The sequence below is a fragment of the Priestia sp. BR_2 genome (assembly GCF_041954005.1).
Lineage (GTDB): Bacteria > Bacillota > Bacilli > Paenibacillales > Paenibacillaceae > Paenibacillus_AQ > Paenibacillus_AQ lautus_A.
On record NZ_JAVFHM010000185.1, the window covers coordinates 1 to 115,343 of the forward strand.

Here is a 115,343-nt window from a genome sequence, read left to right on the forward strand (position 1 = left end):
TCATAGCATAGGGCAGCATAAAAAGGTGTGACAAATATCAGACATGTCTGTTAATCGGCAAGTTAGAACTCATCTCAATGAAGCTGTGGCAGCCGAAACTTGACAATATACCCATGGGGGTATATATTAAGGACATGCAACCTATATGCTTTAAATCATGCATCCTAATAATAGTACACGGACAGGAGGGGGATCCAGATGGATTACAATGATCAGATGAAGAATCGGGTGAAACGCATTGAAGGGCAGCTGCGCGGCATTCTGAAAATGATGGAGGAGAACCAGGATTGCAAGGAAGTGATCACCCAGCTGTCTGCGACGCGGACGGCGATCGATCGGACGATCGGCGTTGTCGTCAGCTCAAATCTTGTGGAATGCGTACAGCAGGCCGCAGAGACCGGGCAGGATACGGAGAAGCTTGTGGTTGAAGCGGTAAATCTGCTAGTTAAGAGCAGATAATGGGGAAGTGTCCCTCATTTTAATATCAGGATCCACGAATAAGATTGACAGGACCTTCGATATCGTTTAATATACCCCCATGGGTATATATAGATCTTATACTCATCCATTTTAAGGAGGAATCATGATGAACGCGGATAAACTATTGGACGTTAAAGGCTTGGCCTGTCCCATGCCGATCGTGAAAACAAAGAAACAGATGAAAGAAATGGAACAAGGTCAAGTGCTTGAGATTCATGCAACGGATCAAGGCGCGAAGAGCGATTTGACGGCTTGGGCCAAATCGACGGGCAACGAGATGCTGGAACATCAAGAGGATGGCGGCGTGCTGAAGTTTTGGATTAAGAAGGGATAAATTTTTTTGAGTGCATTAATACCCGTAGGGGTATAAGAGACTTTGCTATTGGATCTATTAATAAACGCATTACAGGGGGAGATCATGACGTGACAGAAACAAAAAAGACAACGATCGTATTATTCAGCGGCGATTATGACAAAGCAATGGCTGCCTATATTATCGCCAACGGTGCGGCTGCATACGACCATGAGGTGACGATATTCCACACCTTCTGGGGGCTGAACGCATTGCGGAAGGATGAGGATGTCCTGCTGCCCAAGAAAAAAAGCTTCATCGAGAAGATGTTCGGAAAGATGATGCCGCGCGGATCCAACCACATGGGACTTTCCAAAATGAATTTTGCCGGGATGGGTCCCAAAATGATCAAGGACGTGATCAAGAAACACAACGCCGTTCCGCTTCCGCAATTGATCGAGATGGCGCAGGAGCAGGATGTGAAGCTGGTTGCATGCACGATGACGATGGATCTGCTTGGGCTGCAGCAAGAAGAACTGCTGGACGGCATCGAGTATGCGGGCGTTGCGGCGTATTTGGGCGACGCTCAGGATGGCAATGTTAACTTGTTCATTTAAGGAAAACAGAAGCGAAGGCTGCTGTTATAAAGAGAGGGAATAAAGATGGATATTCTCAATGTATTGTTCATTGCACTTATCATTCTGTTTGTCGTTTGGAGAATTCTCCCGGCCAAAGGAGTCAGGCAAATTACCGCGGCTCAGCTAAACCATGAGCTGAAGGATGCCAATGCGAACAAGCAGTTCATCGATGTCCGGACGCCGGGAGAATTCAAGGGAAATCACATTCGGGGTTTCCGCAATATTCCGCTGGATCAGCTCTTGTTGAGCAGCGAGTCGCTCTCCAAAGAAAGGGAAGTGGTATTGATCTGCCAAAGCGGTATGCGAAGCAACAAAGCCAGCAAAACATTAAAGAAATCAGGCTTTGAGAAGGTAACGAATGTGAAAGGCGGCATGAATGCCTGGTCGTAAACTTAAAAGTAAAAGGAGTGCTGATCAATTATGAGAGAAATTTCTCCAAAAGATCTAGAGCGGATGTTGAGTGACGGGACAGCCGTGAATATCATTGATGTGCGAGAAGCGGAAGAAGTCGCGGAAGGGAAAATTCCGGGCGCCGTCAACATTCCCCTCGGTCTGATTGAATTCCGCAAGCAGGATCTTGATCGGTCGAAAGAATATATCATGGTATGCCGTTCCGGCGGCCGGAGCGGCCGTGCAGCTGAATATTTGGAAAGCCAAGGCTATCACGTCGTCAATATGACGGGCGGCATGCTCGCATGGGAGGGCAAAACAGAGTAATCGTGTCTGTTTGAAAAGAATGGGTGTGTTAGTCACCCCCTTTTTTTGAAATGAAATATACCCATTGGGGTATTAGGGTCTAACAAACAAAACAATGGAGGTTGTATGTGATATGACAGCAATTGAATCGAATATGAAGCTGGACGCTAAGGGGCTGGCATGCCCGATGCCCATCGTCCGCACGAAAAAAGCGATGAAGGATCTTGAAGCCGGTTATGTGCTGGAGGTAGAGGCAACCGACAAAGGTTCCAAGGCAGACATGCAGGCATGGGCGGAAAGCACGGGCCATCAATATCTCGGTACGATTGAAGAGGGGGATGTGCTGAAGCACTATCTTCGCAAATCGTCAGGGGAAGAAACGGCAGAACGAAGCTATCCACATGTAGCGTCTAATGATCAGCTGGAGGAGAAACTTGCGTCCGGAGCGCCAATCATCGTCCTGGATGTGAGGGAAGCGGCGGAGTTTGCTTTCAGGCATATTCGCAATGCCGTATCGATTCCGCTTGGCGAACTGGATGAACGCATGGTCGAGCTGAACAAAGAGGATGAAATCTATGTCATCTGCCGTACCGGGACAAGGAGCGACCTCGCTGCGCAAAAGCTCTCAGCTAAAGGCTATGCAAGCATTATAAACGTGGTGCCGGGCATGAGCGGCTGGAGAGGAGAAACATTGGGCTTGAATGATGGCGCAGATGCTTAAGATGGCTGTCCAATAAGCATGCTTAGCACTTCGTATTTACAATGGCAGCCGGAAGGAATGTGCAATTTATCAGATCCAATGACTGAATTTAAGAGGAGGAAGAGCACCATGACAATGAGAGAAATGAAAGCGCAAGAAGTGGCCATGAAGGTGATTCGCAAAGAGAGCCAGTTTCTATTGGACGTGCGGAACCCTTCGGATTTTGAAGATTGGAAGATTGAGGGCGAAGGAGTTCGGCATTTGAATATCCCTTATTTTGATTTGATTGACGGCGTGGAAGAAATATTGGATCAAATCCCGATGGATCAAGAAGTGCTGGTTGTATGCGCCAAGGAAGGCTCGTCGGTGATGGTGGCCGAGATGCTGGCCGAGCACGGACGGAATGTCGCGTACTTAAAAGGGGGGATGAAAGCCTGGAGCGAACATCTTGTCCCGCTGAAAATCGGCAGCTTGGCGGATGGCGGCACGCTATATCAGTTTGTTCGTATCGGCAAAGGTTGTTTGTCTTATATGGCGGTATCGAACGGCGAAGCGGCTTTGTTTGACGCTACCCGCATGACGGAGGTATATCTTGAATTTGCCGAAAGCGTGGATGCCCAAATCAAGCATGTGTTCGATACCCATCTCCATGCAGACCATATTTCCGGCGGTCGAATGATTGCTGAGCAGACAGGAGCCGTATACTGGCTTCCGCCAGAGGATGCCAGCGAGGTCGTGTTTAAATACGAGCCGTTGAAGAACGGCGATCAAGTGGTGATTGGCGGGAGCACCATCCGCATCGATGCGCTCCATTCTCCAGGCCATACCATCGGATCCACTTCGTTTGTCATAGATGACCGCTACCTGCTGACAGGCGATATTCTGTTTATCGATTCCATCGGCCGTCCGGATCTGGCGGGACTGGCAGACGATTGGGTCGGCGATTTGCGGGAGACGCTCTATGCCCGCTACCCCCATCTATCGGATGATCTGACCGTGCTGCCGGCGCATTTCATGATCATGGACGAATTGAACGAGGACGGGACGGTCGCGAAGAAATTGGGAGAGCTGTACCGGGAAAACCATGGCCTCAACATCGCCGACGAGACGGAATTCCGAACATTGGTAACGCAGAATCTGCCGCCGCAGCCTAACAGCTATCAGGAAATCCGTCAAACCAACATGGGGAAAATGAACCCTGACACCGAGCGGCAGCGTGAGATGGAGATTGGGCCGAACCGCTGTGCCGTACGTTAATTTTGACAAGGACGTCTGATGTTAAGAGGCAGGATTATTCATAATTAGGAGTCATAGCAAGGGGCGATAACAAGATCGGCCATGGATATAAACGTATGAAACAAGATGTAAAGAGATCCGAGGGAACCAGAAGGTTCCCTTTTCTAAAGAGAAATAAGGGGGCAGCACGATGGAACTAAGTATCTCCTTCATCATAACGATATTTTTAATCGGATTCATTGGCTCTTATATATCAGGGATGGTTGGCATCGGCGGATCGATCATCAAATACCCGATGCTGCTGTATATCCCGCCGTTATTCGGCCTTGCGGCTTTCACCGCGCATGAAGTATCGGGCATCAGCGCCGTACAGGTATTCTTTGCCACGATCGGGGGCGTGTGGGCATACCGCAAGGGCGGATATCTGAACAAAACGCTCATTATCTATATGGGTTCAGCCATATTGCTGGGCAGCTTCATCGGCGGTTTCGGCTCCAAGATGATGAGCGAAGGCGGCATCAATCTCATCTACGGCATATTGGCGCTGGTTGCGGCCGTGATGATGTTCATCCCGAACAAAGGGGTGGACGATATTCCCCTGGATCAGGTCAAGTTCAATAAATGGCTGGCCGCTGTGCTTGCTCTTGTGGTCGGAATCGGAGCCGGTATCGTCGGAGCGGCCGGCGCGTTCCTGCTCGTTCCGATCATGCTGGTTGTATTGAAAATACCTACGCGGATGACCATTGCCACATCGCTTGCGATCACCTTCATCTCATCCATAGGTTCGACGGTTGGCAAACTGACGACGGGGCAAGTGGATTATATCCCCGCCCTTATTATGGTTGTTGCCAGCTTGATCGCTTCTCCACTCGGTGCGGCCGCAGGCAAGAAGATGAACACAAAGATACTGCAGATCATTTTGGCCGTTTTGATCCTGACAACGGCCATCAAAATTTGGCTGGACATTCTATGATGGTTCTATCGTTTAAGTAAGAGGCGATGCTGCAGAGGATGAAACAGGCATGGTAATATGGTGATATGCCCAATGTTATTCAAGTAATTGATGATCAATAGGGGGGATCCAATGATGAATCCATGGAATGAACGGTTTCAGGGCGAAGACTATGTCTTCGGAACCGAGCCCAATGTATTTATAGCCGACATGCATAAGAGGTTGGCATTAACGGGTAATGCGCTTGCGATCGCGGAGGGCGAAGGACGAAATGCGGTGTTTCTGGCACGCGAAGGCATGAACGTTACCGTGTGGGATTATGCGGAGTCCGGCCTGAACAAAGCCAATAAGCTGGCCGAAGCCAGCGGCGTTGAGATTCGCACCGAGCTTGTGGACCTTGGGGAAGCGCAGTGGACGAAGGAGCAATGGGATGAGATCATTTGCGTGTTCGGACATTTTCCCAAAGAATTGAGAACAAGGACGTTGGAAGGCGTGAAAACCGCGGTGAAGCCGGGAGGATATTTTCTCACCGAAGTGTATTCCCCGTACCAGATTCCTTATCGAAGCGGGGGACCGCAAGATCCTCAGTTTTTATACGCACCCGGGGATTTCCTCGAAGCTTTTGCGGATTGGCGAATTGTCCATTTTTTCATGGGTGAGGTCGTTCGGCAGGAAGGACAGGGGCATCAGGGCTTGTCCCATGTCATTCAGTTTGCGGGGCAAAAGCCGTCCATCAAATGAATATTTGCGAGTAATCATTAGATGAACAGCTTGGATACATCGGACCGATCGCCCTGTTGCACATAGTCGGAGGGTGACAGACCGGTGTATTTTTTAAACATGCGATAAAAATAGGACGTGTCATAATAACCCAGATAGTGGGCGATATGAGCGATTGTCATGTCGGAATGAAGCAGCAGGCCGCACGCTTCCAGCACGCGCAGCTGGTGCATGTACCGAATCGGGGAATGACCGTACACCTCCTTGAAGAGGGCGGTGGCATAATTGGGGGAACGATGGATTAACTTCGCGAGTTTATCGATTTCAATCGGTTCGCGGTAATGGTCCAACAGATACGATTTGATGGTGTCCGCATAATTTCTTTTGCTTGGCGGCAGCTCGGTCTTCTCGAGTTCCCGGGCCAGCATGCCGAGCAGCTCCTGCATGATGCCCTGACAGATCATGGAGCGGTAGCTTTTGCCGCCGCGCATTTCCTCGAATAATCGCTCGCAGCGGCGGTAGGCATACTGAATATGCGCAAGGTTGAATTTGAGGAATTGCCCTCCATCCAGAAACGGAATGCCTGTGGTTACCTGAGGATCCATCGTAAAGAGAATGGTGTATTTCCGATGAGGGATGCCATTCCAGTTGCCGCCGCTCCGTTTCGTCGATTGCGGGATGAAGAGCACGTCTTCTTCTTCCGCAATGATCTCCTCCCCGTTGATTTCATACCTCACTTTGCCTTCTCTTACCACAACGAGCACGTTGTAACGGATCGTCTCAAGCTGAGTCCGCCAGTTCGGGATATGATCATCAAAATTCACGCTCATTAACTGGATCACAGGCAAGCACCTCGCAGTGATTTTATACCTATAGCCTAGCATATTCATGCTTCCAATGAGTAGGTGTTTGTTGGTATTTACAGGTCAGCTAACCTAAATTGAAGTAGAATCGTACAATAAATTAACGAAATGTACATCGACTCAACAGGAAGCATTGGCCTATAATTTCTGTCAATAGCAGTCATTTTGTAAACGCTGACATGTAAGGATAAGAGAAAAGGGATGAGGAAGGAAGCGATACGTGTATGAGAGTATTATTGTTGGATTTGGACTCGACCAGACCGGATCATTTAGGGTGTTACGGATACCATCGGAATACGTCGCCCAACATTGACCGGATAGCGGCGGAAGGCGTACGCTTCGACAATTACTATACCTCCGACGCTCCATGTTTTCCTTCAAGAACCGCGCTGATGACCGGCAAGTTCGGCATTCATAACGGGGTCGTGGGCCATGGAGGCTCGGCAGCCGACGTGCGGCATGAAGGCATTACGCGGGATTTCCGCGACAAGCTGGCTTCGGAGAGCTTTCCCGCCATTTTTCGCCGGGCCGGCATGAAAACCGCGTTGATCAGTCCGTTTGGAGAGCGCCATTCCGCCTGGACCTTCTATGCGGGCTTCAATGAAATGTATAATACAGGCAAAGGCGGCTTGGAGTCGGCTGAGGAAGTGTCTCCGGTCGTGCTGGACTGGCTGGATCGCAACGCCGATGAAGATAACTGGATGCTCTATGTGAACTTCTGGGATCCGCATACGCCGTATCGTGCACCTCAGTCGCTGGGCAATCCGTTCGAGCATGATCCTCTTCCGGAGTGGTTATCCGAAGACGTGCTTCAGGAGCATCAGAAGAAGGTCGGCCCGCATGGTGTAAACGAAATTAACATGTATAATAGTGATGTATCCCCCGATTACCCGCGTCATCCCGGAGAGATTCGGACGATGGAGGATTTGCGGACGATGGTGGACGGCTATGATTGCGGCATTCGGCATATGGACGAGCATATCGGGGCCATCTTCGAGCTGTTGGAATCCAAGGGCGTTATGGATGACTTGATCGTAATCATAACGGCGGATCATGGCGAGAACATGGGGGAGCTTGGGATTTATGGAGAACATGGCACAGCGGATCAGGGAACCTGCCGCATTCCGATGATTATCCGAGGGCCAGGCATCATGCAAGGGATATCGGATCGCAATCTGCACTATCATCTGGATCTACTGCCTACGATGGCGGAATATATGAACGTGGCACCGGCAAGAAGCTGGGATGGAGTCAGTTATGCCGAGACCCTGCGAAGCGGACGCGAGAGCGGCAGGGAGTATCTGGTGGTATCCCAATGTGCACACGTCTGCCAGCGAAGCGTGCGGTTTGGAGATTGGCTGTACATTCGTACCTATCATGACGGCTTTCATCTGTTCGACAAAGAAATGCTGTTCCATATCACCGAGGATGTGTATGAGCAGCACAACCAGGCGTCTCAAAGACCGGATCTTTGCCGGGAGGCCGTCTATCTGCTGAATGAGTGGCATGATCATATGATGTCGACAATGCCGTTTGACGTGGATCCATTGTGGACGGTCATGAAAGAGGGGGGACCTTACCACGCCAAAGGTCATTTGCCCCGGTATATCGAGCGTTTGAAGAACACGGGCCGGGGAGAAGCGGTGCCGGAGCTGATGCGCCGTCATCCTCGGGAGTTCGTGTAATCGCAATAGCAAGGTGAAGCAGGATAACCGCTCTGACAGCGGTTGTCCTGTTCTCCGTATCAAGGATAGGAGGAACAAATAACATGGGAGAACCACATTCCTGCTGCGCAGGATCCAGAGCGCACGTGCAGTCGACGGGATCCGGCCAGAAGGCTCTTATTGGCACTATGAGAGACGAAAAGTATGATGAACAGTCTCATCCTGATTTTCATACCGATATGATCATGCTGCCTGGAGGGACGTTTACGATGGGCACGAATTCGAATGAAGGTTTCCCTCGTGACGGGGAAGGGCCAGCTCGCAGCGTAACCGTCTCCGGATTCGAGATCTCGTCCCATGCCGTAACGAATGGGGAATTTCAACGGTTTGTGGAAGCCACCGGTTATGTGACGGAAGCGGAACGGTTCGGCTGGTCGTTTGTATTTGAACTGCTGGCTTCGGAGGAAACGAAGGCAGCAGTAGCCCAGGTGCCGCAAGAGGTACCTTGGTGGCTGGTGGTCGAAGGGGCATACTGGGCAGCACCCGAGGGGGCGGATTCCAGCATCGAAGACCGAATGGACCATCCGGTCGTACATATATCCTGGAACGATGCCGCGGCTTACTGTCAGTGGGCAAGCGTGCGGCTTCCGACGGAAGCGGAATGGGAATATGCGGCTCGCGGCGGTTTGGAGGGCAGGACCTATCCGTGGGGAGATCTGCTGAAACAGGACGGAGAGCATCAATGCAACATATGGCAGGGCAAATTTCCGGTCAAAAATAACGCCAGCGACGGGTACATCGGAACCGCGCCGGTGGATGCCTACAAACCGAACGGTTACGGACTGTACAACATGTCCGGCAACGTATGGGAATGGTGCGGCGATTGGTTCAGCCCGTCGTATCATCAACAGACCTCGGCGAACAATCCGTTCTATGGGGAGCCTACCGGCAGAAGGTCGATGCGCGGGGGTTCGTACCTGTGCCACAGATCCTACTGCAACCGGTATCGAGTCGCGGCGCGGAGCGGGAATACACCCGACAGCTCGACGGGCAACTGCGGTTTCCGGGTGGTGAGGGATGCGGTGTTATAGAGCTTATTGTTGTTAATAGACAATGCAGCTTGGCGTAAAGGTTATAATTGCGAAAACCAAAGAAATTTCGCGAAAAATGATGATATTTTCAGATTACGATAGGATTTATAAAGGTAAGAGAGGATGGATCATGATTCAGCAGCTTCTGCAATCGTATTGGCCCGAGTGGTACGGAGATACGGTGAACGGCCCTACGGGCTGGAACAATACGACCCTTTTTATTCATAACCCGCATCGGCGTTCGGTCATGCGCATTTACAATACGCATCGTGACAAGGCAAGGATCCAATTCGAGTTTGCGGTTTTGGACTCGCTCCAGCGGGCACCCCTTAGCTTTAAGGTCCCAGCGCCTGTTCCATCAACGTCTGGCGATAAGATGGTTCGGGTTCAGGACGGAAGTGATCGATACGCTTGCCTATTCGAATACATTGAAGGAGCGCGACCGGATGAAGAGAGCATTCAAGCGACTTATTCCTTCGGGGAAAAAACGGGAGAACTGGTAAGTGCACTTGCGGCTTGTTCGATTGGAATGGAGCCGGTGTATCCGCCCTATTACGAGCTGCTTCAATCGTATCCTTCGTGCAGCAGGACATTCATTCAGGATTTCTGCAAGCGACCGCCCGTCGAGTTCCAGGAACAAGGAAACGCGCTGCAAATCCTTCAAGAAGCGTACACCGAGATATCCGGCAGGCTGGAATCCCTGAAAAATCTGCCGCAGCAGCTGGTCCACGGGGACCTGAACTTTTCAAACCTGCTCGTAGATTCGGAACAATCGGGCAAGGTCATCGCGTTGCTCGACTTCGAGTTTTGCACAAAGGATGTCAGGGCGATGGAACCTGCGGTCGTCATTTCGGGATTTTTGGGAATGGCGGAGGAGAAGGACGCTATCCGGCAGTTCTGCGAAGGCTTTGCCAGCCGCGTACGGCTGACCGAAGAGGAGATTGCTGCCATACCGGTACTGCTGCGCTTGCGTTTGGTTGACGTTTTCTTGCATTTTTTGAGCCGCTATCGGGAAGGGACCGATGATTCCCATGTGCTGCAGGAGCAGATCGATATGCTGGCAGCCGGATTGACGCGGCTGGAGCAAAGTCAGGCATGGATGGAAGACGTGTTGACACAGTATTTGATGTAAACCAAAAACCCCGATCTCTTCAAGAGACCGGGGTTTTTCTTAATGTGGCGAACCGTTATTCAAGAAAATTAAAATGAATTGATTCAACCGTTACTTTTTCAGCAGATTAATATGATCCAGGTCCGTGCTGCTGTTGAAGATAAACTCCAGCTTATATTCACCACGATGGTAAGTCAGCTTGGTTTGCTTCGTTTTTCCGTTCTTGAATGTGGTGGTGGCATCCGGAGCAAACCAATTCTTCTTCAGCATTTTCATGGTGATGCCGCCGATGTTCGTCTGTCGTTCCACATTGGTGCCAAAATATCGCATTTCGCGAATCTTATTCAGCTTGTAGGAGAAGGCGTAGCCCGGATTCCCCATGTTGGCCCCGTATTCGTCGAAGGCATCGGCATCCTTGCCTGGCACGGGAGGCTCGCCAATGGCCTTGTACACGTCCTGCTTCGTGCTTTTACCGATCGTTAATCCGCTGACCGCACCGGGGAATTGTCCCTTCAATGCAGGTTTATAAAAGCTGTTGAGCGTCTTGAGCGCGTGCTCGGCAGCATAATCCTCGGCGCTTGCCGCCGTGGCGGCTTCAGCCTGCTGCAGTGGCAAAACAGCATGATTTGCTCCGAATGCACTAAGGCCGACGACGCCCGCCATAGTCAAAGTGACGATTGCTTTTTTAGCTGGTTGCTTCAAGTTCATGTTGCATCCTCTCCTTTGTAACAACTACTTACCACATGCGCTGCGTATCAAACAAGTGATCCTGACTTATCTTCCCATGATAGTTGATGTTTAAGGGAAATGGGTTACGATTCTATGAAGATGACATTGCAGATTTGATACCTGGAATAAGAAGCCTTGCTTGATCCTAACGGTTTGAACGATGAATCGGGTCGCCAATCGGCCGAACATTGATGAATCCGTCCATGACCTGAGCGTTATTCGAAAAATGGGGTAATAGTACAGAGGTGATATGAATTTTTGGAAAAATCGTGTAATCTATATAGAACCGACTTTTTCAGGAGGAATTATGGAAACCGAATCCTTACTCAAGGTGGAGCAGCTTGCTCTCAAAAAACACAAAATTTTTAAACAAAGCCAGCTGCGCTACATCGCGCGCTCCATGCTCGCCAGCATGTTTATCGGCTTTGGCGTCATCGTCGCCTTTAAGACGGGCAACTTTTTTTATCTGGAGCATTCCCCGCTGACTTATCCGATGGCTGCCCTTACGTTTGGCGCGGCGATTATCCTGATCGCGTACGGGGGAGGGGATTTGTTTACAGGGAACACGTTTTATTACACGTATGCCGCTCTCCGCAAGAAATTAAATTGGCTGGAAGTAGTCAAGCTGTGGATCTTCAGTTATGCAGGAAACATCCTGGGGGCCTGCACGTTTGCGCTGTTGATTTTCTTAACGGGATTATTCACCGATTCCTCCGTGAACGGATTTCTGCTCAATGTGGTGGAACACAAAATGACCACCCCGACGATGCAGCTGTTTTTTAGAGCGATTCTGTGCAACTGGCTCGTATGCCTTGCCTTTTTCATCCCCATGTCCCTGAAGGGCGACGGAGCCAAAATGTTTGCCATGATGCTGTTTGTTTTCTGCTTTTTCATCTCCGGATACGAGCACAGCGTTGCGAACATGTGCACCTTTGCCATTGCGCTCGTGCTGAATCATCCGGGCACGATTTCGTTTGATGGCGTATTGCATAATCTGATTCCGGTAACGTTCGGCAATTTGATCGGCGGCGTTCTATTAATGGGCTTTATGTATTATTTTGTGAACAAGCCTTTTCTGGATGCGAAGGAATCCTCTGGTGAATAGGTTTGGAAGCTTGCAAGCTTAGCTCCGCTAGCCTTGTAACAATGAATACACCCGCGTATCGTGTGCCGTGCCGTTCTGATAGATATACTGGCGCAGAGTTCCTTCCGCTTCGAATCCGAGCTTGGCCAGCAGTGCATGGGAAGCCTGGTTCTCGATAAAAACGACGGCACCGATGCGGGTTAGGCCAAGCTCCTGAAATCCATATGCCAGGATGGCGGAGGCCGCTTCGCTGGCATATCCTTGCCTCCAGAAGTCGGGATGGAGCTCATATCCGATTTCTGCTCTTCTATGCCGTGGGGACCATGCGTTATATCCGATCGTCCCGATCAGGCCTTGCCTATCTTTCCTTTCGATGCCCCATCGAATCCCGCGCTGTTCTGCGTAGTTGTTAGCGAACAGCTCAATGAATCGACGAGCTTGCTCGGGGCTGGTCAACGTGTCTTGACCGTAATAGCGGGTCACCTGCTCATGCGAGAAGCAGCTGTAGATCGCCTCGGCATCCTGAAGCCGGATTTCACGCAGTCTTAATCGTTGAGTCTCTAGTTCTGGAAACATGATGTCCCTCCCTGGATAAACCGTATTGGCTAATATGGATTAGATTTCATTATATAAGATGTATTGATAAAGAGAAGAGGAGTGCACGGAATTCGCGTTGTTCCATAAAAAATAAAGGGCTGGTCGCAAAGTCAAATGGACGTTGGACCAGCCCTTTTTACAATTTTATCCCTTCACTTCCTTATACAGCTAACCCGCGGTTCTAAGCTTTTAATGCAGCGAAATGCGGCTTAAGCTGCCGCCGTTCGCAAACAAACGCTGGATGCTGCGTTCAACCTCCGCGTCCGGTATCAACGGAGGGGCTTGGTGCGGTTTCGTGCGGGCATCGATAATGACCGTGTCGCAGCCCCAATGCTTGTGCTCATAGCGGCTGTTCACGCCGTGAATGTCATGGGAAGGATTGCTGCGCGTAAAGGTTGCCCAAAGAAAATTGTTGAGCGTTGCGCTCATGAATTCACTGTCATCGCACAGAATGATCATCGGGCAGGAAGGAAGCGAACCTCGTTCCCGGATGGCATCGCTAAGGCTCGACATCTCCTGCGCCACTTCGGAATAACTCGTAAAGGGGGCTCCCTGGATGGCGACAATGCCGGGCATGATCCATTTTGCAGGCGCATACCCGGGAAGATCCGTTAACGCCTCAGGCACCGCTTGGCACAAACCCCTTTTTTTATCCCCGACCGCCGCAAATACGACCTTGCTGCCGGTGTTGAGTCCGGTTCCGGAATAATCGAGCGTATCGATCGTGGTATTGGTCTGAAAATGGATGTCCCGTTGCAGATCGATGCGTTCCAATATATAGGTCAAGAAGTCCTCGATATGATGCGTGCTTAAAGGCTGGTTCTCTTCAGCTGCAATGAATAAATACTTGGCCAAGCTTAATTGGCCCGTGCCCAGTATCCGGTTGGAGATGGTGAGAAGCTCAGCCGGCTGCTTTACTTGTTGATATGGGGTATACCGTTCGCTGCCGATGGCAAAGAGCAGGGGGTGTACCCCGGCAGCATCAACCGCATGGACTTCCTTGACCCCCGGAATTTCTTGCCGGATCGCCCCGCCGGTCAGCTCATGAATCAGCTCCCCGAAGGACGTATCTTCCTGCGGCGGTCTCCCGACGACCGTAAACGGATAGATGGCCTGCCGCTTGGCATAGACTTTATGCACTCGCATGACCGGAAACGGATGGACCAGGCTGTAATAACCCAGATGATCGCCAAAAGGTCCCTCGGGCTTGGTTTCGCCGGGATGGATCTCCCCCGTAATAACAAAATCCGCATCGTGGCTGATGCAGTAACCATCCACATAGCTGTACCGGAAATGTCGTCCCGACAGCAGTCCGGCAAAGGTAAGCTCGCTCATGCCTTCCGGCAGGGGCATAACCGCAGAAATCGTATGGGCAGGGGGCCCCCCGATAAAACAGCTCACTTTCAGCGGCTGACCCAGCTTATTCGCCTTCGCTTGATGGATGCCGATGCCCCGGTGGATTTGGTAATGGATGCCGACTTCCTTGTTCATTTCATATTCATTGCCTGTGAGCTGAACCCGGTACATGCCCAGATTGGAATTCATCACGCCCGGCTTCTCCGGGTCTTCGGAATACACTTGGGGCAGCGTGACGAAAGCGCCGCCGTCGTCCTTCCAGTGCTTAATGAGCGGCAGATCGGAAATTTGGATTTCCTGAAATCCGGGTGGCAGGGCACCTGTTTTTTTGATCGGCAGTGCAGATTTAGCTGCCAGTCCCGTTCCGATATATTTAAAAGGATTTTTGAGCGCCTTCATCGGATCGTTGCGCAGCGCGATAACGTCTTGCGTTGATTCGAAGGTTTCCCGAAAAATGAATTTGCTGCGCTCGATCGTGCCGAACAGGTTGGATACCGCACGAAACCTTGAACCTTTTACATTCTCAAACAGGAGTGCCGGGCCGCCTGCCTCATAAACCTTCATATGTATGGCCGCCATTTCTAAATGAGGATCGACCTCTTCATGTATACGAACCAAATGCCCATGTTTCTCCAAATCAATGATGCATTCTTCCAGATTATGATATTTCATTACATAGCTCCAATCCCTTGTAGATAGTGAACTTATTCTACTATTATCGACAATCTCATGGCGAAGGTCAATGACGCCCGATATAGAATGGACAAACGGCTCCGTCATTAAAAATCGTCTTTCTGATAGAACATGCAATACAAGGTCAGGGCGTTGATTTTTTCTTCATGCCTCAAAACAAATCCCCATCTTTGATACAAATTTACATTCTCCTTATTTTCAGTATCGAGCGTGATTCCATGTGAATTGTGATCCGAATTAACCACTTGAAGCAGGTGCCGCAGCATTGCTGTTCCAATTCCCCTGCCTTGGACCTCCGGATTCACTCCGATCATAATGAGATAATGGTGCGGAGAAGAAGGAGCAGCCGATCTCGTCATGCCCATATAGGCATTCAGGAATCTCAATGTTTTGACTGGGAGTTGGAATAACAACGGCAAGAGTCTTCCAATCAGCAAAAAAGCTCCCTTTAAACGCTTAAGCTTGCTTATGCCGGGTTTCTCTACAATGAAGGTACCGAGCAAGATTTCGTTTTCATAATAGCCCCATATTTCTTCATGCAGCAGAAAGCTTTTATCAAACATGAAGGAGACAAATGCAGCCGCTCTGCTGCTTGATTCACGATCAAGCTCCGGATCGCCAAATGCATGCAGAAACAAAGGATCCCGGGCAAATGCCCGGTTCATAATGGATGAAAATAAGATTTTATCTGCTTGGGTCAGCTTGGATACTCTGCATGGAATGTTCATGATTTCTCTACTGCTTTGCCATAATGATCTACAGCAAAGCTGTACAATACTTTCAGCATAAACAGGGTGCCGGCCAATAACATGTAGGGCTGGATGCTGGACAGCAAGAACGTAACCCCTATGCCGATCGACAGGAGCAAGCCTCCTATAAATCGCTGCGATGATTTCCCGATCAGCGCATTCACGGTCACAGCTCCAGCGATGGTATATGCCCATATACCGACGGCATACCCGATATCGGTATGGAGTAGAAGCGCAATCATGATGATATGCACATGTATCGCAAGGAACACTGTCCGATTCGTTTTTCTGGACGCGTAGAAATTACTGGTTGAGATTGTGAAATTGGCAATGCAGCCGGCGAATATATCGAAGATAAGCAATAAGGCAAGGGCACTGCGCCATATAGGCAAAGAGTTTGTGATTTCAGGATAAATGAAGCTCACCGCGATGGTTAGAAGTCCACCGAACAGCAGGATGACCAGAATAGAGCCAACGGACTGCTTTTCACCAAAAACATCATGCAGAATCGAAGGAATCTTTACGATTTTCATCACGTAACACACTCATTTCTTTTGTGATTTAAATTAAATTATGTAGTATTTGAATTGATTTACTATAAAAACAATATAACTCCAAATAGGTGTTTGTCAATTGTTTTATAGTGAATAAATTGAATTACTCTAAAACTTGATATATACTTCAATTGAGGTGGGGAACATATGAACGGGTATGAACGAAGAAAGCTGCTAAAAATCGAACAGGTCTTCGATGCCGCATTCCAGCTATTTACAAGGCATGGTTACCAAAAAGTCAGCGTGAACGAAATCGCCCAACAGGCAGGAGTTTCTCCCGCGACGATATACAACTATTTCGGAACCAAAGATCAGCTTTACCATGATATGATCATGAATTGGATGGACAAGCAGTTGGCGGAGTATGACCGTATCCTGGAATCCGACCTGCCATTCCCGGAGAAGACCAAAGCAATCATGCTGCTGGAAGCTAATAATTTGACCTTCTTGTCGGAAGAGTTTCGTCGAATTCAAGCCTTTGAAGATCACAGCATCGATCTGAAGATTCGGCAGGAAAGTGAGCAGAAGATTAAAGGCTTTTTCATGAAGTTTGTTGCACTCGGGAAACAAGAAGGTTATATCGATAAGGAGCAAACCGAAGAGGCGACGATGCTGTTCTTCACGATGTTCATGAATGAGCTCGGCCGGCGCTGGGATTCGGCTAACCGCGAATTCGCCATCAGCATGGAGAGCTTGATGGAGCTGTTCTTTTACGGGTTGGCGGGACAACATCATGGTGGAGAATAACGATGAAACGGTTTAAGATCAAACGGGACCTGTTTAAAAATGCGGTAAGGGACGCTCCGCTTAGTTTCTCATTGGATCGTATAATGGGGAGTAGACGAGCAAGCTAAAGTACTGCTTCGCTAGTAAAGTAGGAAACGGTTTGTTTCATCCAGTGAGCCTCTTCGTGCCTTTTATGGTTCTGCTTCCTAATCTCTTGTTCGTTAGACGCGCGCCGCATAACATGTCCGGTCAGCCCAATCCCAGCTTGATCTTCACGGCGGCCGAAGGGATCGGGCGAATCGGGACCATGATCGTCCCTTTATTTTTTGCGGTGCAGCTCCGGCACGGGTACGAAATCATCTCGCTCATCGTAATGATTCTAGCGCTATTGCTATACTACGGGGGATGGTGCCGATACTTTTTGAACGACAGGGATTATGGGCTGTTATTCAAGCCGGTTATGGGGATTCCGGTACCACTAGCGATAACTCCGGTCCTTTATTTTCTGGCTGGTTCGGTGGTTTTGCATTCCATCCTGTTGTTTATGTTCAGTATCGTTTTTGCTGCAGGTCATATCCTAAACAGTTTAAGAGAGCACGAACGAGTCTTACATAGGGACTAAACTGCTTCGTTATCTCAAGCTTCTGCAAAAATACAAGGTGGATAATGCAACCACCCTTTGAAGTATGCCTAGGATTAGATCCAAGAAATGAAGGATATGATCAATAAATTCCTTTCTTCAGATCGGTGAACAGTATGAGGAATGGCATAAGGAGGGCAAGCGGAAAGAGCTTGATTCGCCTAATCCGGGCAGAAACGCAGGTAAAGACTAAGCGAAGCTAATCATTATGGCGTTCGTATAACTCGTATTACTAATAGAAGAAGGCGCACATATGGTTGAAGTGCTTTTCTTGGACGGATACTTCATGCGGTGTACGAACGGATCTTCATGTTGGTAATCCAAAAAGCAGCCCCTCGCACAATGGCGAAGGGCTGCTTTTATATAATTCATAACCTTATTGCTGAACAATGGCAATAATTTCATCTTCCAGCTCAAGTCTTACCTGCTCGCTGTATGCGCGGATATTGTACTCGGAGTGAAGGTAGCGGAGAATGGCCTCGATGAGGTTGGCCTCAATCAAATACTGAGTTCTTCCGTTGACCCATACTTCGGCCGTATATCCCGTATCTTCGTCCCAGCTAAGCTCAAGCGATACGTCCGTTGGTTTGACGCCTCTGCGTTCCGCTTGGTGAAGGCAGACCGCATTGACGATTTCGTCCATGCTTAGAACCATGGATTAGTACCGGTTATTGTGATTGTTGTTGTCGCGAGGCTCGTTTTGTTTACGACGATTCTTCACGGCACGTACAACAGCCATAACGATCATAATCAAAGCCCAAATTGCGATCAGGTTAATGAGCAATCCCATAATTTCGCCCATGAAGCCCATGCCGGCGAACATGCTGCCGAAGAGCAATCCGGCCAGACCACCGATCATAAGTCCTTTCATCAAGCTGCCACCGCTAAAAAATCCTGGTTTTTTCGTGTTAGCGGCTGCCCCTGTATTGGATCGGTTGTTCGTTTGTTGCACATTATTGGTATCATTCTTTTTCGGAGTGCTGTTGTATGACTTGGTTCCGGATTTGAAACCTCCGCCACCTCTTCTGGCATCTGCGGAATCAGGCGTCAGCGCTACAAAGAACAGTGTAATCGCTACTAGAATCGTCAATACTTTTTTCATCGTGTTCTGTCGAACCTCCCAGTTAATTTAGAGTATAAAGAGTAATACGGACGAGTCACGATAGGGTTTCAAAATTTGTGCGGCCATGGTTTGAGGCTGTAGCGCGTTGCTGCTGTCTCAGTAATTCCAGAACCCAATCGCACCATTTCAGCTCGGTTTCAGCCATCATCAGTCCTTTGGTAGCGAGCACGTAATTGCTGAACGCCTTGCTTCCGATCTCGCGGGTGTCCTCCGGAATCCCCGCTAAAATCTGCTCATAGTAACGCTTTTTCTCCAGATAACCGATTCTGCGGTCCTCGAAAATATCGACGGCGATGCCGATCTCCGTCAACCACAGGCAAAAGGTTCGAAGAGAAAGCTCATCCTTGGTGACTGCAGGCGCAATCGGTTGGTACATCCATTCACGCAGCTTCTGCATGCCTTTGTCTGTAATCGCATAAATTTTTTTGTCCGGTTTATCGCTTTGCTGAACCCAGTGCGAGGACAACAGCTGTTTCTCCTCCATGCCGGACAGCAGCGGATAGATCTGACTGTGTTTGGCTTGCCAAAAAGGCTGTATGCGAAGCATCAAATCGTATCCTGATGATTCTCTTCTTGCTAGTAATCCTAACAAGCCGTATGACAACGTATTCATGGACATAACTCCCTTTGAAACGCATATCGTGGACGCCAAGGCAGGAATGATAATCCGCCTATCGGTCCGGTTGATAAAAAGTGTACACTGAAACTGTATGGTTTGACAACCGGGGGAGGGGGCTTTCTCTCTGCTTTTGACAAAATTGTGACTAAAAAAGCACAAACGCGTGCGCGTTTGTGCTTCCATTTGACTTTGGTTGATTTATTCGTTCTCGTATCCTTCCACGACGAGATCAAGCGCACCGGTGTTGGGGTCGATGACCATGCCATGGACGGGTACGTTTGGAGGAAGGAGCGGGTGGTTTTTAATCAGGCTGACCGTATTTTTTACGCCGTCCGTAATGTTATCGAAACCGCGAAGCCATTTGGATAACCGGATGCCGGAGTTTTCCAGCGTGGACAGCACTTCATCGGAAATGCCGCGGTCTCTCATATGCTGGATCATATCCTCTGCGTTCAGGGATGCCATGCCGCATTCGTAGTGGCCCACAACGATGACTTCTTCCGCGTGAAGCTCGTACAGCGCAACCATGACGCTCCGCATCACGCTCCCGAAAGGCTGGGAAATGATTGCGCCGGCGTTTTTGATGATTTTGACATCGCCATTCTTGAAATTCATCGCTTTCGGCAGAAGTTCGACCAAGCGCGTGTCCATACAGGTGATGATCACGAGTTTCTTCTCAGGAAAACGCCCTGTCAGATAGGATTCGTATTCTTTATTCTCTACAAAGCTGCGATTGTGTTCCAGTATGCTGTTAAGGTGTTTTTCCATCGATTTTTCTCTCCTTTTGTGTATCTATTATTCATTTAGAATGCTGCTGCTTACGCTCTGGTATCCACTACCTGGATATTGGTGCCATAATGCTGTCCGCTGCTGTCCAGACGGAAGGCGTATGCGGCCGGATCGGCATCGAGTTTCATCTTCTCTTCAAAAAAAACAGCTTGCTTGCGGTTCACGATAAACGTTACCGGGCTGTCCGTTTCGACAGCAAGATCATCCGGCGTCGGCTCATCTACAATACGCAGGCCTGGGACGCCGTTGACGGCACATCCGCATCCCTCCGTGTCATAGATCAGCCTGATTGCACCCGGCTTGTCCCCGAGTTTGTCCTGCAGCTTCAGCTCGGCTTGCGGGGTAAGTTGAATATTCACGGCATCCTGACACTCCTTTATATGTAGATTGTTATTTATTCTTTCTGGAAGTTGATTATATACCTTGTAAAAAGTATCATCAATAGAGTAAACAAGAATCCTATCATAAAAAAAAGAAGGTGGGCCGGTATGGCAGTACAACATTTACAGCAATGGGAACAATTTGAACGATTGGTTCGCAAAATCATGAGTTACTACGAAGCTATTGGCCTACTTCATTGGGATTTACGGACAGGCGCTCCGCGCAAAGGAACCGAGATCCGCTCGGAAACGATCGGGGTTCTCTCCACAGAGGCATTTAAACTGCAAATATCGGAAGAGATGGGAGAGCTGTTGTCTTTCTTTGCCAAGCCGGAACAGGCTGAGCAGTTGGATGATCGCAAACGCCGCATGATTGAAGAAGTGCGCAAGGTATACGACCAGAGCAAGTCCATCCCGCCTGAGCGCTTCCAGGAATATTCCATTCTCGCCGCCCAATCGGAGACGAAGTGGGAGGAAGCGAAAAAGAACAGCGATTTTGAAGGCTTCGAACCTTACTTAACGAAGATCGTTGCGTTCAAGCAAGAGTTTATTGATTATTGGGGCGTGAAAAACACCAGATACGATACGCTCCTTGATATGTATGAGCCGGATTTGACGGTGGAAAAGGTGGATGCCATCTTTGACCGCTTGAAAGCGCGTTTGGTACCGCTGGTGCATGCGATCCAGGAATCGCCCTTCAAGCCGAAAGCAGACTTCTTGAAGCAGCTGTTTCCGAAAGAACAGCAGGAGAAATTCAGCTTGTTCCTGCTGGAGCAGATGGGCTACGACTTTGAAGCGGGACGCTTGGACGAGAGCGTGCATCCATTTGCCACGGGCTTGAACCCGGGAGACGTGCGGATTACGACCATGTATCTGCCGGACGATGTGCTGAGCGCGGTATTCAGTTCCCTGCACGAGGGAGGCCATGCCCTTTACGAGCAGAATATCGACAAGGAGCTCGCGGGGACACCGCTCTCCGGTGGTACCTCCATGGGCATCCATGAATCCCAATCCCGTCTGTGGGAAAATATGATCGGCCGCAGCCGTCCGTTCTGGCGCCGTTATTTCGCGGATTTGCAGCAGCACTTCCCGGAACAGTTGAAGGACGTGGACGTAGAGGACTTCTACCTGGCCGCGAACAAGGTGGAGAACTCCCTGATTCGCATCGAAGCGGATGAGCTTACGTATAACCTGCATATCATCATTCGTTATGAGATCGAGAAGAAACTCTTTAACGTAGGTTTGGCGGTGAAGGATCTTCCGGAGACCTGGAACGCGAAGTATAAAGAATACCTCGGCATTATGCCGCCGAACGATGGGATGGGCGTGCTTCAGGACGTTCACTGGTCCGGCGGGGATTTCGGGTATTTCGCCTCGTACTCCCTTGGCAACATGTACGCGGCCCAGATGCTGCACACCATGCGCAAAGAGCTGCCGAATCTGGACCAGCTCATCGAAGCCGGGGACCTGGCTCCGATCAAGGAGTGGCTGACGGACAAGGTATACAAATACGGAAAGAGCGAGAAGCCATCCGAGATCATCGAACGCGTCACCGGTGAAGAACTGAATCCGGATTATCTGGCCGATTATCTCGAAGAGAAATATAAAGAGATCTACAAACTGTCATAATCACGAGAAGCGCAGCCCGAGAGGCTGCGCTTTTTTTATTCGGAAGAGTTTTGAAACCGGGTCCTTTTTATTCGTTCCCTGCGTAAGTGGAGCCAATCCAAATTTGCCGGCATGCTCTAACCAGGCGTTTAACCTTTGGGCTGACGCTTGCATATGCTGAAAAGAAACATTGGGTCTATGGGAATGGAGGGTTATCGAATGAAGCGTCAAAAATGGTGGGGGCTGGCATTATCCTTGCTTCTGGCCTGCGGAGTTGCGCTTGCCGGGTGCGGGGGCGGCGGATCGGCCACGAAGGTCAAGATCGGCGAAGTGACGCGTTCGATCTTCTATGCGCCGCAGTATGTCGCATTGGAGAAGGGATTTTTCAAGGAAGAGGGGCTGGATGTCGAGCTGCAGACGACCCCGGGCGGAGACAAGACGATGACGGCTCTGCTGTCCGGTGCCATCGACGTGGCGCTTGTCGGCTCGGAAACTTCGATTTACGTGTACCAACAGGGGGCTGAAGACCCGGTCATCAATTTCGGGCAGGTGACGCAGACGGACGGCACGTTTCTGATGGCCAGGGATGGATCGGGTGATTTTGACTGGAACAGCCTGAAGGGCAAAGTATTCCTCGGTCAGCGTAAGGGCGGAATGCCGCAGATGGCAGGCGAGTTTACGCTCCGCAAAAAAGGGATCGATCCGCATGCGGACCTGGAGCTGATTCAGAACATCGATTTTGCGAACATCGCATCGGCGTATGCTTCCGGTACGGGTGAGTTTGTCCAGCTCTTTGAGCCGCAGGCCTCCATATTTGAAAAAGAAGGCCGCGGCAAGGTGGTGGCTTCCTTTGGCGTAGAAAGCGGGCATCTGCCGTACACCGTGTTTATGACAAAGCAAAGCTATATCGACAAGAACGATGCCACGGTGCAGAAGTTTACGAACGCCCTGTACAAGGCACAGCAATGGGTGGATGCGAGCAGCCCCGAAGATATCGCGGATGCGATCCTGCCTTATTTTAAAGACAGCGACCGCGATATCGTGGTGTCCTCGGTCAAGCGCTACAAAGAGCAGGGCAGTTATGCCAGCGATCCGATCGTGGATGAGGCGGAGTGGAACAATCTGCTGGACGTGATGGAGCAAGCCGGGGAACTGAAGGAACGGGTAGCGCCGGATGCCATCGTCAACAACAGCTTTGCCGAAAAAGCCAAGCAAGCTAAATAATCACGTACTCCTGATCCATAGAACGAAAGGAGAGAGCACCATGGTACCGGTAGTTGAATTGAATGATATCGCTCATGTATATGTCACCGATCGGGAAGCCTCTCTGGCTGTGGAAGGAATTCATTTGAAGGTGGAGCCGGGGGAGTTCATCAGTCTGGTAGGGCCTAGCGGCTGCGGGAAAACGACCATCTTGTCCGTCATTGCCGGCCTGCTTGCCCCCTCCAAAGGGGCTGCTTACGTAAACGGCAAACCGGTAAACGGACCGTCGCCTGAAGTCGGGTACATGCTGCAGCAGGACTATTTATTTCCTTGGCGCACCATCATGGATAACGCCTTGATCGGATTGGAATTGACGGAAAGGCTGAATCCGCAAAGCCGAAGCGTGGTAGGGAATCTGCTCAGGGAGATGGGGCTCGGGGAGAGCGGTAATCTGTTTCCGGCGCAGCTGTCGGGCGGAATGAGGCAGCGGGTAGCGCTCGTCAGGACCTTAGCTACGGATCCGGGACTGCTGCTGCTGGATGAACCTTTCTCCGCGCTGGACTACCAGACGAAGCTGCAGCTTGAGGATTTGATCGTGGAAACCTTGAAGGAGCGGGGAAAGACGGCCATCCTGGTCACTCATGATTTATCCGAAGCGATTGCGATGAGCGACCGGGTCATTCTCTTGAACCGTAATCCCGGGCGGGTTCATCGTTTGTTTGATATTCCCGACAACATCCGCCGGGCGCAGCCGTTTTTTGCTCGCAAGGAGCCGGGGTTCAATGAATTGTTTCATGAAATCTGGGGCGAAATGCAAACGATCGGGAAGGAGTGAAGCCTATGACATCAAGGGATGAGCCGTCAGCTTCTTCTTCGAAGGGCTGGCTCCAGAATATCTATGCAAACCACATGAAGCGAAAGAAAAGCATGCAAAACCGGGTACTGACCGTTCAGCTCAGCCTGCTGCTGCTGTTCTTTATCTGGTGGGAAGCGGCCGGCAGATTCAAATGGATCGACGTGCTGCTGTTCAGCTACCCCACCAAAATCTTCGCGAACATATGGGATAACATGATCAGCGGCGAGTTATGGGGACACCTGGGGGTCACGGTAGGGGAGACGGTTGTCGGATTCCTGCTCGGCACGCTCGTTGGCACGCTGATGGCCGTATTGATCTGGTGGTCCCCGTTTCTCAATAAAGTGCTGGATCCTTATATGGTCGTGTTCAACAGCATGCCGAAAGTGGCGCTGGGTCCCATATTCATCGTGATGTTCGGCGCCGGCTTTACCGCCATTGTCGTCACTACGCTATCCATTACGGTCATTGTGACCACGCTCGTCGTATACAATAGCTTTAACGAGGTGGATTCCAATCTGATCAAGGTCGTCCGCACGTTCGGCGGAACCAAGCGCCAAGTATTTCAACGGGTCATCTTGCCGGCTTCCTATCCCGCGATCGTATCGACCCTCAAGGTTAACGTGGGCATGGCATGGGTCGGCGTCATCGTCGGCGAATTTTTGGTTGCCAAATCGGGTCTCGGTTACTTGATTATGTACGGTTTTCAGGTATTCAACTTCACGCTCGTGTTATCGAGTCTGCTCATCATTGCCGTTGTTGCAACGGCCATGTATCAAATCGTGGTATATATAGAAAGGAAATTGTTGACCCATCGCTAAGCAGGCATCACCTGCGGCGTCAGGCATGGTTGTTAACGGCATAAAAATAAGCTAGGATGAAGATACCTTATATATGCGGCTAACATGATAAAGAAGCAGATATAGCCATCAACAAATCGCCTGGAGGCTCTTCATCACATGGGATTTCGTGTCATCAAAACAGCAGCGGCCAGCCTGCTTGCCATTTTAATTACAGATGCTTTGAACATACCGGGGGCTACGTCCGCCGGTCTTCTTGCTATACTCGGCGTTGACGTTACGCGCAAACGGAGCGTGCGCTCCATATCGTCCCGATTTTTTGCGTCATTGCTGGGACTTGTACTGGCGTGCATTTTATTTTATTTTCTCGGTTTTCATTACTGGGTGCTGGCCTTGTACATATTGCTTGCATTTCCCGCGATATCGAGGGCTAATTTCAAGGAAGGCATCGTGACCAGTTCGGTTGTGGTGTTTCGGGTGTTTCAGGGGGAAGAGATCGGACTCGGCATATTGCTCACGCAAATCGAACTCCTGATTATCGGCCTCGGGTCGGCTATGCTCGTGAATCTGGTTTATATGCCGAACAGCGAGGGGGCGATGATGGAGATCCGCCGCAAGGTGGATGGGCTTTTCTCCGTCATTTTCCATCATTTCTCGCTGACGCTTCGAAACCCCGAACATATATGGGACGGAAAAGAGCTGATCGAGGCCAATCGGCAGATCGAAAAAGGGATAGAGGAAGCAAAGCGGGCTTCGGAGAACCAGATGATTCATCCGGACGGCTCCTGGAACATCTATTTTTATATGCGTAAGGAACAGATGGAGAATATCCAGAGCATGATGCATCAGATCTCCCAGGTGTACGAGCGGCTTCCGCACGGCGTGCTGACGGCTGAAATTTTCGATCAGTTAAGCCAGGATGTCGTTGCCGAAGGCTATACGGGGAAGTCCGAAGGTCTGCTGATTGAGCTGGAGGACAGGTTCAAGGAGATGGAGCTCCCGACGACCCGCGAGGAATTCGAGGTCCGTTCTGCGATATTGCAGCTCTGCCACGAGCTGGAATACTATTTGAATATCTCGAAAAAGTATAAAGCGCCCACGGCGAAAAAACCGCAGAAGCGCGCGGATTCGGCCGTATAGCTTAGCGATTTTCAAAAATAAATCTGATATTTTTAGCATCATATGAATTTATTTGGACCACTTCATTCAACATTCGCCCATGTCTTGCATACACATGTATGGAATGATTGTATGGAGGAGGTTCGAAGATGTCATTGAGTCATAAACACCAATGTAGAGAAATCATCACGAAGGCGATCTGCGGCAAGGGTCGTAAGTTCTCTACCGTAACACATACCGTGACTCCGCCTAATAATCCGACCAGTATTTTGGGGGCTTGGATTATAAACCATCAGTACGAGGCGGTTGCCGCCGGAGACGGAATTGAAGTTATTGGTACTTACGATGTAAACATCTGGTATTCCTATGACAAAAATTCGCAGACCGATGTGGCGAAAGAAACGGTATCGTATGTAGAACGCGTGCCTCTTTCCTATCTGGATCCGAAGCATCGTGCATCCACGGTGGAGGTTTCGGCTGAAGCGACGCAGGAGCCGAGCTGCGTCGAGGCCAGCGTATCCTCGAATGGCACGAGCGTCATTCTGCGGGTAGAGAGAGAGTATGCGGTGGAACTGGTAGCCGAAACGAAGGTCGTTGTCAAAGTATGCAGCTACCCTCACGGCGACTACGAAGACAAAGAATTCGACTACGTCCTGGGAGACGACGTCGATGATTACGAAGATTACGAAGGTCTGGAGGATGAACTGTAAGTTAACCCTCCTGTAGGAATGATTATAATCTTAGCATATGCAGCGAGGGCAGCTTTGCGGAGGGCGGATGCCCTCTTTTTTATTTTTATTTGCAGGGGGAATGGGGATGGTTAGAATGATCGTACGACCGGCGGTCGAAAAAAAACATGTGTCGCTTCATGGATCTGCTTTGCTCTTGGCGCAAGCACGGTTGATCCGATCCGGGATTCCGTGTGGATTGAATTCGGGTTCAGTCGAGGAGAAACGTTACGCCGCCAGGTACGCGGTGCATGTCGACCGGCTGGCTGCAGCCAAGATCCGCCAACATCAGATGGGCGGCAGCGAAGCGGTGTTCATGCCCGATCCCGAGAGCGGAAGATATGAAGATGGCCTGCATCGAAGATTGGAGAAAGCGGCCCTGCGGTCGCTGTACACGCTGGGCGTCGATGAAGGGGAGGTCATCATTACGGCCCGCCCCGGTCGAAGATACGTAGTGGAGGATGTCCGCATGCCAGCTGACCGCAGCAAAGCCGTAATGAGTGCCAAGGGTCAGCGGTCACGGCGGACGGAAGGGTACCCTGCTAACAACGAAGAAGGCGATGCTTCTCTTGTTTCATCGTTACTCATGGGCATGGATCCGGAGTTTGTCCTGATGAAGGATAACGGAGACATCGTGTTTGCATCCGAATTTATGGAACGCGGCGGGTCGGTCGGAAGCGATGCCGTTCGTTTACGGGGCGAGGTGATTTATCCTATTGCCGAGCTCAGGCCGTCGCCCAAGGCGAATCCGAAGGAATTGCTGCTTGAAATGCAAAAAGCTCTGCGCGAAGCTCATCTCCTGATTCAGGATCGTTCGCTGGCATGGAAGGCAGGCGCCCTGCCTTATGGCGATTTTCCGCTGGGAGGCCATATTCACTTCAGCGGCGTGCCGCTGTCCCTGTCTCTTCTTCAGACCCTGGATAATTATGTGGCTCTGCCGCTGGCGCTTCTCGAAGACCCCAACGGGCGTCTGCGGAGGCCCCGTTACGGTTTCCTTGGGGATTTCCGCAGGCAGCCTTACGGCGGGTTTGAATACCGTACGCTGCCCAGCTTTCTCGTCTCGCCGCTCGTCGCGAAGGTGTCGCTTGGCGTTGCTTACCTGGCTGCCCGCTACAGCGATCGCCTGCCGGGGAGGCCGTTAAACACCGAACGGTATCACCGTGCCTATTACGAAGGCGATAAATCCGTGCTCAAAGAGTGTATTGCAGGCTGGCACAGGGATCTGTCGGCACTGCCGGAGTACCCGGATTTCGCCCGTGAAATCGAACGGGCTGTAGCGCACATGGAGACGGGGCGAACCTGGGATGAGAGCAGGGATATCCGGCCGCTGTGGAATATTCCAACCAAGCCGTGATGCCTTACGGTCAATTTCTGTTATAATGGAGGTCAAGCTAGAAAGGTAATGGAGGTACGTCATGGCTAAATATACGCCGATGATTGAACAATATTTGAAAGTCAAAGAACAAGCGCGCGATGCGTTTCTTTTTTTCCGCTTGGGCGATTTTTACGAAATGTTTTTCGATGACGCGATCCTTGCGTCGAAGGAATTGGAGATTACGCTGACCGGCCGCGAAGGCGGCGGTGCAGAGAAAATACCGATGTGCGGGGTTCCTTATCATTCCGCAGAAGGTTATATCCAACGGTTGATTGAAAAGGGGTACAAAGTCGCCATCTGCGAACAGATGGAGGATGCTTCGGTCACCAAAGGCATGGTGCGGCGGGAAATCGTCAGGGTCGTCACGCCGGGGACCATCATGGACGGCAAGGTCGTTCACGACAAATCGAACAATTACATGGTGTGCGTAACGGAAGCGGGCGGCTTCATGTCCTTATCCGCATGCGATTTGTCCACCGGCGAGCTCTACGTGACGTCGGTGCCTTCATCGGAGGAATGGCTGAGGGACGAGATTGGCATTTATGAGCCTTCCGAAATTATCGGGGATGCATCGCTGCTTGGGATCATCTCATCGCAGGCGCTGCCGGGCAGCCGAAATATCGTATATACGGCCTGGGATCGAAGAGAAGACGCGTTGGTTCGGACCCAATTCGGAGAAGCGGCATGGGCCCGCCTCGAAGAGGAGAGAAGAGCCTGCGTATCCCTGCTCATCTCGTATTTAAGCGAGACGCAGAAACGGTCGCTGGGGCAGCTGACTCAAATCGCTTCCTACGAGCCGGGACAATACATGGTTCTGGATCCGTTCACGAGGCGGAATCTGGAGTTGGTCGAGACGGTTCGTGAACGCTCGAAGAAAGGCTCGCTCCTATGGCTTCTGGATCGTACGGAAACCTCCATGGGAGCCAGACTCCTGCGGCGGAGAATCGATAAACCGCTGCTGTCCCGAAGCCGGATCGAGGAGCGGCTGGAGGCCGTCGAGCATTTGTATAACCAGTACATACTGCGCGAAGATTTGCGGATGGCGCTGAAAGAGATTTACGATTTGGAGCGGCTGGTCGGCCGGATCGCGTTCGGCAGCGCCAACGGACGCGATTTGAATGCGCTCAAGCTGTCATTGAGGCAAATTCCTTCCCTGAAGGAGCTGTGTGCCCAGTCGCCTTCCGAGACGCTGCGGCGCGTGGCAGCGGATACCGATGTTTGCGACGATCTGTGCGAACTGATCGAGAATGCGATTGTGGATGAGCCGCCGGTGTCTGTTCGCGACGGAGGAATCATCAAGCCGGGGTACCACGAACGGCTGGATGAGTTTCGGGAAGCGAGCACCAGCGGCAAACGCTGGATCGCCGAGCTGGAGGCCAAGGAACGTGCCGCTACCGGGATCAAGTCTTTGAAGATCGGTTATAACAAGGTGTTCGGTTATTATATCGAGGTCACCAAATCCAATCTGTCATCCCTGCCGGAAGGCCGCTATGAGCGCAAGCAGACGCTGGCCAACGCGGAGCGTTACGTCACGCCCGAACTGAAGGAGAAAGAAGGACTGATCCTGGAAGCCCAGGAGAAAATGGTGGATCTGGAGTATGCGCTCTTTACCGAGCTGAGGGATAAGCTGAATACCCAAGTGAGCCGGCTGCAGAAACTCGCCGAGCGCATCGCCGAGATTGACGTCTATCAGTCGCTGGCTGCCGTCAGCGCGGAGTACCGGTTCGTCAAGCCGGAGCTGAGCGAGGGCTATGATTATATCGTTGAAGGCGGCCGTCATCCGGTGGTGGAAGCCGTCATGAAGGATTCGTCGTTTATCGCGAACGGAACGGATTTACGCAAGGACGGATCTTCGATCCTGCTCATAACGGGTCCGAATATGGCCGGCAAAAGCACGTACATGCGCCAGGTGGCTCTGTTATCCATTTTGGCGCAGATGGGCTGCTTTGTCCCGGCGGAGCGGGCGGTTATCCCGCTGGTCGACCGGATCTTTACTCGCATCGGCGCCGCCGACGACCTGATCGGCGGTCAGAGCACCTTCATGGTGGAAATGGCGGATATCCAGGTCATGACGGAAAAAGCGACGCCACGCAGCCTGATCATCATTGATGAGCTTGGGCGCGGTACGTCCACGAGTGAAGGCATGGCCATTGCGCAAGCCGTGATTGAATACGTGCATGATCATATCGGCTGCAAGGCTTTGGTATCGACGCATTTCCATGAGCTGGCTCACCTTCAGGAGAGCCTTGGCGGGCTTAAGAATTATTCCATGGCGGTTCAGGAAAGCGGCGACAAGGTGCATTTTCTCCGCAAGCTGATCCCTGGCGCGGCGGACAGCAGCTACGGCATTTATTGTGCCAGACTGGCAGGTTTGCCCGGCAGTATCATTGATCGCGCTTATGGGCTGCTGCAGGGCCTGGAGATGGCTTCCCTGGCCGCAGTGGCATCGGAGCAAGGGGTCGCGGTCCATCGGATGGAGCCTGCGTCCGATGCCTCTTCGGATGTGAGACGCAGCGGTCCGGAAGCTTTGCACGAATTCCGTGAAGAGACGATGCCGTATGCCGGCAGCCTGAACGGAGCAGACCCGAAAGGCGGCGTGGTGCAGCTCTCCATTTTCGGCGAGGAGGAAGTGCCTGAATCCCGGAACGCCAAGATGGGCAAGGATCAGCACTCTTCTCCGCAAGAAGCTGTTCACGATCCTGCTGTTAAGAGCATCATAGATGCCGTCAAAGGTGCCGACGTCATGAACATGACGCCGCTTCAGGCGATGCAGTTCCTGAATGACCTTAAGCTTCAAGCGAAGGATATGTGATGTCTGCATGGGAATGAAAAGGAACGGAGGTAGGAACAATGGGGATTATTCGGATTTTGGACGAGCATATTGCAAACCAGATTGCTGCCGGCGAGGTGGTGGAGCGGCCTGCCTCCGTTGTCAAGGAGCTGGTCGAGAACGCCATTGATGCCGGGAGCACCAAGATCGACGTCTCGGTCGAAGAGGGCGGACTGGACAGCATTCGCGTGACGGATAACGGCGCGGGCATTGATCCGGAGGATTGCGAAACGGCTTTTTATCGCCATGCGACAAGCAAAATTGCCGAGGGCCGCGATCTGTTTCAGATCACCAGCCTTGGTTTCCGGGGGGAAGCCCTGCCGTCCATAGCAGCCGTATCGAAGGTGCGCCTGGTTACCTCCAATGCCCAGGATGGCCGCGGACGGAAGATCGAAATCGAAGGCGGCCATCTGCGAGTGAACGAAGAGACGGCCGCGCCCAGAGGAACGGATTTCCTCGTGAAGGAATTGTTTTACAATACGCCGGCAAGGCTGAAATATATGAAAACGATCCAGACCGAATTAGGGCATATATCCGATTATATGTACCGTTTGGCGCTTTCCCGGCCCGATATCGCTTTTACGCTCCGGCATAATGGGAACTCGCTGCTGCAGACGCTGGGCAACGGCGATGCCCTTCAGGTCATAGCGGCCGTATACGGCACCCAATCGGCCAAAGCCATGCTGCCGTTCGCAGCCGAGAATATGGACTATACGTTAAGCGGGTATATCAGCCGTCCGGACTATACCCGGGCCAACCGGAACGGCATGTCGCTCATCATAAACGGGCGGTATATCCGGAACTACGGGTTAATGCAGGCGATATTGAGAGGTTATCATACGCTGCTGCCGATCAACCGGTTTCCGCTCGTCGTCATTCAACTGTCCATGCATCCTTCGTTGATCGATGTGAATGTGCATCCTTCCAAGCTGGAGGTGCGGTTCAGCAAAGAGCAGGAGCTGTTCGCTTTCGTGGAGGAAGAGGTCCGCAAGGTGATGCAGCAGGAAATCCTCATTCCGCGTCCGGCCAAACAGAATATCGGCAAAAGCGACAATGCGTATATCCAGGAACAGCTGTCATTTCCACAGGCACAAGGGTATGTCGGAGCGGCCCGCGGCGGGCAGGATCGGGATCTTGAGATCCCAGGCAGCGACGAGCGATCCGCGGGAGGAAACACGCCGCTTCCAACGCCGCCTGCAGCGTGGCCCGATAAGCAGACGCTTGCAACGTCCCCAAACGGTATCAAGCGTTCTTACGGGGACGGAACAGCAGAAACAGCCGCAGCTTCGCAGATGCGTGAGACGGCCGCTTCGTCTTCGTATCGGAGCGATTACCGCAATGAGGCCAGGGGAGGTACGGGAATCCCTGCCGTGACGAAGGAGTGGCTGCAGGCCGTTTCAGGGCCGGCTCCCGAAATTCCGCCTTTTCCGGAGCTAACGCTTATCGGCCAGCATCACGGCACCTATCTCATTGCGCAGAATGATACCGGTCTGTATCTGATCGATCAGCATGCCGCGCATGAGCGGATTAACTACGAGTATTACTACGAGCAGTTCGGCAACCCGGCGGACGCATCGCAGGAGCTGCTCCTGCCGATCACGCTGGAATTCACGCCCTCGGAATCGGAGAAGGTAAAGGAACGGCTGCATTGGTTCGAGAAGGTCGGCGTTTATATGGAGTTTTTTGGCGGCCATACCTTCCTGGTCCGTTCGCACCCCTTCTGGTTCCCTAAAGGCGAAGAGAAGGCCATCATCGAAGAGATGGCCGAATGGGTGCTGAATGAGCGCAATATCGATATAGCCAAGCTGAGAGAAACCTCATCGATCATGTGTTCGTGCAAGGCTTCCATCAAAGCCAACCAGAAGCTGACGGAGCAGGAGGCGATGACGTTGATCCAGCGTTTGGGCGCCTGCCGGCAGCCTTACACCTGTCCGCACGGACGACCGATCGTGGTTTCGTTCTCGGCATACGATTTGGAGAAAATGTTTAAACGCGTCATGTAACAGCAAGGAGGACCTTCATGATCATTACAACTGGAGAAGCGGAAGCGCCTGACATCGTCGAGCGCGCCAGACGTTTAGCCCAGGAAACCGGCTGCCGTTACGTCCAGCGCGGCGGCCATTCATTGCGAAAATTAGCCCGCAGGTTCGGGGACGACGACGTACTGGTGGTACTGAACGGACATGTGCGTTTGAGCGGACCTGGCGGCTCTGTCATGGAATTTCACCCGAGCATGGGCTTTGTCCGATTGAAGCGGGTGCTGAACGGAAAACCCGATCCCATGCTGGAGGCATCGGGGATGGAGGAAGGGGACTCCGTGCTGGATTGCACGGCGGGCCTTGGAGCCGACTCCCTGGTATTCTCGGGCAAGGGAGGGGCGAACAGCCGGATCACCGCCCTTGAAAGCTCGCTGCCTTTGTTTGCGCTGCTGAAAGAGGGGCTACGGACCTATGAAAGCCATCTGGAAGCCAGCGATCAGGCGATGCGGCGAATCGAGGTCAGGCACAGCCATCACCTGGATTATTTGAAATCGCTGCCGGACCAAAGCGTCGACATTGTCTATTTTGACCCGATGTTCCGCGAACCGATCACCGACTCGGCTTCCATCAACCCGTTAAGGCATTATGCTAACGGCGAGCCTTTGGATGCGGAAAGCGTGAGGGAAGCGATCAGGGTCGCGCGCAAAACCGTCGTCATGAAGGAAGCGCGGTCCAGCGGAGAATTCGAGCGGCTCGGCTTTGCACTGCCTGAACGGGGAAAATCCAAAATAACGTACGGAGTGATTTCCATTGACAGATGAAACCAAACCGAAGCTGCTGGTTCTCATCGGACCGACAGCGGTAGGCAAAACCAAAATGAGCATTGAAATAGCGAAGGAATTCGGATGTGAGATTATATCCGGCGATTCGATGCAGGTATACAGGGGCATGGATATTGGCACGGCCAAAATTTCCGAGGAGGAAATGGAAGGCGTCCCCCACCATCTCATTGACATTCACGAACCTGATCACCCGTACTCGGTAGCCGAATTTCAAGAGCAATGCCAGCGGCTGATCGCCGAGATCACGGAACGGGGGAAGCTTCCGTTCATCGTTGGCGGAACCGGGCTTTACGTAGAGTCGGTATGCTACGGTTATCAGTTCAGCGAGACCGGAGCGGATGAAGTTTTTCGGGAGGAGCAGTTCCGCTTCGCCAATGAACATGGAGCAGAGGCTCTCCATCAGAAATTGGCAGAAGCCGATTCTGAAACTGCCGAGCGGCTTCACCCTAACGACCTACGCCGGGTCGTTCGTGCTTTGGAAGTATTTCATGTGACCGGCATCCCACTTTCGGCCCAGCTGGCGCCTCAAACCAAGCAGTCTCCCTATGACTTATGCTTGGTCGGTTTGACAATGGACAGGCAAATGCTATATAACCGTATTGAAGAGCGAATTGACCTTATGCTGAGCCAAGGACTTGTTGATGAGGTGGCGGCGCTCATGGACAAAGGGTTCGCTCCGGGGCTTGTATCCATGCAAGGGCTGGGTTACAAGGAAATCGTGTCGTACCTTAAAGGGGAGTTCAGCTACGAGGAGGCCGTCGTGCTGCTTAAGCGCGATACGCGCCGTTTCGCTAAGCGGCAGCTATCTTGGTTTCGCCACATGAAGGACATCGAGTGGGTAGACGTCACCGACTCGGGAAATTTTTCTGCTAACTATCAAAAAATCCGTGCTATAATAGCAGGAAAGTTTCACTGAAATCTTGAATATATTTTCAAAACAATCTAATTGAACCATTGGGGGTACGGCTAATGAACAAGTCCATTAACATCCAAGACACGTTCTTGAACCAACTGCGCAAAGAGAACATTCCGGCCACGGTATACCTTACAAACGGCTTTCAGATCCGTGGAACGATCAAAGCTTTTGACAATTTTACCATCGTGATTGACAGCGACGGCCGTCAGCAAATGGTGTACAAGCATGCTATCTCCACGTTCATGCCGCAGCGTAATGTGTCCCTGATGCAGGATAACAACAGCGAACAATAGATTTTAGAATGGATTCATAGAGAGCAAAAAATCATACCGCCTTTGATTAATTTGAAACTTTTTGGTTTATAATTCGTTTAGCTTATAAGGAGTGCAGAGAGCAACCTGAGAAGGTTGTTCTTTTCTTTCCGAGGCACCACTCGAGAGTCAGAAGGTTTGATCCCGCAAGGGAGTAAGGAGGGGGACAAATGGCTGGAAAAGATAATCAGATGTCTCGGTTGAATAAAAACAAAGACAACTCGAAGACATCCAAAACCACGAAACCGAATGCGAAGAAGAAAAAGGGCAAGGGAAAGCGAATTGCATGGGCGCTGTTTTTCACGGCCGTCATTGCGATCTTCTGCGCGCTTGCAGGTTATTTGTTCATCCTGATCAGCGGAGAAAAGCTGCTGGAACAGAATCAGGATAAATTGACCGCTTACGGTACTTCCAAAGTTTATGACCGCAACGGAACGCTGATGGGCGAGTTGTCCCTGCAGAAGAGCGATCCCGTGAAGTACGAGGATATTCCGGAGAAATTGATACAAGCATTCATTGCAACTGAAGATAAACGGTTCATGGAGCATAACGGCGTGGACATGTGGTCGATCGGCCGTGCAGCCGTCAAGGATATCATGGCCCGGTCCATGGTGGAAGGCGGAAGCACGATCACGCAGCAGCTGGCGAAGAATATATTCCTGACCCGGGACAAAACATTCTTCCGTAAGGCGACTGAAATGTCGATCGCGCTGGCGCTTGAGCGTCAGCACAGCAAACAAGAAATTATCGAGATGTATTTGAACCGGATTAACTTCGGCGGACCTTATTACGGCATCAAAGCCGCATCCGAGCGTTATTTCGGCAAGTCGGATCTGAACAAGCTAGATTTATGGGAAATGGCGACGCTTGCGGCAATGCCGAAAGGGCCGTCCCGCTATAATCCGCTCAAGAATCCCGACCTTTCCAAAGAGCGGCGCGCGGTCGTCCTTACCCTGATGGAACAACAGGGATATATCACGGCCGAAGAGGCAGCGGAAGCCAAGAAGGTGGACTATGCCTATACGCCGCCTGAAAGACAACAGAAGTATACGGCGTTTATCGATTATGTCATGGAAGAGGCCGAAGAGAAGTGGGGCCTTACCGAGGATGACGTTAACATTGGCGGTTATCAGATTTATACCACGATGGACGTGAATGCCCAGACGGCCATGGAAGAGGAATTCAATAATCCGGCCAACTTCGAAGAAAGTCCGGATGACGTGCAGGTTGAAGGCTCCATGGTCATCATTAACCAAGAGACCGGCGGGATCGTCGCCATGGTCGGCGGTCGGGAGTATACGCGCGGCGGGTTCAGCCGGGCTACCGACAGCCGTCGTCAGCCGGGCTCCGCTTTGAAGCCGATTGTATCCTATGCACCGGCGCTCGAATCCGGCAAATTTACGAAGGATTCGAGACTCAGCAACAAGAAGCAGTGTTTCGGCAGCAATTACTGTCCGAATAACCTGCACGGTTACTCGGAGACGATCGGCATGCCGGAAGCGATTCAGCGTTCCGAGAACATCCCGGCCGTATGGCTGTTGAACCAAATCGGCGTGAAAACCGGATTTGATTTCGCCCAAAGTCTCGGCATCAAGATGTCCGAAGGGGATGCGAACCTATCCTTGGCCCTCGGCGGCATGGATACCGGTACGAACACCTTTGAGATGGCTCAAGCTTTCAGCGCTTTTGCCAATGGCGGAGAATTCAAAGAGGCATTTGCGATCAAACAAATTAAAGACAACAAAGGCAAGGTTGTGCATGAGAACAAAGGCAGCAAAGGGAAGCGCGTGATGAGCGAGACGACGGCTTCGCAAATGACGGACATGATGCGCCGCGTCGTAGAGGACGGAACGGGTAAGAATGCCCGGATCAGCCGTCCGGTAGCCGGTAAGACGGGAACCACGCAGAGCGGCTACAAGGGCGTCAGCTCGAACCGCGACGTATGGTTTGTCGGCTATACGCCGGAATTAACGGCAGCTGTATGGATGGGTTACGATAATCCTGACCGCCAGCATCTGCTGAAGCGAAGCAGCTCGATCTCTGCTTCCTTATGGGGCAAAGTGATGGAGAAGGCGGTTCAAGGCTATGAAGCCAAGAATTTCCCGAATGTCGAGCCGGTACAGCCGCCTGTAGAAGAACCGGCATTAAGCGCAGTCAGCGGTTTGACGGGCTCTTATAACGGGGAGACCCAGACCGTATCACTGAGCTGGAATCCGGTTCAAGGCAATGTTCAGTACCGCATATACCGTAAGGAAACGTCCGAGTCCGAATACACGCGCATCCTCGATTCTTTGGGTGGAACCTCCATTGAGGATATGAGTGCGATGGAAGGATTGACATACGATTATTACGTAACGGCCTTCGATCCATCAACCGGCGATGAATCGGAACCTTCGAACATTTTGCAGATCGTGGCTGTTTCCGAGGAATTGCCGCCTGAAGAGCTGGAACCCGATCCGGGAGACACTCAAGAACCGCCACCGGTGGATAATGGTGAGAACGGGGAAGGAAACGAGATGCCGGGTAATGAGAATGGTAACGGCAATGGGAATGGCAACGGCAACGGCAACGGTTCGGGCGAACCGGGCAATGGCAATGGCAATGGCAATGGCGAAGGCCATGGGAATGGAAACGGCAACGGAAACGGAACGACTCCGCCTGACAATGGAAACGGATCTGGGAATGGTCAGGATGGCCAAAATCCCGGCGACGGAACGGATGGCTCAGGAGATGGAACGAGCTCCGGTGACGGTGGCACGGGAGGAACCGACACGGATAGCGGCAATATCCCTACGGTTCCGGGAACGATCGTGGATCCGTCGGATCCGGCGAACGCGCCTGACCAGTCCCAAGACAGCCCATAATAAATTCGGAAGCCTCCGCATGTTTGCGGAGGCTTCTTTGTTTTGAGTGTGTTACCCAAATGTGGTAAGCTGGGAATACGAATGGGGAGGAAAAGTTCCATGAAACGTAAATTCGGAGATCGGGCGAATTGGCGCCGTATCACGCGCCGGCACTTCACTTCCCGGTATGTGGAATGTGAGCAATTTACAGGGTATCTCACGTTATATACCATCTATGGCCTGAAAGAACCGTTGTGGAAGACGTATGGCCGTCATACTTACCGAATCGCGGACAAAGGCTATTCATGGCTGCAGTATTATCCCAAGGACAGCCATTACATCGTTACGGCCATGTTTGACGACAAGCGAAATATTGTTCAATGGTATATCGATATTTGCAAGAAACAGGGTGTAACCGATCAGGGCGTTCCATGGTTTGACGATCTATACCTGGACGTTGTGGTCGTCAAGAATGGCGAAGTGTTCTTGCTGGATGAAGATGAGCTTGAGGATGCCCTGCGCCGGAATGATATTACCCGGGATGATTACAGGCTTGCCAAGGTGACTGCTCGGAACCTGCTTCGGGCCATCGACGCACATGAATTTCCTTACTTTATGATGTCACTGAAGCATCGCGACCAGTTATTTCATAACGGAGAGTTCAGGAGGAAGAAATAATGCGTCAGGAAATACATAAAGGCCTGCCGACCGCAGGCACAAGAAAGAGAGCGTGGTATCGGCGAGGGATCTATACCTTGCTCTCGCTCGTAGTTCTCGGAGTTTTATGGTCAGGTTATGCGTATTGGAAAATCGAAAGCGCCGTCAGCAGACCGGCGGAGAAAGCGGACGTCGGCATCATTTTGGGCGCCTCCATGTGGGGGGATCAACCAAGTCCCGGCCTTCGCGAACGTCTTGAGCATGCGCTGGTTGAGTATAATGCCGGTCGATTTGATACCTTCATTGTTACAGGCGGTCTGGATAAACCCGACTACAATTATACCGAAGCCGAGGGGATGAGAAACTTCCTGGTCGAGGCAGGGGTGCCCGAAGAACGAATCTTCCTTGAGAACGAAGCTACGAGCACTTACGAGAATTTGCTATACAGCCAAGCGATCATGGAGGAGCACGGGTGGAACACCGCTATCATTGTAACCCATGATTACCACGGGACGAGGGCCATGGAGGTCGCAACAGCCCTTGGCTACGATCAACCCTCGATGTCGCTGACGGAATCTACCGTTCTGCCCATGGCCAAGCACAAGTCCCGGGAAGTGCTGGCTTATACGAAATGGACGGCGGATCGGCTGTTGATCGCCATGGGTGTCCTATGAGGACGAAACTTCTAATAAGCAGGCTGTAAATAGAATACATTGGAATAGATAGTCAGCCCTTTGGATAAAGAGGTGAGGAGCAATGAACGGGCGTGTAACGGCCGCTAACGGCCGATCTGAAGGACGGCCATCCCGGCAGATAAATGTCGTGCTCCGCAGCGCGGAACCCCCACTCATCAGCAGTGCGGTTCCGGAACGCGAACCGGCCCCTTCGCCGAACCCTGTTTCCCAGCACAGTCTATTCCAGGAAATACAAAAAGAGCTGGATCAACTGGTAGGTCTCGAACAGATCAAAGACCTGGTGTTTGAAATCTATGCTCTGCTTCAAGTAGCCCAGATGCGTTCGGAAGCAGGCTTATTAAGCGGCGGTCATGTATACCATATGATTTTCAAAGGAAATCCCGGTACGGGCAAAACGACGGTCGCCCGCATCGTGGCGAAGCTGTTTCAGAAGATGGGCGTGCTGAATAAGGGTCATCTGGTCGAAGTGGAGCGGGCGGACCTCGTAGGCGAATATATCGGCCACACGGCACAAAAGACCAGGGAACTGGTCAAGAAGGCGTTGGGTGGCATTTTGTTCATCGACGAGGCCTACAGCCTCGCGCGCGGAGGCGAGAAGGATTTTGGCAAGGAAGCGATCGATACGCTTGTCAAAGCCATGGAGGATCATAAAAACCAGTTCATTCTTATTCTGGCGGGTTACAGCGACGAGATCGATTTTTTTATGGATTCGAATCCCGGTCTCTATTCCCGTTTTCCGATCCAGATGGACTTCCCCGATTACAATCTGGATCAACTAATCCAGATTTCGGAGCTGATGGCGAAGGAGAGGGATTATATCTTGATGCCGCAGTCGCTGAGCAAGCTCAAGGAACACCTGCAGATGGAGAAGGATCACGGACTACACGCCTTCAGTAATGCACGTTATGTAAGGAATGTCATCGAGAAATCGATAAGGAATCAATCGGTTCGGCTGCTGAATCAGTACGTAACCGGAAATCCCGGCAAGCTGGAGCTTATGACCCTGCGGCCGGAGGACTTTAAGTTAAACGGAAAATTACAATGATTTTAAGCTTGTCTTCGAACATAATGAAGGGGTAACGCTGCTTTCTTTGGATCATAATGTTTATTGCAGGCAGCAGCGGTTAGTTAAATTAGGAGACGTATCGTTAGAAGGAGTTGGCTATATGACAAATATAACGCATGATACCCGGACAGAGATCGAAGATAAGGCCGTTCTGGTCAGTTTGGTAACGGATGCGGTTAAACGCACCGGGATTAATCCGGAACACTCGCTGCAGGAGCTGGTTCAGCTGGCCGAAACCGCTGGAGTAGAGGTGCTGGATGTCATTACGCAAAATAGGGAAGTGCCGGATTCCAAATGGTTCATCGGCAAAGGGAAAGTCGAAGAGCTGCGCATGGCGATTGATGGCTTAGGGGCAACCACGGCCATATTCGACCAGGAATTATCGGGGGCGCAGGTTCGAAATCTGGAAGAATCGCTTGATGTCAAGATTATCGACCGGACTCAATTGATTCTGGATATTTTCGCGCAGCGGGCGAAAACGCGTGAGGGAATTATCCAGGTGGAGCTGGCCCAGCTTACGTACCTGCTCCCGAGGTTGTCGGGACATGGCAAAAATCTGTCCAGGCTCGGAGCGGGAATCGGGACGCGCGGACCGGGGGAGAGCAAGCTCGAAACCGACCGCAGGCATATTCGCGACAGAATCAGCGATCTGAAGCGGCAGTTGGATGAAGTCACCCGGCATCGGACGCTCCATCGGGAACGCCGGAAGAAGAGCGGGGCCGTGCAGGTTGCGCTTGTCGGTTACACCAATGCCGGCAAATCGACTTTGTTGAATCGGTTAACGGCCGCAGACGTTTATATCGAAAATCAATTGTTTGCGACGCTGGATCCCACTTCGCGCGTGCTGGAGCTGCCAAGCGGCAAAGAAGTCGTGCTTACGGATACCGTAGGATTCATACAGAATCTTCCCCATGATCTGGTGGCTGCGTTCCGTGCGACGCTGGAAGAAGCAAACGAAGCCGATCTGATCCTTCATGTCGTGGATGCTTCTTCACCTATGCGGGACGAACAGATGGCGGTGGTTCAGTCCATTCTTCAGGATTTGGGTGCCGCCGATAAACCTCAAATCGTCCTGTTTAACAAAAAGGATGCATGTGAGCCGGGCCAGCTGGAAATGCTGCCGACGGGTGAAGGGCAATTAAAGATCAGCGCTTACGTTGATCAGGACTTGGAATCGGTGCGCGAAGCGATTCAGGACCGGCTCTCCGGGGGCAACGTCACGTTCCGGATTCCGGCCGACCGCGGCGATTTGAACTCGGTAGTATACCGGGTCGGAGACGTGCTGGAGCAGTCTTTTGACGAGAATGATATCCTCTATGAGGTCCGGATCAATAAAGCGGATTATGAAAAGATGGGTTATTTGCTTCATGAGTACGTTCAGAATGGATCTTAAGCATAGGAGTAAAAGCGCATAAGCCCCTGTTCAGGGGCTTATATTGCGTGTTCGGGGCGGTTTGAAACGTTGATGAGTTCTATGTAACAATAATATGTGTTAAGATGTGAGACATCATGTGTATAAGAGGAGAGAGCAGTTCGTCATGGCAAGATTTTCGCAAGATATACTTGAATTGAGCAGTGAGATTGAGTCCAAAATCAGTCGGCGTATACGGGAGATTGACACCATTGTTGATTTTAATCAGTGGAAGGTCATTGATGCTTTCCAGAAGTTTCAGGTGAGTGATTTCCATTTTGCGGGTTCCACCGGCTATGCCTATAATGATCGTGGCCGTGAAGTGCTGGATGAAGTTTACGCTGACGTATTCAGAGCCGAATCGGCCCTGGTCCGGCCCCATTTTGCTTCGGGAACCCATACGATCTCGACGGCTTTGTTTGGTGTATTACGACCGGGAGATGAGCTGCTTTATATTACAGGGCGTCCCTACGACACGCTGCATAAAGTCATTGGCGAGCCCGGGGACGGCACCGGATCGCTGCGCGATTTCGGTATCGGCTATCGTGAGGTGGCCCTGACAGAACAAGGGGACATTGATTGGGAGCGGGTCGAGAGTGCCATCGCGCCTTCGACGAAAGTTATCGGTATCCAGCGTTCCCGGGGATATGATTGGCGGTCTTCGTTTACCGTTGCCCAGATTGGCGAGATGGTAAGCCGTATACGGTCCATTCGCGAGGATGTAATCGTGTTTGTGGATAACTGCTACGGTGAGTTTACGGAGCGTCTGGAACCGACGGCGGTCGGCGTTGATCTGATGGCGGGTTCCCTAATCAAAAATCCTGGCGGCGGCATTGCCGAAACCGGCGGCTACATATGCGGCAAAGCAGCCTATGTCGAGCAGGCGGCGTATCGGTTGACTGCACCCGGAATCGGACGTGAAGTCGGGGCTATGCTGGGAACAACCCGAGGAATCTATCAGGGCTTATTCCTGGCACCTTCCACCGTCGGGCAAGCCATCAAGGGAAGCGTCTATGCTGCTGCGATGTTTGAAGCCGTGGGATTTACGACCAAGCCGGGCTGGCAGGATGAGCGTACCGATTTGATCCAGGCGGTATCTTTTAGCGGAGCGGAACATCTGATCGCTTTTGTACAAGGGATTCAACGGGCCGCTGCCGTGGACAGCCATGTGGTTCCCGAGCCTTGGGATATGCCGGGATATGAGCATCCGGTGATCATGGCGGCAGGCACGTTCATTCAGGGAGGAAGCCTGGAATTGTCCGCGGATGCGCCTATCCGTTCACCCTATATCGGCTACATGCAGGGTGGTTTGACTTATTCTCATGTTAAATATGGGGTACTTATGGCACTCCAAAGCATGAAAGATCGTAAACTATTGTAAGTTATCCTTACATGCGGTTGACGTGGCTGATCAGGAAATGTACAATAGGATCAGAATAACCACTTGGAAGGTTGATGAGATATGGGTGATGAGATTCGGAGGAATATGGCGTTATTTCCGATAGGCATTGTTATGAAGCTTACGGATCTATCTGCCAGACAAATTCGCTATTATGAGCAGCATAATTTAATTGTCCCAGCCCGTACGTCGGGCAACCAACGCCTGTTTTCCTTCAATGATGTGGAGCGACTGCTAGAGATTAAGGCTTTGATTGAAAAAGGCGTGAACATTGCCGGTATTAAGCAAGTCATGAACCCGGTCACGAAAGAGTCTGAAGAGGCTACCGTCATTACGCCGGATACGGAGAACAGACGCCGTGAGATGTCGGAATCGCAGCTGCGCCGTTTGCTGAAGCAGGAATTGATTACCGCTAAAAGACCGGGTCAGGTTTCATTGATTCAAGGGGAATTATCCCGGTTTTTTAATAAATAAGGATTGCCATGCTGTCATTCTTCATGGAGTCTAGTTTTTTATTTAAAAAGGAGAGGATAAAGTGAGTTATACCAGAGAGGACATTCTACGCATTGCCAAAGAAGAAAATGTTCGATTTATCCGCTTGCAATTTACAGATTTGCTGGGAACGATCAAAAACGTTGAAATTCCGGTAAGCCAGCTGCCTAAAGCGCTTGATAATAAAATGATGTTTGACGGTTCTTCCATCGAAGGGTATGTGCGTATCGAGGAATCCGATATGTACCTGTACCCGGATCTGGATACCTTCATGATCTTCCCTTGGGTATCCGAGGATCGCGTCGCACGTCTGATCTGTGATGTTTACATGCCGGACGGCACCCCGTTTGCGGGAGATCCGCGCGGCATTCTGAAGAGAGCACTGAAGGAAGCCGAAGAGATGGGCTTCACTTCCATGAATGTCGGTCCGGAGCCGGAATTCTTCCTGTTCAAAACCGACGAAAAAGGTAATCCGACAATGGAGCTGAATGACCAAGGCGGATACTTTGACCTGGCGCCTACGGATCTCGGCGAGAACTGCCGCCGTGACATCGTGCTGACGCTGGAAGAGATGGGCTTCGAAATCGAAGCTTCTCACCATGAGGTTGCGCCTGGCCAGCACGAAATCGACTTCAAGTACGCAGATGCGATCAAAGCGGCTGACCAGATTCAAACCTTTAAATTGGTTGTTAAGACGATCGCTCGTCAGCATGGGCTGATTGCAACGTTTATGCCAAAACCGCTATTCGGCGTAAACGGCTCCGGCATGCACTGCAACCAATCGCTCTTCAAAGGCGGCGAGAACGCGTTCGTCGATGAGAGCGACGAGCTTGGCCTGAGCGTAACGGCTCGGAACTATATGGCGGGTATTCTTAAGCATGCACGCGCGTTTGCTGCGATCACGAACCCGACGGTGAACTCGTACAAGCGTCTCGTGCCTGGTTACGAAGCACCTTGCTACGTGGCATGGTCTGCAAGTAACCGCAGCCCGATGATTCGTATTCCAGCATCCCGCGGTCTGAGCACGCGCATCGAAGTGCGTAACCCGGATCCGGCTGCGAATCCGTATCTGGCTCTGGCTGTCATGCTGAAAGCTGGCTTGGACGGCGTTAAGCGTGAGCTGTCGCTTCCGGCACCGATCGACCGCAACATCTACGTGATGACGGAAGAAGAGCGCATCGAGGAAGGCATCCCAAGCTTGCCGGCAAACCTGAAGGAAGCGCTCAACGAATTGATCCGCAGCGAAGTCATTTCCGATGCACTCGGTGACCATGCGCTGGCTCACTTCTACGAGCTGAAAGAGATCGAATGGGATATGTACAGAACGCAAGTTCACCAATGGGAACGCGATCAGTACATTACGATGTATTAATAGAGGAATCCCCGCTGCCAAGTGGCAACGGGGATTTTTTTGTCTAAACCGTAAGTACGTTTTTAGCTTACGTGTTTGAACAACTCAGGTATTATAACTTTTAGTCGTTAAGGTCTTTAAGACGACACTCCATTGTTTTTATGTGATTGAATTCATCCATGAAGTCACTTACAATATTACTTGAATTCCAATATATAGGAGGTTCGGGTGATGAAAAAGAAATATATTCTATTACTCTCAGTTGCAACGATGTTAGGAGGAATGACAATAGGGGTAGGAGCTGCTCCTGCACTAGAAAAAATAAGTGCAAATTTAAACTGGGGAATTAAATATGAGGTTAATGGTGAAGATTGGGTTCCAAAAGATCAATCAGGAAAAAGACTTGCAACAATTACATACAACAACTCAAATTATATCCCTGTAAAAGCGATCTCCGAGGCACTTGGCTCGGTCGTTGAATATGATAGCAAGAATCAAAAAATTATTATCGGAGAAAAACCAGATACAACAATTATAACCAAAGAAGGAATCAAAATTAATAGCACTTCCTTTACCACAAGTGATAAGCAGTACACCGAACATAATGGAAAAGATTACGGCTCAGGTATCGTAATGAGAGAAATTAATAATTCTGAAAAAACGATCATTCTTGAACCAAAAGGAAAATATAAAGTACTAGATCTTTCATTGTTACCGATTAATATCCGTAATGATATCTCAGTAACGATATATAATGGCAAGACAAAGATAAAAGAACTTATGCTGTCGCCTAAAGATATTGGACAGCATATCGTTATTGATATTGAAGATGCAAATCAAATTGAAGTAAATGTGAAATTTCAGAAAGATATAATAGGAGATGACACTATATTCCTGACAGGTACATATAAATAATTCTTTTACAGAATCAGTTCAGTCACGCACTAATATTAGTCCATAAAGAATCTTCCCTTACCTACGGGAGATTCTTTTTTATTTTACGAAAAAAGGAACCTTTGCTCGCTTCCATGACTCTAATTAGATGAGGTGAATCGGTTGGAGCTCGAATACTTAAAGCAGATGACGGTCATGGACAGCCAGACGCTGGATAAAATCATGAATGAATATGGAAACGATGTGTGGAATTATGCGTATTTTTTGACCAAACAGCATGCCTTGGCAGACGATATTGCACAAGAAGCCTTTATTAAGGCTTATTACGGCATACATACCTTTCGCGGTCAGGCGACGCTGAAAACGTGGCTGCTTACGATCACGCGACATACGGCGTTTCGGTACAAACAGGCTTTTTTCTTTCGGAAAGTCATCCTTAAAGACAAGCTTACCGCCAGTTCGTCAAGCCGGTCAGCAGAAGCGGAATATTGGGACGAGCAGTATACGGATGAAATATGGGCAATGATTATGACTTTGCCGAGCAAGCTTAGGGAAGTATTGGTCCTGGACCTATACTATGAAATGCCGATGCATGAGATTGCGAAGCTGCTTCATATTGCGATAGGCACTGTAAAATCCAGATTGCATCGGGCCAGGAAAAAAGTACAAAAACTAATGAAGGAGAAGAACGATGAGTGAGGATAAACCAGACTGGTACAACCGTGCTAAAAAAGCTCCTTTTTCAAATGAAAAGTTCACGTCCGAAATGAAAAAAAACGTGCATAGGTCCGTGATTTTCACCGACAGCAAACCTGAACGTCGAAAGTACTTACAAGTTGGATTGGCTGGCGGGTGCATGCTTCTGATTATTTTAATTGCCTTTCAATTGCCTTATGGCGGGGACGAACAACAGAAAGCAGGGACTATGCCCCCTACTAAGGAGGAGACAATCCGGGCACAAGGCGTAACGGATGAAGGACGGTTAAACGTTATTGCAGTTGGACAGGAAAAAATAACGACATTGGGTGCACCGAGCTGCTTCGGTATCGAAACGGATCGGTCGTTTACCGGAAACTACAGCGTGCAGTATAGCACTAACCAAGTTACAAATGAAGTCACTACGCTGGAGGGGCTTACATTTATTCAACCGACATCTGCTCCGGTTGATATGATTCGCCTGCCGTTTCAAGATGCCGATGTATTTATACTCGCACCGCAATATAGGGACTGTCATGGCATACAAATCTATTCGTTCGCCGTAGAGCATGAAACGGGTAATGCCGTGCAGCTTCGATTTCAGGATGAGTCCTTGGTATCCTACTTTTCGTATTATAGACCAGGTACGACTCCCGAGGTGAAGGAGAATAAGCTTGTTCTGCAGTCTACGGAGGGACCGGGAGGCGAAGGTTCGCCGGAATATAAACCTAAGCGGATGTATCGACTGGATCTTAAGCAAGGCGTAATGGTGTTGGCAAACTAGTCAGGATTATCTTCCATTGTCTATATACAAAAAGCGAAGAGGTTACCATCCAAATAAGGAAGGTAACCTCTTATTCATAATTCTACGGAATTAGTGTACGTCCCTGAAGAGACCGATCACTTTCCCGAGAATCGTAACATGGTTCAAGCGCAGCGGCTCATAGGTAGGATTCTCCGGCTGCAATCGTACATGATCCTTCTCCTTATAGAAGGTCTTCACGGTTGCTTCATCTTCTTCTGTCATTGCTACGACAATGTCACCATTGTCCGCGGTTTGCTGCTGGCGAACGATGACGTAGTCACCGCTGTGAATGCCGGCTTCAATCATACTGTCGCCGACTACGGACAACATGAACACCTTATCGTCGCCCACGTAATGCTGCGGGAGCGGGAAATAGTCTTCAATGTTCTCCATGGCCGTAATCGGCACGCCTGCTGTGACTTTCCCGACGACAGGCACTCTGGCAATGGTGTGCGTAAACAGATTCGCGCTCTCGGATTCTTCTTGGCCAAGCAGCTCGATCGCTCTTGGTTTCGTAGGGTCACGGCGGATCAGGCCTTTCTTCTCCAAACGGTCCAGATGACCATGGACCGTAGAACTGGAAGCTAGTCCGACAGCCTCGCCGATTTCCCGGACAGAAGGCGGGTAACCCTTGCTACGAACTTCGTTGCGGATAAACTCTAAGATCGCCAGCTGGCGGCTGGAAATTTTCGACATGCCGTATCAACCCCATTTAGTAACGTTTGGGAAAATTATAACATAGAACTACCGTTCGTACAAACATAAGTTCTAAAATAAAAATAGAACAAATGTTCTTTTGGGTATTGAATCAAACAAGTGTTCGTGTTAAGATGAATCCATAAGAGAACACTTGTTTGGGAGATGATGATTCCATGTTGAAATACAGTACATACCGCAGCATTTATGAGAACGTTCCGGTGGTAACAGAACAATCATCGAAGACTTTGGGCATTTACTTGAAATCGAAGATAGCTTCGATCCCTTTGAATAAACTGTTGTTCACCCTGCTAATTGTGGCCATCTTTTGGACAGGTGCATATTCCGTTTTTGCCGGTGGGACAGAGAAGCCGACTGGAGAGAAGCAGGTGATCGTTCAATATGGCGATAGCTTGTGGCGAATTGCTTCCCTTCACAAACCTGCGGATATGGATACACGCGTATATCTGGATAGCATACGAAGAATGAACGGATTGAAGGGTCCGGACATACAGGCTGGGGAAGTGCTGTCATTGCCGGTTTGGTGATTTGACGTTGCTTCTAACCAATTGGCATTCATACTCCATATAATCATCACATACTACTGGTTACTTCCTGTTTAATTACACATCATATTCTGCTTGTCAGATTGAATCATTTACGCGTAATAGCGCGTTTACAATAGATAACTATAGATTACCTCCCCATAGACGGTATTCGTTTATGCGCATCATATGTTCCTATTTGTTCTTAGAAGAGTTTGCAAGGGCTCAGTTGCCTTGACAAGCTCTTTTTCACATGTTTAAGTTATACATGATATCGAAATTGGAGGAGAAGTCATGGACATCGATACTTTGGTAGAACGCATCAATGTATTAGCAAGAAAGAAGAAGAATGAAGGGTTGACCGAGGAGGAGCTCAAAGAACGGGCCGAGCTTCGGGAAATATACCTTAACAATATTCGCAGTAACTTTAGACAACAGCTGGAATCGATTGAATGGGTTGATGAAAACGAACAAAAAGGCGGCCCGCGATTAAAGCACTAGTCGATAACCGTTCAAGGATATATATTCAGAGGATCCGCGAACAGATCGAAGGATAGCATAATAATACTTGGGGTACCGGTCATTCGGATAATCGATTACGGTTACCCCAAGTTTATATGGTTTATAAACATTTTGATTATGAGTTCAGGGGGAACCAAATGTCACGTTCATGGGAAAGAAAAGTCAGCAAAAATATGTCGCAACTTAACAAACAGCGCAAAAAGCAGGGATTGACCTCGTATCAAGGGTCTGCGATTAATGATAAGCATGACGTGTTTAAGGGACGTAAGTATGTACTTCCGTTAGTGCTTGTTGCATTGGCCGGTTTGTATGCGCTTCTCGGAACGGCAACTTCACAGGCAGCCGGCGGAAGCAATGATGTATTGAATTGGGTTGGCGTCAGCTTGTATATCCTGTTGGCGCTCATGATATTTCTCCGCAAGCCTTATTTGAAGATTGAGCGGGCTTCCGTGTCGACCATGAAGTTCAACCGGGAACGCCGTCTGGCCGTATCGGATATCGAGAAGATCAAATTGGCTTCGGGTTCCGTCGTGATCCAAGGCAAGGGAAAAGCAGGCAACTGGGTGTTCTCACGAATGATGAATCTTTACGATACCAAAGCCATGGGCGAAAGATTGGAAGAGTTTGCAAAGACTCATCAAATTCCAGTGGAGCACAACTAACCCGATTGAGTAGATCACAATGTATATGAGGAGTGGGAGAGAAATGCCGATTGCTGCGGTTTTGTTTGATTTGGACGATACGTTGTTGTGGGATGAACGCAGTGTAGAAGAAGCGTTTGAAGTGACATGCCAAGCCGGAGCGGCGGAAACCGGCGTTGATGCCGGCGCGCTTTTGGCCGCGGTGCGTGAAGAAGCAAGAGCATTGTATGAATCCTATGATACTTTTGCTTTTACCAAAATGATCGGGATCAATCCGTTTGAAGGCTTGTGGGCTAATTTTACGGCTGGATCCCAGCCCGAATTCCGAAAGCTGCAAGAATTGGCTCCCGTATACCGCAAGGAATCCTGGCGTCGCGGACTTCATCGCCTTGGCGTTGATAATGAAGCGTTGGCTGAGACGTTGGCAACGCAATTTGCTGCGGAACGCAGAACAAGACCTTACGTATATGAAGAAACCTTTGAAGTGCTGAAGGAATTGCAGGGTAACGTGAAGCTGCTGCTTCTAACGAACGGAAGTCCGGATTTGCAGCAGGAGAAGCTTGATGGCGTTCCGGAACTGGTCCCTTATTTTGACCACATTATTATCTCGGGTGATTTCGGCAAAGGCAAGCCGGATGTTTCCATATTCAAGCATGCGCTTGATCTGTTAGGCGTCGAGGCGGATCAGGCCGTGATGGTGGGAGATAAGCTGACCACAGATATTAAAGGCGGCAATGCCGCAGGACTGCATACGGTTTGGATCAATCGGGTAGACCGGCCTCATGATCCGGCCATTCAGCCGAAGTTTGAGATCAAACATTTATCCGAGCTGCATGCTATTGTGGCGTCCTTATAAATGACGTGATCAAGAGTTCACGACTATTCTACAAGATCTATTAGCGAGATATATTAGCGTACATAGGAACAGTCCTGGCAGCAGCTGATGCGATTCGGGGCTGTTTTTTTATTGGTTGCCAAGTTTGAAAGGAAAGAGGCTGTTGGCAGTGACAAACGTCACACAATTGTAAGCTGCATGAGATAGAAGTTAAAGAATAATGCGATATAATGAATTAGGAAAATGACGCTGTTTGGAATGGACCATTACGTGAATAAATCATACATAGCATGAATTCGTAAAAGAGGTGGTTGGATGACCAGGAAAAAGATGGCCTTTATTGCAGCCATGGTGTTGATGGCGGTTGCGCTTGCCGCATGCAATGACAGCAAGGCGGCGCCCAGTGATGATGTGATGGCGGAGCCGATTATCGTAGAGCTCTCTCTGACGCCAGAGAGCATTAAGGCAGGCGAGAAAGTGTTGATCGAAGCGAAGGTAACACAAGCAGGCAGCCCGGTCGAAGATGCAAACGACGTGGAATTCGAAGTGACGCTGGAAGGCGGAGGCGTTCAGGCAAAGGTTCCGGTTAAACATGATCAAGGCGGGGTCTACAAAATGGAGAAAACCTTCGAGGAAGCAGGAACCTATCGCATCGTTTCCCATGTCACGGCTAGAGGGCAGCACTCCATGCCGCTGAAGGAATTGACGGTAACCGAGTAATACACCATACACAGCCAATAAATAAGGCAGCGCATCCATCCGTTGGGCGGATCATGCGCTGCCTTATTCCATTTTCCTATTCAGTCAACCGCTTAAGGCTTATTGGAATTGGGGATCTTCTACCGGAGTAGCTACCCAGCCGTTCTCTTCAATAAAGAGACGAACCGCGATGATCTGCTTGTTCTCCATCAGCGTGAAGAAATGAGGCGTGTTTTCCGGTACGGAGATAACGTCGCCCGGCTCAAGCTCTACGTTAAAGTATCCGACATCGTCGGAGCCTTTAATAATGAAGATCCCTTTGCCGCCAACGATCGCACGGATTTCGTCTTCCGAGTGGGTGTGAACTTCTTCGAATTTTTTAAGCAGGTCCTCTATATTGGGCGTGGACTCGGAAAGCGTGATGACATCCCAGATTTTGTAGCCGCGTCTTGCAGCCAGGTCGCGAATTTCTTCGTCAAAAGTGTCCAAAATGCGCTGCTTATCTTCATCACTCAGCTTGAAATTTTCTTGAAGATCTGCCGGGAGTTTATCCATATTCCAATGCTCATAAACAACCTCTTGGTTATTCAGGAATTCCCGAACATTTTCTTCCCCAGTAATGCGTTCGTTCGTGTTGCGAATCACGATTTCTGCCATAGCTTTAACCCTCTTTCTCCCGTTGGATTAATATGTATTATAGCCCCCCTCACCGCATTTGTCATCTGCAAATGTTGATTTGTACCGATAGCTGCGCAATATTTCGACTTTTCTATTGAAAAGTATTCTGATACACTAAGATTTAACGTTTTCGGGGGAGGTTTATGAGTTGAACAAGCCTAGCTTACAAGAAGTGCTTAAAGAACGAATATTAATTCTTGACGGTGCCATGGGCACGATGATCCAGCAAGAGGACCTCTCGGCTGAAGATTTTGGCGGCCCGGAGCTGGATGGCTGCAATGAAATGCTGGTCATTCATCGGCCCGACATCATTCAAAAAATACATGAACAATATCTTGAAGCAGGTGCCGACCTGATTGAAACCAATACATTTGGCGCAACCTCCGTTGTGCTTGCTGAATACGATATACCTGAACTTGCCCGGGAAATCAACCTGAAAGCGGCTCATCTGGCCCGCGCTGCAGTTGAGAAATATTCCACGCCAGACAGCCCGCGATATGTCGTGGGTGCGATGGGTCCGACAACCAAGACGCTGTCGGTTACCGGCGGCGTGACCTTCGCCGAATTGATCGAGAGTTACGAGGAGCAAGCCGTAGCCTTGATTGAAGGCGGCGTGGATGCCCTATTGCTCGAGACGTCGCAGGATACGCTCAATGTGAAAGCAGGGAGCATTGGGATTCGACAAGCGTTTGATAAGACAGGCGTCACCCTTCCCATCATGATATCCGGCACAATCGAACCGATGGGAACAACGCTTGCGGGGCAGAACATCGAGGCGTTTTACATTTCTTTGGAACACTTGAATCCGGTATCCATCGGCCTGAACTGTGCAACGGGTCCGGAGTTCATGCGCGACCATATCCGTTCCTTATCCGAAATGTCGAGAAGCGCGATCAGCTGTTATCCGAATGCGGGTCTGCCTGACGAGAATGGTCAATACCATGAATCTCCTGAATCGCTTGCCCAAAAGATGGGGGCTTTTGCTGAAAAAGGTTGGCTTAACATCGCTGGGGGATGCTGCGGTACGACACCTGACCACATCCGGGCGTTAAAACAAACGATGGATGGCTTCACCCCACGTCCGCTTGAGGGCGGGCACTTGCCGGCATTGTCCGGCATCGAGCCGGTATATATCGAGCAGGAAAACCGCCCGTATATGGTGGGCGAAAGAACAAACGTTTTAGGTTCGCGCAAATTTAAGCGTTTGATCGTGGAAGGAAAATATGAGGAAGCTTCCGAGATCGCTCGTGCTCAAGTCAAGAATGGCGCCCATGTCATTGATGTATGCGTACAGGATCCGGATCGCGAAGAAGCTGAGGATATGATCCAATTCCTGGAGCTGGTGGTCAAAAAGGTGAAGGTGCCGCTGATGATCGACACAACCGATCCGGCAGTCATTGACTTGGCCCTGCAATATTCGCAAGGGAAAGCGATCATTAACTCCATTAACCTTGAAGACGGCGAGGAGAAATTTGAGCATGTGACTCCGTTGGTGCACAAATACGGCGCTGCGGTCGTCGTAGGGACCATCGATGAGAGCGGTCAAGCGATTCATCGCGACGACAAGCTCAAGGTGGCGCAGCGGTCTTATGATCTCTTGGTGAACAAATACGGCATTTCGCCTGAGGATATTATTTTCGACACGCTTGTGTTCCCTGTAGGTACGGGTGACGAGCAGTACATCGGATCAGCCAAGGAAACGATAGAGGGCATTCGCATGATAAAAGAAGCCATGCCCAAAGTGCATACGATCCTCGGCATCAGCAACGTTTCCTTCGGATTGCCGGAAGCGGGCCGTGAAGTGCTGAACTCCGTGTATCTGTACGAATGCACGAAGGCCGGATTGGACTACGCAATCGTGAACACGGAAAAGCTCGAGCGCTATGCCTCCATTCCGGAGGAAGAGCGGCGTCTGGCGGAGGATCTGATTTATCGAACCAATGATGAGACGCTGGCGGCATTCGTCGCCGCGTTCCGGGATAAAAAGGTAGAGAAGAAGGTAAAGGTATCCAATCTGACGCTGGAAGAAAGACTTGCCTCTTATGTGGTGGAAGGCTCCAAGGAAGGCCTGATTCCGGATTTGGATGAAGCCTTGACCAAATACGGCGCGCTGGAGATCATTAATGGCCCGCTAATGGCAGGGATGACCGAGGTTGGCCGCTTGTTTAACAACAACGAGCTCATTGTGGCTGAGGTGCTGCAAAGCGCCGAAGTGATGAAAGCCTCCGTGGCGTATTTGGAATCCTTTATGGAGAAAAACGAGTCGTCGGTCAAAGGGAAAATCATGCTGGCCACCGTGAAGGGCGACGTCCATGATATCGGTAAAAACCTGGTGGAGATCATCTTGTCCAACAATGGTTACCAAATCATTAATTTGGGTATAAAAGTACCACCGGAGCAAATTATCGAGGCTTACCGGCGGGAGCAGCCTGACGCCATCGGGTTATCCGGTTTGTTGGTCAAATCGGCACAGCAGATGGTATCCACCGCCCAGGACTTGAAAAACGCGGGCATTAGCGTTCCGATCATGGTTGGCGGGGCCGCGTTGACGCGGAAGTTCACGAAGACGCGCATCCGCCCCGAATATGACGGAATGGTGCTCTACGCGAAAGACGCGATGGACGGGCTTGCATTGGCCAACCAGCTGAGCGATCCGGTGCTGCGGACCCAAATGGCTGAAGAGATTAAGGCGGAGCAGGAAGCGGATGCAGCGGCGCCACAGGTTGTAAAAGTAATGCCGAAGCTGTCTGAAGGACTCCGATCCAAAATATCGACCGAAGCCCCGGTGTATATACCGCCGGATATGGAGCGGCATGTGCTCCGGAATTATCCGATTTCGCACATCCTGCCTTATATCAACATGCAGATGCTGTTGGGACATCATTTAGGCCTTAAAGGATCCGTGGAACAACTCCTCAAAGCCAATGATCCGAAGGCGGTATCGCTTAAGGAAACCGTTGACGGCATTCTGGAAGAGGCAGTTCAATCGGGAATCATACAGGCACATGCCATGTACCGTTTCTTCCCGGCGCAGTCGCGAGGAAATGATATTATCATATACGATCCAAAGGATGCATCGAAAATATTGCATACCTTTACGTTTCCAAGGCAGCAGGTGGAGCCGTATCTGTGCTTGGCGGACTTCCTGAAATCCGTAGACAGCGGGGTGATGGATTACGTCGGGTTCCTGGTCGTTACGGCAGGGCACGGCGTCGGGAAATTGTCCGGGGAATGGAAGGATAAAGGCGACTATCTCCGTTCCCATGCACTTCAATCGGTTGCCCTGGAAACGGCTGAAGGGCTGGCAGAGCGAATTCACCATATGATGCGGGATACGTGGGGATACCCAGATCCGGCAGACATGACGATGAAACAGCGCCTGGGAGCGAGATACCAAGGCATTCGCGTATCCTTCGGATATCCGGCATGTCCGGATCTGGAGGATCAGGAGCCTTTATTCAAATTGATGCAGCCAGAAGATATCGGCGTTCATCTTACCGAGGGTTTCATGATGGAACCGGAGGCGTCGGTATCCGCGATGGTGTTCAGCCATCCGGAGGCTCATTATTTTAACGTGGATAAAGCTTAACATTTGAATACCGGTACAGCCGGTTTGAAATCCTCCGAATGTTTCGGGGGATTTCTCCGGTTTACAACCGAAAGGGGAGAAGAGGGATGGAACTCTATTTTCTAGGAACAAATGCGGGGGTTCCGACGCTGCAGCGTAACGTGACCTCGATTGCACTGCGAATGCTGGAAGAACGAAGAAGTCTGTGGCTGTTTGATTGTGGAGAAGGCACGCAGCATCAAATATTAAAGTCCCCGCTCAAGCTGTCCAAGCTTGAAAAGGTATTCATTACCCATATGCATGGTGATCATGTATTCGGTTTGCCAGGTTTGCTATCCAGCCGAGGTGCCCAAGGGGTAACGTCACCCCTGACGATATATGGTCCCCCAGGCATCAAAGTCTTCATTGAAACTACGCTGAGCATCAGCCAATCGCGCGTCCCCTATACGATGGAGGTCATCGAGCACACCGGTGGCGTGTTGTTTGAAGACGATAATTTCCTCGTGGAATCGGCCAAGCTGGATCACAGGGCCGAGAGTTACGGCTACCGTGTCGTGGAGAAGGATCTCCCCGGCAGTCTGGACCTGAAACGGTTGGCGGACTATGGACTCAAGCCAGGGCCGCTCTATGGCAAGCTGAAAAGAGGGGAAAGCGTGGAACTCGGCGACGGCCGATGGATTCATGCCTCGGATGTGCTCCTGACACCGAAAAAAGGGAGGGTGGTCACGATTCTCGGGGATACGCGGCCATGCGCAGGCGTGGAGGCTTTGGCCAAGGACGCGGATCTCCTGGTCCATGAGGCCACGTTCATGGAGGATCTGTCGGAGCTCGCGCACGAATACTATCACAGTACCGCCAAACAGGCGGCGGAAGCGGCTGAACGGGCTGGGGTAAAAGCGCTGTTCTTGACCCACTTCAGCTCCCGGTATAAGGATATCGATCATTTACAGCCGCTGCTAAAAGAAGCGCGGGAGATATTTGCGAATACGCGATTGGCGGAGGATTTCGGGTTGTATCCTATCCAGCGTTCCTAGGCACGCACAGCGGTGAATGACGTGGAAATATCGGGTGGTCGGGGGCATTATTTTCCGGGAAAGCGCAGGATGCGACAAAGCGGTTCATAAACGCTAAGACTTGGACAGTCTTCGATTTCTTTCGACGCGTCGACCGTCAGAATGAAGCGATCGGCATGAACCTTGCAACCGGTAATGGGCTTCTTTACAATAATACTATCGGTATTTCTAAGTTCATTATAGTAAAGGACAGCTGAATGCCTGCAGCCATACATATATTAAGGATGATTAACCCTTACAGCACGGCCTTGAATGGTCACCTTTTCATCAGATGAATCATTTATGCCGTGAAGGAAAGAAATAAAGAAGGTGCGTTTATTCATGGAAAAACCAAAAGGATTGCTGATTGACCTGGACGGAACGCTGTACCATGGCCGGAATCGAATCGAGGGGGCTGACCTGCTGATCGAGCGGTTGAAAGAAATGCAGATTCCGTTCCTGTATGTAACGAACAATTCTTCACGCACGCCGGAGCAGGTGGCGGCTCACCTGATGGAGATGGGGATTCCTGCTTTGCCGGAGGAAGTATGCACATCCTCCCTCGCTGCAGCTAAATATATCGCTGAGGAGTCGCCCGGTGCCAAGGTGGCGATGCTCGGGGAAGATGGACTTCGCAAAGCGCTGTTGTCCGCGGGCCTTACCATCGTGGAGCAGTCCCCTGAATACGTCATTCAAGGAATCGACCGCTCGTTTGATTACGAGAAGTTAACCCGTGCCGTTCGCTGGATTCAGGAGGGAGCTGTGTCGATCTTGACCAATCCGGATCTGCAGCTGCCATCCGATACCGGCCTAATGCCTGGTGCTGGCTCGCTTGGGGCTGCGATCGAGGCCGCTTCGGGAGTTAAGCCGACGGTTATCGGTAAGCCGTCCTCGATTTTGATGAAGTATGCCTCGGATCGCTTGGGTTTGGCTCCGGAAGATACTTATGTAATCGGAGATAATATCCGTACGGATATTGCCGCTGGCGTGCATGCCGGCTGCAAGACGGTTCTCGTCATGACCGGAATCACGACCGATCGCAATATGGAAGCGCATTTGGAAGCCGCCGGCGTCACGCCAGACTATATATGCCGGGATTTGAACGAAGTGATCAGCCTGCTGTGTTCATGATAAGCAAAAGTATTATACATAAACTTGTGTCTTGACGAAAGGGAAGATGAATCATGCCGGAACTGCCGGAAATGGAGAATTACCGAAGATTGTTATCTCAGAGCATTCTGAATGTGCCGATCACCGATGTGGTCGTGAACCGTGAAAAATCCTTGAATGTGACGATTGACGAGTTTACTTCGGCCCTGAAGGGAAGCAAGGTCATTTTTGTGGAGCGGAGAGGCAAGCACCTCATATTCCATTTGCATAACGGAGGCAGACTCCTGCTGCATCTGATGCTGGGGGGCATTTTGTATCTGGGAGGCAGGGATGAGGAGCGCCCTTCCCGTTCGACCCAGGTCGAGATCACGTTCGGTGACCAGGTGCTGTATTTTATCGGCCTTCGCCTGGGTTATCTGCATTTTCTAACAGCGAGGGAAACCGAGAACGCCCTAAAAGACCTTGGTCCTGAGCTTCTGGATCGGCGAATGACCAAAGCGCGTTTCGTCGAACTGATTGGAAAACGGCGGGGCGCCTTAAAAACGACGCTGGTCAATCAACAAGTCGTCGCCGGCATCGGCAACTGTTATGCGGACGAGATCGCTTTTGATGCCCGAATCCACCCGCTATCCAAAATTCAGGATTTGCCGGAGGAGTCGCTAGAGCAGCTGTACGACAGCACCGTCAAAGTGATGCACGAGGCAACGGACGGCGGAGGATACATGGAAATGCCCTTTCAGGAAGGGGATGAGCTGACAGGGGCTTATAACGACGAATGCAAAGTGTACGATCGTGAAGGAGAGCCCTGCGTTCGCTGCGGTACGCCGATCGTGAAGGCGGAGCACGCCTCGCGCAAAGTTTTCTTTTGCCCGAATTGCCAGCATGAAGTCTAAAGTCCGGATTGGAAGCCATGTCAGCACACGGGGCGGATTTCTCGCGGCAGCCCAGCATGCAGCCGGGATCGGTTCACTGGCGTATCAGTATTTTCCGAAAAATCCTCGCAGTCTTCACTTGAAGACGCCGGATGTCCGCAATGCTGCGGCTTGCGCGAAGTTTTGTCAGGAGCAGGGTCTCGTCTCGATCGCGCACACGCCTTATCCAACGAATATGGCGGTCGGTTTGACCAGGGGAGAAGAATTTTATCGGTTGACCGTGGATTCCCTTAAGAATGATCTTATGATTGCCGAGGCTTGCGGGTCGCTGGGCATTGTTGTACATTTTGGGCATCTCAAGAGCCAGAACGTGCTTGAAGGGTACCAGAACATTATTCGCTGCATGAATGATGTGCTGGCTTCCTGGGCGGGCAGGGCCAAGCTGCTGATCGAGAATCAGGCGGGAGACCATGGAGCTATGGGAATGACGCTTGAAGAGTGCGTTAAGGTTAGACAGCTTGCCGATTATCCGGAAAAAATAGGCTTTTGTCTGGATACCTGCCACTTGTTTGCCGCCGGAGGCTGGGACTTATCGAATACGGATGAGCTCCTTGCCAGAGGCAAGGAGCTAGCCTATTGGGAATCGGCGGTAGCCGTTCATTTAAACGATTCGAAATATGGAGCCGGCTCAAGAAAAGATCGCCATGCCCGCATCGGGCAAGGCATGATAGGAACAGAAGCATTGAAGCGCCTGGTTCTGGCACCGGAACTTGCGGGTAAGGCATTTGTCTTGGAAAGTGAAAAAGGAGCTGACGGCACGCATCGGGAAGACATCGCCAAGGTGCTGTCCTGGTCCTGATAGGGAGAGGGTAGGATGATTCATCTTTATTTAGACGACTGGCGCCCCAATCCGAAAGGATTCGCGCTGGCTCGAAACGGGGAAGAATGTTTGCTGATGCTCCGTGAATGCGAAGTGGACGTTCTGTCGCTTGATTTCGAACTCGGGCATGGCCAGATGAACGGCGGAGACGTCGTTGCGGCCATGATTGCCGAGAATCTACAGGCTAATGAAATATATTTGCACACCTCAAGCCCGTCGGGCAGAAGAAAAATGTATGAGCTGCTGTATGAGCACATGCCAAAAAGCGTCAAGGTCCACAATGGACCGATGCCCGATTCCGTGCTGCGGGAAGTTGCCCAAGGTTCAAGATGATTGAGGTTACGCAGCGCGAACTGTTGGAGAGGCTAGAATGGCAGGAGCGTCTGATGAAGCGTGACGCGAAGGCGGATCCTGTCATCGTTTTTTTGCATACGCCATTATGCGGTACTTGCGCGGCAGCGCGTAAGATGCTGGATGTCGCGGAGTTTGTGGTGCCCGATGTACAGCTGCTGGCAGCGGACGTGAATTTCCTTCCGGGCATCGTGGAACGGTATCAAATTCGAAGCGTCCCGGCACTGCTCGCGATCCCATCAAGCCCTGGAGCAGACCCGGAAGTGCTTTATCGGATGGGCTCCGTACAGGATATCGTCAGTTTTATTAGGAGCGTGAAGCCATGATTTCTATGCAGCACCTGTCGCTCATTCGGGGGAACCGCCACATTTTGGATGATGTCAGCATTGAAATGAAATCGGATGAGAATTGGGCGATCCTGGGCAGGAACGGATCCGGCAAAACGACGCTGCTGGAAATGATGACGGGATATATGTTCCCTTCCAGTGGACGCGTAGAAGTGCTGGGCCATGTATACGGCCAATGTGACGTTCGGGAGGTTCGTAAATCCATCGGTTATATCAGCCAATCGCTGCTGGAGAAATTGACGCTGAGCGACCCGGTGTGGGAGGTTGTCGCAACAGGGGCGTATGCCTTTTTACGCTTTTATCAGGACATTCCGGAAGAGGCCAGAAGTTTAGCCTACAGCCTGCTGAACGAAATGGATTTCGGCCGCTTGGCGGAGCTGCCTCTCGGGACCTTGTCCCAAGGGGAACGGAAAAAAGTGATGCTGGCACGCTCCCTTATGGCCAATCCGAAGATTCTGATTATGGATGAACCGTGTGCAGGTTTGGATTTGTATGAACGGGAGAAGATGCTGCATGAGATTGACCGGCTGAGGCAGCGTAATATTACGGTCGTGTACGTCACGCATCATGTCGAGGAGATTGTCCCTTTATTTACTCATGTGGCGCTTATTAAAGACGGGCGGTTGACGGCCGCGGGACGCAAAGATGAAGTATTGAACCATGAACTTATCAAACAAACTTATGATATCGACGCTCAGCTGGAATGGGATGGCGGACGTCCCTGGATCAAAGTTATTTCTGGAGGTTAATCCGTTTGGACGAATTAATTGTAATGCAGGAACATGAGGAACAGAATCAGAACCATCGGGATTTTCACAGTAAATGGGTATGCACGGCAAATCATGGTTTCGCTCCGTATGCCCAGGAAGAGCTGCGCCGGATGTTTGGCAGCCTAAAAAGCACCATGATGATGCCAGGCGAGGTGTTTTTGATGACACTCGGCAGCTCCGAAGCTGAGGCTAAGCGGCTGATTACGTCAAAGCCGCCTATTTTCCTGCGGCATCTCTTTCCGGTACAATGGGAAATCGCGGCCGAATCCGTAGACGCAACGCTGCAATTGACAGCAGATCATGTGCTGAGGCGGGAGGAGATTAGCCAAAGCCGCGCATCCATCCAAATCCGCAAGACGGAGAACAGTTCATGGACGGAGAGCCCTGCAGCCCTTCGGGACGATTTGCAGCTTCGCTTGGCACCGCTTGAGCTGGAATACACGGTCCAGGCACCCGAATGGATCATTTCACTATTCGCTGCTGACAATGTCTGGTATGCCGGTGTGTCGCGTCCGGAGGACAACCTCTCGGATTGGAACGGAGGCGCGGTCCGTTTTCAGCGGGAAGAGGGTCAAATCTCAAGAGCCAAATTTAAGCTACTTGAAGCCGAGAAGCAGTTTGGAATACCCTTCGAGACGTTCCGCAAGGCTGTCGATATCGGAGCAGCGCCGGGAGGCTGGACATCCTTTTTATTGGAACGCGGCTTGCAGGTTACGGCGGTAGATCCGGCGAAAATGCACCCCTCCCTGGAAGGGCATAAAAACCTGCGTGTCATCCACAAGAATGCTGCGGACGTAACGTTTAGAGAGCATGAGTTCGATCTGCTGGTATGCGATATGAGCTGGAGTCCCAAACTGATGGCCCGAATGGTGACCGGGCTACTGCACAGCCTTGAAACGGGCGGCACGGCCGTCGTCACGGTCAAGCTGCTGACCAAGAAGCCAATGGCATTGGTGAAGGAGATCATGTCGGTATTTGAAGCGTCCAGAATGCAGATTCAGGGAGCGAAGCAGTTGTTCCATAATCGGGACGAGATTACGCTTTATATGATTAAGTATTAAAAAAGCCTTTACAAGTTCAAGTATTTTGTTCTATAATGATTCCAAAATTAACCAACGGCAACTTAAGGGGAAAGCATCCCGCTATGATCACGTTTCAGTGATACGGCGGAGTGCTTTCCTTTTTTGTTGTGCTTGTAAGTCAGAGGAGAGGGCATTGAGATGAATCAGCCTTGCAAATTGGTGCATGGGGATGTATTGGGTGAGCGTTACGTCATTGACCGCGTCATCGGCGAAGGGGGCATGAGCTGTGTATATCTGGCCGAAGATCTGAAGCTGCCCGGGAAGCAATGGGCGGTGAAGGAGACTTTGTCTGAACCGGGTATGCAGCGCACCGTTCAGGATGAGGCACAGCTTCTGATTAAACTGAGCCATCCGCGTCTGCCGCGCATCGTCGATTTTTTTCGTGATGAGGACAACGGCTATACCTATTTGGTTATGGATTACATTCAAGGCATGACATTGGACAAATATTTCCGGGGTTACCGTGGAAACGTGAATCCGGACTTCATCATGGAGCTGACGGAGCAGCTGCTGGACGTCCTGGAGTATCTTCACCTTCACGAGCCCCAAGTCATATTCAGGGATTTAAAGCCTTCGAACATCATGCTGACCGATCAGCTGGAAGTCCGACTCATCGATTTCGGAATCGCGAGAAGCTACAAGCATGAGAGCGGCGAGGATACGGTCAAGCTCGGCACGGTCGGATTTGCGGCACCGGAGCAATACGGTGGCAGGCAAAGCGATGCCAGATCGGATTTGTACGGATTGGGGGCGCTTCTGCTTTATCTCTCGACCGGCGGCAAATTCAGCGAATGGATCACGGGAGTGGAGCGCCATATTCGCGGCGATTTGCCAAGAGAGTTAGTGCCGGTTATCCGAAAGCTGCTTCAATATGCTCCGGAGCATCGATATCAATCGGCAGCTGAAGTTCGGTCCGCGCTGAAGCGGCAGCATTCGATTTCCGCGAATCTATCTTCGGTTCAAACCAGCACGGTGCCCGGGACGCTTGTTGCGGCCGTACTAGGTGCATCGTCCGGCGTAGGAACAACGCATAGCTGCATCGCCTTCGGACATTTCCTTGCTTCAAGGTACGGAAAGGTAGCTGTCGTTGAAATGAGCGCCAAATCCACCTCGTTCAGCCGCATACAGGAAATAGCGGAGGGCGGAAGGCTCGGCTCTATCCGCAAATTCGAGATTAACGGGATCCACTTTTGGCGACAAACAGCGAGGAGTGAAGTGATTTCGCTGCTCGGGGGCAGTTACGATGCGGTTGTATTGGATTTGGGGGCGTACAGGGACAGCGAAAGGCTGGAGGAATTCCTGCGGGCCGATCTGCCGATTGTTATCGGTTCGGGAGCGGAGTGGAGGCGGCATGATGTGGCAACGCTGGCCCGAATGCTGTCCAGGCACCCGCAGCCGGGCCGGATCTATGCCCTGCCCCTTGCCGGAGAAGAAACGATTCAGGAGATGAGGAAAACGCTAGGCACGAATAAGGTTTATGCCTTGCCCCTGCAATTGGACCCTTTCGAAATACCTGACAGCAGTCGGCAGGCATTCGCCCGGCTCTTCCAGGACTACTTGCCGCAGGCTGAACGGAAGCGAAGATTCAGGTTTCTTAAGAATTGACCGCATTTGAACTGAAGGAGATGAAGCCATGCCGATTATCAGGAGGCGAAGCCGCAAACTGATATTTGCCGGACTTGCCGGCGCAGCCGTAACTGGGGCTGTATGTGCCGGCGCCATGTTGTATTATGTGCACGGCTCTAAAGAGGAGCGGCACGTGGAGCGCACCCAATACGAGCAGCGAATCGCGGAGCTTGAAGAGACCCAGCTGCAGCAGCTCAATTCGATGCAGGCGGCATGGGTCCCGGTAAGAGATATTCCGCCGGGTCATTTCATAGAAGCCGAGGACATCAAGGAAGTGCGTTTGCCGTATGACGGCTCGTCCGGCAATCTCTTCTCGGGCAGGGAAGAGATTGCCGGGAAGGGCGCCAAGATCGAGCTGCTTCAGGGAATGCCGATTACCGGCGCGATGCTCTTTGAAGAGGAGCCGACGCGGCCCGATCTCCGTCACCGGGAGATGAAATCCGTATATCTGCCAAGCGACTTGCGCAAGGGGAATGTCATTGATGTTAGAGTCCAGTTCCCAACCGGACAGGATTACATCGTTTTATCCAAAAAGAAGATCGACAGGCTCCAAAATTCGGCATTTTGGACAACGTTAAGCGAGCAGGAAATCTTATTGCTCTCCAGCGCATTGGTTGACGCTTATCTGCATGATGCTACGCTCTATGCGCTTACCTATGTAGAACCCGAGCTGCAAGAGAGAGCGATTCCGAACTATCCGCCGAACGCGGAGGTGACGAAGCTGATTGCAAGCAACCCGAATATCGTGAAGAAAGCCGAGAAGCAATTGGAGCTTACGCTCCGAAACACGCTGGAAGACGATTTAAGCAAACTCCAGCCGAGTCAGCAAGCGCAAGTGTCTGACATGCCTCCTAATTCCGCCTATGCTGGCGGAGCCAGGAGTCCGGATTCTTGGAGCCCGGCATCCAATATAAATCCCCCTGCAAAATCCGCTACCGGAACGAGTTACGATGGCATTCTCCCGAACGATGACGTGAATACGGAGGATACGCTTCGGGAAGAGAAGGCTTCGGAGGCCGAGCAGATTTTGGGGTCAACCGGGAGGACAGATGCCCAGGACGGCAGTGATAAGACACCGCCAGAGGCTGATTTCATATTCTCGAGTCCGTAGGAATGACAAAGTGAGCCCCTGAGAACAGTTGGTAAGAGAAGGAGTGTAACCAAAGTGAAGAGGTGGATATTTTCGGGCATCTGCGACAAGAGCGATATGCTCCTGTACATGTGCAAAATACTAGCCAATGGAGACAGCAGGGTGCTGCTCGTCGATGGCGCGATAGATGCGAAGTACAGACATTGCATTAGCGTAATGCATCCCCAGCTGCCGGTCATGGAGTTTGCCGGTTTCGACGTGGCAACAGGATTTGGGAGTTATACGTCACTGATGGATTATCTGGAAGAAATGAATGAGAAGAAATATGACTATATTGTGATGGACGTGGAGAAGCCGCAATTTATGGACAAGGATCAGTGGGATACGGCGGATGCCCATGTTTGGGTCAGCGGATTCGAAGTAACGGGATTGCGAAAGAGCGCGGCCTTGCTGGATGAACTAAGAGCAGCAAGAACAGATGACCCGCTGCCGCCTTTCCATCGCGTATACGTACAGGTTATCGAAGACCTGGCGGACGGGTCCTATATTGAAGGCTTTATGAAGGATAGCCGGATTCAATGGCTGGGCCCCCCTGTGAAGATGCCTTGGGATGAGTTGTTTTTTGCGCTGAAAATAAAAAACGAACATGCAGGCAGACTGGGCATCAAGCCATTGTCACGACAGTATAAGCGGTCGCTTACCGAACTGATACGGATCCTAACGGAGATGGAGCAGCGGCATATCCGCCGGGCGTTTAGGCAAGCGGGAAGGAGGCATGCATGAGTCTGATTGCTGTATGGAGCCCATTAAAAAGCGGGAGCGGCAGCACGCTGTTGGCCGCATGTTTACCGATCGTATTGGCGTTTGAATACCAGGTCAAAGTGCTGCTTGCCCATGGTGGACAAGCAGGAGAACGAGTGGAACAGGCCTTTGCGCTGAAGGAGGAAGCGTTCGATTATATGGCGGCGTTTCAGGATACCGGATTGGATGCCCTCGAACGGCTCAATGCAAGCGGGAGGCTGAGTCCGGATAATGTCCGCAATTATGCCCTGCCGCTGCTGTCTGATCGGCTAGATCTTTTGTGCGGACCGAAGCCGACGTCGGCCAATGATTTCAGTTCTGCTAGACATGCGGAAGGCGTGAATCGGACTGAACTAATGTTCAAGGTCTTGGCATCCTCCAAACGAAGTTATGACGTTACCGTAGCGGATGCCGGCAATGGTGTTCCCCGAGCTGCGGATCGTGCAATACTTCAAGTGGCAGACTTGATCATCGTTGGATTGAATCAGAATTTGCATGTCCTGAAGAGAGAGCTTGAGAAGGAAAGACTTCCTCCGGAGCTGAAGGAAAAAGACTGCTTGTACATGATCGGCAAATATGATCGGGAGAGCAGCTGCACACTGCAAAATATGAAGCGCCGCTTTGGAATCAAAACGATGGCGGTTGGCGTTCCGTATTGCTCCCGCATGACGGATGCATGGAATATGAGTTCGATTATTCCCTACATGCAGCGCAACCGTGGGGGCGCGGACCTGAAAGGTTTGAATTCACTGTATAATGCCGTCCGTCACCTGGCTGATGCGTCGGCTGAACAGCTCGGACTTCCGTCCGGCCGTTCGAAAGCGGGGGGCCTGCATGCTTTTGGGTAACGCCTTGAACACGATGTGGATCATCATCCTGGTTTTGTTAGTCGTGTTGTTTGTCTATCTGCGTTATATGGATACCCGCAAACCGGCGGCTGCTATAACGCGGGGCTCGGATCCCTATTCGATCGAAGCCATGACGGCATTTGTTAAGGAAAGCCTGCATCAGCTGACGCACAGCCAATTGTCTGATTTAGGGCTGCACGAAGAAGCGTATCGCCGCAGGCTGAACAAGCGGAGCGAATTGCGAAGCGCGCTCAAGGGCTGCGTATCCGGTGATGCGATGGACAAGGCGTATGTTAAGGATTTTTTAAAGCAGCTGCTTGTCAAGGATCTGGGATTGAACGAGTCCAACATTGATGCAGCCATTCCGTTTGAAAGCCTAACCGAATTAACGGCCCAGGATCAATTCGAGATTCTCTTGTACTTGTACCAGCAGCGGCACGGGGAGGATGCTTTATCCGTACTTCTGGAGACATACGATCTTGCGCAGCCTCGCGTCATTCCCGGTTACGGGGAGGGCAGCGTTTATGCGGTTACCGCGGAAGACATTGCTTATATTTATGAGTCAGAGCAGCGTACGCTTCTGTTTCAGGAGAAGCTGGATATCGTCGTTCAGCGCATTTATCAGCAGTACAAAGGATTTTCCGTCGTGGATGAAATCAGGGATCAGCGGATTGACGGGATCAGTGGGGGAGTCAGCGGCGTTCCCGTCGACCGCGATAGCGGACAGGATACTTTTTACGGACCGGATGATTTTTTGGGGCTCGGTCTTTCGAATGCCGAATTGCCTGCATCAGGCTGTGAGAGCGTCTGGATTTTTTACCGGGGTGTCTCGCTTCATCTTGCTTTTTTATCGTTTGGTTCGATGCTGGAGCTTAAGCGGGTATGTCAAAACATATACAAATATAATCATCCGGGACAGCTGTCGGAAGCCAGCGGTTATAAAGTGAATGAGATGAAGGATGGCTCCAGGGTTGTTGTGGTAAGGCCACCGTTTGCCGAATCCTGGGCATTTTTTGTACGCAAGTTCGATTTGCCCAAGGCTACGCTTGATCAATTGATTACGGGGAGCGGCTCCGAGCTGGTGATCGGTTTATTGAAATATATGATGAGAGGCAGCCGGATTACGGCGATTACCGGTGCTCAAGGATCAGGAAAAACTACGCTGCTGATGGCAATGGTTGGCCATATCTATGCCTCCTATACCCTCCGGGTTCAGGAGATGGCCTTCGAGCTTCACTTAAGGAAAATCTACAGCCGCAGGAACATTCTCAGCTTCAGGGAAACGGAGCATATCAGCGGACAGGCAGGGCTGGATCTGCAGAAGAAAACCGACGGTACGGTCAATATCCTTGGTGAGGTTGCTAGCGACGAGGTTGCGTCATGGATGATACAGATGTCTCAAGTGGCAAGTCTGTTTACCGTGTTTACCCATCATGCCAAGACATTCAGGGATTTGGTTCAATCCCTGCGCAACTCCCTGCTCAAGAGCGGCGCGTTCAGGCAAGAGCACATTGCCGAGCAGCAGGTGGTCAGCGTGATCAACTTTGACATTCATATGAGAAGAGACGCTTTCGGTAACCGTTACATAGAGCGAATTACAGAGTGCATTCCGGTGGATAAGGGGGCTCTGCCGCAATTCGAAGCTTCTACGGAAAACAATTGGAAGAGCAGCATGGAGGAGTATTTTCATTTAAGCTCAGAGCATATGCGGAGACTGAACGAGGACCGCTGCTATGTGTCCCGCAATGTGATTGAATACCGGGACGGTGCATATATTGCTTGCGCCAAACTATCCGAAATCAGCATTCGCGAAATGACCGAGCAGATGCATCCGGAGGATGCGGAGGAATTCAGAATATTTCTGGACTCGGGCTGGGGGGAACAACGTGGCCTCTAAAGACGTGTTAAGCCTGATATTCATTACATCCCTGACGCTGTTCTCGATTACGTTCGGTTTGGTGTCGTGGATGTCCAGAAGACGAGGAAACCGTGGAAATTATGCCGGAAGGTTCGATGCGGGTGAAGCAAAGTCGTTTCGCGGTATATACCGCCAATGGTTCCAATTGGCTTATATGTATGGAGTGAAACTCCCGCTCGTCCAATCGTATATCAAACGGATCAGACAGAGAATCGCGATCATCCATCCTTATGATGAAATTTCGCTTCGGTATGAGACGGTGAAGCTTGCCTGCGCGATTACAGGGATTATCGGATTAACGGCCTTATTGCTGATATGGAGTCATCCGGACCTGGGGTTTATCGTGATAGTCATCCTTGCCGCCGTGGTTATTAACAATATGCTTGTTGAGATGTTCATTAACCGGCTGGAGCGGAAGCTGCTTGTTCAATCGGTTGAATTGTTCTCCCTCGTCCGTCATCATTATCAGCAGCATGGAATGGTCGAGGAGGCTTTGTATGAAGGGGCAGAGACTTCGGGACATGAAATCTCCATACATGCCCATCGGATCTATAATGCCCTCGTATCCCAAGATCCTAATGATGAGCTGGAGCGATATTATGAGGTAGCGCCTAACCGGTATTTAAAGGCGTTTGCGGGCATTTCCCATCTGGTAATGGAGTTTGGCGATCATGCGAGAAAACAAGGCTCTATTTATCTCCTTGGGCTCAGCGGTTTGACCAAGGAAATCCAATTGGAAATATTGCGAAGAGACAAGCTTGATTACTTGATGAAGGGCTTGAATGCAATTGCGCTGGCCCCGGTTTTTTTTACGAAACCGATCGAACGGTGGGCGAGAAGCAGTTTTCCGTCGATGGATGAGTTTTACATGAGCAAGCTCGGATTTGTGACCAAGATATCCATTTACGTCATTATCCTGATTTCTTACATCCTGCTCCAGAAGCTCCAGCAAAATCGGGAAACCGACTACCGTGCAGTGGCAAGCAAGGTGTCGTGGGAAGAAAGAATGTACCGAATTCCAACTATTCGCTGGCTTGCGGGGATCATGACCCCGACCCCAGGCACGATGAAATATGACAGCCGGGTTCGGCTGCTGAAGGAGAGCAATGCGAAAATCAAATTCGAGTGGCTGTATATCAGAAGGGTAACGTTTTTTTTCCTCGGTTTCTTTTTAGCGCTGTCGCTGGCCGTTGGACTGCATGTACAGTCTAGGCATCATTTGTTGTATGTCCCCGTTCCATTAAATCATTCTCTGTTCGGACAGATGAATGATGTTGAGCGCTTGCAGGCAGAGGAGACTGCCCGGCGGGATCGGGTGATCATGGAGCAGCTGCAAATGTCAACGAAAGCAACGCATGATCAGATCCAACAGGCCGTAAGAGATACAGATTCTGTTGGTTTGACCAAGGAACAAATTGAGATTGCAGCCGATCGAATCATGACCAAGCTGAAGCGGTATGATAGCGAGTATTTGAAGTGGTGGGAGCTGCTGCTCTCCTTCATGGCAGGTATTGCAGGTTATGGGGCGCCACTGTGGCTGCTGTATTTTCACCGGAAAGTGCGAAACATGGAAATGCGGCATGAAGTATATCAATTTCAGACGGTCATATCGATCCTGCGCGGTATGGAGCGAATCACGGTTGAAGTTATATTGGAATGGCTTAACCGGTTCGCCGTTATTTTCAAGGTTCCCATTCAAAAAAGCCTGCTTCACTATGAACATGGCGCGCAGTTGGCTTTACTGGAGCTGAAGGAAGACGTCTGGTTACCCGAATTTCAACGGTTGGTGGACAAGCTGATCCTTGCGGTGGATAAAGTTCCGATCAAGGACGTATTCGACGATCTCGACGGGGAGATGATATTCAGCTTCGAGCAGCGCAAGCAGGAATATGAAGCGATGATCGACACGAAAGCCGCATGGGCGCGGATGATCGGTTTTACTCCGATGTATGCGCTGATCTTTATGTATCTTGTCATTCCGCTGATCGGCATGAGTTTCTCCCAAATGGAAACGTATTATGAGCAAATTCAACGACTTTGAAGCAATACAAGGCCTAAGCACTACTGAAACGATAATCACTAGGTTCATAAAAAACAATAAGGGAAATGAGGGGGATTTCAATGAATAACGCATCATCCGCATTAAAGGTTGCAGCAGGCATATTTTTGACCATTGCCCTGATTACGATCGTTGTCATTTTGTTTATTTCGGCCCAGGAGGCAACCAAAACCGCCCAGAACAATTTTTCGGATATACAGACGGAGCTGTCCCAGGCAGCCTTTACCGTGTATGACGGAACGACGATCAGCGGTTCTCAAGTTACGAATGCACTGCGCAAATATAAGGACAAGGATCAGTTCGGCGTTTTCATTGCAACAGGTAAAAATAAAGCAGGGCAATGGTACGGCAACGTACTGGAGTCGGACGGATCGATCCTGAATCCGGATTCCAGGCAAGGGAACATCAACCTTGTCATGGATGAGAAAAGCCCGGAGTACGTCAACCCAAGCGGGAAGTTTAGGGCGACCATCGTGAAAGACAATTCCAACGTGATCCGGGGCATTAAATTCGATCAATAGATATGAATAGAAAGGTGAATAAACTTGCGCGAAGCAACAATAAGCATGCTTGAAATGGCTACGGGGGTGGCGTTGTTTCTCGGCGCATCCTTGTATGCTTTCCATATTCAGGCAATGGTTGGCGGCGGGATAACAGCCGCGGACCGAATGACTCAAGAACAGCATGCTGGAGTGACAACCGTAAAGATGACTAACGATAACGGGAAGCTGACCTATGTAGGAAGCGAAGTCTTGTTTACGCTGCGAGAATTAGAGGCAGGCGACTTTACCGTTGATGTGGATGGAACGGTGTTCCATTCAGGCATTCATCCGGAGGAGCTGGATGTTTCGATCATCGACTTAAATGCTCGGTATCATGCGGAGTACATTCGGGGAGCGGATGGGGAAGTAGATCGGATCCAGTTTCTAAAAGCGAGGTAACAACCATGTCTAATTCGGTATCGAAATGGTTTGCGGCATTTCTGGCGCTCCTTCTGTTATATTTGGTTCCCGCTGGCGAGATGGCAAGAAGACAGGATGACCTGTCACGACTCATCGTTTATCAATCCGTTACCAAATTCGTAGACAGTGTTCGCACTAAGGGATATATTACCCCGACCATGTATAATGACTTCCTTCAAGAGTTGGCGGCCACAGGGAACATTTACAATGTCGAGATGGAGCATCATCACAAGAAATACCACCCGGAATATGCCGATCCTTCGGATCCCGGATCATTCTTGAACCGTTATTCCGTTGTATATGATGCTTATTATCAGGATGATCTGATGGGGTATCTGTTCCCGGACTCGAATCTGGATAAAAGCGATGATAGCCGCCGCTACCGTCTAACTGCCGGCGATCACTTTCAGGTTAGCGTTACCAGCTTGAATCGCACACCCGGATTGGTGATATTCGATACGTTGACAGGATCCAATTCAGAAGGAACAGCAGCTATCGCATTCCCTTACGGAGGATTGGTTCTGAATGAAGATTACTGATCTTGCCATCGTGTTTACTGCCGTGTTCTTCCCCATGTTTCTCGTCCTAGGCATGCGCGCCGAGAGCCTGGAGGATGTCCGGTTTGCCGAGATGAAATATACGGGTGCTCTGCGCACGGCCGTTCAAGACGGCGGGATGAAACTGAACGATAACGAGACGCAGTCCAAGGAGTCGGCTTATGATTCCGTGAAGTATATGCGTGCGGATAAAGAACAAGCGCTGGAGTCATTTTCCCGGACATTGTATATCAACATGGGGATCGGAGATGACAAGGCTGCACAAGCTGCCTTATGGTGGTATATTCCTGCCATCGTTGTGCTGGACTATGACGGGTATTATTTGTTTGTATCACAGCCCTATGTTGACGATGACGGCAAGGAGCTTATGGAGCATCGATGGACTCCCAAAATTCCTTATGCCTGGAATGATGGCAACGGCAACAGCATTCAGTTTACGCTGGATTCTTACGTTCAGGTATATGAATCCAATTCCTCTATCTGGCATTCTGGATTTCGGAAGGATCTCATTGGCAGAACAGGCGTGGCTTTGTTGGATCATGAGGATGTGTTTGAACAAGTCCGGCGGATCACCATCGTGAATACGGTTCAAGAGCGTCTTGCCCATTACATACAGCTCCACAATCAAGTGGCGCTGCGGAACGGAATCTCTTATATGTTCACGCTGCCTTTGATTTCCCAGGAAGAGTGGGTAAATACGATTGATGATATCGGTATGATGGCTTTCATTCAAGGCATTCCCATGGGCGAACAATATTACAATAACTACGCGCTTGGAGGCGGCCGACTCGTTAAAGCTCCGACCTATTTCGGCGCGGTGGATGACAGGGGGCTCCCCTATTATTATCGGGATACCTGCTCATTCAACGATCGGGTGGAGGAGGTGTTTCCGAGCGCCAAGGAAGCAGCGGCAGCCGGTTATCATGAGAAAAGCTGTTATAATCCCGGTGTCCCGTGATCCCCGAAAATCGTAGTTTCGGCCGGACTCGATGATGTGTTACAATAAACTCTTGACTGTGTACAATTCGCTAAATTAACATGAAATAAGTTCATTTTATACAGACAGGAGTTACTATAGCCATGAGTTTATTGACCGTAGAGAACGTATCGCATAATTTCGGGGATCGTACTCTATTTAAGAATGTATCTTTTCGTTTGCTGGCCGGCGAACATGTCGGTCTTGTCGGAGCAAACGGCGTAGGCAAATCAACATTAATGAATATTTTGACGGGTCAGCTGCTTAAAGACAGCGGCAAGGTAGAGTGGACGCCGAAAATCCGTTACGGATACTTGGATCAGCATACCAAGCTGACACCGGGGAAAACGGTACGCGATGTTTTGAAGGATGCCTTTCTGCCCCTGCTGGAGCTGGAAAAAGAAATGATGGAAATCACCAATAAGATGAGTGATGCAACGCCTGAAGAGCTGGAACTTCTGCTCGAACAGATGGGCGAGATTCAGGAGCAGCTGGACATCGGGGATTTCTACATGCTGGACGTAAAGGTTGAAGAAATGGCGAACGGTCTAGGGTTGTCCGTGATCGGCCTGGATCGCGATGTGGCGACATTAAGCGGTGGGCAGCGCACCAAGGTGCTGCTGGCGAAACTTCTGCTGGAGAAGCCTAACGTTCTTCTATTGGACGAGCCTACCAACTATCTGGATGTTGAGCACATTGAATGGCTGACTCAATATTTGAAGCAGTACCCTTATGCGTTCATTTTGATTTCCCATGATACGGAATTTATGAACCAGGTGGTCGACGTCATCTATCATTTGGAATTTGCGAAATTAACGCGTTATACAGCGAACTACGAGAAGTTTCTGGAAATGGCCGATATCAACAAGAATCAGCATATCGATGCCTACGAGAAGCAGCAAGAGTTCATTAAGAAACAGGAAGACTTCATTCAGCGGAATAAGGCCCGCTACTCCACGTCCGGCCGAGCAAAGAGCCGGGAGAAGCAGCTGGATCGCATGGAACGGATTGACCGTCCTGAGGAAGCGGCTAAACCCGTGTTTAACTTCAAGGAAGCCCGCGCCAGCGGTAAAACGGTATTTGAGGGCATTGATTTTGAGATTGGCTACGATCGGCCATTGCTTCCCAAAATGAGCATCATGATCGAACGCGGAGAGAAGATTGCCATTGTCGGATGTAATGGCGTGGGTAAATCAACGCTGCTCAAGACCATCTTAGGGAAAATCCCGGCCTTCTCGGGCAAGACATATCAAGGGGACTTTCTCGTGCCCGCTTATTTCGAGCAGGAAGTACGTCCGGGGAATATCACCCCGATTGATGACGTGTGGAACGAATTCTCACATTTGAACCAGCACGAGGTTCGTGCGGCCCTTGCTCGCTGCGGACTCAAAAACGAGCATATTACCCGTCCGATGAAGGCGCTTAGCGGTGGCGAACAGGCAAAAGTCCGTCTGTGTAAACTTCTGATGCGCGAGAGCAACTGGATTCTGTTTGACGAACCGACAAACCATCTTGACGTTGTGGCCAAGGAGGAACTAAAACGTGCCTTGAAGGAATACAAAGGCACCATCCTGTTGGTTTCCCACGAACCTGAATTTTATGAAGATTGGGTAACGAAGATCTGGAACGTCGAAGATTGGTCCAACCAGAACGCTTGACCCATTGACGGATCACAATCCAGCGCACAAGTTGGATGATGAACCTGAATCTAAACGAGTTTAATCGTTACTCCTTAAGGATGACCGGAAGCGCGCTGCTGGTCATCCTTTTTGGCGTACTCGATCCTCTTCGGCTCTCGGTCCTGCTATGGATGAATCCTTTTTTATGATATGCTAGAAGCAACTTGACATGAACGGAGGAGATGTTGATGGAAGACATGGATTTGACCATCGGGGCATCAATATATGAAGGGAATACACTTCCATAGCCCCATTAACCGTGTTATTCCCTTCCGAAGGGGAGACGAGTTCATGAATTCGGAAAATCCAACAGGACAGGGAGAGGGCCTTATTCTCTCCGCTGAGAAGTCGGTTGTACGACGAGGTCAGGTTGTGTATCGACCTTGCGGGGAATGGACCCCGTCCGTACACTCCTTATTAAGGCATTTGAAGCAAGCAGGGTTTACGTCCCTGCCTGATATTATTGGCTCGGGTTGGAATGAGGAAGGTCAAGAGACGTTAAGTTATGTAGAGGGCGAATTTGTTCATCCCGGACCTTGGAGCGATGAAGCCATCGTCGCTGTAGGACGATTATTACGTCAGCTTCATGACGCTTCCGCTACATTCTCGCCGGGTCCCCAGGAAGTATGGAAACCGTGGTTTCTACGTGAACTAGGCAATGCCCGGGTTGTATATAGCCATGGTGATGTTGCGCCTTGGAATATGGTTACCCGCGACGGGATGCCTTACGCTTTAATTGACTGGGAATTCGCGGGACCTGTACATCCGCTTGTTGAGTTAGCCCGGGTATGCTGGCTCTTTCCGCAGCTGCACGATGATGATGTTGCCGAAAGAGTCGGCTTGCCGGATGCTAATGCCCGTGCAAGGCAGCTCCGTTTATTGGTTGACGCTTATGGCGTCGAACCTTCTCTTCGAACGGACTTGTTGGATATGATCGTAGAGGTGGTCGTGCGGGAAACGGCTGAAGAAGCCATTGAGCAGCAGGTATCGCCTGAAACGGAAGGTCTGTTATGGGGGATCGCCTGGAGAGCTCGGAGCGCTGCCTGGATACTGCGTCATCGTAGTATCCTTGAGAAGGCGCTGAATACCCGATTGTGTTAAGGCGAAATTCGTTAAACCGCCCATCCTGTTTAGCGGGATGGGTATTTTTGATCATGAATAACTTTTAGTCAGATTTTATGAAAGTCAAACTTCATTAGCATGTTCGCAGAAATGGATCGGGAGGAAACATACATGTCTGGACTACATGATAACAGGGGGAAGGCAATCCTCAAGGGACACCAAATGAACACTGCTTTGGAGTCCTCGGAGGGCAAGGAGGCTGCTAAAGCGGAAAGAGAGGATCGGTATTCCAGGCAAGAGCGGTTCACGCCATTGGGAAAGGAAGGACAGCTTCGCCTCCGGAACAGCCGCGTGCTCGTTCTCGGCGCAGGGGCGCTGGGAAGCGCCGTGTCGGAGACCTTGGTTCGCGCAGGCGTCGGACACGTGACCATCGTGGACCGGGATTACGTGGAATGGAGCAATTTGCAGCGTCAGCAGCTGTTTACCGAGCAGGATGCCATCAACCGGTTGCCAAAGGCCGTAGCTGCTGCCAAGCGGTTATCCGAGATCAACTCGGACGTCAGCGTGGAAGGTGTCGTTATGGATGTACGAGCCCACGAATTGTCGGTGCTGTGCCAAGGCGTTGACTTGATGATGGACGCTACCGATAATTTTGGAACCCGGCTGATCTTGAACGACATCGGTTTCAAGCATGGAATTCCGTGGATTTACGGGGGATGTGTCGGGAGCTCCGGGATGAGTTATACGTTTTTACCGGGAGAAACCCCATGTTTGAACTGTTTGCTTGGAATGATTCCTTTAGGCGGCGACACTTGCGACATTAACGGCATTCTCCCCCAAGCGGTACAGATGGTCGCTGCCCATCAAACGATGGAAGCGCTGAAGCTATTATCCGGAAACCGCCAAGCCTTGAGGAAAAAGATGCTGTCTTTTGATTTATGGCGTAACGAACAGTTGGAATTTGGAGTAGACCGTGCAAAAAAATCGGATTGCTCCACATGCGGCGAGGAACCGACATACCCTTATCTGTCGGCTGAGCATGCCGATAAAAGCGAAGTGCTGTGCGGCAGGGACACCGTGCAGATCCGGCCGGGCAGACCCATGCAGCTTCAACTGGAGGAGATGGCGGATCGATTAAACAGCCTGCCTCAAGGAAAAGCTACCGTTACCCCATATATGATCATTTTTCAGGCAAGTCCGCACCGTTTGGTTATATTTCAAGACGGCAGAACCCTGGTGCATGGCACATCGGATATCGCCAAGGCTAGATCGCTATATAATCAATACGTTGGCGGTTAAATAAGAAGGAGCAAAGCTAACGTGTTTCATCCATCATCGTAAACGACTAAGGAGTGAGCCTCACAGGCCCACTCCTTTTATCGTTTAATCCCCAATCGCTTCATTCAAAATTAAATGGAATCCGTTCTGGATGAAATAGAGATCAGGGTGAGCGATATTTTGCATGATCAGATTGTTGAATGTTGCGGACCCGTTGCCCGTGTACGTATAGATCGCCGCACCCGGATGCGGACTCGAGAATCTCGAGGACGTTACTCCGTCAAGTCCCGTACCGTCTATACGGATATGGTTAAACACGATGTTCTCAAACCCGCCGCCATAACCGAACTGTACCGCACTGCGCTGGGTGTTCAGAATATCGATGTTGGTAAACGTAACATTGCGGATCGGATCATTCGATGCTTCAAGGTCGATGGCCCCGCGCTCCCCGTTGTACAAGTCTTTACTGGTACCACTGCCAATGATGGTGGTATCGGAGAACAGAATGCCGGTATTATTCTGGAAATGATATCCAGGGAATACCGTGTTCATTCGGATGCCGGAACCGCCAACGGTGTCTACAATCAAATTGTGAGTGGCCTTGTGACCGCTTCCCCCAAAGAAAGCGATGGCCGCCGCGCGCCAGTTGTTTTCGATGGTGTTATAGGAGAAGGTGTTGTTAACACCCACTGGTGCACCGTTCACGTTACTCGTCCAGACAGCGAGTCCATCGTCGCCGTTATTTCGAATGCTGCTGTTGCGCACCATCGAATGGCTGGTCCCCTGCGCAAAATTAACCCCATCCGCTAAGTTGTTGCGGATCCGGCTGTTTTCTATGACCAGCCCTTCCGCGATCTTGGCCGGCGTATGGGCATAATCGCCAACCCAGAATCCGCATTCGAAATGCTCCACCCACACATTGTGAATCTTGGAGTTGGTGCCGAAATTGTCCATGAATCCTTTGTAAATGGCATTCTGATTATATCGGGACCGCAGATTCGAGTTGAGATAGATATGGCTGAAATCCAGCTGGCCCGCGATTCGAAGCGAGATCCCGCCGGAAGCCGCATTCGGGTTGGTAAATTGGATGTTGGTGTGCCAGATGCCTGCCCCCATAATCTTCATGTCATTGATCATATTGCCGACCGAGCCGATCTTCCACATATTGCCCAAATGGAACGTCCCCTCAGGAATGTATAGGGTTTTGCCTGATGAGGCCGCTGCCTGCACGGCCGCCTCAAATGCCGTTAGGTCATCTTGGCCGTCGTTGGGGATCGCACCGAAATCCGTGACGGAGACCGAGTTGGCAGGACGGGCGATAGCGGCAGGTACCGGCTCGATTTCGATGAAATCGACGCCGTATTCCAGGTTATCCGCATTAGACTTCTGAATACGGAGTTTGTCTCCCGGCTGAAGCGGCGTATCCATTTTCCAGTGTACTTCATCGAACCGGAATAGAGGACGTCCTCCTCCAGGCGCATCTGCCGGATGATCGCTGGAAAAATACTGCCAGCTGTAGTAGGACGTTAATGGAACCGTCTTCTTCTTCGAACCGTTTACATAGACGTCGAGCGAGCCGTCTAATCCCATGCCGTCCGATGAGTCCGGCATCGTATATCGCATGGTGATGCCTGCGCCCCCTTCGCCTTCACGAACCGTCCATTCCAGGTTGGATCCGCTTGTAGGGAGAGCAACATAACGTTGTCCGGATGCTTCCGATGCCGTGAGCGCTTGATCGAACGTGGGCGCTGACTTTAGCAATGCGCCGCCGCCGCGTATGGCGTCATCGGTATCATAGCGGGTATACGGCATGCTGGCACCTCGTGATGAGTACACGGTTAGGTTGGCATGACTGACATTGTTCTCCCGTTTAACCGGTACTTCGTTAGCATCGGGTGCCACGGAGGTTGTTAATGTATAGCTGCCGCTTGCAGCGGTCCATGTGCCGGGAATTTGGACGGTGGCGGATGCGCCTGCGGCAAGGGCACCATGGTAGCTACCGTTAAAGGTCTGGATCGTTGATCCGGCCGGATTCTTCAGTGCAACGGAAATCGCATGCGAGCCGCTAGCCGTGGCTTTGTTGCCTTGGTTCTTAAGATTGACGGTAAAGGCTACGGCATTGCCGGCCATAGGCGTGGTTGGCGTCCACTGTATCGTTCCTACCAAATCGGAGCTTTCCACGCTGCCAATAACCAAAGGGGACGAATGGGAATAGCTGTTGTTCCCATCGTTCAGCTCGATGATGTTGTCATCCTCGTCGACCTTGGCGCTGAGGGTATACGATGAAGCCGCTGGGGCTCCGGTTTGCAGGGAGACCGTGGCGGAAGCTCCTGCTGCAAGCGGCCCTAACGGCGAGGAGCCTGCTTTTGCGTCATTCAGGTAAAAATTGACCGTCGTAGCGCCGGCTTCCGCGCTTCCAATGTTTTTAACCGTGGCATGCAGTGTGATATCATCGTTTTCGCTCGGAGAAGACGGCGTCCAGGACATATCCGTAATGGTAAGGTCCGGGTTCTCGCCGGCGGTGCCATACACTTCAATTTCCGCAATCTGTCCCGCAGGGGCGCCGGAATTCGATGTTATGTTCAATTGCAGACGTTTAACCGTTGCATTTACCGGAATCGTTACGAAATTTCCGGAAGCGGGGGCGAACGTATAGGACTGAGCCGACACCAGATTACTAAAGGTCGTCGTAGTTTGGTCATGCCCAAGGACTTGTATGGTTTGCGTGCGGGCGCTCCATTCCGTAGACGGATTCAGTTTCAGTACGATGGAGGTAATATCATGGTTTGATTCCAGATCCAGGGTCAGCGTACTGGGGTTGCTGCCGCCTTCCCAGTAAGTTTGGACGTTGTTGTCGTTAGCATGGGCCGCTACATACGTGAAAGTGCTTGAGGAGGCGGTAATCGGTTTGCCGCTCGCGACATTGTTTCCCGTTGGAGGCGTCGGAGGGGAGACCGATGGTCCATAAATTTCAAATTCAGACAGCTGCGCAGCCGGCCATGTCGTATTGTTGGCTACACTTAAACGAACATATCTCGTGCTCGTTTCGTCAAAACTCACGGTCACCGAGTTTCCTTCGGCAGGGTCGAATGCATAGTCGGCCGGACCCGTGATATTTGTGAATGTCGTGCCGTTCAAGCTGCCTTGTACGCTCAGCGTTTGAGTCCGCGGCTCCCAGCTGGCAGGAAGTTTTAGGACGAATTCGTTGATGCTGGTGGCGGTACCGAGATCAACTTGTATCCATTGCGGGAACGCATGGTTGGTGCTTTCCCAGTACGAATTTGGATTGCCATCGTTTACGTTGGACGGCCCGTAGGTTTGGGATTGGCCGCTAGCCGTCACGTTTTTGCCGATGGATAGGTTTATTCCGCCTGCTGCAGAAGCCTTAGCGGGAGGCCCGGCGGCCGTGAATACAATGGATACCAGCATGATTACGACTAGAGGCCATCCCACGAGTTTGTTGCGCATATTATTTTTCCTCCTTCATCATGGTTGATGAGTTATACCGGGTAAAGATATCCCCCTTTCCTGATCTTATATCCATTATAAAAATAACGTCTCGACCGAAATAAGATGCAATTCTACGGAAATCGTATGCGATCCCAGCATCTTTTGGATCAGGCTTGAATTTTTGTAAGAAAATGCGTTCTGGTTGTTCTTCATCCATTGCAGGAGTGAAAGCAGGATGAAACAGACATACTTACATTATTAAGCGATGAAAGCGGGGGAGAACCCGTGGACAAAGTCATTTTGATCGCGGCAGACAATCAAGCTCGGATCCAGACGATAACGGAGATACTAGAACAAGCGGGTTATAAGGTTACAGACGCTGCGAATTATTCGGAAGTGGTTGCCGCTCTGCAGCGCGCAGGCGCAGACCTGCTGCTCATCGACAGCAGACTGCCGGGTATGAACCAATTCAATCTCGTGGAGCGACTGGCGGGCAGAAGGGAACAGCTCCCGATCATTGTCATCGGAAGCGACGGTTCTAACGAAGCGATTCATGCTTTGGAAGCTGGAGCCCATGACTACATCCCGAATGACAGGGATGAGAGGGAGCTGTTGGCGCGAATTGCCAATTTGCTGAGGCTTTTTCAGACAGGACGCGCGGAACAGGAGGAGATCATCCGAATCGGAGATCTGGTGATCGATCCTTTGAGCCGCAATGTAATTCGGGAAGAGGAGCCCGTGGAACTGACTCATCGCGAATACGATTTGCTGTTGTTTTTGGCTCGAAGGCAGGGGCAGGTATGCACGCGTGAGGATATTTTAAAACAGGTATGGGATTATGATTTTCATACGGGTACCAACGTGGTCGATGTCTACATTCTCCATTTGAGAGAGAAGATCGATAGAGGGCGCAAGCAAAAACTGCTTCGTACGATACGGGGGGCCGGTTATAAGCTTTTATCCCAGAAAGAAATCGATGCAAGCAAAAAAGACCGCCTTCCCTGAGCGGAAAGACGGTCTTCGATATGATAAGTGGAAAATAAGACTACAGTACGCGACGAGCTTTCAGGTAAGTCTTGCTCCAGTTGCCGGACAGGCTGGAGATCGTTACGCCAGGCTTGCCGTAAGTGTGCAAGATTTTGTTGTTGCCCATATAAACGGCAACGTGTGTTACGTTTCTGCCATTCGCACGGCTTCCGCTTGAGAAGAATACCAGATCGCCGGCTCTCAGGTTCGATTTCGAAACGGCCTTGCCGACCTTGGATTGGGCAGCGGACGTACGCGGCAGGTTCACGCCGTATTTTTTAAAGATATGTTTCATGAAGGAAGAGCAATCAAACACTCTTGTCGTGGATGTGGATGCTCCGAATTTATAAGGTGTTCCCATATATTGTTTACCGAAGTTAACGACTCGAGTTCCTGTGCTTACGGATGCTGCTTCTACAGGTGCCGGCGGTGCGACAGTTAGTACTGCGCCTACGCCCAAAGTTGCGCTCAAGCTGATGACTACGGCTTTCTTAATCCAATTCTGTCGATTCATGTTGTATGACCTCCAAGCAGTTATTGTTTTTTGCGATGAACCGAGTATATCAGATTTGAAACCGGCCATAATCTGGATAATCGGCGGAAGCCCTTGGGCCGCATGAAATGAAAGCGAATTATTAAAATATCATTAAAAGTAACAAAAAATTAAGAATTGCGGCTGATTCGCGAGTTCTAAACAAGAAAAAACCCTTGATATACAAGGGTTTTTCAAAAGAATTACGAGGTTTAATATTTTGCGATAAAAGATGACAAAATAGTAATGATTAGCGATCCTTGCTTTGAATAATGAGCAGCAGACCGCCTTCGATCCGAACCGTTCCTTTCTCCTCGGCCAGCCTGTTGCTGACCCCGAGCGACTGCCCCAATCGCAATGTGGCATCTTGGAGCGGATACTGAAAACCTTCGAGATAAATGCCGGTAACTTCCGTGGTGAGCGGCAGAAGGGAGACATATGTAAACCCTTTGTTCTCGACATGACAGCTGGAGCCCGTCAGGGTAATAAAATTGTTTTCATCTAATATGGAACACGGGATATGATGCTGAAGGCCGCGTATGAGCATGTGGATATTGGCCAGCGTATGATCCAGGCGCGTGCCCGTAGCCCCCAGAATCATGATGGATTCGGGCGAGCGTTCCATAGCCAGCTCGAAGGCAAGCTCGGTGTCGGTCAAATTTTTATCGATCGGGTCACAATCGATGACCTTTCCGCTCATGGAGTGGACACGATTCATCTGCTCGGGCGGAATGGAATCGAAATCTCCGACGGACAGATCGGGTTTGATTCCATGTTCAATCAAGAAGAGAGCGCCGCGATCGGCTCCTATAATGAAATCCCCTTCTTGGACCTCATTCAGGAATCCCGTTGACAACTCCCCACCTGTGAAGATCAGGACGCGAGTGTGCTTCATAATATATTCCTCCTTTTTCGAGAGAATTGTCATTGAATTCTAGTATAGTGCAGTTTTCATGCTTGCACAATTTTAATAGGCGCGGCTACAATGTAGTATGTAAATTGACGGGGGAGCGGGGGAACTGAATTTTGGACATGCATGTGTTTGACGTATTCAGCATCATTGGCACCATTGCGTTTGCCATGTCCGGAGCTTTTGTGGCAATGGAAGAGGAATACGATATTTTGGGGGTTGTGGTGCTTGGATTGGTCACGGCCTTCGGCGGGGGTATTATAAGGAACGTCCTGATCGGCGTGCCGGTTACCACCCTGTGGGGTCAGGGAGATTTAATCATGCTGGCGATGATTTCGGTTTTCGTGGCGTTTGTGCTGCCGCTCGGCTTGATTCAGCATTGGAAGAAAACGGAGGCCTTGTTTGATGCAATCGGGTTATCCGCCTTCGCGATTCAAGGAGCATTATATGCTACGCAAATGAATCATCCATTGAGCGCGGTCATCGTGGCGGCTGTGCTGACAGGCAGCGGCGGAGGAATGGTCCGCGATTTGCTGGCCGGGCGGAAGCCGCTCGTGCTGCGCGACGAGATTTACGCGGTCTGGGCCATGGCAGCAGGTGTCGCTATCGGCTTAGGGGTCGCCACCAAGACCTGGCAGCTCTTGACCTTATTTGTTATAGTCATCGTTTTCAGGATGCTGTCCGTTCTATATAAATGGAGATTGCCCAGAAGGTCGCTGCACGCAACCCAGTCTTCGGCAGCCAGCGGAAAAGAAGTCAGATCCGGTTAAAATAAGGTATGGAACAGATTAAATAAAATTTCTCGATTGCGATTCATCATAGCGTGGAGGTGGAAGGACCATGGTATCCGTTTTGTTTGTATGTTTGGGCAATATCTGCCGCTCGCCCATGGCGGAAGCGGTGCTGCGGCATAAAATAGTACAGCGCGGGCTGCAGGATCAAATAAGCGTGGATTCGGCCGGCACCGGGGATTGGCATATCGGCAGCATTCCCCATGAAGGTACGAGAAAGCTGCTCGACAGCTGGCGAATCAGTTATGAAGGAATGGTCGCGCGCAAGGTAGTCAGTGAGGACCTTGAACGTTTCGATTACGTTATCGGCATGGATGATTCGAATGTAACGAATATCCGCAAGTTAGCTGGAGGCGATCAGGCTGAGATTTTGAAGTTCATGGATTTGCTGCCGAACGAAAAATTGCGCGAGGTGCCCGATCCGTATTTCACCGGAAACTTTGACGAAGTGTACCGGCTGATTGATGCGGGGTGCGACATCTTACTGGACAAAATCATGGAAGAAAAGCTATAATCGATTCGAACAAGCGGTGAATCAGCCGCTTTTTTGAAGAACATCATTGAAAGCGATACCAAGAAGAACGGGCTGCTGAACATAAAAGATGAACAATGCACATTCCATAAAAAATGCGCGGTTGTTCATCTTTTTTTGGAGTGGGGCAGAAGCTGCAGACGATCATGTCCTAGCTTTGCCTCACAGGTATTCTTTTTGCCAACGGATTTCAATCGTAACGCATGGAGTCCCGAGTGGGACAGTTAAACCATTTTGCAGTAACAGGTCATTTATATAGCCCATGGATTTTGCCGATTCAAACATTTAACCAAGGAAGTACATAAGGGCAGCAGGGAGCTCTTTTTGCCAAAATCCCCAAAGGTGACGACCTTCTTTTTCAAGATATGATACGGTAGCACCCCGTTCTTCCAGCAAAGCCTTTGTTGAGCGATTTAATTCGACGAAGTTATAGACACCTGTATCGGTTGCGTAGTTGTCTTCTTGCAAGCCTACAATCATGTAAATGTTGAGCCAGGACAAATCACGCTCTTCCTGAATCATGTTCTGGGTCTTCTCATAGTAGGCCCCGGACAAGCTGATGATTCTTGTGAAAAGATGCGGATAACGCAAGGCCAAATGCACGGAGACGCTTCCCCCGAGGGAGTCGCCGGCAAGCACTCTTTCCGCAGGCTCTTTGCGCACGGGATATTTTTGCTCCACGAAGGGAATAATCTCTTCGGCGAAGCAGGACAGGTAAGCATCAAAGCGGTTGCCGAACGGCGCGTACTCCTCGGTTCGTACCTTGGTGTTCACTTCCACGCCCACAATGATGAACGGCTCCACGTCTTCTTCGAGGATGAGCTGGTTGGCCCAGGTCGCGATGCGGCCGAAGTTGAAAAATTCCTCTCCGTCCTGACAGTAAACGACGGGATAGCTGAGGATTTCATTGTATCCGGGAGGAAGATAGATGCGCAGCGTTCGAGTCTCCTGCAAAAACTTGCTGTCAATCACTTCTTTTACGATGGTTCGCTTCAATAAACGTTCATTCGTCATCATTCGTCACCTTTTTCGGGTTAGTTTTTGAAATGCGGTAAACAATAAGTTAAAATTACCCTGACATGATTAAGTTGTCTGCTGTTCTATGATGTTTGTCATACTGTTATAGTATTATTCGTCAACTGTTATACATACAAACGTGAAAGAATATGAAATTTTATCCCGTATTTCTTTGACGAATGGAGTGAAACAGGTGTATAATAATTCTATAACAGCGGAACTTGATATTCAAATATTTATTGAGGTGAAAAAAATGACCAAGGTTCCTTATGAAGTATATACCGAGGAAGTAGGTACTCTATCTGTACTTTCCCCGGATGGCAAAATCGTAAACAAAGATCTTCTGCCTGAATTGTCGGACGATCAACTGAAAGAAATTATGTACCGTATGGTATTTACCCGTACTTGGGACGACCGCGCCGTAAACCTCGGCCGTCAAGGACGTCTCGGTTTCTACGCTCCTGTATCCGGTCAAGAAGCTACGATGGTAGGCAGTGAGTTCGCGCTTGAGAAAGACGACTTTATCTGCCCGGGCTACCGCGATATGCCGCAAATCGTATGGCATGGACTTCCGCTCTACCAAGCATTCCTTTATTCCCGCGGACATCAGCATGGCGGACAAATTCCCGAAGGCGTTAACGTATTGATGCCTCAGATCATCATCGGCGCGCAAATCCTGCATGCCATGGGTATCGCGATGGGCTACAAATTGAAGAAGCAAAAACAAGTGGTTATTACGTATACCGGTGACGGCGGCTCTTCCGAGGGCGACTTCTACGAAGGCCTGAACTATGCAGGCGTGTATAAACTGCCGGTCATCTTCTTCGTGCAAAACAACGGCTATGCAATCACGACTCCGTTCTCCAAGCAGACAGCAGCATTGTCTATCGCGCACAAAGCTGTAGCAGCCGGCATCAAAGGCGTTAAAGTTGACGGCATGGACGTTCTCGCGGTGATCAAAGCGGTTCAGGATGCTGCAGAGCGCGGCCGCAACGGTGAAGGCGCAACGCTGATCGAAGCCGTGACATACCGTTTCCGTCCGCATTCCTTGTCTGACGACGCTACGAAATATCGTACGAAGGAAGAAGAGGGCGAGTGGAACGAGAAGGATCCGATCGCGCGTCTTGCGAAGTACCTGGAAGCCAAAGGCCTCTGGACAGAAGAAGATACAGCTCGCGTGAAAGAAGAAGCGAAAGCGAAAGTCAACGAGCAAATCAAAAAAGCAGAACAAACGGAAAAAATGACGGTACCTGGTTTGATCGACAGCATGTTCGAGCAAACGCCGAAGCATTTGGAAGAACAGAAAGCCGATTTCCAATAAGAGTGACGGACCGATGATTGTCAAAGGTTGATCCTGGATGATCATCCGGTTTGTCATGGGCGCATCAGGTCTTGTTTTTAAATAACGTTTAACATCGATATATAGCCTTATAAGGCATCACACTGGAAGAACAGTGAACTGTATTTCTTAAGGAGGAAATGAAGCAATGGCACAAATGAACATGAAAGAAGCGATTCGCGACGCCATGCGCGTTGAATTGAGCCGTGACCCTAACGTTGTCATCTTCGGTGAAGACGTAGGTAATGTCGGCGGTGTTTTCCGGGTAACGGAAGGCCTTCAAAAAGAATTCGGGGAAGAGCGCGTATTCGATACGCCGCTGGCAGAGTCCGCTATCGGAGGTTTGGCGGTAGGTCTCGGTATTCAAGGCTTCCGTCCGATCGCTGAAATTCAATTCGTTGGATTTATCTTTGAGGCGCTCGACCAAATCGTCGTTCAAGCAGCGCGTATGCGTTACCGTTCCGGCGGACGCTACAACTCCCCGATCGTGTTCCGTACACCATTCGGCGGCGGGGTTAAAGCGGCTGAGCTGCATACCGACGCACTCGAAGGTTTGATCACACAAACCCCGGGTATTAAAGTTGTAGTACCTTCCAATCCTTATGATGCAAAAGGACTCATGATCGCAGCGATTCGCGACAATGACCCTGTATTCTTCATGGAGCACTTGAACCTGTACCATGCGTTCCGCGCTGAAGTTCCTGAAGGTGATTACACCGTTGAGCTTGGCAAGGCTAACGTGGTTCGCGAAGGAACGGACGTTACGATCATCGCTTACGGCCTGATGGTTCATACTGCTACGAAAGCGGCAGACGAGCTTGAAAAGAACGGAATCAAAGCCGAAATCATCGACCTGCGCACCATTTCTCCAATCGACATCGATACCGTGCTGGCTTCGGTTAAGAAAACCAACCGCGCCATCGTGGTTCAAGAAGCGCAGAAATCTGCCGGCGTAGCCGCAGAAGTAATCGCTCAAATCAACGAGAAAGCGATTCTCCACCTGGAAGCACCGGTGCTTCGCGTTACGCCGCCAGACACCGTGTATCCATTCGCTCAAATCGAGGACACTTGGTTGCCTACTCCGGCGCGTATCGTTGACGCCGTAAATAAAGTATTGAATTTCTAATAGCAGCAATTTCTAGGGAGGTTTTTCAGTTGGCAAAATTCGAATATCGTTTTCCAGAGCTGGGCGAAGGTTTGCATGAAGGTGAAATCATCAAAATGCATATCAAGCCGGGCGACAAAGTAACAGACGACGACATCATCATGGAAGTGCAGAACGACAAGGCGGTCGTAGAAGTTCCTTGTCCCGTGAACGGTACGGTTCAAGAAGTTTTTGCCAAGGACGGTCAAGTATGCCGTGTCGGTGAAGTGGTTGCAATCATCGATGCTGAAGGTGACATTCCTGAGCAAGAGGCTCCTGCCGAAGAGCAGTCCGCTCAAGAAGCCGACGCAGCGAAAGGCAGCGCAGATACGACGTCTTCCCCGGCTCAAGATGCTCCTGCTGACGCTAAACAAGGCGGAAACGGCGAAGCAGCGACGCCTGCAGCACCTAACCGTGAAGTTCTGGCTACGCCAAGCGTGCGCAAATTCGCTCGCGAGCAGGGTGTTGACATCGCACAAGTTCAAGGCTCCGGCAACAACGGAAAAGTGACCCGCGAAGATGTAGAAGCCTTCAAGAACGGTGGTGGCCAAGCAGCAGCAGCTCCGGCTCAAGAAGCTGTTTCCGAGACGAAAGCGGCTCCTGCAGCAGCATCCGCAGCGGTGGACACTCGCGCAGAAGAAGAGCGCGTGCCATTCAAAGGTATCCGCAAAGCGATCTCGAATGCTATGGTTAAATCGGCTTACACGGCTCCTCACGTTACGATCATGGACGAAGTGGACGTAACCGAGTTGGTAGCGTTCCGTACCCGCATGAAACCGATCGCTGAGAAGAAGGGCACGAAAGTTACGTATCTGCCATTCATCGTTAAAGCACTTGTTGCGGCAAGCCGTCAATTCCCTGCTTTGAACGCGATGATCGACGAAGAAGCGAACGAAATCGTGTACAAGAAGTACTACAACATCGGTATCGCCACGGATACTGATAACGGTCTGATCGTACCGGTTATCAAAGATGCGGATCGTAAGAGCATCTGGATGATCGCTGACAGCATCCGTGATCTGGCTGCACGCGGCCGTGAGGGCAAACTGGCTCCTAACGAAATGAAGGGCAGCACGATTTCCATCACGAACATCGGTTCCGCAGGCGGCATGTTCTTTACACCGATCATCAACTTCCCAGAGGTTGCTATCCTCGGTACCGGCCGCATCAGCGAAAAAGCGGTTGTGAAGAACGGCGAGATTGTAGCAGCACCTGTTATGGCATTGTCCTTGAGCTTTGACCACCGTATCATCGACGGCGCAACGGCTCAAAACTTTATGAACTATATTAAACAACTGCTCGCTAACCCTGAGCTGCTTGTTATGGAGGTGTAACTAATGGTAGTTGGAGATGCTTCTTTAGATATTGATACTCTAGTCATTGGTGCTGGTCCTGGTGGTTACGTGGCGGCGATTCGTGCCGCCCAACTGGGTCAAAAGGTTCTGATCGTTGATAAATCGGAACTCGGCGGCGTTTGCTTGAACCGTGGTTGTATTCCTTCCAAGGCTTTGATCGCTGCAGCTCATCAGTTCGAATCCGCGAAGCATGCCGATGCATTCGGTATTTCCGTGGAGAACGTAACCGTTGATTTCGCGAAAACGCAGGAATTCAAAAACGGCGTTGTCAAAAAAATGACCGGCGGCGTAGCTGGTTTGCTGAAAGGCAACAAAGTGGAAGTTTTCAACGGCGAGTGCATGTTCATCAACGAAAACGAAGCGCGTGTATTCAATGATCATGAATCTCCGCGTTACCGCTTCAAGAACTGCATCATTGCTACTGGTTCCCGTCCAATCGAACTGAAGCCATTCCCGTTTGGCGGACGCATCTTGTCTTCCACCGAAGCATTGAACCTGCCTGAAGTACCGAAGAGCATGATTGTCATCGGCGGCGGCTACATCGGTGCCGAGTTGGGTCAAATGTACTCCAAATTCGGTTCCAAAGTAACGATCATCGAAGGTCTGGACAGCGTTCTGGCTGGCTTTGACAAAGACATGACAAGCCTCGTTACCAAGAACATGAAGAAAACCGGCATCGAAATTATCACAGGTGCTAAAGCTGAAAGTGCTGAGCAAAACGATAAAGAAGTTACCGTGAAATACTCCGTGAATGGCGAAACCAAAGAAGTAACAGCTGATTACCTGCTGGTTACGGTTGGCCGTCGTCCGAACACGGACGGAGAGCTTGGTCTGGACCTGATCGGCCTCGACATGGATGAGCGCGGATTCGTGAAAGTCGACCATCAAGGACGCACCAGCATTCCGCATATCTTCGCAATCGGGGATATCGTGTCCGGCCTGGCGCTTGCACACAAAGCTTCCTACGAAGGTAAAGTGGCTGCTGAAGCGATCTCCGGAATGCCGTCCGTCGTGGATTACAAATGTATCCCGGCCGTTGTGTTTACGGATCCTGAATGCTCCAGCGTAGGTTACACCGAAGCTCAAGCGAAGGAAAAAGGCCATAAAGTAAAAGCTGGCAAATTCCCTTACGCAGGCAACGGACGTTCCGTATCCTTGAACCATCCGGAAGGCTTCGTGAAAATCGTGGCCGAAGAGGGAACAGGGCTTATTCTCGGAGCGCAAATCGTGGGTCTGGAAGCTTCCAACCTGATTGCCGAGCTCGGCCTTGCTATTGAAATGGGCGCTACGCTTGAAGATGTAGCTTTGACCATCCATGCGCATCCGACGCTGGGAGAGATCGTTATGGAAGCGGCGGAATTGGTAATGGGTCATCCGATCCACATCATTGCCCGTTAATCCGTAGACGTATTTTCGAGTCATTATATATTCAGCCAGGAGGCAGAGAACGCGCAGGCGGTTTCTGCCTCCTGTTTTTTTATGTAGATATGCCAACGGATACCCGCCCTCTCCGGGCAGGGTTATTTTAAGCATCCCAATCATTCCGTGAACATGGTAGACTGAGGATATGAGATTTTAGTGAGGTGACTATGAGATGAAACAATATTTGGAGCTGCTGCAGGATATACTGGATCATGGCGTAGAGAAGGGAGACCGGACGGGTACGGGAACGTTGTCCGTATTCGGAAGACAGCTGCGTTTTGACCTATCCCAAGGGTTTCCGCTAATGACAACCAAGCGGATTCACCTGAAATCGGTCGTACATGAGCTTTTGTGGTTCTTGAGCGGTGAAACGAATATCCGGTACCTAAAAGAGAACGGCGTGCGGATATGGGACGAATGGGCGGATGAAAACGGGGATTTGGGTCCTGTCTACGGCTCGCAGTGGCGGGCATGGGAAACGCCGGATGGACGCCATATCGATCAGATCGCCAATGTCATCGATTCGATTAAGAATAATCCTGATTCCAGACGACATATCGTCAGTGCCTGGAACGTGGCGGAGATTGATAACATGAAGCTGCCGCCGTGCCATTTTGTATTCCAATTCTACGTGGCGGGCGGGAAGCTTTCCTGTATGCTTACCATGCGCTCGGTGGACAGCTTCCTCGGGCTGCCGTTCAACATTGCCAGTTATGCGCTGTTAACCCATATGGTTGCCCAGCAGTGCGACCTGGAGCCGGGTGAATTCATCTGGTCGGGCGGCGATGTCCATATTTATTCCAACCATATGGAGCAGGTGAGAACGCAGCTTGAACGCGAGCCATATGCGCTGCCGAAGCTGGTGATCAAGCGCAAGCCGGACAGCATTTTTGATTATACGTACGAGGATTTTGAATTTGAGGGTTATCAATACCATCCGACCATTAAGGCGACGGTTGCCGTATAAGTTTAAATTGGGTTATGGAGGCTCCATGCGGTGACATCCATAAGATCAATGGAAGGAGAGACGGTGTAATGATATCGATGATATGGGCAATGGGCAAGGATCAGGTGATCGGGCTGAACGGCACGATGCCGTGGCGCTTGCCGCGGGATATGGCCTTCTTCAAGGAGAAAACCCTCCATAAAACGATCCTGATGGGGCGCAAGACTTGGGATTCCTTTGGCGGCAAGCCGCTGCCTCACCGAAAGAACATCGTGCTGACGAGAGATGAGAGCTTTACGTTGACGGAGGATCAGGGCATCGTGATCCATGACATCGAGAACGCGTTACCCTATTCGAAGAATGAGGAACTGATGGTGATTGGCGGATCGCAGATTTATGAATTGATGCTGCCGAAAGCGGATCGTCTGTACTGCACGTTCATTGACGAGAGTTTTGAAGGGGATACGTACTTTCCCGAAGTGAACTGGGAAGAATGGAAGATCGTCGAAGAAGTTCCCGGCATCACGGATGAAAAAAATCCGTATGCCTACCGTTTCGTTACGTTTGAACGGAAATAAACAGCTCGATGGCACGATTCGGAGGGATAGACTTACCGCCTTCCGTCCATGTTGACAATGCTTTCATAGTAGGATAATACAAATGATCATGCATATAGTCCATTTAACAGGCGAAAAGCGAAATGCTACTATATTTCTAATGTTTATGCAAATGGCTGCTTAAATAGCCGCGAGTAGTGGGGATTCATGCTTTGATAAAAATTTTTTTAGCATAAATAGAAAAAATAAATCAGGCTGAAACCTGTTTCTTGGCTCATCTGACGATAGATGTCGGATGATTTATGATATGATAAATTGTACATGGTAATCAGCATGGATAGAACGGATGGGGGTAAAGCAGTATGTCTACACCAACAGGATTTATGGAATATCAGCGCCAGCTTCCGGCAGACCGGAGCCCGGCTGAACGAGTTAAAGACTGGGAAGAGTTTCATAAACATTTAGAAGAAGATGAGCTCCAGACCCAGGGAGCACGCTGCATGGACTGCGGTACGCCATACTGCCATACAGGAATCGATATGGTCGGCGGCACATCGGGCTGCCCGATCCACAACCTGATCCCGGAATGGAACAATCTTGTATATCGGGGCTTGTGGAGAGAAGCTCTGGAGCGTCTCCACAAAACGAACAATTTCCCTGAGTTTACCGGACGCGTATGTCCAGCGCCTTGCGAGGGTTCTTGTACCGTCGGCTTGATCGGGGAGCCGGTTACGATCAAATCCATCGAGCAGGCGATTATCGACAAAGGCTTTGAAGAAGGCTGGGTCGTTCCGGAGCCGCCCGAGAAGCGCACAGGAAGACGCGTAGCCGTTGTCGGTTCCGGTCCGGCAGGACTGGCGGCAGCAGCACAGCTGAACAAAGCGGGCCATTCCGTCACCGTCTACGAGCGTGCGGACCGCATTGGCGGCTTGTTGACCTACGGGATACCGTCCATGAAGCTGGACAAGGGCATCGTGCAGCGCCGTGTCGATCTGCTCGCGGCGGAAGGCGTCGAATTTGTCGTGAACACCGAGATCGGCAAGGATATTCCCGCCAAGCAGCTGATGGAAGACTATGATGCCGTCGTACTCTGCGGCGGTGCAACAAAGCCGCGCGAATTCAACATTGAGGGCAGTGATCTCAAGGGCATCCATTACGCGATGGATTACCTGAACGGAACGATCAAGAGCCTGCTGGATTCCGGTCTTGAAGACGGCAACTATTTGTCGGCAAAAGACAAGGACGTTATCGTCATCGGCGGCGGCGACACAGGCTCCGACTGCGTGGCCACGGCGCTGCGTCACGGCTGCAGCAGCGTTACCCAGTTCGGTACGCATAAACAGGCTCCGCTGCAGCGCGATCCGATTGCGAACCCTTGGCCGCAATTCCCGAACGTGTATACACTGGATTACGCCCACGAGGAAGCCAAAGCGCTGTTTGGCAACGATCCGCGGGAATTCTCCATCATGACCACGAAATTCGTCGGAGATGATGAAGGGAACCTGAAAGAGCTTCATACCGTTCAAATCGAGCGCATTGTAGATGAAACCGGCCGTAAAGTGTATCAGCCGATTCCGGGCACGGAAAAAGCGTTTCCGGCGCAAATGGCGTTCATCGCGATCGGTTTTGACGGACCGGAGCAGACGCTGGTAGAACAGCTTGGACTTGAAACGGACCGTCGTTCCAATGTTAAAGCGCCGTATGGCAAATATACGACGAATGTGGATAAAGTATTTGCAGCCGGCGACATGCGCCGCGGACAAAGCCTTGTCGTGTGGGCGATCAATGAAGGCCGCGAGGTGGCACGCGAGGTAGACAAATATCTGATGGGCGCGACCGTACTGGTTTAATCCTTCTCCTAAATATGCTATCATGAATATAGTAGTTAAAGGGACTTCGCGAGAGCGAAGTCCTTTTTGGAGTTAGCCTCCGCGCCAGGCTGCTCATCGGGGAGGAGAATGTCATTTGAAAACGTTGGTCATTGCCGAAAAGCCGGATATGGGACGGAATATCGCTGCGGTCATCGAGCCGCGGGCCAAGAACAACCGTACATATCTTGAAGGTGAGCAATACATCATAACTTGGGCTATCGGACATCTGGTTGGGCTGGCGGAGCCGGATGCATATGATCCGAAGTACAAACGCTGGAATTTACGGGACCTGCCTATCATTCCGGAGCAATTCAAAATCATCCCGAATCCGAAAACCAAGGATCAGCTGAAGGTCATTGGAGAGGTAGCCAAGCGCTGCAGCCATATCGTGAATGCCTGCGATGCGGGACGAGAAGGACAATATATTTTCGCACTAATCCAACAACAATTAAAACTGAAACAGCCTGTAAAAAGACTATGGATCTCGGATTTAACGCCGGAAAGCATTGGCCGCGGCTTTGCGGAGCTTAAGGACGGCGTTGAATTCGAGAATTTAACGCAAGCTGCGCGCGCGCGCAGCGAAGCCGATTGGTTGATCGGCATGAATGCGTCGCGCGCCTTTACGACCCGCCATCAGACGTTGCTGTCGGTTGGCCGGGTGCAGACGCCGGTGCTGGCACTGATCTATGACCGGCAGAAGGAGATCGAAGCCTTCGAATCGCAAACGTTCTACGACGTGAAAGCTTTGTTCAAGCAGGATCAACTGGAGTATACGGGAACCTGGCAGGGAGAGCGGCTGACCTCGCAGGAGAAAGCAGAGACGATTGCAGCCAAGGTCCATGGAAAGAACGGCACCATCACTAAATATGAAGTGAAGGAAACGAAGGAATACCCGTTCAAATTGTATGATTTGACCCTGCTTCAGCGTGAAGCCAATGCCAAGTACGGTTACTCTGCCAAAAAAACGCTGGATCTTGCGCAAGCGTTATATGAACGCCACAAGGTGATTTCCTATCCGCGTACGAACTCCAACTATGTGAATGAACAGAATATCGAAGGCATGCACAAGGCCCTTCATATGCTCAAATCGACCTCGTATGCATCAATGGCCGCAGGAGCGGATCCGAGCCGGGTGCACGTCAACAACAAAGCGGTATGCAATCCGCAGCGGGTTGAGGATCACCATGCCATTCTGCCGACATTAAAGCGGCCGGGCACGCTCAGCAAGGAAGAGCAGCATATCTACGATCTGGTCATCACCCGGTTTCTGTCGCATTTTTATCCTCCGGCCATGTACAAGCAGCATACGGTGCTCACCGAGGTCGAAGGGGAAACATTCAAGACGGGAATCAAGGAGCTTTTGTCGCTTGGATGGAAGGTGTTGATTGCCCAGGATACGGAGAAGAAGAAATCCAAATCTTCCAAGAAGGGGAAAGAGGACGAGGAAGAGGAGGATCAGGAATGGAACGACCGTTCCTTTGACCTTACGCCCGACAAGCCGGTGCAATGCAAAAAATCCGAAGTGAAGGAAAAGGCTACCCAGCCGCCAAAAAGTTATACGGAAGGCACGCTGCTGAAGGCCATGGAAAGCGCCGGTAAGTCCATTGAGGATGAAGCGCTTCGGGATGCGATGAAGGATAGCGGTCTCGGAACGCCGGCAACCCGGGCAGCCACCATCGAGCGGTTGAAAAAGGTCGGATATATTACGATGCAGGGCAAAAAAATCACCGTAACGCAAAAAGGAAGAACGGCGGTGGAGCTGATCAGGCATGCCGGCGTCGAATTGCTGGCTTCGCCCGAGATGACAGGCCAATGGGAGCGGCGTCTCCACCAGATCTCCAAAGGCGAAGCTTCTGCTGACGTATTCATGCAAAACGTGCAGAAGTTCACCGTTTCGATCATAAACAAGGTATCCTCGCAGCGTCCGGCGCCTTCGTCGCTTTTCGGCGGAGATGAGGACAAGTCCAAAGGAAGAGGGAAGCGAAGCGCGTCTAAAGCGGCCCCAGCCTCGAAAGCGAAGAATGAGCGCACGAGCAAGCCCACTCCGAAATCAGCGCCTGCCGCTTCAAATGAAGCGCCGTCCGTACGATCTCCCTTGGGGCGCTGCCCAAGACCCGGATGTGACGGGCATATTATTGAAGGACGCAAAGGTTACGGCTGCGCCAATTTCAAAACCGGCTGCAGCTATGTCATCTGGAAGGAATTTGCCGGAAAACAAATTTCTCATGCGATGCTGAAATCCTTGCTGCTTCAGGGAAAGACCCAAGTGTTATCCTTTAAGAACGAGGACGGCAGCACGTATAAGGGCAGGCTTGTCCTTGCTGCGGGCGGTAACGGGCAGCTGGCCGTTCAGGCCGTGGACTCCAGTGCGGCCGTAAAATCGTAGGACGTCGAGGGTTACGCCAAAATAACGAGCCGATCCGGGATATTACTCCAGGATCGGCTCGTTGTCCGTTCGATTAAGTTAATGCTCTTCAATGACTTCCGGCACTTCAGTCAACGCCGAAACGGTATAGAGCACATTATGCGGCTCTTGCTTCAGCTCGACCAGATTATACTGCCACTCGCGCTGCTGCTTGATGTAGATGCTGTTAATGCCTGCCGTCAATGCCGGAACGACATCCGTGCGGAGCGAGTTGCCGATCATCCACGTATTCGAGCGGACGAACGACCCCATGCCGAGAATCTCCTCAAGCGCCGTGATGTTTTTATGCTGGCGGATATAAATCCGGTCTTTAAAATAGTCCGCCAGCTTCATCTGTTCGATTTTTCGCTTCTGTATTCTCGTTTCGCCCCCGGTATAGAGGTGAAGGCAGTGGCCATCCTCTCGAAGCTTCTCCAGCGTTTCGACCATGCCGGGGTAGGCTTCAATCTCCTGCTCGTATACGCTGAGCCCCAACTGGTAGAGAAGCTCCTCTTCCTTAGGCGAGGTATCTCTCCCGTGAATTCGGCCGAAAAAATGGTATGTATCGATTAGGGACTGGGGGAAGTTCGCGCTCGCGAATCCCAGCTTGTCGATGCCGGCTACGTCGATTTCCATTTGCTTGGCTCGGATTTCTTGGGTGGTTACTCCATAAGGCTGAAACCATTCGGTCATCCATTCGAAATAATCGCCGAGAATCAGGTCGAAATACTTGTTGCAATGTATTAATGTATCATCCATGTCGAAGATAATATGCTGAGATGTTTTACTCATGGTACGCTCCTTCATACTAGGAAAGTCGAATGTAAGTCTCCAGGAACATTTGCAGCTCGGCTGCACCATCCGGCCGCAGGCTGAATCTTTCGTTATTTTCGGATTTCAGATGGGAGCGCAGCAGGCCCGCCGCCCTCAAGATCATCAGGTGGTGCATCAATTGCTCGTAGGGCTGTCCCAATTCGGACGCCATTTCGGACACGGCCTTCGGCTCATCCGCAATATATCTCAGCAGACGCAGACGTTCCGGATCCGCGAGAGCCTCGGTCATGCGCAGGAGAACGACGGGCGGCTCATCCTCGTCTTCTTCCGGTATATCAATAGGGTACTGCAGCAGGAGTACATTATCATAGAAGCAATAGGTATTGATCGGACGAAAATGCGTACCCGGGAACAAGACGACGTTTTCTTGCGGCACGTTATCCAGAATGACTCCGCTGGAAGCATATTCGATCAGATTTTCGTCGTCCATTTTCGGAAGCAGCATTCGTTTCTCTTCGGCATCTTCCTCCAGAAGATGGTACAGCTCAGGCTCCACTTCGGAAAAGTAGTGCTCATACCAGAGTTTCATCAACGGTGTGTAGTTTTCTCGAATTCTGGACGTTTCATCCCGCGTGAGGGACGGCAAGTGAGGCTGAAGCAGGCCATGAAGCTCTTCCACCGGGGAAGATTCGATCCAGCCCAGAAAATCAGGGATTTCAAGGTGCTCTCCTCGAAGCATGATCAGGGCGTATAAGACATCGTAATCCGCGAGCGGCCATGAGCGGGCTCCACTGAACTGGACACGTACATGCTGCGGCAAACGCTCATCCATCTCCGTTATCAGCTGTTTTCCAATATCCAGGTTATCGGTCCATTTCCTTGTTGCATATATCATGAAGCTGCCCAGCAGCTCATAAACCATGGATACATCGATACTAACTTTATATTTCATGAACGGATACCCTCCCAATTGATGGCATTGTTATTATTATGGCTTGTATCGATTGGGCTTGTCCACTATAATGTTCATTTGGCTGTTTAAATTCATCGTTTTTTCATATTAGAGGAGGACTATATTTCAGTGACAGAAGCTGTTACCCCCCGTCAAGGGAGAACTCATTATTTTATTTTAATTGCCGTCGTGGTTGCGGCTGGTTTAAGCCAGGGACTGCTATTGCCGGTGCTGGCTATTTTTTTGGAACGGATAGGCATCTCATCCTCCATGAACGGATTGAACGCGGCTGCTTTATATGTAGGCTCATTTGCCATGACGCTGGTTGCGGAACGGCTTCTCGGCTGGGTCGGTTTCAAAAAACTGATCGTATCGGGTCTCGTGCTGGTGATGCTGTCGCTGGTCGCTTTCCCGTTGATTCCGAGCGTAGCCGTCTGGTTTGTGCTGCGGGTGCTTGTGGGCATCGGCGATAGCGCGCTGCATTATGCCGCCCAGCTGTGGGTGCTGATGATGTCAACCGTGAAGAACCGGGGGCGGAGCATTTCCTTTTACGGCATGTCCTACGGTCTGGGATTTAGTATAGGGCCGCTCGGCATTCCTCTTCTGAAATACGGCGAAGCGGTACCGTTTCTGATTCTGGCTGTGCTGTTCTTGTTCATTCTGCTGGTCGTTCTGTTCAAACTTCCGAATTTGAAGCCGGAAAAAAGCGAGCAAGGAGAGCAGCAGCCGGCCGGCCGCTATCTCAAGAGCTACCGGCTGGCCTGGTTTGCCTTGATTCCCGCATTTTTATACGGATACATGGAAGCGGGGATTAACAGCAATTTCCCGGTCTATGGGTTAAGAAGCGGGTTCACTTTAGGCGAAATTTCGACATTGCTGCCCTTTGTCGGCATCGGCGGACTCCTGCTGCAGCTTCCCCTCGGCATCTGGAGCGATAAATTCGGACGCAAGCGGGTGCTGACGATCGCGGGGATCGTGGGAGGCTGCAGTTTCCTGCTGATTCCGGTAGCCGGAACGAATTTCTGGGCAACCTTACTATTACTGACGGTGGCCGGCGGCTTGGTCGGTTCTTTCTTCTCCCTCGGTCTGGCTTATGCCGCGGACATCCTTCCCAGGGTGCTGCTGCCGGCGGCCAACGTCGTGGCTTCCTTCCATTTCAATGCCGGGAGTATCGCAGGGCCGAATGCGGGCGGCGCTATCATGGAAACCGGGTGGAACGGGGGAATCTTCGTTTTGCTCGGCGGCTTGTATATTGTGTTTGCGTGCACGGGTTTATGGTTCAAAGGCAACAGCGTTTCATCCGACAAATAGAAACATGCGTTCTCATGGCAATTGCTTTCGCTTTCTTCTAAACTAGAGAGTAGGAATATGCACTTGACGGGAGAGACGATAACATGATTAAAGTGGATCGGCTGAAGAAAACGATGGGTCCTGAACGTACACCGGTGTTAAAGGATATCACATTTCAGATGGAACACGGGGAAATGATCGGTCTGATCGGTGCGAGCGGAAGCGGAAAAAGTTTGCTGATGAGCTGTCTGTCGATGCAGCAAAAATGGGACGGCGGCAAGCTGACGATTGACGGCGAAGATATGATGAATCCCGCCGGAAAACGAAGAATTCGACGGGAATGGGCTTATCTCGAGCAGAATCCTTCCCTAAACGTAAATCGAACGGCGCTTAAGAATGTATTGATCGGGCAATCCAGCCAAACGCCGCTGTGGCGGATGGTTACCGGGATGGTCCGGTCTGATGATTATATGGGAGCCATGGATACGATCGAGCACCTGGGTTTGCTGGACAAGGCAAAACGCAAGGCCGGCGAGCTGAGCGGCGGCGAGAAGCAGCGGATTGCCATTGCCAGGGCGCTCGTTCACGGCGCTAAGGTGATTTTGGCGGACGAGCCTGTCACGGGACTCGATCCGGCCTCTGCCGAGCATGTTTTGAAGACGCTAAAAACCTTGTGCGAGGAAGAGCGTCTGACGGTATTTACCGTCATCCCGCTGGAGCTTGCGGAGAAATACTGCACCCGAATCATGGGGCTGTCGGGCGGCCAGCTGGTAGTGGATGTGACCGGAAGACGTTTAACCCATGGCGAGAAGTCAAGACTGTAATTATCGATCACTTGACGCAAGGCGAAAGCATAGAAATGAGTTGATACTTATTGAAATATAGAGTGATGCAAGCCCTGTTGGCCGGCTTGTTACTATTTATCATAAGCGGCTGTACCTTTATCCAGGATCCGGTGTCTTTAATGAAGCGACCGGATCTGCCGACGGACAAAGCGACGCTGAACGGCGCCATCCAGTCCGCGCTCCAGAAGATCAAACTGGACAACGGCGCTATCATTCGGCCGCGAAGCGACGTCGACAGCAGTTCGATCCGAATTCATGACCTGGACAATGACGGCGTTATGGAAGCCGTCGTTTTCTATCAGACGCCGGATGAAGAGGTGAAAATCCACGGCATGATCATGCAGCAGCAGGGTGATACCTGGGTGAAGAGCCTCGATTTCGACGGAGAAGGGACGGTTTTGGAGTCATTTGATTTCGTTGATTTTACGAACGACGGCAAGGTTGACATCGTAGCCGGTTTCTCCCGCGGAGAAGAGAATCTTCAGAACCTGCTGGCCGTGTATTCATTCTCCGGGGATTCGCTCGAAAAAATCCCGGCTTTGCCGTATACGCACTTCAATATCGGAGACATGAACGGCGACAAGGTCAAGGATATTACGGTGGTATACCTCCAGCAGAAAGAGCTCTCGTATATCAGCACCTATCAATACGACAAATTCGAGGATGCTTTCGTTGAGCTGAACAAACTGGATTTGGGACCAAATATCGAAAGTTATTACAATGTTGTCGCAGGTAAAGTGGCCAAAAACAAAGAAGGTATCATCTTGGATGCTTCGGTCGTGTCCAACTCTTCCTATTCCAAGCTCATTATCATGGAGGACAACAAGTTTATTGACGTGCTCCAGGATGAACTGCTTACTTACAAGGAACTGCCGGTTGAGAGCGAGGACGTGAACGATGACGGTATTTTAGAGTTTGGTGTGCTTACTAGGCCAAGCGGCTGGGAAGATCGGCTGATCCTGGACGAAATCCCGTTCTTCACCACGTACTTCCAGTGGGACGGAGAGGTGCGGGAGAGCAACGAAGTAGAAGGGCTTCAATTCGTGCTCCAAAGATACTACGATATGAATAATCGCTTCTATCTGGATTTTCCGCCGGATATGTACAATAAAATTACCATTACGCCGGAATCCAACAAAAATGCTTATTTGAACTTTGTCATGACCGACACGGGAGAGTCCGTCGCGGAAATCAAGTTTTTCTCCACGGCCCAGTGGGGGAAAGCCGAATCCGATTGGGAGATCTTGGTGAAGGAGAAAAACCGCGTCATCGCTTATCGAAGCCATGGCGATCTGAAATTGAGTAAAAAAGATAAAAAGCCAAGCAGCAACAATGTGGCTCCTATCGAAAGAAAGGGGAACTAGACCTTGAGTAAAGTGCTCATATTAGAAGATGAAGAATCCATTCGCAGTTTTATCGTAATTAATCTGAAACGGAACGGCTTTGAGGTGCTGGAGACCGAGAACGGCAATGAGGCCCTTCGCTTGCTGCAAACGACGCCAGACATCGATATCGCCTTGCTCGACGTCATGGTTCCGGGAATCGACGGCTTTGAAGTATGCCGCAGAATCCGGGAAACGAACGAGCGGATCGGCATTATTTTCCTGACGGCAAAAGTTCAAGAGCAGGACAAAGTGTATGCCCTATCCGTCGGAGCGGATGACCACGTAAGCAAACCGTTCAGCCCGACGGAACTGATCGCCCGGCTGCAATCCCTTCTGCGCAGGGTGAACGTTCAGCGTGCGGGTGCCGCCAAGGTATCCTTCCAATCGGGTCCGTTCACGCTGGATCTGATTTCCAAGCAATTCAAGAAGAACGGGCAGCCGGTGGAGCTGACGCCTACGGAATTCTCGCTGGTCCAGTTCTTCCTGGAAAAAGAAAACACGCCGCTTAGCCGTGATGTGCTGCTTGATCACGTATGGGGCAAAGAATATATGGGCGATCCCAAAATCGTGGACGTGAACATTCGGAGACTTCGCCAAAAAATCGAAGGCAATCCTTCCGAGCCGGAATACCTCCAGACGGTATGGGGACACGGCTATAAATGGAAGGGTCAGGGACAATGATCATCAAAAAAGGCATTCGGCGGCAAATCGTGCTGCACTACTTCCTGGTAGTGTTCATCGCCTTGCTGCTGATTGAGGTTATTTTTCTAATCGCATTACGATCGTATTATTACGATACGGTGTACAACCATATGGTGAACCATATCCGTACCGCCAACGATTTCTATCAGCCCTTTCGACTGACCTCGTCGGACAACGTCAATCAGCTGAGCGAAATGGTTCGCCATTTTGAACTGTATAATACGGAGCTTCAAATTTTGAACCCGGCTGGGCAAGTACTCTCAACTTCGACCGGCTTCGAAATAGAGCAGACCATCAAGACCAGCGATGTCACCCAAGCGCTTGCAGGCAATACGAGCCGTTGGATCGGCAAACAGCAAGGCACGGGCCAGATCGTGATGGCGGTGTCCCAGTCCGTTTCGAACGGTTTTGAAAATACGTATATTCTCCGTTACGTGACTTCGCTGGAATACGTAAACGACAAGCTGATGAAAATGACGCTGTTTGCCGTCAGCATCGGGGCGGCCGTTCTGGCGATCGTGCTTGCTTTCAGCATCGGGCTGGCCAATTCCATCGTAAAGCCGCTCAACAACATTACCACAGTGTCCGCTCAGATGGCCAAAGGCAAGTTCAATGTGCGGATCAAGGGCGACTACAAATACGAGCTTGGCGAGCTTTCGTCGACCTTGAATTACATGGCGCAGGAGATTGTGCGAAGCAATCAGGTGAAGGATGACTTTATCTCCTCGATCTCGCATGAGCTGCGAACGCCGCTCACAAGCATCAAGGGCTGGAGCGAAACGCTTGACTCCGGCGGCTACGATCCGGAAGAAACGAAAATCGGAATGCAGATCATCTCCAAGGAAACCGACCGGTTGATCGGCCTTGTCGAAGAGCTTCTGGATTTCTCCAAGCTCCAGCAGAATGAGATGAAGCTAGTGAAGGGCATCGTGAATTTACGGGAGCTGCTGCAAGAGATCATGCTCAATCTGTGGACGAAAGCCGAGAAGAAGGGCGTTCAGATCAAACTGGAGTCCGACGAGAAGCCGATTATCTATGGGGACGTCAACCGCTTGAAGCAGGTATTCCTGAATATCGTGGACAACGCGGTTAAATTCTCGCATGAGAACGGGGTAATCAACCTGTCCTTCACGATGGAAGAGAAGTTTGTTATCGTTACCGTACAAGATCACGGGATCGGCATCTCGGACGAGCATCTTCGGCGGGTAAAGGATCGGTTCTTCCAGGTGAATCCACTTAACGGGGGAACGGGACTTGGATTAGCGATCACGCAGCAGCTCGTTGAGCTTCACGGGGGCACGATGGAAATGGAAAGCGAGCTCGGGCACGGAACAGCCGTGATCGTCAAGCTGCCGCTGCCTGAGGGGAAAATACCGATGGCCGGCGGGTTGGAGAACGGTGAGGAGGACGCAGCCGGGCCGATGGCCTAAGCTTTGCCGGCAATCCGGCAAAGCTTTTCTCAACTTTACACCCGCAAAGTATTTGGACTAAGGATCGAAGCATAGTCTCCACTTTGTGGGGTATTGTTTTTGGGTCCCCCGCAAAGTAATTGGAATAAAGCTCGAAGCATAGTCTCCACTTTGTGGGGGATTGTTTTGGGGTCCCCGCAAAGTAATTGGAATATGCATCGGAGCACAGGCTCCACTTTGTGGGGTTATGTTATAGAGGAGGGGAGTACAGGAGTGGAATCCGCAGCAATGTTTTCAACGGAGCAGGGGCGGTTTGAACTACGAAGGGCAGAAGCCGTGCACGCAGGAGAGATGCTGGCGCTTCTAACGGAGGCGGCCGAGGTGATGGAGCAGCAAGGGCGCAGGCAGTGGAGTCCCTCGCTTTTTTCCCTGGACCTAATGACACAGTACCTGGAAGAGCGTGAAGTATTCATCCTGTGGCATGAAGATAAGGCGGCCGGCATGTTTACGCTGCAGTACGGGGACCCTGACTACTGGGGAAAGCGGGACGATCCGTCCTACGGTTACTTGCATCGTCTGACCGTACGCTTCGTTTATCGGGGGCTGGGTCTTGGGAACAAAATGATTTCCTTTGCGGAATCGTATTTGGTTTCCAAAGGGAAACGGGGCTTTCGATTGGATTGCGTATCCCATTTGCCAACGCTGAATCGATTTTACCAGCGTCAGGGATTTCAATTCGTGGCCGAGCAGGATATGGGCGGTCGCATCGTGAATTTATATGAAAAGAATTTTGTTTCTTGATCTTAAAGTTTCGAACCTCCGTCGCATGCGCTTAGACAAAGTCAGCAGGGCACGATACATGAGAAAAAGCGATCCGCTACGGATCGCTTTTTTGTGTTAATGGCCTGAAAGAAATTCTCAGGGCTCTATTCTGTTCATGACATTCGTTCAGGATGAAGAGACATTTGCACGCAAGCGTCCTTTTTCGTATACATCCTGAAGGAGCCGGGCCGGCTGGGTACGAACCGTTGGTTTCGGAAGCACCGTCTCGTATGGTCCTACGACCACGACATTGCCGGGAGCCCCTTTCACAACGGCTCCGTCCTTGATCACTGCACCTTCCCCGATGATGGCGTGCTCGATATGGACGCCTTTGCCGATTTTGGCATTCGGCATGACCACGCTATCCTTCACGATGGAGTATTTGCCGATTTCTGATCCGCAGAAGATGACGGAGCTTTTGGCTTTTCCTTCGAAGGTGCATTGGTCATGAATCAGGCAGTCCGTATGCTCCACATTTCGGGTCCGTGCTGCCGACAGCTTGGTTTTCCAAGCGCGCGTATACATAGGCCAATCGGCTCTCTCAAGGACGAGCTCATTTTGGCTAAGCACATCCATATGGGCTTCCCAGAGGCTTTCTACGGTGCCGACATCGCGCCAGTAGCCCTGGAAGCGGAATGCTAGCAGCGACTCTTCTCCGGACAGCATCTTAGGGATGACATCCTTTCCGAAATCATGGCTGGAGTTCGGGTCAGACGCATCTTCGATCAGGTGCTGCTTCAGATAGTCCCAACGGAACAAATAAATGCCCATGGAGGCAAGATTGCTTTGCGGTTCTGCCGGTTTTTCGGCAAATTCAATGATATTGAGATTATCGTCAACGCTCATGACGCCAAATCGGCTGGCGTCTTCCCATGGTACTTCCATCACGGAGATCGTGGCAGGAGCCCCTTGCTTCATATGGGCTTCAAGCATTTCCCGGTAATCCATCTGGTAAATATGGTCCCCGGACAAGATGAGCACATGCTCTGGATTTTGATCATCGATGTATTGAATGTTTTTATAAATGGCATCTGCCGTTCCCAAGTACCCGTCTTGGTGTGTGCTGTTGGATGGAAGAAGGGCAATGCCTTCACGTCCTGTATGTGTTAATCCCCAGGGTTCGCCTTCGCCGATATGTTCGTGTAATGATTCTGCCTCATATTGCGTAAGCACTCCAACCGTATCGATTCCGGAGTTTACACAATTGCTGAGAGGAAAATCGATTATACGATAATGTCCGCCAAACGGAACGGCGGGTTTTGCCAGCCTGGACGTAAGGGGAGCCAATCGTTTACCTTCTCCACCCGCCAGAAGCATAGCAATACAGTCTTTTTTCTTCATCACGTTTCCCTCCCAATGTATTTTCACGTTGTTCATTACATAAACGACATTCCCGGGGTTTGAAACGATTATATTGAAAAAGTAATTTGAAAATTACAAAATTATTTTTCAGGGACATTTTTTATTTTCAACCTGGTTAGAATGGGGTAATAGCATTAATAATATTGCATTTTTAAGAAAAAGCAGGTGACGACGATTGAACCAAGCAGTTAGGGAAGGAAACATGACTCCGGAACAAGTGTATTTATTTCATGAGGGTACCTGGTTTCACAGTTACCAATGTATGGGTGCACACCTTGCCACAGAAGAAGGAGAAAGAGGCGTGCGTTTTACGGTGTGGGCTCCGAATGCCAGGCAGGTAGGACTTGCCGGAGACTGGAACGGCTGGGATGGTTCCCAAGACCCGTTATATAGGATGCCCGATTCGGGAATTTGGAGTCGGTTTTTCCCTGGGATGGAGACTGGAACTTTTTACAAATATCAGATCACGGGGCCCTTCGGAGAAACGTTCCTAAAGGCCGATCCTTATGCATTTCATGCCGAAGTACGACCTGCGACGGCATCGGTGGTGACCGACCTCTCAGGATATCGCTGGAATGATGCCGCATGGAGAAGGAAGAACAAATCCCCATATGCCAAGCCGGTAAACATTTATGAAATGCACTTCGGGACCTGGCGGCAAAAAGAGGACGGTTCGTTCTTTACATATCGGGAATTGGCCGATCAGCTGATTCCTTATTTGCAGGAAATGAGTTATACCCACGTAGAATTTATGCCCTTGGCGGAGCATCCCTACGATCTTTCGTGGGGCTATCAGGGCACAGGATTTTATGCGCTGACGAGCAGATACGGAACTCCCCATGATTTCATGTTTCTCGTCGACCAGCTGCACCAAGCCGGCATCGGCGTGCTGCTCGACTGGGTGCCCGCACATTTTGCCAAGGATGCCCACGGGCTTCGGCAGTTTGACGGGGCGTCTCTTTATGAGTACGCAGACCCCCAAAAAGCCGAGAAACCGGGCTGGGGAACATTGTCTTTCGATTATGCCAAGCCGGAGGTAATTTCATTCCTCATCTCCAATGCCTTATTTTGGATGGATATGTATCATATTGATGGTCTTCGCGTTGATGCCGTGACCAGCATGATCCGTCTTGATTTTGAGAAGCGTGAGGGTCAGTACAGCCTTAACGAGCACGGAGGCTTGGAAAACCTTGAGGCGATATCCTTTCTGCAAGAATTGAATAAAGCCGTGTTTCGATATTACCCGAATGCCTTGATGATGGCCGAGGAGTCGAGCGCATGGGCGGGAGTTACGGCACCTGTGCATGAAGGGGGTCTTGGCTTCAATTACAAATGGAATATGGGCTGGATGAACGACACGCTGTCTTATATTGAACAAGAGTTCGATCAGCGGCCTACCCATCATAATTTACTGACATTTCCCATTTGTTATGCCTATTCGGAGAATTTTACATTGCCGCTTTCACACGATGAAGTCGTCCATGGAAAGAAATCGCTGCTTAATAAAATGCCGGGAAGCTATGAACAAAAGTTTGCGGGACTGCGGATTTTGCTTGGATACCAGATCACCCAGCCCGGGAAGAATCTGCTGTTCATGGGGGGAGAGTTCGGCCAGTTTATCGAATGGAAGGATCAGGAGCAGCTCGACTGGCTGCTGCTGGACTATGAAAGCCACCGCAAGCAGTTGGCATATACGGCAGCTCTAAACCGCATGTACGTGGATGAAAAGGCGCTATGGGAGCAGGATCACCGATGGGAAGGCTTCGAATGGCTCAGCGCCGATGATCATGAGCAGAGTGTCGTATCGTATATGAGAATGGGCACCAAGCCAGGCGATACGCTGATCATCGTCATTAATTTTCAGCCAAAGGCATATGACCAATATCGGGTCGGTTTGCCGAGACCGGGGCAATATGTGGAAATTCTGAATTCCGATCATGCCGATTACGGCGGCTCCGGACTGCTGAACGACGGTGAGATGAAAGCGGAGAAGAAGACCTGGCATGGCCAAACCCACAGCCTGGAGATCAAGCTGCCTCCATTAGGCATGGTTGTTTTAAAGAAAAAGCCGCCTCGATCGAGGAAATCGCAAGATCGATCGGACGCGTCGCTGAAGGCGGCAGCGGCAAGAGAGAAAACAGAACAAAAAACGAAACGGAGCAAAAGGGGGAAGCAGGATTGAAATTGTTATTTGCAGCTTCGGAATGCGGACCATACATCAAGACAGGCGGACTGGCGGATGTGAGCGCTGCTTTGCCTAAATCCCTTCGCGGCATGGGCGAGGATATTCGAGTCGTGCTGCCGAAATATCGCGGCATTCCGGAAGAATACAGAGAGCGAATGGAGCATGTGGGAGAAACCCGGGTGCGGGTAGGCTGGCGCGAGCAATATTGCGGCATCGAGTCCCTGGTGGAAGACGGCGTAACGATCTATTTCGTGGATAACGAGTACTATTTTGGCCGAGACGGCATTTATGGTTACATGGACGATGGCGAACGCTTCTCTTTCTTCAACCGTGCCGTGCTTGAGGTGCTGCCGGTTATCGGATTCCAGCCGGATGTGCTTCACTGTCACGACTGGCATACCGCCATGATCCCGCTGCTTCTTGAAGACGTCTATCGTCATGATCCCTTCTATGCGGGGATTCGAACCGTGTTCACGATCCATAATCTGCTGTATCAGGGCGTATACCCGTACGAGGTGCTGGTTGATCTGCTCGGCATTCACAGCCGGCATTTCACGGCCGAAGGCGTGGAGTATTACGGAAACGTGAATTTCATGAAAGCGGGCATCGTATACGCAGATCACGTAACGACGGTCAGCCCAACCTATGCCACGGAAATCCAGACAGGTTATTACGGATACGGACTTGACGGACTTCTGTCGGCCCAGGGCTCGAGATTGAGCGGGATTGTGAACGGCATTGATACCAAAAGCTACAATCCGGCGACAGATCCGCATCTCGCCATGAAGTTCCGGAGCGGACTGAACAAAAAAACGCAGAACAAAATCGCCTTACAGGAAGAGCTGAATCTTCCCGTGGCGCCGCATATTCCGTTGATGTCGATGGTAACGCGATTGGTCGATTCGAAAGGACTCGATTTGGTTATCCGCATTCTGGATGAGCTGCTCTACTATGACGAGATTCAGTTCGTTGTCCTGGGAACGGGAGATCCTTCCTATGAGCATTGGTTCAGGGAAGCGGCAAATCGCTATCCCACCAAAATGTCGGCCCAGATCCGGTTCAATGAGCCGTTATCGCGGCGTTTTTATGCCGGCAGCGACCTGTTCCTGATGCCTTCCAAATTCGAACCGTGCGGCATCAGCCAGCTGATCGCCATGCGGTACGGCAGCGTACCCATTGTCCGAGAAACGGGCGGACTGAACGATACGGTTCAGGCATACAACGAGTATACGGGCGAAGGGAACGGCTTCTCCTTCAAGGATTACAATGCGCATGACATGATGAACACCATCCGCCGCGCGACCTCCATGTATCGCATGCCCGAGCACTGGCGTAAAGTGAGCAAGAACGCACTGGGCGGGGATTACAGCTGGAACGTTTCGGCGAAGGAATATCAGGAAATCTATCAACAGATCACCAGCCGATAATAACCATGGCTTTCATGACGCAGGGGTGCCCGGATAGCGAAGGAATAACAAGCTATCCGGGCACCCCTGTGCTGTCTGAATATGATCGAAGCTAATGTGTCAATTCCCGGCATAAAATGCGATACGCGTACGGTTCCAAATCGATATGCATCGTACCGTTTACCGGTTTTACAGGCTCTTGGGTTTCGGCATCGATCCAATCGGTCGTGACGATGGGATGCGATAGGGTACGCTTCGAGTCACTGTTGTTGATCCAGACGATAAAATGCATGGTTTCGTCGGCACGTTCGTACACGATGCAAGGGTCATGAAGATTCGCCTGCAGGAAGCGGAAGCGACCTTGCCTAAGGGCTTTATGCTCTTTCCGCAGCGCGATCATGCCTTGATAAAATGCATACAGCTCCTGGTTTCGCTTCTTGGGATCCCATTCCATGCATTTGCGGCAATCCGGGTCTCCATCCCCGGTCAAGCCGATTTCATCCCCGTAGAAGATGCACGGCGTGCCCATGAAGGTGAACAGGAATACGACGGTGAGTTTCATGCGCCGGATATCTTCTCCCACGCGGGTAAGCAGCCTGGGCGTATCGTGGCTGCAAAGCAGGTTGAAGACCACTTCGTTCGTCTGCTGCGGATAACGCATCAGGATCGAGCCGATGCGGTTGGCGAAGGTGAGTCCGTCCATGTTGCCGTTGAAAAACTCCAGCACCTTATCGGCAAAAGGGTAATTCATCACGGAATCGAACTGGTCGCCTTGCAGCCAGATCAACGAGTCGGACCAAACCTCGCCTACGATGTATGCCTCGGGGTTGGCCTTCTTGACAACCTGCCTGAAATCCCGCCAGAAATGATGGTCGATTTCATTCGCGACATCCAGACGCCAGCCGTCAAGCTTGATCTCCTTAATCCAATACTCGGCGACGCCCAGCAAGTACGCCTTGACTTCGGGATTGGCAGTATTGAATTTCGGCATGTTTCCGAAGAAGCCGAAGGTGTCGTATGTCGGTATGCCGTCCTTGATCTCGCAAGGAAACCGGTTCACATGAAACCACCCGGCATATTTGGACTTCTCGCCATGCTTCAAGACGTCCTGAAAGGGCGGGAACTCCTCGCTGCAGTGATTGAATACCGCATCCAAAATCACACGAATGCCTTTTGCGTGGCAAGTATCCACTACCTTTTTCAACAGTTCGTTATCGCCAAAGTGCGGATCCACCTGCTTATAATCTACCGTGTCGTATTTATGATTGGAGGGGGAGAGGAAGAGGGGGGTAAAATATATGGCGTTAATGCCCAGGTCAACCAGATCATCCAGATGATCCAGCACGCCCTGCAGGTCACCGCCGAAGAAATTGTCCACCTCCGGCTTGCCGCCCCAGGCTTCGGTTCCGTCAGGACTGATGGCCGGGTTCCCGTTGGCAAAGCGTTCCGTCATGATTTGGTAGAATACGGCTTCTTTGGCCCATTCCGGTACTTTGAATACATCGACTTCATGTATGTACGGAAATTCAAAGTAGCCTGCCGGCGGATAGGGGTAATCCCATCCGATTCCGCTGTCGACCATATACACCGTTTCATCTCCCGCATGAATCCGGAATCCGTATGACAACCTTTTGTATTTGGGCCTGACTCCGCATTCCCAGTAATCAAACATGTCGTCAGAGGCGGCCTTTTCCATGGTGATCTCGAAGTACGTACGGTCCCAATCATATTTGTCGCCCGTCATGGCAACAACTGAATCAATGTCGTTCTTCTTGGTTCGAATCCGAAGATGGATGGTATGTGTATCGTAAGCATAAGCCCATTTATCTCTTGGAACATGATACAGCGCTTCTAACAGCATGGTTACACCTCCTATATGAGTAAAGCTATAGCTAATTAATAACCAGCTGCTGGCTTGCCTGAATCATGCGTGAATGAGACAGGCGGCTTGCAATGTAGATGGACCGAAATCATGCGCTTCTATAAGATGGGAAGGCAGCCGATAGATTATGCATCCGTCCGTAAAGTGTTCCCTTCCTATATTCCATATCTTTAATTCCTATTTTGGATAATTCTAAAGTCCTGTGTTTACATTTTAATGTAGGGAGAGGAGAAGCTTGCGGATAGGATGAAATATAAACATTAAATTCCATTTATTTTAGGGGTAGATTGGATTCAAACCCGCTTGATTATTTTAATAATTAGTTATATTCCACAAACTGAATCATGTGTGACATGATCACTTTAAGGGTATGATGATTTGACCGTTGTATTAAAATAGTGGAATGACATACTACAAGCTGATTTTGCCTGTAAGTTACAAATTGAAAACCCATCAATTTTCATTGCATATTCATGCATCCTGTTTTATAATGACTCAGTTGCTTTTTTTCTAAAGGTTTAATCTATTTGTAACAGTTAGGGGAGAAATGAGACATATGAAACGTAAATTTACAGCGTGGATGACCCTGTTCATGGTGGTCGTGCTGTCTTTCGGCAGCCTCGTCCATGCGGAAGGCGAGAAGAAAACGGTAATTCTCGGAACCAGTGCCGACTATGCGCCATATGAGTTCCATAAAACGATAGATGGCGTGGATACCATCGTCGGATTTGATATCGATATCGCGAAGGAAATCGCCAAGGATCTTGGCGCAGAGCTCGTCATCAAGGATACGTCCTTTGATGCGCTCTTGCCAGAGCTGACGAGCGGCCGCGTGGATTTCGTCATATCGGGCATGAATCCGACGGAAGACCGCCGAAAAAGCATTGATTTCTCGGAGCCTTATTACGCTGCGGAACAATCGGTCGTAGTCCGCAAGGAAGACGCTTTGAAATTCAACACGCTTGAAAGCTTGGAAGGAGCCCGGATCGGGGTTCAGAAAAGCTCCATTCAGGAATCCATCGCAAAAACGATACCGAATGCCAATGTAGTATCGCTCGATAAAATCCCGGATTTGCTGCTGCAGCTGGAATCCGAGCGCGTGGACGTCGTCCTTGCGGAGTATCCGATCGCAAAGACCAACATGAATGAAGCGACCATGGCCATCACGGATGCCAAGCCGACGGCGGAGAACGACGCATATGCCATCGGGGTCCGCAAAGGAAACGAGGAGCTGCTTGGCAGCATTAATGCTACGCTCGAGCGCTTAAAAGAAAATAACCAGATCCAGAAATTTGTCGACGATGCCAGCGATCTGGCTGCAGGACGAACAGCAGAGAATTTGAATACCTTTGAATTTTTCTGGAAATATCGCGACTATTATGCCAAAGGCATTCAATTTACGCTGCTTATTTCGGCCCTCGGCGTATTTTTCGGATTCATTCTCGGATTGCTTATCGCGTTAATGCGGATGTCCGGCGTAAAAATCCTTAAGTTCTTGGCTACCGCATATATTGAAATCATCCGCGGCACGCCGATGCTGGTCCAGCTGTTCATTATCCATTACAGCTTGGCGGCGTTTGATATTAAATTCTCACCGATCCAGTCGGGTATTTTGACGCTCTCCATCAACAGCGCTGCCTATTTGGCCGAAATATTCCGCGCAGGCATTCAGGGCGTGGACCGGGGACAACTGGAGGCCGCACGCTCGCTCGGGATGACCAAGGGCAAAGCCATGCGTCATATCATTTTGCCGCAGGCGCTGAAAGGGGTACTCCCTGCGATCGGTAACGAATTCGTTGTCATTATCAAGGAATCGTCCATCGTATCGTTCATCGGGGTATTCGATATTATGTACCAAGCCCAGATTTTGCGCGGTTCAACCTTTGCCCCGCTGAATCCGCTGCTTGTGGCGGCCATGATCTACTTTATACTGACATTCGTTCTTTCGAAGCTTCTGGGTGTCTGGGAAAGGAAGTTGAGTGCAAGTGATAACCGTTAAGGATCTTCATAAATCGTTTGGCAAGCTGGAAATACTGAAGGGCATCAATATCGAGATTGCAAAAGGAGAAGTGGTGGTTGTCATCGGACCGAGCGGCTCCGGTAAAAGCACCTTCTTGCGCTGTCTCAATCTGCTGGAAGTGCCGACCAGCGGCGAAATTTCATTCGAGGGTGAGCTGATCACCGCCAAGAACCACAATATCAATGCCACCCGCGAGAAAATGGGCATGGTGTTTCAGCAGTTTAACCTGTTTCCGCACAAAAAGGTCATCGATAACATTACGCTCGCCCCTATCCAAGTTAAAGGGGTCTCGGCGAAGGAAGCCGAGGCTACAGCAGACGAGCTGCTGAAATCGGTTGGACTGCAGGACAAAAAGGAGTCTTATCCTTCCCAGCTGTCCGGCGGACAGAAGCAGAGAATTGCCATTGCGCGAGCACTCGCGATGCAGCCCCATGTCATGCTGTTTGACGAGCCGACCTCCGCACTCGATCCCGAGATGGTGGGCGAGGTTCTGGAAGTGATGAAGAAGCTTGCCGAAGGCGGAATGACGATGGTCATCGTGACCCATGAGATGGGCTTCGCCCGCGAAGTGGGAGATCGGATCCTGTTCATGGACGGCGGCAAAATCGTGGAGGAAGGCACGCCGGACCAACTGTTCGGCAATCCGACCCATCCCCGTACGCAAGAGTTTTTAAGCAAGGTATTGTAACTTTTTCATCCGGAATGTAACAAATTAAAAACAGCGCCTAGCCTGGTGTTTCAGGCATCGGCGCTGTTTTTCTTTGTGTGTTGGTAACAATTGCTTGCGGTATAGGTTACAAAATTGTGATATATTCATGTTCGTTGACATACTACATCCGATTTACCAAGCTACATATAAGGGGGGCATCTCTAGATGTTACGACAAATGAAATCTTGGACAAGAAATCGTGGACTTAACCAAAATAATAAGATCGCTGGAAGAACAGCAAAATGGTTTACCATTACAGCCGTGGCACTCGGACTGACTTTTGCCGGAGGCGGGCTGCAAGCACATGCAAGCTCCGTGCATGTTGCCAAGAACGGCGATACGTTCTATTTCTTGTCCAAACAGTACGGCGTTAATATGGACAAGCTGATGAAAGCTAACCCAACAATAAAGGCAACGAATATTTACCAGGGGCTCAAAATCAACATACCAGGGACGGTATCGATGAACTCGGCGGCATCCGCGGCGCCAATCGCTCCAGGAAACTCCGGTTTCACGCCAAGCTTGAATGTTATCCCGCAGAATAACGTAGTCGAAGCATGGGGCAAGACGTTTAATTACAGCAAAACTTTATCCGTTAAAGCTACTGCGTATTCCTCTGCTGCAAGCGAGAATGGCGGTTGGGGCGCGGTTGACTATTTCGGGAATTCCCTTAAACTTGGCACCATCGCCGTTGATCCCAAGGTAATTCCGCTCGGTACCAAGGTCCTTGTAACAGGACATGAGCATCCAGGATTGCCTAAAAAGGCATTTGTGGCAGAAGCACGTGATATCGGCGGAGCCATAAAAGGGAATAAGATTGATATCTTCATCCCAGGCTCCCAATCATCCGTAAATCAATTCGGCATCCAGGATATCAAATTGTTCATTATCGATTAATTCATATATCATGATGACTCGTAAAGACGGCTTCACTGGTCAACTTCCAGTCAGCCGTCTTTTTGGCGTTCATGCAGGCTCTATCGCGATTCCGGCACGTTTAACATATCCGGAAGCGTCACGAAGCTGTACCCTTTGTTTCGCAGTTCCGTTATGATGTCCGGGAGCGCATCGATGGTACCGGTAAGATCGGATCCCACGCCGCCGCCGGCATGCTGGAGAACGATCGATCCCGGGCCGACCGCAGTCATAATATTACTCTTGACCTCTTCCTTCTGCAGTCCTTTCCAATCGAGGGAATCGACATTCCAATTCACGACCTTGTACCCGTTTTTGCGCGCCCATTGGAGCTGCTCTTCATTAATATCGCCATAAGGCGGTCGGATCAGCCGCGGGTCGACTCCGGTCAGCGACTTCAAAATCGTGTTGGTACGCTCAATTTGGCTTTTGAATTTCTCCAGGCTCAGCTTGTTCAGTTGGGCGTGATTGTAAGAGTGATTGCCAATAGCATGTCCTTCTTCATGAATGCGTTTCATGAGCTCAGGGTG

109 protein-coding genes (1 of these 109 running past the window's edge) are annotated in these 115,343 nt (G+C 50.7%); 87 read left to right on the forward strand and 22 right to left on the reverse strand.

Annotated features, from left to right (window positions below; translation table 11 throughout):
* Window positions 1-198: 198 nt before the first annotated feature.
* From RB298_RS09350 to RB298_RS09390, 9 genes are all read left to right on the forward strand, one after another.
* Window positions 199-459 carry a metal-sensitive transcriptional regulator gene (locus RB298_RS09350; RefSeq protein WP_009591350.1) on the forward strand — a complete coding sequence of 87 codons (261 nt, stop codon included), beginning with the start codon at window positions 199-201 and terminating at the stop codon, window positions 457-459.
* Window positions 460-586: 127 nt separating this feature from the next.
* On the forward strand, window positions 587-814 hold the full coding sequence (locus RB298_RS09355; RefSeq protein ID WP_096773341.1) for a sulfurtransferase TusA family protein: 228 nt from the start codon (window positions 587-589) through the stop codon (window positions 812-814).
* 89 nt (window positions 815-903) lie between these two features.
* On the forward strand, window positions 904-1,389 hold the full coding sequence (locus RB298_RS09360; protein WP_015734628.1) for a DsrE/DsrF/DrsH-like family protein: 486 nt from the start codon (window positions 904-906) through the stop codon (window positions 1,387-1,389).
* Window positions 1,390-1,434: 45 nt separating this feature from the next.
* Window positions 1,435-1,800, forward strand: a complete 366-nt coding sequence (locus tag RB298_RS09365; RefSeq protein ID WP_096773342.1) for a rhodanese-like domain-containing protein — start codon at window positions 1,435-1,437, stop codon at window positions 1,798-1,800.
* 30 nt (window positions 1,801-1,830) lie between these two features.
* Entirely contained in the window at window positions 1,831-2,127 is a 297-nt protein-coding gene (locus RB298_RS09370; RefSeq protein ID WP_096773343.1) for a rhodanese-like domain-containing protein, read from the forward strand.
* 112 nt (window positions 2,128-2,239) lie between these two features.
* Window positions 2,240-2,827 carry a sulfurtransferase TusA family protein gene (locus RB298_RS09375; RefSeq protein ID WP_486046930.1) on the forward strand — a complete coding sequence of 196 codons (588 nt, stop codon included), beginning with the start codon at window positions 2,240-2,242 and terminating at the stop codon, window positions 2,825-2,827.
* 108 nt (window positions 2,828-2,935) lie between these two features.
* Window positions 2,936-4,063: an MBL fold metallo-hydrolase gene (locus RB298_RS09380; protein WP_486046931.1), complete on the forward strand. Its 1,128-nt coding sequence runs from the start codon at window positions 2,936-2,938 to the stop codon at window positions 4,061-4,063.
* A gap of 169 nt (window positions 4,064-4,232) precedes the next feature.
* The gene (locus RB298_RS09385) at window positions 4,233-5,015 is read left to right on the forward strand and encodes a sulfite exporter TauE/SafE family protein (RefSeq protein WP_486046932.1); all 783 of its coding nucleotides are present in this window, start codon (window positions 4,233-4,235) and stop codon (window positions 5,013-5,015) included.
* Between the two features lie 114 nt (window positions 5,016-5,129).
* Window positions 5,130-5,735, forward strand: a complete 606-nt coding sequence (locus RB298_RS09390; RefSeq protein ID WP_096773516.1) for a class I SAM-dependent methyltransferase — start codon at window positions 5,130-5,132, stop codon at window positions 5,733-5,735.
* A gap of 17 nt (window positions 5,736-5,752) precedes the next feature.
* Here RB298_RS09390 and RB298_RS09395 read toward each other — a convergent pair whose 3' ends face one another.
* Window positions 5,753-6,556 (reverse strand): helix-turn-helix transcriptional regulator, encoded by an 804-nt coding sequence (locus tag RB298_RS09395; RefSeq protein ID WP_486046933.1) that lies wholly within the window; start codon window positions 6,554-6,556, stop codon window positions 5,753-5,755.
* Window positions 6,557-6,801: 245 nt separating this feature from the next.
* Between RB298_RS09395 and RB298_RS09400 the strand changes: the two genes are divergently transcribed.
* From RB298_RS09400 to RB298_RS09410, 3 genes are all read left to right on the forward strand, one after another.
* A complete protein-coding gene (locus RB298_RS09400; protein ID WP_096773348.1) occupies window positions 6,802-8,262 on the forward strand; it encodes a sulfatase family protein in 1,461 nt (486 codons plus the stop codon).
* Between the two features lie 83 nt (window positions 8,263-8,345).
* Window positions 8,346-9,332: a formylglycine-generating enzyme family protein gene (locus RB298_RS09405; protein WP_096773349.1), complete on the forward strand. Its 987-nt coding sequence runs from the start codon at window positions 8,346-8,348 to the stop codon at window positions 9,330-9,332.
* 130 nt (window positions 9,333-9,462) lie between these two features.
* Window positions 9,463-10,464, forward strand: a complete 1,002-nt coding sequence (locus RB298_RS09410; RefSeq protein WP_486046934.1) for a phosphotransferase enzyme family protein — start codon at window positions 9,463-9,465, stop codon at window positions 10,462-10,464.
* Between the two features lie 90 nt (window positions 10,465-10,554).
* On the opposite strand, the gene RB298_RS09415 is transcribed toward RB298_RS09410, so the two are convergent.
* Window positions 10,555-11,151: a YjgB family protein gene (locus RB298_RS09415; protein ID WP_486046935.1), complete on the reverse strand. Its 597-nt coding sequence runs from the start codon at window positions 11,149-11,151 to the stop codon at window positions 10,555-10,557.
* A gap of 328 nt (window positions 11,152-11,479) precedes the next feature.
* Between RB298_RS09415 and RB298_RS09420 the strand changes: the two genes are divergently transcribed.
* Window positions 11,480-12,277, forward strand: a complete 798-nt coding sequence (locus RB298_RS09420) for a formate/nitrite transporter family protein (protein WP_486046936.1) — start codon at window positions 11,480-11,482, stop codon at window positions 12,275-12,277.
* Between the two features lie 27 nt (window positions 12,278-12,304).
* On the opposite strand, the gene RB298_RS09425 is transcribed toward RB298_RS09420, so the two are convergent.
* The 4 genes from RB298_RS09425 to RB298_RS09440 form a co-directional block, all read right to left on the reverse strand.
* Window positions 12,305-12,832 carry a GNAT family N-acetyltransferase gene (locus RB298_RS09425; RefSeq protein ID WP_486046937.1) on the reverse strand — a complete coding sequence of 176 codons (528 nt, stop codon included), beginning with the start codon at window positions 12,830-12,832 and terminating at the stop codon, window positions 12,305-12,307.
* Between the two features lie 210 nt (window positions 12,833-13,042).
* A complete protein-coding gene (locus RB298_RS09430; RefSeq protein ID WP_486046938.1) occupies window positions 13,043-14,881 on the reverse strand; it encodes a UbiD family decarboxylase in 1,839 nt (612 codons plus the stop codon).
* A gap of 107 nt (window positions 14,882-14,988) precedes the next feature.
* Window positions 14,989-15,630, reverse strand: coding sequence for a GNAT family N-acetyltransferase (locus RB298_RS09435; protein WP_486046939.1), 642 nt, complete (start codon window positions 15,628-15,630; stop codon window positions 14,989-14,991).
* Window positions 15,627-16,184 carry a hypothetical protein gene (locus RB298_RS09440; protein ID WP_096773354.1) on the reverse strand — a complete coding sequence of 186 codons (558 nt, stop codon included), beginning with the start codon at window positions 16,182-16,184 and terminating at the stop codon, window positions 15,627-15,629. The genes RB298_RS09435 and RB298_RS09440 overlap by 4 nt, the downstream gene beginning before the upstream one ends.
* 168 nt (window positions 16,185-16,352) lie before the next feature.
* Here RB298_RS09440 and RB298_RS09445 point away from each other — a divergent pair, with 168 nt between their 5' ends.
* Window positions 16,353-16,952 carry a TetR/AcrR family transcriptional regulator gene (locus RB298_RS09445; protein WP_486046940.1) on the forward strand — a complete coding sequence of 200 codons (600 nt, stop codon included), beginning with the start codon at window positions 16,353-16,355 and terminating at the stop codon, window positions 16,950-16,952.
* A 139-nt stretch (window positions 16,953-17,091) separates the two neighbouring features.
* Window positions 17,092-17,553: a hypothetical protein gene (locus RB298_RS09450; protein ID WP_486046941.1), complete on the forward strand. Its 462-nt coding sequence runs from the start codon at window positions 17,092-17,094 to the stop codon at window positions 17,551-17,553.
* A 394-nt stretch (window positions 17,554-17,947) separates the two neighbouring features.
* On the opposite strand, the gene RB298_RS09455 is transcribed toward RB298_RS09450, so the two are convergent.
* The 5 genes from RB298_RS09455 to RB298_RS09475 form a co-directional block, all read right to left on the reverse strand.
* Window positions 17,948-18,226, reverse strand: coding sequence for a YxcD family protein (locus RB298_RS09455; RefSeq protein ID WP_009591356.1), 279 nt, complete (start codon window positions 18,224-18,226; stop codon window positions 17,948-17,950).
* Window positions 18,227-18,229: 3 nt separating this feature from the next.
* Window positions 18,230-18,673 (reverse strand): membrane protein, encoded by a 444-nt coding sequence (locus RB298_RS09460; protein ID WP_015734645.1) that lies wholly within the window; start codon window positions 18,671-18,673, stop codon window positions 18,230-18,232.
* A 55-nt stretch (window positions 18,674-18,728) separates the two neighbouring features.
* Window positions 18,729-19,307, reverse strand: a complete 579-nt coding sequence (locus RB298_RS09465) for a PadR family transcriptional regulator (RefSeq protein ID WP_096773357.1) — start codon at window positions 19,305-19,307, stop codon at window positions 18,729-18,731.
* Between the two features lie 204 nt (window positions 19,308-19,511).
* A complete protein-coding gene (locus RB298_RS09470; RefSeq protein ID WP_009591389.1) occupies window positions 19,512-20,081 on the reverse strand; it encodes a beta-class carbonic anhydrase in 570 nt (189 codons plus the stop codon).
* Window positions 20,082-20,131: 50 nt separating this feature from the next.
* Window positions 20,132-20,461 carry an iron-sulfur cluster biosynthesis family protein gene (locus RB298_RS09475; protein WP_213577871.1) on the reverse strand — a complete coding sequence of 110 codons (330 nt, stop codon included), beginning with the start codon at window positions 20,459-20,461 and terminating at the stop codon, window positions 20,132-20,134.
* Window positions 20,462-20,590: 129 nt separating this feature from the next.
* On the opposite strand from RB298_RS09475, the gene RB298_RS09480 reads away from it, so the two are divergent.
* The 23 genes from RB298_RS09480 (at window position 20,591) to RB298_RS09590 (ending at window position 47,334) form a co-directional block, all read left to right on the forward strand.
* Window positions 20,591-22,111, forward strand: coding sequence for a carboxypeptidase M32 (locus RB298_RS09480; protein WP_486046942.1), 1,521 nt, complete (start codon window positions 20,591-20,593; stop codon window positions 22,109-22,111).
* Between the two features lie 198 nt (window positions 22,112-22,309).
* Window positions 22,310-23,314: an ABC transporter substrate-binding protein gene (locus tag RB298_RS09485; protein ID WP_486046943.1), complete on the forward strand. Its 1,005-nt coding sequence runs from the start codon at window positions 22,310-22,312 to the stop codon at window positions 23,312-23,314.
* Between the two features lie 40 nt (window positions 23,315-23,354).
* Window positions 23,355-24,128, forward strand: coding sequence for an ABC transporter ATP-binding protein (locus RB298_RS09490; protein ID WP_486046944.1), 774 nt, complete (start codon window positions 23,355-23,357; stop codon window positions 24,126-24,128).
* 5 nt (window positions 24,129-24,133) lie between these two features.
* Complete coding sequence (locus RB298_RS09495) at window positions 24,134-24,967, forward strand: ABC transporter permease (RefSeq protein WP_015734651.1); 834 nt, start codon at window positions 24,134-24,136, stop codon at window positions 24,965-24,967.
* 138 nt (window positions 24,968-25,105) lie between these two features.
* Window positions 25,106-26,086, forward strand: a complete 981-nt coding sequence (locus tag RB298_RS09500) for an aromatic acid exporter family protein (protein WP_192572413.1) — start codon at window positions 25,106-25,108, stop codon at window positions 26,084-26,086.
* Window positions 26,087-26,214: 128 nt separating this feature from the next.
* The gene (locus tag RB298_RS09505) at window positions 26,215-26,775 is read left to right on the forward strand and encodes an outer spore coat protein CotE (RefSeq protein WP_015734653.1); all 561 of its coding nucleotides are present in this window, start codon (window positions 26,215-26,217) and stop codon (window positions 26,773-26,775) included.
* Window positions 26,776-26,881: 106 nt separating this feature from the next.
* Complete coding sequence (locus RB298_RS09510) at window positions 26,882-28,147, forward strand: putative amidoligase domain-containing protein (protein WP_486046945.1); 1,266 nt, start codon at window positions 26,882-26,884, stop codon at window positions 28,145-28,147.
* Window positions 28,148-28,208: 61 nt separating this feature from the next.
* A complete protein-coding gene (gene mutS / locus RB298_RS09515) occupies window positions 28,209-30,980 on the forward strand; it encodes a DNA mismatch repair protein MutS (protein ID WP_486046946.1) in 2,772 nt (923 codons plus the stop codon).
* Between the two features lie 38 nt (window positions 30,981-31,018).
* Window positions 31,019-33,001 (forward strand): DNA mismatch repair endonuclease MutL, encoded by a 1,983-nt coding sequence (gene mutL / locus RB298_RS09520; RefSeq protein ID WP_486046947.1) that lies wholly within the window; start codon window positions 31,019-31,021, stop codon window positions 32,999-33,001.
* Between the two features lie 17 nt (window positions 33,002-33,018).
* On the forward strand, window positions 33,019-33,798 hold the full coding sequence (locus tag RB298_RS09525) for a class I SAM-dependent methyltransferase (protein WP_486046948.1): 780 nt from the start codon (window positions 33,019-33,021) through the stop codon (window positions 33,796-33,798).
* Window positions 33,788-34,735, forward strand: coding sequence for a tRNA (adenosine(37)-N6)-dimethylallyltransferase MiaA (miaA, locus tag RB298_RS09530; RefSeq protein ID WP_486046949.1), 948 nt, complete (start codon window positions 33,788-33,790; stop codon window positions 34,733-34,735). Before RB298_RS09525 ends, miaA begins: the two co-directional genes overlap by 11 nt.
* A 53-nt stretch (window positions 34,736-34,788) precedes the next feature.
* Window positions 34,789-35,028 carry an RNA chaperone Hfq gene (hfq, locus tag RB298_RS09535; RefSeq protein ID WP_009590863.1) on the forward strand — a complete coding sequence of 80 codons (240 nt, stop codon included), beginning with the start codon at window positions 34,789-34,791 and terminating at the stop codon, window positions 35,026-35,028.
* A gap of 188 nt (window positions 35,029-35,216) precedes the next feature.
* Window positions 35,217-37,910: a transglycosylase domain-containing protein gene (locus tag RB298_RS09540; RefSeq protein ID WP_486046950.1), complete on the forward strand. Its 2,694-nt coding sequence runs from the start codon at window positions 35,217-35,219 to the stop codon at window positions 37,908-37,910.
* Between the two features lie 99 nt (window positions 37,911-38,009).
* Window positions 38,010-38,567 carry a ribonuclease FAU-1 family protein gene (locus tag RB298_RS09545; protein ID WP_015734660.1) on the forward strand — a complete coding sequence of 186 codons (558 nt, stop codon included), beginning with the start codon at window positions 38,010-38,012 and terminating at the stop codon, window positions 38,565-38,567.
* A complete protein-coding gene (locus tag RB298_RS09550; protein ID WP_192572408.1) occupies window positions 38,567-39,220 on the forward strand; it encodes a YdcF family protein in 654 nt (217 codons plus the stop codon). The genes RB298_RS09545 and RB298_RS09550 overlap by 1 nt, the downstream gene beginning before the upstream one ends.
* 82 nt (window positions 39,221-39,302) lie before the next feature.
* Window positions 39,303-40,286 carry an AAA family ATPase gene (locus RB298_RS09555; protein WP_096773369.1) on the forward strand — a complete coding sequence of 328 codons (984 nt, stop codon included), beginning with the start codon at window positions 39,303-39,305 and terminating at the stop codon, window positions 40,284-40,286.
* Between the two features lie 121 nt (window positions 40,287-40,407).
* Window positions 40,408-41,700, forward strand: coding sequence for a GTPase HflX (hflX, locus tag RB298_RS09560; protein ID WP_096773370.1), 1,293 nt, complete (start codon window positions 40,408-40,410; stop codon window positions 41,698-41,700).
* Window positions 41,701-41,845: 145 nt separating this feature from the next.
* Window positions 41,846-43,099 (forward strand): methionine gamma-lyase family protein, encoded by a 1,254-nt coding sequence (locus tag RB298_RS09565; protein ID WP_277748614.1) that lies wholly within the window; start codon window positions 41,846-41,848, stop codon window positions 43,097-43,099.
* 81 nt (window positions 43,100-43,180) lie between these two features.
* Window positions 43,181-43,591: a MerR family transcriptional regulator gene (locus tag RB298_RS09570; protein WP_006209652.1), complete on the forward strand. Its 411-nt coding sequence runs from the start codon at window positions 43,181-43,183 to the stop codon at window positions 43,589-43,591.
* Between the two features lie 61 nt (window positions 43,592-43,652).
* Entirely contained in the window at window positions 43,653-44,981 is a 1,329-nt protein-coding gene (gene glnA, locus RB298_RS09575; protein ID WP_015734665.1) for a type I glutamate--ammonia ligase, read from the forward strand.
* Between the two features lie 210 nt (window positions 44,982-45,191).
* A complete protein-coding gene (locus tag RB298_RS09580; protein ID WP_486046951.1) occupies window positions 45,192-45,875 on the forward strand; it encodes a stalk domain-containing protein in 684 nt (227 codons plus the stop codon).
* A 132-nt stretch (window positions 45,876-46,007) separates the two neighbouring features.
* Window positions 46,008-46,553 (forward strand): RNA polymerase sigma factor, encoded by a 546-nt coding sequence (locus RB298_RS09585; protein WP_430623458.1) that lies wholly within the window; start codon window positions 46,008-46,010, stop codon window positions 46,551-46,553.
* Window positions 46,546-47,334 (forward strand): hypothetical protein, encoded by a 789-nt coding sequence (locus tag RB298_RS09590; RefSeq protein WP_486046952.1) that lies wholly within the window; start codon window positions 46,546-46,548, stop codon window positions 47,332-47,334. Before RB298_RS09585 ends, RB298_RS09590 begins: the two co-directional genes overlap by 8 nt.
* Before the next feature lie 90 nt (window positions 47,335-47,424).
* On the opposite strand, the gene lexA is transcribed toward RB298_RS09590, so the two are convergent.
* Window positions 47,425-48,051: a transcriptional repressor LexA gene (lexA, locus tag RB298_RS09595; RefSeq protein ID WP_009596010.1), complete on the reverse strand. Its 627-nt coding sequence runs from the start codon at window positions 48,049-48,051 to the stop codon at window positions 47,425-47,427.
* Window positions 48,052-48,227: 176 nt separating this feature from the next.
* Between lexA and RB298_RS09600 the strand changes: the two genes are divergently transcribed.
* The 5 genes from RB298_RS09600 (at window position 48,228) to RB298_RS09620 (ending at window position 51,314) form a co-directional block, all read left to right on the forward strand.
* Complete coding sequence (locus RB298_RS09600) at window positions 48,228-48,599, forward strand: LysM peptidoglycan-binding domain-containing protein (protein WP_486046953.1); 372 nt, start codon at window positions 48,228-48,230, stop codon at window positions 48,597-48,599.
* A gap of 291 nt (window positions 48,600-48,890) precedes the next feature.
* Entirely contained in the window at window positions 48,891-49,097 is a 207-nt protein-coding gene (locus RB298_RS09605) for a DUF896 domain-containing protein (protein ID WP_015734670.1), read from the forward strand.
* A gap of 158 nt (window positions 49,098-49,255) precedes the next feature.
* A complete protein-coding gene (locus RB298_RS09610) occupies window positions 49,256-49,780 on the forward strand; it encodes a hypothetical protein (RefSeq protein WP_009596012.1) in 525 nt (174 codons plus the stop codon).
* A 43-nt stretch (window positions 49,781-49,823) separates the two neighbouring features.
* Window positions 49,824-50,615: an HAD family hydrolase gene (locus RB298_RS09615; protein ID WP_192572356.1), complete on the forward strand. Its 792-nt coding sequence runs from the start codon at window positions 49,824-49,826 to the stop codon at window positions 50,613-50,615.
* Window positions 50,616-50,909: 294 nt separating this feature from the next.
* The gene (locus tag RB298_RS09620; protein WP_015734672.1) at window positions 50,910-51,314 is read left to right on the forward strand and encodes a FixH family protein; all 405 of its coding nucleotides are present in this window, start codon (window positions 50,910-50,912) and stop codon (window positions 51,312-51,314) included.
* Window positions 51,315-51,413: 99 nt separating this feature from the next.
* Here the strand turns inward: RB298_RS09620 and RB298_RS09625 are convergent, their stop codons facing one another.
* A complete protein-coding gene (locus RB298_RS09625; protein ID WP_090911665.1) occupies window positions 51,414-51,950 on the reverse strand; it encodes a cupin domain-containing protein in 537 nt (178 codons plus the stop codon).
* Between the two features lie 169 nt (window positions 51,951-52,119).
* Between RB298_RS09625 and metH the strand changes: the two genes are divergently transcribed.
* From metH to RB298_RS09735, 22 genes are all read left to right on the forward strand, one after another.
* Complete coding sequence (gene metH / locus RB298_RS09630) at window positions 52,120-55,560, forward strand: methionine synthase (protein WP_486046954.1); 3,441 nt, start codon at window positions 52,120-52,122, stop codon at window positions 55,558-55,560.
* Between the two features lie 86 nt (window positions 55,561-55,646).
* The gene (gene rnz / locus RB298_RS09635) at window positions 55,647-56,573 is read left to right on the forward strand and encodes a ribonuclease Z (RefSeq protein ID WP_486046955.1); all 927 of its coding nucleotides are present in this window, start codon (window positions 55,647-55,649) and stop codon (window positions 56,571-56,573) included.
* 360 nt (window positions 56,574-56,933) lie between these two features.
* Window positions 56,934-57,722 (forward strand): TIGR01457 family HAD-type hydrolase, encoded by a 789-nt coding sequence (locus RB298_RS09640; protein WP_192572354.1) that lies wholly within the window; start codon window positions 56,934-56,936, stop codon window positions 57,720-57,722.
* Between the two features lie 53 nt (window positions 57,723-57,775).
* The gene (gene mutM, locus RB298_RS09645; protein WP_213577890.1) at window positions 57,776-58,594 is read left to right on the forward strand and encodes a DNA-formamidopyrimidine glycosylase; all 819 of its coding nucleotides are present in this window, start codon (window positions 57,776-57,778) and stop codon (window positions 58,592-58,594) included.
* Window positions 58,584-59,432, forward strand: a complete 849-nt coding sequence (locus RB298_RS09650) for a deoxyribonuclease IV (protein ID WP_096773381.1) — start codon at window positions 58,584-58,586, stop codon at window positions 59,430-59,432. The genes mutM and RB298_RS09650 overlap by 11 nt, the downstream gene beginning before the upstream one ends.
* Window positions 59,433-59,447: 15 nt before the next feature.
* Window positions 59,448-59,786 (forward strand): cyclic-phosphate processing receiver domain-containing protein, encoded by a 339-nt coding sequence (locus tag RB298_RS09655; protein ID WP_096773382.1) that lies wholly within the window; start codon window positions 59,448-59,450, stop codon window positions 59,784-59,786.
* A gap of 53 nt (window positions 59,787-59,839) precedes the next feature.
* The gene (locus RB298_RS09660; protein WP_249732685.1) at window positions 59,840-60,130 is read left to right on the forward strand and encodes a thioredoxin family protein; all 291 of its coding nucleotides are present in this window, start codon (window positions 59,840-59,842) and stop codon (window positions 60,128-60,130) included.
* Entirely contained in the window at window positions 60,127-60,900 is a 774-nt protein-coding gene (locus RB298_RS09665; RefSeq protein ID WP_486046956.1) for an ABC transporter ATP-binding protein, read from the forward strand. The genes RB298_RS09660 and RB298_RS09665 overlap by 4 nt, the downstream gene beginning before the upstream one ends.
* A 5-nt stretch (window positions 60,901-60,905) precedes the next feature.
* The gene (locus RB298_RS09670; protein WP_486046957.1) at window positions 60,906-61,982 is read left to right on the forward strand and encodes an SAM-dependent methyltransferase; all 1,077 of its coding nucleotides are present in this window, start codon (window positions 60,906-60,908) and stop codon (window positions 61,980-61,982) included.
* 159 nt (window positions 61,983-62,141) lie between these two features.
* Window positions 62,142-63,608 (forward strand): serine/threonine protein kinase, encoded by a 1,467-nt coding sequence (locus RB298_RS09675; RefSeq protein ID WP_486046958.1) that lies wholly within the window; start codon window positions 62,142-62,144, stop codon window positions 63,606-63,608.
* A 28-nt stretch (window positions 63,609-63,636) separates the two neighbouring features.
* Complete coding sequence (locus RB298_RS09680) at window positions 63,637-64,740, forward strand: SAF domain-containing protein (protein WP_213577902.1); 1,104 nt, start codon at window positions 63,637-63,639, stop codon at window positions 64,738-64,740.
* A gap of 54 nt (window positions 64,741-64,794) precedes the next feature.
* A complete protein-coding gene (locus RB298_RS09685) occupies window positions 64,795-65,502 on the forward strand; it encodes a hypothetical protein (RefSeq protein ID WP_486046959.1) in 708 nt (235 codons plus the stop codon).
* A complete protein-coding gene (locus RB298_RS09690; protein WP_486046960.1) occupies window positions 65,499-66,368 on the forward strand; it encodes a CpaE/TadZ family protein in 870 nt (289 codons plus the stop codon). The genes RB298_RS09685 and RB298_RS09690 overlap by 4 nt, the downstream gene beginning before the upstream one ends.
* Window positions 66,355-68,265: a pilus assembly protein CpaF gene (locus RB298_RS09695; protein ID WP_486046961.1), complete on the forward strand. Its 1,911-nt coding sequence runs from the start codon at window positions 66,355-66,357 to the stop codon at window positions 68,263-68,265. The genes RB298_RS09690 and RB298_RS09695 overlap by 14 nt, the downstream gene beginning before the upstream one ends.
* On the forward strand, window positions 68,255-70,327 hold the full coding sequence (locus tag RB298_RS09700; RefSeq protein ID WP_486046962.1) for a hypothetical protein: 2,073 nt from the start codon (window positions 68,255-68,257) through the stop codon (window positions 70,325-70,327). The genes RB298_RS09695 and RB298_RS09700 overlap by 11 nt, the downstream gene beginning before the upstream one ends.
* An 80-nt stretch (window positions 70,328-70,407) precedes the next feature.
* Complete coding sequence (locus RB298_RS09705) at window positions 70,408-70,866, forward strand: hypothetical protein (RefSeq protein WP_009596009.1); 459 nt, start codon at window positions 70,408-70,410, stop codon at window positions 70,864-70,866.
* 24 nt (window positions 70,867-70,890) lie between these two features.
* The gene (locus tag RB298_RS09710) at window positions 70,891-71,286 is read left to right on the forward strand and encodes a hypothetical protein (RefSeq protein ID WP_486046963.1); all 396 of its coding nucleotides are present in this window, start codon (window positions 70,891-70,893) and stop codon (window positions 71,284-71,286) included.
* A gap of 5 nt (window positions 71,287-71,291) precedes the next feature.
* Window positions 71,292-71,846, forward strand: a complete 555-nt coding sequence (locus RB298_RS09715) for a hypothetical protein (protein ID WP_192572343.1) — start codon at window positions 71,292-71,294, stop codon at window positions 71,844-71,846.
* Entirely contained in the window at window positions 71,833-72,822 is a 990-nt protein-coding gene (locus RB298_RS09720) for a hypothetical protein (protein ID WP_486046964.1), read from the forward strand. The genes RB298_RS09715 and RB298_RS09720 overlap by 14 nt, the downstream gene beginning before the upstream one ends.
* 122 nt (window positions 72,823-72,944) lie before the next feature.
* Window positions 72,945-74,498 (forward strand): ABC-F family ATP-binding cassette domain-containing protein, encoded by a 1,554-nt coding sequence (locus tag RB298_RS09725; RefSeq protein WP_036665385.1) that lies wholly within the window; start codon window positions 72,945-72,947, stop codon window positions 74,496-74,498.
* Window positions 74,499-74,810: 312 nt separating this feature from the next.
* Window positions 74,811-75,620, forward strand: a complete 810-nt coding sequence (locus RB298_RS09730; RefSeq protein ID WP_486046965.1) for an aminoglycoside phosphotransferase family protein — start codon at window positions 74,811-74,813, stop codon at window positions 75,618-75,620.
* A gap of 183 nt (window positions 75,621-75,803) precedes the next feature.
* The gene (locus RB298_RS09735; protein WP_213579796.1) at window positions 75,804-76,880 is read left to right on the forward strand and encodes a ThiF family adenylyltransferase; all 1,077 of its coding nucleotides are present in this window, start codon (window positions 75,804-75,806) and stop codon (window positions 76,878-76,880) included.
* 84 nt (window positions 76,881-76,964) lie between these two features.
* Here RB298_RS09735 and RB298_RS09740 read toward each other — a convergent pair whose 3' ends face one another.
* Entirely contained in the window at window positions 76,965-80,327 is a 3,363-nt protein-coding gene (locus tag RB298_RS09740) for a discoidin domain-containing protein (RefSeq protein WP_486046966.1), read from the reverse strand.
* Between the two features lie 267 nt (window positions 80,328-80,594).
* On the opposite strand from RB298_RS09740, the gene RB298_RS09745 reads away from it, so the two are divergent.
* Window positions 80,595-81,314, forward strand: a complete 720-nt coding sequence (locus RB298_RS09745) for a response regulator transcription factor (protein WP_096773395.1) — start codon at window positions 80,595-80,597, stop codon at window positions 81,312-81,314.
* A 40-nt stretch (window positions 81,315-81,354) separates the two neighbouring features.
* On the opposite strand, the gene RB298_RS09750 is transcribed toward RB298_RS09745, so the two are convergent.
* Window positions 81,355-81,849 carry a C40 family peptidase gene (locus RB298_RS09750; RefSeq protein WP_009596005.1) on the reverse strand — a complete coding sequence of 165 codons (495 nt, stop codon included), beginning with the start codon at window positions 81,847-81,849 and terminating at the stop codon, window positions 81,355-81,357.
* 268 nt (window positions 81,850-82,117) lie between these two features.
* Entirely contained in the window at window positions 82,118-82,762 is a 645-nt protein-coding gene (locus RB298_RS09755; protein WP_486046967.1) for a thiamine diphosphokinase, read from the reverse strand.
* 137 nt (window positions 82,763-82,899) lie between these two features.
* On the opposite strand from RB298_RS09755, the gene RB298_RS09760 reads away from it, so the two are divergent.
* Both RB298_RS09760 and RB298_RS09765 read left to right on the forward strand, forming a co-directional pair.
* A complete protein-coding gene (locus RB298_RS09760; protein WP_486047012.1) occupies window positions 82,900-83,547 on the forward strand; it encodes a trimeric intracellular cation channel family protein in 648 nt (215 codons plus the stop codon).
* A gap of 70 nt (window positions 83,548-83,617) precedes the next feature.
* Window positions 83,618-84,082, forward strand: a complete 465-nt coding sequence (locus RB298_RS09765) for a low molecular weight protein-tyrosine-phosphatase (protein WP_096773396.1) — start codon at window positions 83,618-83,620, stop codon at window positions 84,080-84,082.
* 303 nt (window positions 84,083-84,385) lie between these two features.
* Here the strand turns inward: RB298_RS09765 and RB298_RS09770 are convergent, their stop codons facing one another.
* The gene (locus tag RB298_RS09770; RefSeq protein WP_486046968.1) at window positions 84,386-85,114 is read right to left on the reverse strand and encodes an alpha/beta hydrolase; all 729 of its coding nucleotides are present in this window, start codon (window positions 85,112-85,114) and stop codon (window positions 84,386-84,388) included.
* Between the two features lie 256 nt (window positions 85,115-85,370).
* Between RB298_RS09770 and pdhA the strand changes: the two genes are divergently transcribed.
* The 8 genes from pdhA (at window position 85,371) to RB298_RS09810 (ending at window position 96,137) form a co-directional block, all read left to right on the forward strand.
* Entirely contained in the window at window positions 85,371-86,438 is a 1,068-nt protein-coding gene (gene pdhA / locus RB298_RS09775; RefSeq protein ID WP_036665657.1) for a pyruvate dehydrogenase (acetyl-transferring) E1 component subunit alpha, read from the forward strand.
* Window positions 86,439-86,604: 166 nt separating this feature from the next.
* The gene (locus RB298_RS09780) at window positions 86,605-87,582 is read left to right on the forward strand and encodes an alpha-ketoacid dehydrogenase subunit beta (RefSeq protein ID WP_009589183.1); all 978 of its coding nucleotides are present in this window, start codon (window positions 86,605-86,607) and stop codon (window positions 87,580-87,582) included.
* 29 nt (window positions 87,583-87,611) lie between these two features.
* A complete protein-coding gene (locus RB298_RS09785) occupies window positions 87,612-88,934 on the forward strand; it encodes a dihydrolipoamide acetyltransferase family protein (RefSeq protein ID WP_015734700.1) in 1,323 nt (440 codons plus the stop codon).
* A gap of 3 nt (window positions 88,935-88,937) precedes the next feature.
* Window positions 88,938-90,353: a dihydrolipoyl dehydrogenase gene (gene lpdA, locus RB298_RS09790; RefSeq protein ID WP_009589200.1), complete on the forward strand. Its 1,416-nt coding sequence runs from the start codon at window positions 88,938-88,940 to the stop codon at window positions 90,351-90,353.
* A gap of 196 nt (window positions 90,354-90,549) precedes the next feature.
* A complete protein-coding gene (gene thyA, locus RB298_RS09795; protein ID WP_096773398.1) occupies window positions 90,550-91,344 on the forward strand; it encodes a thymidylate synthase in 795 nt (264 codons plus the stop codon).
* A 68-nt stretch (window positions 91,345-91,412) separates the two neighbouring features.
* A complete protein-coding gene (locus RB298_RS09800; protein ID WP_036665368.1) occupies window positions 91,413-91,901 on the forward strand; it encodes a dihydrofolate reductase in 489 nt (162 codons plus the stop codon).
* A gap of 341 nt (window positions 91,902-92,242) precedes the next feature.
* Entirely contained in the window at window positions 92,243-93,730 is a 1,488-nt protein-coding gene (locus tag RB298_RS09805; RefSeq protein WP_015734702.1) for a glutamate synthase subunit beta, read from the forward strand.
* A 115-nt stretch (window positions 93,731-93,845) separates the two neighbouring features.
* Window positions 93,846-96,137: a type IA DNA topoisomerase gene (locus tag RB298_RS09810; RefSeq protein ID WP_486046969.1), complete on the forward strand. Its 2,292-nt coding sequence runs from the start codon at window positions 93,846-93,848 to the stop codon at window positions 96,135-96,137.
* 78 nt (window positions 96,138-96,215) lie between these two features.
* Here RB298_RS09810 and RB298_RS09815 read toward each other — a convergent pair whose 3' ends face one another.
* Complete coding sequence (locus RB298_RS09815) at window positions 96,216-96,947, reverse strand: HAD family hydrolase (RefSeq protein ID WP_486046970.1); 732 nt, start codon at window positions 96,945-96,947, stop codon at window positions 96,216-96,218.
* Between the two features lie 16 nt (window positions 96,948-96,963).
* Window positions 96,964-97,881, reverse strand: a complete 918-nt coding sequence (locus tag RB298_RS09820) for an ArsR/SmtB family transcription factor (protein WP_015734705.1) — start codon at window positions 97,879-97,881, stop codon at window positions 96,964-96,966.
* Between the two features lie 129 nt (window positions 97,882-98,010).
* Here RB298_RS09820 and RB298_RS09825 point away from each other — a divergent pair, with 129 nt between their 5' ends.
* The 6 genes from RB298_RS09825 (at window position 98,011) to RB298_RS09850 (ending at window position 104,313) form a co-directional block, all read left to right on the forward strand.
* Window positions 98,011-99,192: an MFS transporter gene (locus tag RB298_RS09825; protein ID WP_486046971.1), complete on the forward strand. Its 1,182-nt coding sequence runs from the start codon at window positions 98,011-98,013 to the stop codon at window positions 99,190-99,192.
* A gap of 83 nt (window positions 99,193-99,275) precedes the next feature.
* Window positions 99,276-99,995 carry a phosphonate ABC transporter ATP-binding protein gene (locus RB298_RS09830; RefSeq protein WP_009589188.1) on the forward strand — a complete coding sequence of 240 codons (720 nt, stop codon included), beginning with the start codon at window positions 99,276-99,278 and terminating at the stop codon, window positions 99,993-99,995.
* A gap of 50 nt (window positions 99,996-100,045) precedes the next feature.
* Window positions 100,046-101,380: a VCBS repeat-containing protein gene (locus RB298_RS09835; RefSeq protein WP_015734707.1), complete on the forward strand. Its 1,335-nt coding sequence runs from the start codon at window positions 100,046-100,048 to the stop codon at window positions 101,378-101,380.
* Window positions 101,381-101,383: 3 nt separating this feature from the next.
* Entirely contained in the window at window positions 101,384-102,082 is a 699-nt protein-coding gene (locus RB298_RS09840; protein WP_009589197.1) for a response regulator transcription factor, read from the forward strand.
* Window positions 102,079-103,533: a sensor histidine kinase gene (locus tag RB298_RS09845; RefSeq protein WP_096773403.1), complete on the forward strand. Its 1,455-nt coding sequence runs from the start codon at window positions 102,079-102,081 to the stop codon at window positions 103,531-103,533. The genes RB298_RS09840 and RB298_RS09845 overlap by 4 nt, the downstream gene beginning before the upstream one ends.
* A 252-nt stretch (window positions 103,534-103,785) precedes the next feature.
* Window positions 103,786-104,313 (forward strand): GNAT family N-acetyltransferase, encoded by a 528-nt coding sequence (locus tag RB298_RS09850; protein ID WP_486046972.1) that lies wholly within the window; start codon window positions 103,786-103,788, stop codon window positions 104,311-104,313.
* Between the two features lie 147 nt (window positions 104,314-104,460).
* Here the strand turns inward: RB298_RS09850 and RB298_RS09855 are convergent, their stop codons facing one another.
* Entirely contained in the window at window positions 104,461-105,675 is a 1,215-nt protein-coding gene (locus tag RB298_RS09855; RefSeq protein ID WP_096773405.1) for a glucose-1-phosphate adenylyltransferase, read from the reverse strand.
* A gap of 223 nt (window positions 105,676-105,898) precedes the next feature.
* On the opposite strand from RB298_RS09855, the gene glgB reads away from it, so the two are divergent.
* Window positions 105,899-107,878 (forward strand): 1,4-alpha-glucan branching protein GlgB, encoded by a 1,980-nt coding sequence (gene glgB / locus RB298_RS09860; protein ID WP_486046973.1) that lies wholly within the window; start codon window positions 105,899-105,901, stop codon window positions 107,876-107,878.
* Complete coding sequence (gene glgA, locus RB298_RS09865) at window positions 107,875-109,308, forward strand: glycogen synthase GlgA (protein WP_486046974.1); 1,434 nt, start codon at window positions 107,875-107,877, stop codon at window positions 109,306-109,308. The genes glgB and glgA overlap by 4 nt, the downstream gene beginning before the upstream one ends.
* A gap of 91 nt (window positions 109,309-109,399) precedes the next feature.
* Here glgA and RB298_RS09870 read toward each other — a convergent pair whose 3' ends face one another.
* Complete coding sequence (locus tag RB298_RS09870) at window positions 109,400-111,148, reverse strand: alpha-glycosidase (protein WP_486046975.1); 1,749 nt, start codon at window positions 111,146-111,148, stop codon at window positions 109,400-109,402.
* Between the two features lie 577 nt (window positions 111,149-111,725).
* Here RB298_RS09870 and RB298_RS09875 point away from each other — a divergent pair.
* The 3 genes from RB298_RS09875 (at window position 111,726) to RB298_RS09885 (ending at window position 114,795) form a co-directional block, all read left to right on the forward strand.
* On the forward strand, window positions 111,726-113,168 hold the full coding sequence (locus RB298_RS09875; RefSeq protein ID WP_486046976.1) for an ABC transporter substrate-binding protein/permease: 1,443 nt from the start codon (window positions 111,726-111,728) through the stop codon (window positions 113,166-113,168).
* On the forward strand, window positions 113,155-113,877 hold the full coding sequence (locus tag RB298_RS09880) for an amino acid ABC transporter ATP-binding protein (protein WP_192572328.1): 723 nt from the start codon (window positions 113,155-113,157) through the stop codon (window positions 113,875-113,877). Before RB298_RS09875 ends, RB298_RS09880 begins: the two co-directional genes overlap by 14 nt.
* A 186-nt stretch (window positions 113,878-114,063) precedes the next feature.
* Window positions 114,064-114,795: a 3D domain-containing protein gene (locus RB298_RS09885; protein WP_277748633.1), complete on the forward strand. Its 732-nt coding sequence runs from the start codon at window positions 114,064-114,066 to the stop codon at window positions 114,793-114,795.
* An 80-nt stretch (window positions 114,796-114,875) separates the two neighbouring features.
* Here the strand turns inward: RB298_RS09885 and RB298_RS09890 are convergent, their stop codons facing one another.
* On the reverse strand, window positions 114,876-115,343 hold the 3' portion of the coding sequence (locus tag RB298_RS09890; RefSeq protein WP_096773411.1) for a polysaccharide deacetylase family protein. The gene runs 381 nt beyond the window's last position; only the last 468 of its 849 coding nucleotides appear in the window; its start codon lies off the right edge, out of view; it ends in the stop codon at window positions 114,876-114,878.

Coding starts and splice junctions, on each gene's coding strand:
- RB298_RS09350 (WP_009591350.1), top strand. CDS start 199: ATGGATTACAATGATCAGATGAAGAATCGGGTGAAACGCATTGAAGGG.
- RB298_RS09355 (WP_096773341.1), top strand. CDS start 587: ATGAACGCGGATAAACTATTGGACGTTAAAGGCTTGGCCTGTCCCATG.
- RB298_RS09365 (WP_096773342.1), top strand. CDS start 1,435: ATGGATATTCTCAATGTATTGTTCATTGCACTTATCATTCTGTTTGTC.
- RB298_RS09370 (WP_096773343.1), top strand. CDS start 1,831: ATGAGAGAAATTTCTCCAAAAGATCTAGAGCGGATGTTGAGTGACGGG.
- RB298_RS09375 (WP_486046930.1), top strand. CDS start 2,240: ATGACAGCAATTGAATCGAATATGAAGCTGGACGCTAAGGGGCTGGCA.
- RB298_RS09380 (WP_486046931.1), top strand. CDS start 2,936: ATGACAATGAGAGAAATGAAAGCGCAAGAAGTGGCCATGAAGGTGATT.
- RB298_RS09385 (WP_486046932.1), top strand. CDS start 4,233: ATGGAACTAAGTATCTCCTTCATCATAACGATATTTTTAATCGGATTC.
- RB298_RS09390 (WP_096773516.1), top strand. CDS start 5,130: ATGAATCCATGGAATGAACGGTTTCAGGGCGAAGACTATGTCTTCGGA.
- RB298_RS09400 (WP_096773348.1), top strand. CDS start 6,802: ATGAGAGTATTATTGTTGGATTTGGACTCGACCAGACCGGATCATTTA.
- RB298_RS09405 (WP_096773349.1), top strand. CDS start 8,346: ATGGGAGAACCACATTCCTGCTGCGCAGGATCCAGAGCGCACGTGCAG.
- RB298_RS09410 (WP_486046934.1), top strand. CDS start 9,463: ATGATTCAGCAGCTTCTGCAATCGTATTGGCCCGAGTGGTACGGAGAT.
- RB298_RS09415 (WP_486046935.1), bottom strand. CDS start 11,151: ATGAACTTGAAGCAACCAGCTAAAAAAGCAATCGTCACTTTGACTATG.
- RB298_RS09420 (WP_486046936.1), top strand. CDS start 11,480: ATGGAAACCGAATCCTTACTCAAGGTGGAGCAGCTTGCTCTCAAAAAA.
- RB298_RS09425 (WP_486046937.1), bottom strand. CDS start 12,832: ATGTTTCCAGAACTAGAGACTCAACGATTAAGACTGCGTGAAATCCGG.
- RB298_RS09430 (WP_486046938.1), bottom strand. CDS start 14,881: ATGAAATATCATAATCTGGAAGAATGCATCATTGATTTGGAGAAACAT.
- RB298_RS09435 (WP_486046939.1), bottom strand. CDS start 15,630: ATGAACATTCCATGCAGAGTATCCAAGCTGACCCAAGCAGATAAAATC.
- RB298_RS09440 (WP_096773354.1), bottom strand. CDS start 16,184: ATGAAAATCGTAAAGATTCCTTCGATTCTGCATGATGTTTTTGGTGAA.
- RB298_RS09445 (WP_486046940.1), top strand. CDS start 16,353: ATGAACGGGTATGAACGAAGAAAGCTGCTAAAAATCGAACAGGTCTTC.
- RB298_RS09455 (WP_009591356.1), bottom strand. CDS start 18,226: ATGGTTCTAAGCATGGACGAAATCGTCAATGCGGTCTGCCTTCACCAA.
- RB298_RS09460 (WP_015734645.1), bottom strand. CDS start 18,673: ATGAAAAAAGTATTGACGATTCTAGTAGCGATTACACTGTTCTTTGTA.
- RB298_RS09465 (WP_096773357.1), bottom strand. CDS start 19,307: ATGAATACGTTGTCATACGGCTTGTTAGGATTACTAGCAAGAAGAGAA.
- RB298_RS09470 (WP_009591389.1), bottom strand. CDS start 20,081: ATGGAAAAACACCTTAACAGCATACTGGAACACAATCGCAGCTTTGTA.
- RB298_RS09480 (WP_486046942.1), top strand. CDS start 20,591: ATGGCAGTACAACATTTACAGCAATGGGAACAATTTGAACGATTGGTT.
- RB298_RS09485 (WP_486046943.1), top strand. CDS start 22,310: ATGAAGCGTCAAAAATGGTGGGGGCTGGCATTATCCTTGCTTCTGGCC.
- RB298_RS09490 (WP_486046944.1), top strand. CDS start 23,355: ATGGTACCGGTAGTTGAATTGAATGATATCGCTCATGTATATGTCACC.
- RB298_RS09495 (WP_015734651.1), top strand. CDS start 24,134: ATGACATCAAGGGATGAGCCGTCAGCTTCTTCTTCGAAGGGCTGGCTC.
- RB298_RS09500 (WP_192572413.1), top strand. CDS start 25,106: ATGGGATTTCGTGTCATCAAAACAGCAGCGGCCAGCCTGCTTGCCATT.
- RB298_RS09505 (WP_015734653.1), top strand. CDS start 26,215: ATGTCATTGAGTCATAAACACCAATGTAGAGAAATCATCACGAAGGCG.
- RB298_RS09510 (WP_486046945.1), top strand. CDS start 26,882: ATGGTTAGAATGATCGTACGACCGGCGGTCGAAAAAAAACATGTGTCG.
- mutS (WP_486046946.1), top strand. CDS start 28,209: ATGGCTAAATATACGCCGATGATTGAACAATATTTGAAAGTCAAAGAA.
- mutL (WP_486046947.1), top strand. CDS start 31,019: ATGGGGATTATTCGGATTTTGGACGAGCATATTGCAAACCAGATTGCT.
- RB298_RS09525 (WP_486046948.1), top strand. CDS start 33,019: ATGATCATTACAACTGGAGAAGCGGAAGCGCCTGACATCGTCGAGCGC.
- hfq (WP_009590863.1), top strand. CDS start 34,789: ATGAACAAGTCCATTAACATCCAAGACACGTTCTTGAACCAACTGCGC.
- RB298_RS09540 (WP_486046950.1), top strand. CDS start 35,217: ATGGCTGGAAAAGATAATCAGATGTCTCGGTTGAATAAAAACAAAGAC.
- RB298_RS09545 (WP_015734660.1), top strand. CDS start 38,010: ATGAAACGTAAATTCGGAGATCGGGCGAATTGGCGCCGTATCACGCGC.
- RB298_RS09550 (WP_192572408.1), top strand. CDS start 38,567: ATGCGTCAGGAAATACATAAAGGCCTGCCGACCGCAGGCACAAGAAAG.
- RB298_RS09555 (WP_096773369.1), top strand. CDS start 39,303: ATGAACGGGCGTGTAACGGCCGCTAACGGCCGATCTGAAGGACGGCCA.
- hflX (WP_096773370.1), top strand. CDS start 40,408: ATGACAAATATAACGCATGATACCCGGACAGAGATCGAAGATAAGGCC.
- RB298_RS09565 (WP_277748614.1), top strand. CDS start 41,846: ATGGCAAGATTTTCGCAAGATATACTTGAATTGAGCAGTGAGATTGAG.
- RB298_RS09570 (WP_006209652.1), top strand. CDS start 43,181: ATGGGTGATGAGATTCGGAGGAATATGGCGTTATTTCCGATAGGCATT.
- RB298_RS09580 (WP_486046951.1), top strand. CDS start 45,192: ATGAAAAAGAAATATATTCTATTACTCTCAGTTGCAACGATGTTAGGA.
- RB298_RS09590 (WP_486046952.1), top strand. CDS start 46,546: ATGAGTGAGGATAAACCAGACTGGTACAACCGTGCTAAAAAAGCTCCT.
- lexA (WP_009596010.1), bottom strand. CDS start 48,051: ATGTCGAAAATTTCCAGCCGCCAGCTGGCGATCTTAGAGTTTATCCGC.
- RB298_RS09600 (WP_486046953.1), top strand. CDS start 48,228: ATGTTGAAATACAGTACATACCGCAGCATTTATGAGAACGTTCCGGTG.
- RB298_RS09605 (WP_015734670.1), top strand. CDS start 48,891: ATGGACATCGATACTTTGGTAGAACGCATCAATGTATTAGCAAGAAAG.
- RB298_RS09610 (WP_009596012.1), top strand. CDS start 49,256: ATGTCACGTTCATGGGAAAGAAAAGTCAGCAAAAATATGTCGCAACTT.
- RB298_RS09615 (WP_192572356.1), top strand. CDS start 49,824: ATGCCGATTGCTGCGGTTTTGTTTGATTTGGACGATACGTTGTTGTGG.
- RB298_RS09620 (WP_015734672.1), top strand. CDS start 50,910: ATGACCAGGAAAAAGATGGCCTTTATTGCAGCCATGGTGTTGATGGCG.
- RB298_RS09625 (WP_090911665.1), bottom strand. CDS start 51,950: ATGGCAGAAATCGTGATTCGCAACACGAACGAACGCATTACTGGGGAA.
- rnz (WP_486046955.1), top strand. CDS start 55,647: ATGGAACTCTATTTTCTAGGAACAAATGCGGGGGTTCCGACGCTGCAG.
- RB298_RS09640 (WP_192572354.1), top strand. CDS start 56,934: ATGGAAAAACCAAAAGGATTGCTGATTGACCTGGACGGAACGCTGTAC.
- mutM (WP_213577890.1), top strand. CDS start 57,776: ATGCCGGAACTGCCGGAAATGGAGAATTACCGAAGATTGTTATCTCAG.
- RB298_RS09650 (WP_096773381.1), top strand. CDS start 58,584: ATGAAGTCTAAAGTCCGGATTGGAAGCCATGTCAGCACACGGGGCGGA.
- RB298_RS09655 (WP_096773382.1), top strand. CDS start 59,448: ATGATTCATCTTTATTTAGACGACTGGCGCCCCAATCCGAAAGGATTC.
- RB298_RS09660 (WP_249732685.1), top strand. CDS start 59,840: ATGAAGCGTGACGCGAAGGCGGATCCTGTCATCGTTTTTTTGCATACG.
- RB298_RS09665 (WP_486046956.1), top strand. CDS start 60,127: ATGATTTCTATGCAGCACCTGTCGCTCATTCGGGGGAACCGCCACATT.
- RB298_RS09675 (WP_486046958.1), top strand. CDS start 62,142: ATGAATCAGCCTTGCAAATTGGTGCATGGGGATGTATTGGGTGAGCGT.
- RB298_RS09680 (WP_213577902.1), top strand. CDS start 63,637: ATGCCGATTATCAGGAGGCGAAGCCGCAAACTGATATTTGCCGGACTT.
- RB298_RS09690 (WP_486046960.1), top strand. CDS start 65,499: ATGAGTCTGATTGCTGTATGGAGCCCATTAAAAAGCGGGAGCGGCAGC.
- RB298_RS09695 (WP_486046961.1), top strand. CDS start 66,355: ATGCTTTTGGGTAACGCCTTGAACACGATGTGGATCATCATCCTGGTT.
- RB298_RS09705 (WP_009596009.1), top strand. CDS start 70,408: ATGAATAACGCATCATCCGCATTAAAGGTTGCAGCAGGCATATTTTTG.
- RB298_RS09715 (WP_192572343.1), top strand. CDS start 71,292: ATGTCTAATTCGGTATCGAAATGGTTTGCGGCATTTCTGGCGCTCCTT.
- RB298_RS09720 (WP_486046964.1), top strand. CDS start 71,833: ATGAAGATTACTGATCTTGCCATCGTGTTTACTGCCGTGTTCTTCCCC.
- RB298_RS09725 (WP_036665385.1), top strand. CDS start 72,945: ATGAGTTTATTGACCGTAGAGAACGTATCGCATAATTTCGGGGATCGT.
- RB298_RS09730 (WP_486046965.1), top strand. CDS start 74,811: ATGAATTCGGAAAATCCAACAGGACAGGGAGAGGGCCTTATTCTCTCC.
- RB298_RS09735 (WP_213579796.1), top strand. CDS start 75,804: ATGAACACTGCTTTGGAGTCCTCGGAGGGCAAGGAGGCTGCTAAAGCG.
- RB298_RS09740 (WP_486046966.1), bottom strand. CDS start 80,327: ATGCGCAACAAACTCGTGGGATGGCCTCTAGTCGTAATCATGCTGGTA.
- RB298_RS09750 (WP_009596005.1), bottom strand. CDS start 81,849: ATGAATCGACAGAATTGGATTAAGAAAGCCGTAGTCATCAGCTTGAGC.
- RB298_RS09755 (WP_486046967.1), bottom strand. CDS start 82,762: ATGAAGCACACTCGCGTCCTGATCTTCACAGGTGGGGAGTTGTCAACG.
- RB298_RS09760 (WP_486047012.1), top strand. CDS start 82,900: ATGCATGTGTTTGACGTATTCAGCATCATTGGCACCATTGCGTTTGCC.
- RB298_RS09765 (WP_096773396.1), top strand. CDS start 83,618: ATGGTATCCGTTTTGTTTGTATGTTTGGGCAATATCTGCCGCTCGCCC.
- RB298_RS09770 (WP_486046968.1), bottom strand. CDS start 85,114: ATGACGAATGAACGTTTATTGAAGCGAACCATCGTAAAAGAAGTGATT.
- pdhA (WP_036665657.1), top strand. CDS start 85,371: ATGACCAAGGTTCCTTATGAAGTATATACCGAGGAAGTAGGTACTCTA.
- RB298_RS09780 (WP_009589183.1), top strand. CDS start 86,605: ATGGCACAAATGAACATGAAAGAAGCGATTCGCGACGCCATGCGCGTT.
- lpdA (WP_009589200.1), top strand. CDS start 88,938: ATGGTAGTTGGAGATGCTTCTTTAGATATTGATACTCTAGTCATTGGT.
- thyA (WP_096773398.1), top strand. CDS start 90,550: ATGAAACAATATTTGGAGCTGCTGCAGGATATACTGGATCATGGCGTA.
- RB298_RS09800 (WP_036665368.1), top strand. CDS start 91,413: ATGATATCGATGATATGGGCAATGGGCAAGGATCAGGTGATCGGGCTG.
- RB298_RS09805 (WP_015734702.1), top strand. CDS start 92,243: ATGTCTACACCAACAGGATTTATGGAATATCAGCGCCAGCTTCCGGCA.
- RB298_RS09815 (WP_486046970.1), bottom strand. CDS start 96,947: ATGAGTAAAACATCTCAGCATATTATCTTCGACATGGATGATACATTA.
- RB298_RS09820 (WP_015734705.1), bottom strand. CDS start 97,881: ATGAAATATAAAGTTAGTATCGATGTATCCATGGTTTATGAGCTGCTG.
- RB298_RS09830 (WP_009589188.1), top strand. CDS start 99,276: ATGATTAAAGTGGATCGGCTGAAGAAAACGATGGGTCCTGAACGTACA.
- RB298_RS09845 (WP_096773403.1), top strand. CDS start 102,079: ATGATCATCAAAAAAGGCATTCGGCGGCAAATCGTGCTGCACTACTTC.
- RB298_RS09855 (WP_096773405.1), bottom strand. CDS start 105,675: ATGAAGAAAAAAGACTGTATTGCTATGCTTCTGGCGGGTGGAGAAGGT.
- glgB (WP_486046973.1), top strand. CDS start 105,899: ATGACTCCGGAACAAGTGTATTTATTTCATGAGGGTACCTGGTTTCAC.
- RB298_RS09870 (WP_486046975.1), bottom strand. CDS start 111,148: ATGCTGTTAGAAGCGCTGTATCATGTTCCAAGAGATAAATGGGCTTAT.
- RB298_RS09875 (WP_486046976.1), top strand. CDS start 111,726: ATGAAACGTAAATTTACAGCGTGGATGACCCTGTTCATGGTGGTCGTG.
- RB298_RS09885 (WP_277748633.1), top strand. CDS start 114,064: ATGTTACGACAAATGAAATCTTGGACAAGAAATCGTGGACTTAACCAA.